The sequence below is a fragment of the Chitinophaga sp. YR627 genome, from assembly GCF_900114995.1.
GTDB lineage: Bacteria > Bacteroidota > Bacteroidia > Chitinophagales > Chitinophagaceae > Chitinophaga.
Map to the genome: position 1 here is coordinate 1095757 of NZ_FOUX01000003.1, position 115343 is coordinate 1211099.

At 45.1% G+C, this 115343-nt stretch carries 100 protein-coding genes, 2 tRNA genes and 1 pseudogene (2 of these 103 only partly in view); 52 read left to right on the top strand and 51 right to left on the bottom strand.

Going from position 1 to position 115343, the window contains the following annotated elements; genetic code table 11:
- On the bottom strand, nt 1–23 hold the start of the coding sequence (locus tag BMZ72_RS20050; RefSeq protein ID WP_089811471.1) for a DHA2 family efflux MFS transporter permease subunit. The gene continues 1564 nt to the left of window position 1, outside the view; the window shows 23 of its 1587 coding nt (coding positions 1–23); it begins with the start codon at nt 21–23; the stop codon falls past the left edge of the window.
- Nucleotides 24–1036: 1013 nt separating this feature from the next.
- Here BMZ72_RS20050 and BMZ72_RS20060 point away from each other — a divergent pair.
- The 3 genes from BMZ72_RS20060 (at nt 1037) to BMZ72_RS20070 (ending at nt 3424) form a co-directional block, all read left to right on the top strand.
- The gene (locus tag BMZ72_RS20060; RefSeq protein WP_177222855.1) at nt 1037–1771 is read left to right on the top strand and encodes a helix-turn-helix domain-containing protein; all 735 of its coding nucleotides are present in this window, start codon (nt 1037–1039) and stop codon (nt 1769–1771) included.
- 82 nt (nt 1772–1853) lie between these two features.
- A complete protein-coding gene (locus BMZ72_RS20065; protein WP_089811477.1) occupies nt 1854–2231 on the top strand; it encodes a VOC family protein in 378 nt (125 codons plus the stop codon).
- Between the two features lie 149 nt (nt 2232–2380).
- A complete protein-coding gene (locus tag BMZ72_RS20070; RefSeq protein WP_089811479.1) occupies nt 2381–3424 on the top strand; it encodes a DUF3667 domain-containing protein in 1044 nt (347 codons plus the stop codon).
- A gap of 120 nt (nt 3425–3544) precedes the next feature.
- On the opposite strand, the gene BMZ72_RS20075 is transcribed toward BMZ72_RS20070, so the two are convergent.
- The 6 genes from BMZ72_RS20075 to BMZ72_RS20100 all read right to left on the bottom strand — a co-directional run bounded on the left by BMZ72_RS20075 (nt 3545) and on the right by BMZ72_RS20100 (nt 10504).
- Nucleotides 3545–4549, bottom strand: coding sequence for a M57 family metalloprotease (locus tag BMZ72_RS20075; RefSeq protein WP_218155267.1), 1005 nt, complete (start codon nt 4547–4549; stop codon nt 3545–3547).
- A 325-nt stretch (nt 4550–4874) separates the two neighbouring features.
- Nucleotides 4875–5291, bottom strand: a complete 417-nt coding sequence (locus tag BMZ72_RS20080; protein WP_089811483.1) for a response regulator — start codon at nt 5289–5291, stop codon at nt 4875–4877.
- Nucleotides 5275–6372, bottom strand: coding sequence for a sensor histidine kinase (locus BMZ72_RS20085; RefSeq protein WP_089811485.1), 1098 nt, complete (start codon nt 6370–6372; stop codon nt 5275–5277). The genes BMZ72_RS20080 and BMZ72_RS20085 overlap by 17 nt, the downstream gene beginning before the upstream one ends.
- A gap of 64 nt (nt 6373–6436) precedes the next feature.
- Nucleotides 6437–8563 (bottom strand): sensor histidine kinase, encoded by a 2127-nt coding sequence (locus BMZ72_RS20090; protein WP_089811487.1) that lies wholly within the window; start codon nt 8561–8563, stop codon nt 6437–6439.
- 20 nt (nt 8564–8583) lie between these two features.
- Nucleotides 8584–9294: a hypothetical protein gene (locus tag BMZ72_RS20095; protein WP_089811489.1), complete on the bottom strand. Its 711-nt coding sequence runs from the start codon at nt 9292–9294 to the stop codon at nt 8584–8586.
- A 106-nt stretch (nt 9295–9400) separates the two neighbouring features.
- Nucleotides 9401–10504 carry a ThiF family adenylyltransferase gene (locus tag BMZ72_RS20100; protein ID WP_255373247.1) on the bottom strand — a complete coding sequence of 368 codons (1104 nt, stop codon included), beginning with the start codon at nt 10502–10504 and terminating at the stop codon, nt 9401–9403.
- Nucleotides 10505–10918: 414 nt separating this feature from the next.
- Between BMZ72_RS20100 and BMZ72_RS20105 the strand changes: the two genes are divergently transcribed.
- Nucleotides 10919–11659 carry a superoxide dismutase gene (locus tag BMZ72_RS20105; protein WP_089811493.1) on the top strand — a complete coding sequence of 247 codons (741 nt, stop codon included), beginning with the start codon at nt 10919–10921 and terminating at the stop codon, nt 11657–11659.
- Between the two features lie 74 nt (nt 11660–11733).
- Here the strand turns inward: BMZ72_RS20105 and BMZ72_RS20110 are convergent, their stop codons facing one another.
- From BMZ72_RS20110 to BMZ72_RS20120, 3 genes are all read right to left on the bottom strand, one after another.
- On the bottom strand, nt 11734–13359 hold the full coding sequence (locus BMZ72_RS20110) for an ArnT family glycosyltransferase (protein WP_089811495.1): 1626 nt from the start codon (nt 13357–13359) through the stop codon (nt 11734–11736).
- Between the two features lie 29 nt (nt 13360–13388).
- Complete coding sequence (locus BMZ72_RS20115; protein WP_089811496.1) at nt 13389–14048, bottom strand: phosphatase PAP2 family protein; 660 nt, start codon at nt 14046–14048, stop codon at nt 13389–13391.
- Nucleotides 14049–14208: 160 nt separating this feature from the next.
- Nucleotides 14209–15645, bottom strand: a complete 1437-nt coding sequence (locus BMZ72_RS20120; protein WP_089811497.1) for an LptF/LptG family permease — start codon at nt 15643–15645, stop codon at nt 14209–14211.
- A 177-nt stretch (nt 15646–15822) separates the two neighbouring features.
- Between BMZ72_RS20120 and BMZ72_RS20125 the strand changes: the two genes are divergently transcribed.
- The gene (locus BMZ72_RS20125; protein WP_089811498.1) at nt 15823–16437 is read left to right on the top strand and encodes a hypothetical protein; all 615 of its coding nucleotides are present in this window, start codon (nt 15823–15825) and stop codon (nt 16435–16437) included.
- A 15-nt stretch (nt 16438–16452) separates the two neighbouring features.
- Here the strand turns inward: BMZ72_RS20125 and BMZ72_RS20130 are convergent, their stop codons facing one another.
- On the bottom strand, nt 16453–16833 hold the full coding sequence (locus BMZ72_RS20130) for an START-like domain-containing protein (protein ID WP_012788999.1): 381 nt from the start codon (nt 16831–16833) through the stop codon (nt 16453–16455).
- A 369-nt stretch (nt 16834–17202) separates the two neighbouring features.
- Between BMZ72_RS20130 and BMZ72_RS20135 the strand changes: the two genes are divergently transcribed.
- The 9 genes and pseudogenes from BMZ72_RS20135 (at nt 17203) to BMZ72_RS20175 (ending at nt 25408) form a co-directional block, all read left to right on the top strand.
- A complete protein-coding gene (locus tag BMZ72_RS20135) occupies nt 17203–18072 on the top strand; it encodes a sigma-70 family RNA polymerase sigma factor (RefSeq protein ID WP_044218015.1) in 870 nt (289 codons plus the stop codon).
- Between the two features lie 221 nt (nt 18073–18293).
- Nucleotides 18294–19622: a signal recognition particle protein gene (gene ffh, locus BMZ72_RS20140; protein ID WP_089811499.1), complete on the top strand. Its 1329-nt coding sequence runs from the start codon at nt 18294–18296 to the stop codon at nt 19620–19622.
- A 130-nt stretch (nt 19623–19752) separates the two neighbouring features.
- Nucleotides 19753–20004, top strand: a pseudogene (gene rpsP, locus BMZ72_RS37000) (30S ribosomal protein S16); the annotation flags it as partial.
- Nucleotides 20005–20274: 270 nt separating this feature from the next.
- Complete coding sequence (gene rimM / locus BMZ72_RS20150; RefSeq protein ID WP_089811501.1) at nt 20275–20796, top strand: ribosome maturation factor RimM; 522 nt, start codon at nt 20275–20277, stop codon at nt 20794–20796.
- 56 nt (nt 20797–20852) lie between these two features.
- Nucleotides 20853–21524, top strand: a complete 672-nt coding sequence (gene trmD, locus BMZ72_RS20155) for a tRNA (guanosine(37)-N1)-methyltransferase TrmD (protein WP_089811502.1) — start codon at nt 20853–20855, stop codon at nt 21522–21524.
- Between the two features lie 110 nt (nt 21525–21634).
- Nucleotides 21635–21982, top strand: coding sequence for a 50S ribosomal protein L19 (gene rplS / locus BMZ72_RS20160; RefSeq protein WP_012789005.1), 348 nt, complete (start codon nt 21635–21637; stop codon nt 21980–21982).
- 238 nt (nt 21983–22220) lie between these two features.
- Nucleotides 22221–22406: a Sec-independent protein translocase subunit TatA/TatB gene (locus BMZ72_RS20165; RefSeq protein ID WP_044220993.1), complete on the top strand. Its 186-nt coding sequence runs from the start codon at nt 22221–22223 to the stop codon at nt 22404–22406.
- 196 nt (nt 22407–22602) lie between these two features.
- Nucleotides 22603–24042: an Asp-tRNA(Asn)/Glu-tRNA(Gln) amidotransferase subunit GatA gene (gene gatA, locus BMZ72_RS20170; protein WP_089811611.1), complete on the top strand. Its 1440-nt coding sequence runs from the start codon at nt 22603–22605 to the stop codon at nt 24040–24042.
- Between the two features lie 13 nt (nt 24043–24055).
- Entirely contained in the window at nt 24056–25408 is a 1353-nt protein-coding gene (locus BMZ72_RS20175) for a lytic transglycosylase domain-containing protein (RefSeq protein WP_177222856.1), read from the top strand.
- A gap of 526 nt (nt 25409–25934) precedes the next feature.
- Here BMZ72_RS20175 and BMZ72_RS20180 read toward each other — a convergent pair.
- Entirely contained in the window at nt 25935–27386 is a 1452-nt protein-coding gene (locus BMZ72_RS20180; protein ID WP_089811504.1) for a cation:proton antiporter, read from the bottom strand.
- 132 nt (nt 27387–27518) lie between these two features.
- Here BMZ72_RS20180 and BMZ72_RS20185 point away from each other — a divergent pair, with 132 nt between their 5' ends.
- A complete protein-coding gene (locus BMZ72_RS20185; protein WP_089811612.1) occupies nt 27519–30053 on the top strand; it encodes a phosphocholine-specific phospholipase C in 2535 nt (844 codons plus the stop codon).
- Nucleotides 30054–30092: 39 nt separating this feature from the next.
- The gene (locus tag BMZ72_RS20190) at nt 30093–30809 is read left to right on the top strand and encodes a 3-ketoacyl-ACP reductase (protein WP_089811505.1); all 717 of its coding nucleotides are present in this window, start codon (nt 30093–30095) and stop codon (nt 30807–30809) included.
- Between the two features lie 80 nt (nt 30810–30889).
- Here BMZ72_RS20190 and BMZ72_RS20195 read toward each other — a convergent pair whose 3' ends face one another.
- From BMZ72_RS20195 to BMZ72_RS20205, 3 genes are all read right to left on the bottom strand, one after another.
- A complete protein-coding gene (locus BMZ72_RS20195) occupies nt 30890–31315 on the bottom strand; it encodes a SufE family protein (RefSeq protein ID WP_012789012.1) in 426 nt (141 codons plus the stop codon).
- A gap of 93 nt (nt 31316–31408) precedes the next feature.
- Nucleotides 31409–33319, bottom strand: coding sequence for a WG repeat-containing protein (locus BMZ72_RS20200; RefSeq protein ID WP_177222857.1), 1911 nt, complete (start codon nt 33317–33319; stop codon nt 31409–31411).
- A 152-nt stretch (nt 33320–33471) separates the two neighbouring features.
- Nucleotides 33472–34374, bottom strand: coding sequence for a DUF4349 domain-containing protein (locus BMZ72_RS20205; RefSeq protein ID WP_089811507.1), 903 nt, complete (start codon nt 34372–34374; stop codon nt 33472–33474).
- A 64-nt stretch (nt 34375–34438) separates the two neighbouring features.
- Here BMZ72_RS20205 and BMZ72_RS20210 point away from each other — a divergent pair, with 64 nt between their 5' ends.
- Nucleotides 34439–35719, top strand: coding sequence for an acetyl-CoA C-acetyltransferase (locus tag BMZ72_RS20210; protein ID WP_089811508.1), 1281 nt, complete (start codon nt 34439–34441; stop codon nt 35717–35719).
- On the opposite strand, the gene BMZ72_RS20215 is transcribed toward BMZ72_RS20210, so the two are convergent.
- The 5 genes from BMZ72_RS20215 to BMZ72_RS20235 form a co-directional block, all read right to left on the bottom strand.
- On the bottom strand, nt 35720–37858 hold the full coding sequence (locus BMZ72_RS20215) for a type IA DNA topoisomerase (protein WP_089811509.1): 2139 nt from the start codon (nt 37856–37858) through the stop codon (nt 35720–35722). It lies immediately after the preceding gene.
- A gap of 46 nt (nt 37859–37904) precedes the next feature.
- A complete protein-coding gene (locus BMZ72_RS20220) occupies nt 37905–39575 on the bottom strand; it encodes an FAD-dependent oxidoreductase (protein WP_089811510.1) in 1671 nt (556 codons plus the stop codon).
- 187 nt (nt 39576–39762) lie between these two features.
- Nucleotides 39763–41169 (bottom strand): ATP-binding protein, encoded by a 1407-nt coding sequence (locus BMZ72_RS20225; protein ID WP_089811511.1) that lies wholly within the window; start codon nt 41167–41169, stop codon nt 39763–39765.
- Between the two features lie 237 nt (nt 41170–41406).
- Complete coding sequence (locus BMZ72_RS20230) at nt 41407–42456, bottom strand: alpha/beta hydrolase (protein WP_089811512.1); 1050 nt, start codon at nt 42454–42456, stop codon at nt 41407–41409.
- A gap of 160 nt (nt 42457–42616) precedes the next feature.
- Nucleotides 42617–43549 (bottom strand): helix-turn-helix domain-containing protein, encoded by a 933-nt coding sequence (locus BMZ72_RS20235; RefSeq protein ID WP_089811513.1) that lies wholly within the window; start codon nt 43547–43549, stop codon nt 42617–42619.
- A 366-nt stretch (nt 43550–43915) separates the two neighbouring features.
- Between BMZ72_RS20235 and BMZ72_RS37005 the strand changes: the two genes are divergently transcribed.
- The 4 genes from BMZ72_RS37005 to BMZ72_RS20255 all read left to right on the top strand — a co-directional run bounded on the left by BMZ72_RS37005 (nt 43916) and on the right by BMZ72_RS20255 (nt 49928).
- Nucleotides 43916–47164, top strand: a complete 3249-nt coding sequence (locus BMZ72_RS37005; protein WP_255373248.1) for a sigma-54-dependent Fis family transcriptional regulator — start codon at nt 43916–43918, stop codon at nt 47162–47164.
- A gap of 76 nt (nt 47165–47240) precedes the next feature.
- On the top strand, nt 47241–48626 hold the full coding sequence (locus tag BMZ72_RS20245) for a sigma-54-dependent transcriptional regulator (protein ID WP_089811514.1): 1386 nt from the start codon (nt 47241–47243) through the stop codon (nt 48624–48626).
- Between the two features lie 84 nt (nt 48627–48710).
- Nucleotides 48711–49487 carry an alpha/beta hydrolase gene (locus BMZ72_RS20250; RefSeq protein WP_089811515.1) on the top strand — a complete coding sequence of 259 codons (777 nt, stop codon included), beginning with the start codon at nt 48711–48713 and terminating at the stop codon, nt 49485–49487.
- A 24-nt stretch (nt 49488–49511) separates the two neighbouring features.
- On the top strand, nt 49512–49928 hold the full coding sequence (locus BMZ72_RS20255) for an OsmC family peroxiredoxin (protein ID WP_089811516.1): 417 nt from the start codon (nt 49512–49514) through the stop codon (nt 49926–49928).
- Between the two features lie 41 nt (nt 49929–49969).
- On the opposite strand, the gene BMZ72_RS20260 is transcribed toward BMZ72_RS20255, so the two are convergent.
- Both BMZ72_RS20260 and BMZ72_RS20265 read right to left on the bottom strand, forming a co-directional pair.
- Complete coding sequence (locus tag BMZ72_RS20260; protein ID WP_177222858.1) at nt 49970–50824, bottom strand: helix-turn-helix domain-containing protein; 855 nt, start codon at nt 50822–50824, stop codon at nt 49970–49972.
- A 275-nt stretch (nt 50825–51099) separates the two neighbouring features.
- Nucleotides 51100–52437, bottom strand: coding sequence for a Gfo/Idh/MocA family protein (locus tag BMZ72_RS20265; RefSeq protein WP_089811518.1), 1338 nt, complete (start codon nt 52435–52437; stop codon nt 51100–51102).
- A 368-nt stretch (nt 52438–52805) separates the two neighbouring features.
- Between BMZ72_RS20265 and BMZ72_RS20270 the strand changes: the two genes are divergently transcribed.
- A complete protein-coding gene (locus BMZ72_RS20270; RefSeq protein WP_177222859.1) occupies nt 52806–54146 on the top strand; it encodes a TlpA family protein disulfide reductase in 1341 nt (446 codons plus the stop codon).
- 18 nt (nt 54147–54164) lie between these two features.
- Here the strand turns inward: BMZ72_RS20270 and BMZ72_RS20275 are convergent, their stop codons facing one another.
- Nucleotides 54165–54719 carry a hypothetical protein gene (locus BMZ72_RS20275; protein ID WP_089811520.1) on the bottom strand — a complete coding sequence of 185 codons (555 nt, stop codon included), beginning with the start codon at nt 54717–54719 and terminating at the stop codon, nt 54165–54167.
- 363 nt (nt 54720–55082) lie between these two features.
- Between BMZ72_RS20275 and BMZ72_RS20280 the strand changes: the two genes are divergently transcribed.
- Nucleotides 55083–55538: a MaoC family dehydratase gene (locus tag BMZ72_RS20280; RefSeq protein WP_012789035.1), complete on the top strand. Its 456-nt coding sequence runs from the start codon at nt 55083–55085 to the stop codon at nt 55536–55538.
- Nucleotides 55539–55769: 231 nt separating this feature from the next.
- Here the strand turns inward: BMZ72_RS20280 and BMZ72_RS20285 are convergent, their stop codons facing one another.
- Both BMZ72_RS20285 and BMZ72_RS20290 read right to left on the bottom strand, forming a co-directional pair.
- The gene (locus BMZ72_RS20285; RefSeq protein WP_089811521.1) at nt 55770–56012 is read right to left on the bottom strand and encodes a hypothetical protein; all 243 of its coding nucleotides are present in this window, start codon (nt 56010–56012) and stop codon (nt 55770–55772) included.
- A gap of 134 nt (nt 56013–56146) precedes the next feature.
- Nucleotides 56147–56221 (bottom strand) — tRNA-Glu (locus BMZ72_RS20290).
- Nucleotides 56222–56322: 101 nt separating this feature from the next.
- On the opposite strand from BMZ72_RS20290, the gene BMZ72_RS20295 reads away from it, so the two are divergent.
- Together BMZ72_RS20295 and BMZ72_RS20300 are read left to right on the top strand one after the other, a co-directional pair.
- Complete coding sequence (locus tag BMZ72_RS20295) at nt 56323–56709, top strand: response regulator (protein ID WP_089811522.1); 387 nt, start codon at nt 56323–56325, stop codon at nt 56707–56709.
- A 295-nt stretch (nt 56710–57004) separates the two neighbouring features.
- Nucleotides 57005–58303: a hypothetical protein gene (locus BMZ72_RS20300; RefSeq protein ID WP_089811523.1), complete on the top strand. Its 1299-nt coding sequence runs from the start codon at nt 57005–57007 to the stop codon at nt 58301–58303.
- On the opposite strand, the gene BMZ72_RS20305 is transcribed toward BMZ72_RS20300, so the two are convergent.
- Together BMZ72_RS20305 and BMZ72_RS20310 are read right to left on the bottom strand one after the other, a co-directional pair.
- Complete coding sequence (locus BMZ72_RS20305) at nt 58297–59559, bottom strand: chloride channel protein (protein WP_089811524.1); 1263 nt, start codon at nt 59557–59559, stop codon at nt 58297–58299. The two genes, BMZ72_RS20300 and BMZ72_RS20305, sit on opposite strands and share 7 nt — an antisense overlap.
- A 95-nt stretch (nt 59560–59654) precedes the next feature.
- Nucleotides 59655–60497 carry a dienelactone hydrolase family protein gene (locus BMZ72_RS20310; RefSeq protein WP_089811525.1) on the bottom strand — a complete coding sequence of 281 codons (843 nt, stop codon included), beginning with the start codon at nt 60495–60497 and terminating at the stop codon, nt 59655–59657.
- Nucleotides 60498–60645: 148 nt separating this feature from the next.
- Between BMZ72_RS20310 and BMZ72_RS20315 the strand changes: the two genes are divergently transcribed.
- Entirely contained in the window at nt 60646–62196 is a 1551-nt protein-coding gene (locus BMZ72_RS20315; protein WP_089811526.1) for a sensor histidine kinase, read from the top strand.
- Between the two features lie 3 nt (nt 62197–62199).
- Here the strand turns inward: BMZ72_RS20315 and BMZ72_RS20320 are convergent, their stop codons facing one another.
- The 5 genes from BMZ72_RS20320 to BMZ72_RS20340 form a co-directional block, all read right to left on the bottom strand.
- A complete protein-coding gene (locus BMZ72_RS20320; RefSeq protein WP_089811527.1) occupies nt 62200–62604 on the bottom strand; it encodes a response regulator in 405 nt (134 codons plus the stop codon).
- Nucleotides 62605–62714: 110 nt separating this feature from the next.
- Nucleotides 62715–63509, bottom strand: coding sequence for a DUF5995 family protein (locus BMZ72_RS20325; protein ID WP_089811528.1), 795 nt, complete (start codon nt 63507–63509; stop codon nt 62715–62717).
- 122 nt (nt 63510–63631) lie between these two features.
- Nucleotides 63632–64411, bottom strand: coding sequence for a glycoside hydrolase family 16 protein (locus BMZ72_RS20330; protein WP_089811529.1), 780 nt, complete (start codon nt 64409–64411; stop codon nt 63632–63634).
- Between the two features lie 159 nt (nt 64412–64570).
- Nucleotides 64571–65068 (bottom strand): RrF2 family transcriptional regulator, encoded by a 498-nt coding sequence (locus tag BMZ72_RS20335; protein ID WP_089811530.1) that lies wholly within the window; start codon nt 65066–65068, stop codon nt 64571–64573.
- A gap of 32 nt (nt 65069–65100) precedes the next feature.
- Nucleotides 65101–66288, bottom strand: a complete 1188-nt coding sequence (locus BMZ72_RS20340) for an NAD(P)/FAD-dependent oxidoreductase (RefSeq protein ID WP_089811531.1) — start codon at nt 66286–66288, stop codon at nt 65101–65103.
- 208 nt (nt 66289–66496) lie between these two features.
- Between BMZ72_RS20340 and BMZ72_RS36365 the strand changes: the two genes are divergently transcribed.
- A complete protein-coding gene (locus BMZ72_RS36365; protein ID WP_143087732.1) occupies nt 66497–66691 on the top strand; it encodes a hypothetical protein in 195 nt (64 codons plus the stop codon).
- Between the two features lie 35 nt (nt 66692–66726).
- Complete coding sequence (locus BMZ72_RS20350) at nt 66727–67527, top strand: hypothetical protein (protein ID WP_089811533.1); 801 nt, start codon at nt 66727–66729, stop codon at nt 67525–67527.
- A 7-nt stretch (nt 67528–67534) separates the two neighbouring features.
- Here BMZ72_RS20350 and BMZ72_RS20355 read toward each other — a convergent pair whose 3' ends face one another.
- The gene (locus BMZ72_RS20355) at nt 67535–68116 is read right to left on the bottom strand and encodes a Crp/Fnr family transcriptional regulator (RefSeq protein WP_255373249.1); all 582 of its coding nucleotides are present in this window, start codon (nt 68114–68116) and stop codon (nt 67535–67537) included.
- A 99-nt stretch (nt 68117–68215) separates the two neighbouring features.
- Here BMZ72_RS20355 and BMZ72_RS20360 point away from each other — a divergent pair, with 99 nt between their 5' ends.
- Complete coding sequence (locus BMZ72_RS20360) at nt 68216–68989, top strand: type 1 glutamine amidotransferase domain-containing protein (protein WP_089811535.1); 774 nt, start codon at nt 68216–68218, stop codon at nt 68987–68989.
- A gap of 131 nt (nt 68990–69120) precedes the next feature.
- The gene (locus BMZ72_RS20365; RefSeq protein WP_089811536.1) at nt 69121–69804 is read left to right on the top strand and encodes a sterol desaturase family protein; all 684 of its coding nucleotides are present in this window, start codon (nt 69121–69123) and stop codon (nt 69802–69804) included.
- 17 nt (nt 69805–69821) lie between these two features.
- Here BMZ72_RS20365 and BMZ72_RS20370 read toward each other — a convergent pair whose 3' ends face one another.
- A complete protein-coding gene (locus BMZ72_RS20370) occupies nt 69822–70124 on the bottom strand; it encodes a hypothetical protein (protein ID WP_089811537.1) in 303 nt (100 codons plus the stop codon).
- Between the two features lie 225 nt (nt 70125–70349).
- Between BMZ72_RS20370 and BMZ72_RS20375 the strand changes: the two genes are divergently transcribed.
- Nucleotides 70350–71111 (top strand): porin family protein, encoded by a 762-nt coding sequence (locus tag BMZ72_RS20375; protein ID WP_089811538.1) that lies wholly within the window; start codon nt 70350–70352, stop codon nt 71109–71111.
- Between the two features lie 76 nt (nt 71112–71187).
- Here the strand turns inward: BMZ72_RS20375 and BMZ72_RS20380 are convergent, their stop codons facing one another.
- The gene (locus BMZ72_RS20380; RefSeq protein WP_089811539.1) at nt 71188–71529 is read right to left on the bottom strand and encodes a hypothetical protein; all 342 of its coding nucleotides are present in this window, start codon (nt 71527–71529) and stop codon (nt 71188–71190) included.
- Nucleotides 71530–71582: 53 nt separating this feature from the next.
- Nucleotides 71583–72047: a hypothetical protein gene (locus BMZ72_RS20385; protein WP_089811540.1), complete on the bottom strand. Its 465-nt coding sequence runs from the start codon at nt 72045–72047 to the stop codon at nt 71583–71585.
- A gap of 156 nt (nt 72048–72203) precedes the next feature.
- On the opposite strand from BMZ72_RS20385, the gene BMZ72_RS20390 reads away from it, so the two are divergent.
- The 3 genes from BMZ72_RS20390 (at nt 72204) to BMZ72_RS20400 (ending at nt 76329) form a co-directional block, all read left to right on the top strand.
- The gene (locus BMZ72_RS20390; protein ID WP_089811541.1) at nt 72204–74285 is read left to right on the top strand and encodes a hypothetical protein; all 2082 of its coding nucleotides are present in this window, start codon (nt 72204–72206) and stop codon (nt 74283–74285) included.
- 57 nt (nt 74286–74342) lie between these two features.
- The gene (locus BMZ72_RS20395) at nt 74343–74858 is read left to right on the top strand and encodes a hypothetical protein (protein ID WP_089811542.1); all 516 of its coding nucleotides are present in this window, start codon (nt 74343–74345) and stop codon (nt 74856–74858) included.
- A gap of 103 nt (nt 74859–74961) precedes the next feature.
- Complete coding sequence (locus BMZ72_RS20400; RefSeq protein ID WP_089811543.1) at nt 74962–76329, top strand: SMI1/KNR4 family protein; 1368 nt, start codon at nt 74962–74964, stop codon at nt 76327–76329.
- Nucleotides 76330–76411: 82 nt separating this feature from the next.
- On the opposite strand, the gene BMZ72_RS20405 is transcribed toward BMZ72_RS20400, so the two are convergent.
- Together BMZ72_RS20405 and BMZ72_RS20410 are read right to left on the bottom strand one after the other, a co-directional pair.
- Nucleotides 76412–77272 carry an aldo/keto reductase gene (locus BMZ72_RS20405; RefSeq protein WP_089811544.1) on the bottom strand — a complete coding sequence of 287 codons (861 nt, stop codon included), beginning with the start codon at nt 77270–77272 and terminating at the stop codon, nt 76412–76414.
- A 65-nt stretch (nt 77273–77337) separates the two neighbouring features.
- Entirely contained in the window at nt 77338–78207 is an 870-nt protein-coding gene (locus tag BMZ72_RS20410) for a helix-turn-helix domain-containing protein (RefSeq protein WP_089811545.1), read from the bottom strand.
- A 249-nt stretch (nt 78208–78456) separates the two neighbouring features.
- On the opposite strand from BMZ72_RS20410, the gene BMZ72_RS20415 reads away from it, so the two are divergent.
- Complete coding sequence (locus BMZ72_RS20415) at nt 78457–79044, top strand: Crp/Fnr family transcriptional regulator (RefSeq protein ID WP_177222860.1); 588 nt, start codon at nt 78457–78459, stop codon at nt 79042–79044.
- A gap of 83 nt (nt 79045–79127) precedes the next feature.
- On the opposite strand, the gene BMZ72_RS20420 is transcribed toward BMZ72_RS20415, so the two are convergent.
- Entirely contained in the window at nt 79128–79868 is a 741-nt protein-coding gene (locus BMZ72_RS20420) for a DUF3667 domain-containing protein (protein ID WP_089811547.1), read from the bottom strand.
- Between the two features lie 206 nt (nt 79869–80074).
- Here BMZ72_RS20420 and BMZ72_RS20425 point away from each other — a divergent pair, with 206 nt between their 5' ends.
- Nucleotides 80075–80842 (top strand): CHAD domain-containing protein, encoded by a 768-nt coding sequence (locus BMZ72_RS20425; RefSeq protein ID WP_089811548.1) that lies wholly within the window; start codon nt 80075–80077, stop codon nt 80840–80842.
- A 36-nt stretch (nt 80843–80878) separates the two neighbouring features.
- On the opposite strand, the gene BMZ72_RS20430 is transcribed toward BMZ72_RS20425, so the two are convergent.
- Nucleotides 80879–81382, bottom strand: coding sequence for a hypothetical protein (locus BMZ72_RS20430; protein ID WP_089811549.1), 504 nt, complete (start codon nt 81380–81382; stop codon nt 80879–80881).
- A 55-nt stretch (nt 81383–81437) separates the two neighbouring features.
- A complete protein-coding gene (locus tag BMZ72_RS20435) occupies nt 81438–81872 on the bottom strand; it encodes a hypothetical protein (RefSeq protein ID WP_089811550.1) in 435 nt (144 codons plus the stop codon).
- Between the two features lie 433 nt (nt 81873–82305).
- Between BMZ72_RS20435 and BMZ72_RS20440 the strand changes: the two genes are divergently transcribed.
- Nucleotides 82306–83841: a GMC family oxidoreductase gene (locus tag BMZ72_RS20440; RefSeq protein ID WP_089811551.1), complete on the top strand. Its 1536-nt coding sequence runs from the start codon at nt 82306–82308 to the stop codon at nt 83839–83841.
- Between the two features lie 6 nt (nt 83842–83847).
- Nucleotides 83848–84852: a Gfo/Idh/MocA family protein gene (locus BMZ72_RS20445; protein ID WP_089811552.1), complete on the top strand. Its 1005-nt coding sequence runs from the start codon at nt 83848–83850 to the stop codon at nt 84850–84852.
- A gap of 42 nt (nt 84853–84894) precedes the next feature.
- Here BMZ72_RS20445 and BMZ72_RS20450 read toward each other — a convergent pair whose 3' ends face one another.
- From BMZ72_RS20450 to BMZ72_RS20460, 3 genes are all read right to left on the bottom strand, one after another.
- On the bottom strand, nt 84895–86013 hold the full coding sequence (locus BMZ72_RS20450) for a lysylphosphatidylglycerol synthase transmembrane domain-containing protein (RefSeq protein WP_089811553.1): 1119 nt from the start codon (nt 86011–86013) through the stop codon (nt 84895–84897).
- A gap of 297 nt (nt 86014–86310) precedes the next feature.
- Nucleotides 86311–87855, bottom strand: coding sequence for a dienelactone hydrolase family protein (locus BMZ72_RS20455; RefSeq protein WP_089811554.1), 1545 nt, complete (start codon nt 87853–87855; stop codon nt 86311–86313).
- A 77-nt stretch (nt 87856–87932) separates the two neighbouring features.
- Nucleotides 87933–88007 (bottom strand) — tRNA-Glu (locus BMZ72_RS20460).
- A gap of 172 nt (nt 88008–88179) precedes the next feature.
- Here BMZ72_RS20460 and gap point away from each other — a divergent pair.
- The 4 genes from gap to BMZ72_RS20480 all read left to right on the top strand — a co-directional run bounded on the left by gap (nt 88180) and on the right by BMZ72_RS20480 (nt 95020).
- A complete protein-coding gene (gene gap / locus BMZ72_RS20465; RefSeq protein WP_089811555.1) occupies nt 88180–89196 on the top strand; it encodes a type I glyceraldehyde-3-phosphate dehydrogenase in 1017 nt (338 codons plus the stop codon).
- Between the two features lie 116 nt (nt 89197–89312).
- Nucleotides 89313–90509: a phosphoglycerate kinase gene (locus BMZ72_RS20470; protein WP_089811556.1), complete on the top strand. Its 1197-nt coding sequence runs from the start codon at nt 89313–89315 to the stop codon at nt 90507–90509.
- Between the two features lie 86 nt (nt 90510–90595).
- Complete coding sequence (dctA, locus tag BMZ72_RS20475) at nt 90596–91852, top strand: C4-dicarboxylate transporter DctA (protein ID WP_089811557.1); 1257 nt, start codon at nt 90596–90598, stop codon at nt 91850–91852.
- Nucleotides 91853–91864: 12 nt separating this feature from the next.
- Nucleotides 91865–95020 carry a sensor histidine kinase gene (locus tag BMZ72_RS20480; RefSeq protein WP_143087733.1) on the top strand — a complete coding sequence of 1052 codons (3156 nt, stop codon included), beginning with the start codon at nt 91865–91867 and terminating at the stop codon, nt 95018–95020.
- 61 nt (nt 95021–95081) lie between these two features.
- Here BMZ72_RS20480 and BMZ72_RS20485 read toward each other — a convergent pair whose 3' ends face one another.
- Genes BMZ72_RS20485 through BMZ72_RS20495 form a run of 3 tightly spaced genes read right to left on the bottom strand, consistent with a single transcriptional unit; the run spans nt 95082 to nt 96968 of the window.
- The gene (locus BMZ72_RS20485; protein ID WP_089811559.1) at nt 95082–95873 is read right to left on the bottom strand and encodes a TPM domain-containing protein; all 792 of its coding nucleotides are present in this window, start codon (nt 95871–95873) and stop codon (nt 95082–95084) included.
- A gap of 37 nt (nt 95874–95910) precedes the next feature.
- Complete coding sequence (locus BMZ72_RS20490) at nt 95911–96366, bottom strand: TPM domain-containing protein (protein WP_089811560.1); 456 nt, start codon at nt 96364–96366, stop codon at nt 95911–95913.
- Between the two features lie 11 nt (nt 96367–96377).
- Nucleotides 96378–96968 carry a LemA family protein gene (locus BMZ72_RS20495; RefSeq protein WP_089811561.1) on the bottom strand — a complete coding sequence of 197 codons (591 nt, stop codon included), beginning with the start codon at nt 96966–96968 and terminating at the stop codon, nt 96378–96380.
- Between the two features lie 426 nt (nt 96969–97394).
- Here BMZ72_RS20495 and BMZ72_RS20500 point away from each other — a divergent pair, with 426 nt between their 5' ends.
- Nucleotides 97395–97859 carry a response regulator gene (locus BMZ72_RS20500; RefSeq protein WP_012789077.1) on the top strand — a complete coding sequence of 155 codons (465 nt, stop codon included), beginning with the start codon at nt 97395–97397 and terminating at the stop codon, nt 97857–97859.
- Between the two features lie 12 nt (nt 97860–97871).
- Here BMZ72_RS20500 and BMZ72_RS20505 read toward each other — a convergent pair whose 3' ends face one another.
- Together BMZ72_RS20505 and BMZ72_RS20510 are read right to left on the bottom strand one after the other, a co-directional pair.
- On the bottom strand, nt 97872–99095 hold the full coding sequence (locus BMZ72_RS20505) for a FecR family protein (protein ID WP_089811562.1): 1224 nt from the start codon (nt 99093–99095) through the stop codon (nt 97872–97874).
- A 57-nt stretch (nt 99096–99152) separates the two neighbouring features.
- Nucleotides 99153–99515: a sigma-70 family RNA polymerase sigma factor gene (locus BMZ72_RS20510; protein WP_089811563.1), complete on the bottom strand. Its 363-nt coding sequence runs from the start codon at nt 99513–99515 to the stop codon at nt 99153–99155.
- A gap of 175 nt (nt 99516–99690) precedes the next feature.
- Here BMZ72_RS20510 and BMZ72_RS20515 point away from each other — a divergent pair, with 175 nt between their 5' ends.
- The 4 genes from BMZ72_RS20515 to BMZ72_RS20530 all read left to right on the top strand — a co-directional run bounded on the left by BMZ72_RS20515 (nt 99691) and on the right by BMZ72_RS20530 (nt 105419).
- Nucleotides 99691–101061, top strand: a complete 1371-nt coding sequence (locus BMZ72_RS20515) for a dipeptidase (protein WP_089811564.1) — start codon at nt 99691–99693, stop codon at nt 101059–101061.
- A 77-nt stretch (nt 101062–101138) separates the two neighbouring features.
- Nucleotides 101139–101534 (top strand): RNA-binding S4 domain-containing protein, encoded by a 396-nt coding sequence (locus tag BMZ72_RS20520; RefSeq protein WP_255373250.1) that lies wholly within the window; start codon nt 101139–101141, stop codon nt 101532–101534.
- A 98-nt stretch (nt 101535–101632) separates the two neighbouring features.
- Nucleotides 101633–102853, top strand: a complete 1221-nt coding sequence (lysA, locus tag BMZ72_RS20525; protein ID WP_089811566.1) for a diaminopimelate decarboxylase — start codon at nt 101633–101635, stop codon at nt 102851–102853.
- 229 nt (nt 102854–103082) lie between these two features.
- On the top strand, nt 103083–105419 hold the full coding sequence (locus BMZ72_RS20530; RefSeq protein WP_089811567.1) for a GAF domain-containing protein: 2337 nt from the start codon (nt 103083–103085) through the stop codon (nt 105417–105419).
- Nucleotides 105420–105556: 137 nt separating this feature from the next.
- Here the strand turns inward: BMZ72_RS20530 and BMZ72_RS20535 are convergent, their stop codons facing one another.
- Together BMZ72_RS20535 and BMZ72_RS20540 are read right to left on the bottom strand one after the other, a co-directional pair.
- Entirely contained in the window at nt 105557–109228 is a 3672-nt protein-coding gene (locus tag BMZ72_RS20535) for a BamA/TamA family outer membrane protein (protein ID WP_089811568.1), read from the bottom strand.
- On the bottom strand, nt 109225–110073 hold the full coding sequence (locus BMZ72_RS20540) for an SdiA-regulated domain-containing protein (protein WP_089811569.1): 849 nt from the start codon (nt 110071–110073) through the stop codon (nt 109225–109227). Before BMZ72_RS20540 ends, BMZ72_RS20535 begins: the two co-directional genes overlap by 4 nt.
- 139 nt (nt 110074–110212) lie before the next feature.
- Here BMZ72_RS20540 and BMZ72_RS20545 point away from each other — a divergent pair, with 139 nt between their 5' ends.
- The 5 genes in view from BMZ72_RS20545 to BMZ72_RS20565 are tightly spaced (at most 39 nt apart) and all read left to right on the top strand, a layout consistent with a single transcriptional unit that may run on beyond the window.
- Nucleotides 110213–111502, top strand: a complete 1290-nt coding sequence (locus BMZ72_RS20545; RefSeq protein ID WP_089811570.1) for a Pycsar system effector family protein — start codon at nt 110213–110215, stop codon at nt 111500–111502.
- Between the two features lie 23 nt (nt 111503–111525).
- Complete coding sequence (gene ppk1, locus BMZ72_RS20550) at nt 111526–113589, top strand: polyphosphate kinase 1 (RefSeq protein WP_089811614.1); 2064 nt, start codon at nt 111526–111528, stop codon at nt 113587–113589.
- 17 nt (nt 113590–113606) lie between these two features.
- Nucleotides 113607–114119, top strand: coding sequence for a thioredoxin family protein (locus BMZ72_RS20555; RefSeq protein WP_089811571.1), 513 nt, complete (start codon nt 113607–113609; stop codon nt 114117–114119).
- Nucleotides 114120–114126: 7 nt separating this feature from the next.
- The gene (locus tag BMZ72_RS20560) at nt 114127–114630 is read left to right on the top strand and encodes a DUF4442 domain-containing protein (RefSeq protein WP_089811572.1); all 504 of its coding nucleotides are present in this window, start codon (nt 114127–114129) and stop codon (nt 114628–114630) included.
- 39 nt (nt 114631–114669) lie between these two features.
- Nucleotides 114670–115343: the start of an MBL fold metallo-hydrolase gene (locus tag BMZ72_RS20565; RefSeq protein WP_089811573.1), read on the top strand. Its footprint extends 730 nt past the window's final position; 674 of the gene's 1404 nt are visible here — the first part of the coding sequence; it begins with the start codon at nt 114670–114672; its stop codon lies beyond the right edge, outside the window.

A 115343-nucleotide genomic window follows, 5' to 3' on the forward strand; every position in this document is an offset into this window, starting at 1 on the left:
AGTGAATTTTCAGTAGTTTCCATTGTAAGATATATAGTACTAAGGAGAGAACATTCCTTCACCGCCAGATGATATCAGTATCCGGCGGTAAGTAGCTTTGCATCAAAGGTCCGGGGAAATGCAGGGTTATTTTTTCACTTAAGTTAAATCCGGGGGTATTTTCATTGAAAAGAAATAGTAACCTTTGTTAGATAGATGCCGTTTAGATATTTATTATCCTACGTTAATCCTACGTTCAGGAACGTAAGATTAACGTAGGATAACAAATATCTAAACGGAAATTTTAGCCGGATGTAAGCCCCAAAATCAGTATTTCCCGCATACCTTTTCCCTGGTTTTTTTGTAAATTTGTAGTGTAATCAGTGGTTAATCCTGTTCCCTGGGTAAGTGTTCTTACCAGTTTCTTTTAAGCTTGTTTAACATCATTTGGTAGTGCAATATCTCAATGTGCATGGAGGGCGATTTGTGCTTTCTTGTGGCGGTGATATGTCGCTATGGGTTTGAGAAGGGCTATCGGGCTGACGCCCTCCGCCGGGATTGCTATTGGGCGTTGTCAGGCGTGGTTGGCTTTGGGGGATTATTAAACCTTTGTCAAGCGTATGAGGCCTGGCGAAGGGCTAAGGCCCGACAGCTCCTTCTCAAACCCGCCGCATCAATTGTGCGCTGTGGTGGATGAGGAGTGTTTGAAACTTACTGTGAGGCCTTGTTTAGCTGTATAGTTTGTGTGTATCAGGTATATTATTTAGACACTTATTATCTGATATATTATTGTTTGTCTCTTTGGTGTTTGGCTTGTGGACAGGGTATTGAGAGGAGATAAGCATATGTTCTTTGAAATATGGACTATCTAATTGACTATCATTAAATAATATGCAGCTTGGGGGACGGGGTGCTGATGCAGATTTGTGTCAGATCCGTATCAAGTCCACCTTTACTCCGGTATAAGTGGCAGACCAGTGTATTATAGATGGGGAAAAGCTATATTTGAGTATGGTTGTTGATGCATTCAATGAGTGTGCATCCTAAAACTGATCAAATGAGCTATCGTCAATTTAAACCTCATCCTGCGCTGGCTGATTACATCGATGCCTATTGGATCGTTGAAGGTCACCAGGCACAGTATATCCAATCAGGTATACTGCCGGATGGTTGTGTTGATCTGATACTTAATCTGAAGGATGATTACCGGTCAAAGAGTGGAGAATTGGCAATGGGGGCAGGGAAGGCGTATCTTGTAGGGACGATGACGACTTACAGGACGTCGTTTGTTAATCCGGATAATAAACTGGTTGGGATTCGTTTCAAACCTGCCGGTTTCTCTACATTTTATCGCTTTGCGGCGCTGAGCGAAATAACGGATGAGACTATCGAGTTTGAGGCAGCACTGTCCCCTGATCTGCATAAAACAGCACAACATTTTTTAGCTTATCTCAACCGCTTCTTTCTGGAGCGTTTGCAGCCGCCTAAACATAGTCTTGGCGAAATTATAAAAGACATTGAGCGCTCGAAAGGACAGGTTGCGATACCAGCGCTTGCTTCAAGAAATCATATTACAACACGGCAACTGGAAAGGAATTTCCAGCGTTACATTGGCGTCAGTCCGAAGGAGTTTACGAATATCGTACGCTTTCGTTTTGCGCTTTCGCAGATAAAGCACAACAAACAGGAAGAAAGCCTCCTGTCTATTGCATTGAACTGTGGTTACTATGATCATGCACATCTGACAAATGATATCAAAAAGTACACTGGTGTGGCTCCTACTGTGATCTGATTTTGTCGTTTTTTTACAAACAGGTTTGCTGTCGGCGGACTACCTTTACCTGCATAATTTATCATCTGTAAAAAATAAAAAGATGGCACAGAAAATACTGGGACTGAGAACGACCATATACAAAGTGGCGGACGTAAATCAGGCAAAAGAATGGTACACAAAAGCATTTGAAGTAGCTCCTTATTTTGATCAGCCCTTTCATGTAGGATTTGAAGTAGGCGGTTATGAGCTGGGCTTACAGCCTGAAGAGGCGCCGGTAAAAGAGAAGTCAGAAAATGTACTGACCTACTGGGGCGTAAATGATATCCACGCAGAATATAACAGATTCATTGCATTAGGGGCAACCGAACATGAAGCACCGACAGAAGTGGGAGATGGTATTGTGGTAGCTACTGTAAAAGATCCATGGGGAAATATTGTCGGACTGATCTATAATCCGCATTTCAAGATAAGCTCCTGATCGTATCACGATAAGAACAGTTCTTTTCTGTCTGTTACGTCATGGCGTCGGCGTTATGATTGTTGTGCTAAATGTAATATCTTTCCCAAAAGATCAAAGCGATCGCTGCTATTGTAGCCAAAATCTAAACGCCATTTTAAAACTTACCTATGTCACAACACCTGAGACATGAAAAGAACTGTCTTAACTGTGGAGCAACCGTAGAAGACAGGTATTGTAGTCACTGCGGACAGGAGAATATCGTTGTTAAAGAGTCTTTCGGACACCTTTTCAGACATTTCTTTGAAGACGTTACACATTACGATTCCAAGTTTTTCATCACCATAAAAGACCTGGCGTTTAAGCCGGGATTCCTTACGAAGGAATATCTTTCCGGCCGGAGGGCCAGTTATCTGCATCCCATCCGGATGTATGTATTCATTTCCTTTCTGTATTTCCTGGCCGCATTTACCTTTAAACATTCCAGTCATAAACTGGAATCAATAACGAAAGAAAGGACCGCAATGGCGGCAAAAAAAGAAGTGGCGGATAGTCTGCTTCAGATATCGCAGGAAACGGGCAATAAGACGCCTGTAGATAGCATTAAATCAGCAGCATTGGCAAGTGCTGTCAGCAGGTTGCAACTGGATACGATTCATGCGAAGGAGACTGAATTCAATGTGATCGGGAACATCGATTATAAACTCCTGAAAGAATATCATGAAACGCAGATGGCATTGCCAATAGAGAAAAGAGATAAGGGAATAAAACCATGGTTATATGGCCGCTGGTTTGCCAGTATTGAAGAGTACGGGGAAGCAGCGGTAGAGCTGCTGATTGAAAAGACGCAGCACGCGATCCCGAAACTGATGTTCCTGTTGCTGCCATTGTTTGCCTTGATCCTAAAACTGTTCTACGACAAAAAGAAATACTATTATGGAGATCACGCGATCTTTTCGCTGCATTTCCATTCCGCTGCGTTTCTCCTGTTTTTCGTCATCGCGGTATTGAATAAAGTAGTACCGGCATTTGCGAGTTTTCTCTCTTCGCTGGAACTGTTCGTGCTGATCGCATATATGACAATAGCATTGAGAAATGCTTATCAGCAATCCCTTTTTGTATCGCTGGTAAAAGCGATCGGATTGAGTGTTATCTATGGCCTCTTTATCGCAGCTGGTTTTGCGATCATCGCATTAAGTGCCCTGATAATGTAATAAGTAAGATCATAAACGCCGGTAATCGGGTCATACAAAAGGGTGTATCAAAATTACTTTGATACACCCTTTTTATCATTGTGTAGTAGTGCAACCTGTTTAATGAAATCGCGCTGTCAATCAGGGATTGGAAGGACAACCCTGCGCCGTTCTAACCGTTTTATAGGGGACTTCAGAACCATCACTCCATACATAGCTGTAAGAGCAAACATAACCCCTTGGTGCTTCTGTCACATTCGTCAATTCTATTTGTGCCGTTTCACAAACACCATTTATATATCTCTGATCTACACGGTCACAGGAACCATAAAGTGATTGCAGTGCAATGACGTCATTGGTATTGAATGAGCGGTTGAGTCCGAAAGATGTACAGGCCAGCATGAAGCTATTAGGGTCTTCTGATGTTGGGGTACCAGGAATGTGTACGGCGCCGATACCTGCTTCACCTTCATTTGGATTCGTACTGTAATTACAGCTGTAATTACGGTTGAAATAATCGGTGTGGCGGAATCCGATACAGTGACCTACTTCGTGTTGAATAACGGAAGCGAGGTACAGCATGTCAGGACTGCTGCCGTATGCCTGTGGATGTGTATTCAGTGTAACGGAGTTGTATGGATTACCACCAGATGGGAATCCGGAGCTACCCAAAAGAATGCTTCCATCAGGATTTGGCGCCTGATAGAAAGTCGTGATGCTGATGTTTGCACCACTGCTGACACGCTGGAAAGAGATTTTCAGTCCAAGTGCATTATAACGGGCAATCGCTTCATCAAGCGCAGTAGTGAACACAGTGGGTAATCCGGCCGCTACTGAAATGGAGATCACTCTTGGTGTGCCTGTTACCAGTGCATACGTGTGATATTGCTCGCTTTCAGCAATGCGGAGGATGGGGGAATTGGGTTTTGTATCCAGGTAATCATATCTCAGGAAGATATCGCCTTCCACGATATAACCGCTGTCTACATCCTGTACATTGTAAGTGCTAAAACCAGCACGGGCGATCTTGTCAAGATCATCAGAGGGAATTGAAGATGTGGGTGTGATCTTGTTTTCCTGTTTACAGTTTGTCAGGAAGCAGCCTAATAACAGGAGGCATGCAAGGGCCATTCGAATGGGTTTCATCGATTTAGATTTTAAATGAGGAAATGTGAGTTAACAGTCGGTATGTTGGGAATACCAGGCTGAGAGTTTTGAAAATAAGGTGCTCAATATAACGAGGCGAATAAACAGATGATGGGCTTAAACGCTGGCATAAGGAGACTGACGATGCACTACTACTTTTATACGGTTGACAAATTAATGGCTATTGTTGCTTCTATTCAAATATAACGAAAATTCCGGCAGGATTTTGAAGGAAATATATGACTGGAATCAGAATACCCTGTACGTGTGTACAGGGTATTTATATAGCAGCTTTTTTTAGTCTGTAGAGTTGTTGTGGTTGGGCTTACTGATCTCTGAATATATCCATGATCGCATTTTTCAACTCACTTGCCAGCAATGGTTTCTTCAGCAGTTTGAACACCATCGGATTGGCATATGTACGGCTGAGGTCACCATAATCAAGCGAAGAGGAAACCATGATCACATGACACTGTGACTTGATCTTGGCAGGATAACTATAAAATGCTTCCAGGAATTCAAAGCCATCCATCTCCGGCATCTGTATGTCAAGCAGCAATACAGTAGGAGGGATGCGTGGCAGAGAAATATTGGAAGACAGGAATTCGAGCGCCTTGTTTGCGTTGTTAAAAGCAAGCACAGTCCTGCTGATCTGTTGCAGGGTTATTAAACGTTCATGCAGCAGCAGATCCACTTCATTGTCGTCGATCAGTATAACACGTAAATCAGGAATCGAAATCATTTCTGTTGGGAATGCTTATTTCAAATAGGGTACCTTCTCCATACTTTGACTCAACGTTAATAGTACCGCCAATTTTATTCAGCGCTTCTTTCACGATATACAATCCAATACCACTGCCTGGCTTGTTGTTGTTTTTGGAGCGGAAGAACATTTTGAAAATGTTGTTCAGATGTTCGCTCAGTATACCGATGCCATTGTCTTCAATGGACAGGGTTGCTTTATGCGGTTCTACTTTTACGGACAGATTCACCTGCGGATGACTTTCGTCCGGTTTCTGGTATTTCACCGCATTAGAGATCAGGTTATTCAGAATAACACTGATACGGAAAGTATCGCCTTTGAAATCTACCGGCTGATCCACATTTACTTCGAACTGTATCGCGTTATTCTGGTGACGGAAGGACGCAATACACTCGTGGATCAGGTTTTCGAAGTTGATCTTCTCATACTCTACATCCAGTCGGGAATTACGGTAGTATTCAATGATCTTCTGGATAAATCCGTCCAGTTTCAGGATACATACCTCGATCATATTGAGATAGCCATTCGGATCGGTTACCGAATTATCCAGTCTGCTCAGATTGATAATACCCAGTACGGACATCAGTGGCGAGCGAAGGTCATGGGAGGTGGAATAGATAAAGCGGTTTAATTCGTCGTTGATCTTTTCCAGCTCAAGGATCTTTTCTTTCAGCTGACGGCGTGTATTGTAAATTTCAAAAGCGTTGTTGATCGTACGGTGTAGTTCTATCTCATCCCATGGTTTTTTGATATAGGAGAAGATATGACCTTTGTTGATGGCGTCTATGATGTCTTCCACATCTGTATAACCTGTCAGGAGAATACGCATAGGATCCGGCAGGGTATCCTTTATTTCATTAAAGAATTCAACCCCTGTCGATACCGGCATCTTCTGGTCCGCTATGATAATATGGACGTCAATGCTTTTAAGTAGTTGTTTGCCTTCCTGGGCGGAATTGGCAGTGTAAATTTCATAACTTCTGCGGAATCCGGCTTTAAAAGCATTGAGGTTATGAATTTCATCATCAATGTACAAAATCCTGATACGGTTGTCTTTCATCCATTTTGGTTTTGCCGCAGGTTCAATTTGTCATTGATTACATGGATTTGCCTGCGTGGGTATACTAAGACGCCTGAGCGGTTACGCTCATGGGTAAATATATAATAAATTCTGCACCTTTATCAGGAGCGGTGATCACCTCGATACGTCCGTTGTGTTTTTCGATAATACTGAATACAATGGAAAGACCTAATCCTGTACCTTCTCCCACATCTTTCGTGGTAAAGAAAGGATCAAAGATCTTTTCTTTTACCTGCTCTGTCATTCCGGGGCCGGTGTCTTTTATACTGATGAGGGCAAGGCCGTTATCTTCCCAGGTAGTGATCGTTACCACTTCTTCACGGTCCTGGTTATTTGTCTTAATAGCGTTAAATGCATTGGTCAGAATGTTCATAAACACCTGGTTGATCTTGCCGGCATAACACTCTATTTTGGGTAAAGAACCATAGTCCTTTATTACTTTGACATTTGTTGGGATACTGTTTTTCAGCAATACCAGTGTGCTGTCGATTCCTTCGTGCAGATCCACTGATTTAACATCACTTTCATCCAGTCTACTGAAGGTACGTAATCCGCGGACAATTTCCGAGGTCCTGGAGGCGCCGTCTTCAATCCCTTTGATCAGTGAGGAGATCTCTTCGTGAATATAATCAATATCGATCTGTTGTTTAAAGGCGGCAATATCTTTCAGTGCTCCCTGGATATCCGTGGTGTTTGGCAAGGCATCGTACTTATCCAGCAATGATCTGATATCCTGGATATCCAGTTTAAGCGGCTTTATATTAGAAGTGACAAAATTGATCGGATTATTTATTTCATGGGCAATACCTGCTGTCAACTGACCGAGGGATGCCATTTTTTCTCTTTCCACCAGCTGGGTCTGGGCTTCTTTCAGGTTCTTCAGTGCTACGTTCAGCTCCTCATTGGAGGTCTGCAGTTCTTCCGTACGCTGGGTTACCTTTTCTTCCAGGATGATATTCTGTTCTTTCACCAGGCGCTCATTTTCCTGAGAGGCATGGAGTGCTTCTGCTTTGAAAAGGTTGATCTTATAAGCCAGTGCAAAGGAGAGCAGGAGGGCTTCCATACCGGAACCGATCTGCAATGCGTAATAGGTGAACTCATTGTAAGGTAGTACATTGGCGTTTCTCAGCACAAATACCAGCACGCTAAGCAGGAATATAGACCATGCCAGCAGGAAGAAACGCGCGGAACTATAGCCCTTCATGCTCATTCGTAGCGATATATAGAACACGCTTACAGCAGCAGCTCCCACCACTATCTGTACCCATATCTGGGCAATGATGTACTCGTTCATGAGTGCCGGAATGAAACAGCCTACGTATAATAACAGCAGGATGTTGATCAGGCGGTGACCCTTTTTATAATGCTGTTTCGTCAGCAGGAACTGCTGAATGAAGACGAGCGCGGTCAGTCCGTTGAGTATGGGCACCAGTACGGTGGCGTGCTGGGCCATCCAAGGACTGTTGGAATAAAGGAAGCGGAACGAGTATCCCTGTAAGGTAGCCTGTGTAAGGGCTACAAACACGTTATAAGACACGTAGGTCAGGTAACTGTTGTCTTTCGTAGAGAGATACAGGAAAAGGTTATAAAACGACATCGCCAGCATAACACCGATGTATAAACCGAATATCAGATCGCGGTAATCGTTCTTTTCGGATACCTGGTCCCGTGTGCCGATGAACATGGGCAGTTGTACCTGTTCGCCGGCAATCACCCGCAGATAATACTGCCGGGAGGTGTTTGCGGCGATATATAAAGGGAAAATATAGTTCTGGTGGTCAACCGGACGGTTATGGTAACTGGTAAATTCGCCCAGTCGCGTACTGTCGTAACTCCCGTCAGGACGTAGTGCAAAAAGCGTGATATCGTCTATGGTAGGGTATTCCACCTCCAGCATGATCTCACGGAGATCAGACTCGTTAGTAACGGTAAAGCGTACCCAATGTGTGTGGGAAGTGATCTGCAGATTAGGTACATTTTCTCCCGGAACATTGAATGTCTGTTTGCTGACAGCATTGATATCCAGTGAATTGGTCTTGTCAGTGTATATTTCAAGGTATTTGCCGATCCGGGTCAGGGGCATATTGTTGCGGTATACAATAGGGGATGCCGCCTGCATTTGCTGGTAACCTAAGATAGCAAGTAGCCATAGAGCGATAAATCGGAACATGCGTTAAATTTATAGAAAATTCATCGTTCGCTCTTCACATCTGAAAATTGTAAGTTGGGAATTTCGAGGTTATAACTTACTTCATAAGAACCTTTGGGACCAACTTCGGTCTTCGTCTGTACCAGGTTTTCCCTCAGGTCATAAATCAGTTCTCTCTCTTTGGGGTCGGCATATTCCAGCTTTTTAACGTCATTGATGAGCATTGCTGTGGCAATGAAGTCGTCCTTGGGATAGAAGAAGGTGCCTTTATCACCCAGGGATTCATCAATCACAAAGCCTACCCGTTTGCCAATGCGGGTGGTGATCGGAGCGCATAATACATGGAAATTGTCTATCGGCAGCTGGGCTGCAAGTACAACGCCCGCACGGGCCAGTACCTGACTTCCGATGCCCATACCGGCTACTTCCTTTGAGTTCCACATGGCGCATATCTCAGCACTGCCTGGCCGGATGGCGTCGTATATTTTCGCATCATATTTACCGATGGCAGTTTCGATAGGTAAGGGCAGCACGCCGTCAGCAAGCTGTACGCGTGCACCACCGTACGTTTTGGTACGGGTCTCGTCTTCTACAATAATTACAATGCTGTTGTCATGGTGCATCCAATCGGCGCTGCCTGAGGTGATCTTGGCAATGCCGAAATAGATTTCCAACAGCCGTAAATGGCCATTGTAAAAGCGAAGGCAGGCTTCCGGATCATCTGGCGCCTTAAAAGCCCTTACTGTAATCATGATATTGCATGTGGGTACTCTTTAATAAGGATCAGTTCGGGGGATGAGCGGACGTCTCATTTGGCTTCGATTGCAAAATGAGATGCGGCCGCTCATTCCTGCATTATTAGACAAGAATTTGTTCAAAATCTACATAATACCTGCCTGAGCTTTTGAAATGGTCAAGCAGTATCCTTCTGCAGGTATCGGTTACTACGGCACCGCCCAGCACCACGGAAGATGCCAGCTGAGGCCAGGTAGTAATCGTTTTTCCAATCTGGCCTAAAGAGTGTTTCATCCTTTCGGACATATCATCCAGGGCGACCATAGGGCGGAATATGGGTAGTTTCTCTGCATCCGTCAATCCGCGCAGGCTTTTCAGATCTAAGTCGGGTATGAATCCATGAAGTAAAGGTCGGTCGGGTTCCAGGTCAAAACGTTCCACATCAACCAGGCCTCTGTCATTGGTATCCATTACTACGGGGATACCGAGGGCTTTGGCCTTCATCCTACTCAATATTTTTATATCTATACCGTCACATTCTTCTACCAGGATATCGAGATTCCCATCTTTAGTGAAAAAGTCGTCCAGGTTTTCTTCAGTGGCGCCATCTTTATAGATGACAACCTTAATGAATGGGTCCAGTTCGGCGATCTCGCGTGCTGCGATCACTACCTTATATGTTTGTATGCTGTGAATACCGGTACGGATCCTGTTCATATTCGTCAGCTCAACTTTATCAAAATCGGCCAGTCGCAATTCTCCACATACCCGTTCCATCGTAAGCGTCAGTGCTATGGATTGTCCAACGGAAAGGCCAATAATGCCTATCTTCTTACTGCTGAGCAGGGCTATCTCGTCTTCAGTGATCTTTTCCCTGTTACGGCTGGTGCGGAGTTCAATAAAATCCTTTTCATCTACGATATGTACCACACGGTGTGACCAGGGGTAATAAACCCATACGCCAAAAGCGTGGAGCGGTGTAGTACCAACATATTCCCTGATCTTTTGTTCAGATTCTTCCTCCGTGAGTCGTTTGGTAGGATTGCGGATCTTCATCAACTCCCTTAACTGAGAGTATATTTCGTCATATACCCGGATATGCGGATTCTTTGCCAGTAAAGCCAGTAAATCGACATATTGTTCTTCGTGCTGCAATCGATAAAATACTGGTGTGTAATTATCTGGCTCGGTCCGTTGCTGATTGATATAATGCTCTAGTTCTGTCATTTTGCCTGGCATAAAATTTTATGAACAATGATGGCAATTTCTAAATGGTATATGTTAAATATGGTCAATTAGTGTTGTTTGTAAAGTGGCATGGTAAGGGCCCTGGTGACAAAGGCAAGCTCGTTAGTTCTCTATATATGTTACATATTCACTATGTAGTCTGGGATAAATTGTTGTTTAGTTAATCAAAAAGAAAAAGTTAAAGTTTCACATGAAAGCGTATGGTAAAATAACAATTAATTTCAAAAGATTGCGAAATGTTGCGGTTATTTTAGTGAGAATCCGCGTTTTATTACCAACTGTTTGATGACCGGCGATACTTATGCAATAAATTTATCTAATATTGGTGCAGAATTTGCTGCCCTTGCAGATATATTTCCAGTTCTTTATTATCATAATTTAATGCCTTAACATATGAACAAGAGAGAATTTATTAAGCTGGCAGGCCTGGCAGGCGTAGCAGCTCTCGGCAACCCATCTGGTATAATGGCAGCTGCTCCTGCAGCCCGTAAAGGAGCGTCCGTATTCAACGGCAATGTAAAAGCTCCTTTTGAGGTACCGCCTTTACCGTATGGCTATGATGCCCTTGAGCCGCACATCGATAAAGCTACAATGGAGATTCATCACGATAAGCACCATGGCGCCTATGTTAAGAACCTGAATGATGCTGTGAAAGGATCGGCTTTCGAAAGCCTTACACTTGAGCAGATCCTGGCAAAAGTGAAACCTGAAGATAAAGCAGTGCGCAACAATGCAGGCGGTCACTTTAACCACTCCCTCTTCTGGACATTGTTGTCTCCGCAGAAGACAACGCCTTCAGATAAACTGAAAGCCGCTATCAACGAAACATTCACCTCATGGGAGAAATTCCAGGAAATCTTCAATACAGCCGCTAAAGGCGTATTTGGTTCAGGATGGGCATGGCTGATCGTTACGCCTGGTAAGAAGTTGTCCGTTATATCCACACCTAATCAGGACAACCCGCTGATGGATAACATCGTGAAAGAACGTGGTACGCCTATCCTTGCACTCGATGTATGGGAACACGCTTATTACCTGAAATATCATAACGTTCGTGCTGACTATGTTACCGCTTTCTGGAATGTAGTGAACTGGGCGGAAGTAGATAAATTATACACAGCAGCTACTAAGTAGTAGTGACTGATGACAATAATAAAAAAGGAAAGGAGAGGCCAAACACCTCTCCTTTCCTTTTTTATTATCAGTGCTTATTTTCTTTTGAAAAACACAAACCCATTTTTTTCTCCCACGATCTCCAGATTCGGGTCTGTCCTGAACGGTGTACTATCCGTTGTTCTGCATACAAACCAGGTGGGTTTATCAACCTGTCCGCTCAGCAGCCAGTCCGTGTTATAATAGTTCTGATTAACCGGCGGCAGTTTCTTTGTATAAAACAGGTGCGCATAACTATGATACATCAGTACCTGTACATAATCATCCTTCCCCTCAAATGTCTTGAAAAAGTCGATCGCAGCGCCTTGTGAGTAACGCTCTATTTTAGGTGTAAAATGGACAATCGTGATCTGTATTGCCAGCATGGTGCTGAAGAATATACACAGCAGACCTGCCTGCATCTTTTTCTGAAACAGGAGTACTGCACCAATAATGATCATCAGCATATAGCCGGCGCCGTAAGCCGATTCCCAGATTGACCAGGGTACCTGCGCCTGCAGATTGGCCTGTGCGAAACGATCGTGTATATGTGGAATGATCACATCTTTGTAGACACCTACCAGTGGCAGTAAGGTAATGGCGAGACCGATCAGCAAACCGATCAGCATCATCAGTACAATATTCCAGGCATGCAGTTGCAGCTTGTTTTCCGAAATACGGTACAGCTGCCATGCAGCCAGGAAACTAAGCGGGAAATAACACAGAGAGGAATAGTGTACGATCTTCGTCTCCACAATAGAAAACAGGATCAGTACTACCCAGAATAATACCCACATCCAGATCTTGAAGTCTTTGATCTCTGTTGAATGAGAGCCGGTATAGATAGATTTTCCCTTACGTCCCCTGATATAGGTGAACAGTAACAGACTGGCAGGGAAACAGCCGATCAGCAGCACAATCCAGTGGTAGAAGAAAGAACCACCATGGCCCGCGTCTTTTGTTGTAAAGAGTCTTATCTGATAAGTAATGAACTCCTGCACAAACCAGAAGCCGTGTGCGATGATCTCATAACCGAACCAGAGTGCGGTCGTAAGCACGGATGCCAGTATAATGAGTCCCAGTTGTGCCAGACCAATCCCTGTTTTACCTTTTTTATACAGCCAGTAAAAGGCAAAAGTAAGGATGCTTATGAGGATGGCTACCGGACCTTTTGTGAGTACGGCCAGTCCCAGGAATATACCACTCAGGATAGCAAACCTGGAAGGTTTGCCGCTGAAGGCAGTGCGATAAGCGCAATAGATCGCAAGAAATATAAAGAAATTGAAAGTCGGGTCAATAATACCTGATTTGAAATAGAAGTGAGGCAGCCAGGAACCAGCGTACGCCAGTGCCCACCAGAGTCCCAGTTTCTCGTCAGCAAGTTTCTTACCAATGCCAAACAGGGTCACCAGCGTGGCAATACCGATCATGGCATTAGGAAAGCGGGCTGCAAATTCATTTACCCCAAAGAGCTGCATACTGATGGCCTGCAGCCATATGAACAGCGGAGGCTTTTCCCAGAAGGGCTTAAAATCGATCTGTACTCTAGAGTAGTCATGGCTTACAATCATCTCCCTTGCAGCTTCTGCAAAATTGATCTCGTCCCAGTCAAACAGGTGCACAGCACCCAGGAAGGGTACGAAAAGAGCAGCAGCAACAATGGCAATCAACAGGTACTTCATAATTCAGGCAATCAATAAAAATAATCTAATCAGGTAAGACTGACAACCGGTTCGCTGACCGCTTCCGGCGAAGCCTTTATTCTACTCTGGAACAGTGTGTACACTACCAGACTGCTTGTTGTTCCAATGATACTACCTGTATATACATCTACGAAGAAATGCTGTGCCAGGTAGATCCTTGAATGGGCAGCCAGCAATGCCAGTGTTATGAACGCGAATCCGGCCATTTTATTCCTGCATATCAGTGTTAAAAATGTAAACAGCGCGAAAGCAGTCGTCGTATGTCCGGATGGGAAACTGCAGGAACCGTGTACAGTCACCCATTTCACAGTGTGTACGAGTGTGCCTGCATCTGCAAAATACAACGTAGGTCTTGGTTCATTGTAATAATGTTTGGCGATCTGCACGATGATGGTGGTCAGCAGTAATACAGTACCAGCAGCAAAGAACAGCTTGTATTTCCTGTATACAAGAATAATCGCCAGCATAACAGCAAAGGCAATACCATCTCCGATGTAGGTCATACCTGATACAATAACATCTGCCCATGGAGCATGTGCACGGTTGATAGCGAGGAATAGATCATCATGCGTGAAATAAGCCTGCAGCAGTGCGCCCGCAACGATCCATAGGAGGAAAGGCAAAAAGAAAGGGGCATTTTTGCCCAGCAGCGTAGGTAGTGTTTTCATAGTAATAGGTGGTGACCCGCCGTTAAGCTTAGCAGGTGCACAAGGATCTTTACACTGTTTCGTTCTTTATAGCAGACACAGGTTTATCCTGCCGGGCACTTGCTGAGTGCCCGTTAACGGTGTAAACATCTTGAAGCTGGGAGCTAGTGGCTTATGGCTGTCAAGTTGTAGGTTTTGGATTATTTTTTCTAAAGAGCTTTTTGATATTATTGAAGCTCCTGAAATAAAACTCTTTGTTGAACAGATTTGAATCGTTCAACGCTTTATAGATCAGGAACATTGCAATAGGTATAAGGACAATGTTGGAGAGCCACATTCCACTCCAGGTGGCCATTACATCTTTTCTGGCCATCTTCTCTCCAACCATGAAAAATATATTGAAGATCACAAAGAACACAACGGCAAAGATCAGTGGTGTACCAAGACCTCCCTTTCTGATAATGGAGCCGAGCGGAGCACCGATCAGGAACATTACGATACAGGAGAAGGCCAGGGTAAATTTACGCTGCCATTCTACCTTGTGCAACAGCAGGGTGCCGTGTTTATCACCAAACTCGCGGGCAGGTCCTTCCAGGTTATTCTGTCCGTCGCGGATGTTCTGTTCTGTTCTTTCCAGTGTATATCTGAGTGACTTTTCAGGAATAATGTCTTTAAAGTTCGTGACCGCCAGTGCAGGCGCTTTTGCCAGCCAACCTGTATCCTGCCACTTGTAGAATGCATAGCGCGTAGTGACATATGCATTTACTGTACGGGAGAATAGTGCCTCCTGTTTATACAGGGAGTCGATCGCTTTGTCCAGTTGTCTGACATTCAGCATCTGCTGATTGGAGGCAAAAAGACCCATATCAAGGCGGCTGAAAGCGAAAGAGCTAAGGTCAAATGCTTTTTTGTATTCACGGAATCCCAGGCGGATCAGTTCACCAGGTGTGGTAGAACTACGGTTGTTACGTTCTTCATAGCGCCAGCCTTTCTCCAGTACGAAATACAGAAAGCGTTTGTCAGCAGAAAGCAGCATAGTGCCTTTCTCTGCCAGAATTACTTTATCACCGCCACCTGGTGTATGATCGATGATCATTACCTGGTGGATGGTTTTATTATCTTTTTCCTTTTCTGCTACCTTGATGGTATAGTCAGGAATATCGGTATAGAAAACACCGGCTTTGATGTTGAAAGCGGGTTTTGAATTTGTAATATCATACAGCAGCGACTTTGCACGCAGGTTTGCTACGGGCATGGCATAGTTGTTAAACAGGAATGCCAGTATCGCGATCACTGTACACACTGCCAGTAAGGGACGCATGAAGCGTGTCAGCGAAATCCCGGAGGACTTCAGTGCGACCAGTTCAAAGCTTTCTCCCAGGTTACCGAAGGTCATGATAGAAGAAAGTAATACAGCCAGTGGCAGGGCAAGAGATACCAGGTTGGCGCTGGTATAAGTGATCAGCTCGATAATAACCGGTGTGTCCAGTCCTTTACCTACGAGGTCATCGATATATTTCCACAGAAACTGCATCACCAACACGAATAGTGTTACAAAGAAAGTAGCCACGAATGGCCCCATGAATGTTTTGATGAGCAGTTTATCCAGTTTTTTCACTTACGGCGTAGTTTGTTTCGAGACTTTTAAATATTGTTTTAGTGGCTTGCTGTACGGCAAGTACGGGAACAAATTTAAAGCATACAAATTTAATATGATTTATGGAGTTTGGGGGAGGGGAGTATTAAAATTACCGTTAAATTTCTGGTAATGAATGTGAGCGGGTAAATTTACGGGATGGAGACCGTTTCACTTACGCCGGCAGAGCAGGCATTGGTTGTCAATGCTGACTGGATCTATCTGAAAAACAGTGTTTTAGAAAAAGTAATGACCCTGATGGGACAGTTGCACCTGGCATTACAGGAGGCGCCTGTTACCAATACGTTTCCTTTCCCGGAAGGCGTCTTACGGGCGGGGGCGAAAATATCGAGAGGGGAGCGCTACAGGGAATTACCCTATATCATCCTGGATTATCCCCGTCTGTTCAGTAAAGACAACATATTTGCGTTCCGCACCATGTTCTGGTGGGGACATTATTTCATTGCTACCCTGCACCTGGCGGGGGAGGAGAAGGAAAAATATGGTCATGTTATTGCTTCAGCCTGGCGGCAGCTGGCTGAGCAACAGTTTCAGGTGTATCTTCAGGAAGATCCCTGGCAGCATGATTTTGAAAATGGGAATTACAAATTAATATCAGCTTTGTCGGAACTGGAATTTAAGCAGCTACTTGACCGACGTTCTTTTATTAAACTTGCTAAACCTTACAGTTTTGAAGAATGGGGAAAGCTCGTTCCGGAGATAGTAAGAGATTATGCTCTTCTGCTTCGGGGGCTGACCAGTACTACTGGTTGATCAGTGTTGGCTGGTTTAGTTGCCTATTCTGTGGAAGAGGTCTTTCACCTGGTAATCCCACAGCTGGCTCTGATCAGCTATTTCTTTCTTTTCTGCAAAATCTCTGACAATCAGGATTGTTTCATTGGTCACTTCGGAAATCTGTATGCGGAATTCAAAGAATTCTTCTTTGGGCGCATGTTTCCAATGTAAACGGATAAATTCATCTTCTTCCTGCTCCAGTACTTCTGCTTCTTCCGTGGAACCGTTCCATGAAAAGGAGAAGACACTGTCCCGGTAATCTACTTTATCTGCGAACCACTCCTGCAAACCTGCGGGGGTGGAAAGGAATTCGTATAAGATACTGGGTGAGCACCGTACCGGATATTCCAACTCATATTGCACTTTCTTAGACATCGCTCAAGTAATTAGTAAATCAATAGCATCTGGCTGCAATTATAGAAAAATATTTATTCTGTCAAAATTATTTTGCATTTTTTTTTAATAATTGCCCAAATTCTTTTACACTTTATAAATAACAATTCTATTATAAAAAATATAAATACATTAGCAATCCACACTAATTGTTTTCACAGCTTTTTGCCGGGAAGCCCTATGATAAAGGTCCCGATATTAAGTTATGAATGGTGAAACGTTTTTGCTTGAAAATGGTTTAACAAGTAATTATTTTTTTTGGGAGCTATCTAAAAAAACTTATTTTTGTCTGGCATTCATCAAATAGGGTAACATTTTATTAACCTGTAACTGTTCCGATTCTTTATGTCAATGCGCCAACTCAAAATCACGAAATCCATCACCAATAGGGAGTCCCAATCCCTGGAGAAATACTTGCAGGAAATTGGGAAAGTGGATTTAATTACACCGGAGGAAGAGGTGAACCTTGCTATACGCATAAAGCAGGGGGACCAGAGAGCTCTTGAGAAACTGACGAAAGCAAACCTCCGTTTTGTGGTGTCTGTTGCCAAACAGTATCAGAATCAGGGATTATCGCTCAGTGATCTGATCAATGAGGGAAATCTGGGCCTGATCAAAGCAGCACAGCGTTTTGATGAGACCCGCGGTTTTAAGTTCATTTCCTACGCCGTATGGTGGATCCGTCAGTCGATCCTTCAGGCACTGGCAGAACAGAGCCGTATTGTAAGACTGCCGCTTAACAAAGTGGGGCTTAGTAACAAGATCAGCAAGGCTTACTCTCAGCTGGAACAGGAATTTGAAAGAGAGCCGTCTCCTGACGAACTCGCTACCATCCTTGAGATCAATACGGAAGAAGTAGAAGCTACTTTAGGCGTTGCCGCCCGTCACGTATCTATGGATGCACCGTTTATCGATGGTGAAGACAACTCCCTGCTGGATGTACTGGCCAATCCGAATGCTGTAAACGCAGACGAAGAACTGGATCACCACGATTCCCTGCGTCGCGAAATAGAACGTTCTTTATCTACACTCACTGACAGACAGAAAGATGTGATCATCCTTTACTTTGGTATCGCGGTTGAGCATCCGATGTCCCTCGAAGATATCGGTGAGAAATTTGGTCTGACCCGCGAACGTGTTCGCCAGATCAAGGATAAAGCAATCACTAAACTGCGTACCACTTCTCGCAGCAAACTGCTGAGAAATTACCTGGGAAGTTGATTATCATTGTCCGGACAGGTAATACAATCACTTAGAAATTAATTGTTTTACATAATTGAAAAGGTGAATATCTGCCGGATATTCACCTTTTTTTGTTATTTATAGCTGCTTACTGGTTTGCATGCTACTTTATATTATTTTTGCAACCCTTGCAGCTGTAAAGTCCCCTAACCGGGATGAGCAGCGAATAGCTCACAGCTAAAAATTAAACAAGATCACAGATGTTCGAATCATTATCAGAGCGGCTCGACTCGGCGTTTAAACAACTGAAAGGTGAAGGCCGTATCAGTGAAATCAATGTGGCCTCTACGGTGAAAGAAATTCGCCGTGCGCTGGTGGATGCTGACGTAAACTATAAAATTGCGAAAGACTTTACCGACCGCGTAAGAGAAAAGGCCCTGGGTGAAAAGGTAATTACTGCCATTTCTCCCGGACAGCTGATGGTGAAGATCGTTAAAGACGAGCTGACTGAACTGATGGGTGGCAGCGAAGCGGAACTGGATATCAAATCCAATCCGTCTATCATCCTGATCGCAGGTTTGCAGGGTTCCGGTAAAACCACCTTCTCTGGTAAACTGGCTAACTTCCTGAAAACCAAAAAAGGGAAGAAACCACTTCTGGTAGCAGCAGATATTTACCGTCCGGCGGCGATTGACCAGCTGAAAGTGCTGGGTGAGCAGATCGGCGTAGAGGTGTATAGCGAGCCGGAGAACAAAGACGCAGTGAAGATCGCACAGAACGCGATCGCACACGCGAAACAGAATAATAACAACATTATTATCATAGATACCGCTGGTCGTCTCGCTGTAGATGAGGTGATGATGACCGAGGTAGCGAATGTAAAAGCAGCTGTAAAGCCAAATGAGATCCTCTTTGTAGTGGATTCCATGACCGGTCAGGATGCTGTGAATACTGCCAAAGCGTTTAACGAACGCCTCGACTTCAGCGGTGTGGTACTGACCAAACTGGACGGTGATACACGTGGTGGTGCGGCGCTGACGATCAAATACACGGTAGAAAAGCCGATCAAGTTCGTGAGCATGGGCGAAAAGCTCGACACGCTGGACGTATTCTACCCTGAACGTATGGCGCAGCGTATCCTGGGGATGGGTGATATCACCACCCTCGTGGAACGTGCACAGGCACAGTTCGATGAAGAACAGGCGAAAAAACTGGAGAAGAAGATCCGTCAGAACCAGTTCGATTTCGAAGATTTCCGCGAACAGCTGCAGCAGATCAAGAAAATGGGTAACCTGAAAGACCTCATGGCGATGATCCCGGGGGTAGGTAAGGCCATTAAGGATATAGACATCAGCGACGACGCATTTAAAGGCATTGAAGCCATGATCGGTTCCATGACGCCATATGAGCGTAACAACCCGGATAGCATTGATGGTAGCCGCCGTAAGCGTATTGCTAAGGGCTCCGGTAAAGATATCCAGGATGTGAACCAGTTCATGAAGCAATTTGACCAGATGCGTCAGATGATGAAGATGATGAACAAATTCGGAGGAGCAGGTGGTAAAGGCTTAAGAGCTTTAGGCAGATAGTTTGAAAAAAAAATCCACAACCTGTGGATTTTTAACATAAAATATTTTGAACTATTCGTTTTAAAGAATACCTTTGCTGCCCCAATTAAATACTTTTTCATAACTCGCAAAAAAATAACTCGAATTATTTATGCCAGTAAAAATCAGACTGCAACGTCATGGCGCTAAGAAGAGACCTTTTTATTTTATAGTAGTAGCCGATGCTCGCGCGCCAAGAGATGGTAAATTCATCCAGAAGATCGGTACTTACAATCCACTGACTGTGCCTGCTTCTATCAACATCGATACAGACAAAGCACTGCGTTGGTTACAGAAAGGTGCTCAGCCTACAGATACAGTAAGAAGAATTCTGTCTTTCAAAGGTGTTCTCTACCTGAAACACTTACTGAGAGGTGTGAAACTGGGTCTGTTCGATGAGCCTACAGCTTTCACCAAATTCGAACAATGGCAGGCTGAACACGAGCAGAAAGTTGCTGCACGTCGTGACAGTCACAAGAAAGCAAGAGTTTCGACTCCAATCGTGAGAAGAGTAGAAGATACTCCGGCTCAGCCAGAAGGAGGCGAAGCATAATCTAGCTTTTGAATAAATATTGAAAGGGAAATATTTGTACGCAAATATTTCCCTTTTTCTTAGCCGGAAGGGCATCGTATTATGAATAATTACTTCAGCATAGGAAAACTGGTATCCGTATTTGGTTTACAGGGGGAATTCATTCTCAAACATAGTCTGGGAAAAAGAACAGCCCTGCAGGGAGTGGATGCGATCTTCCTGGAAGAGCGTAAAAACAGTTTTATCCCCTATTTCATAGAGAAAGCCAGCGTGAAAGACCATGAACACATGTTCGTCAAGCTGGAAGGGATAGATACCAAGGAAGACGCCCGCAGACTGGTACAAACGCCTGTATACCTGCTGGAGGATGATTTCAAAAAGCAGACGTCCGCATCAGCTCCGCTTTCAATGCTGGGCTTTATGGTGAAAGACAAGCAGCAGGGAGAACTAGGTGTTATCGAAGAAGTAATTGAAATGCCCATGCAGGTGCTGGTTAAAGTAATGTACAGGGAGAAAGAAGCACTGTTGCCACTGAATGAGCAATCGCTCATAAAAGTGGATAAAAAACAGCAGATCGTGCACGTCGACCTTCCCGATGGCTTACTGGACCTTTACCTGGAATAGCAGGACATTTATTATTCACTGTGACCTGTACTGACAGGTTGGATGGAGCATAAAACATGAGAATAGATATCATTACCGTACAACCGGGATTACTGGAAGGGCCTTTTTCACACTCTATACTGAAAAGAGCCCAGACAAAAGGACTCCTGGAAGTGCATACCCACAATCTGCGGGATTATTCCAATCTGAAGCACAAACAGGTAGATGACTACCAGTTTGGCGGCGGCGCAGGCATGGTAATGATGCTGGAACCTGTTGTAAATGCCATCGAGACCTTACAGGCAAAGGTGCAGTATGATGAGATCATCTATCTGACACCTGACGGGGAAACCCTGAATCAGAAGATGGCAAACCAGCTGTCTCTGAAAGGGAACCTCCTGATGCTCTGCGGTCACTATAAGGGTATCGATGAACGTATCCGCACTCACTTCGTGACAAAGGAGATCTCCATCGGAGATTATGTCCTGTCAGGAGGAGAACTGGCAGCCGCTGTGCTGGTAGATGCGATCGGCAGACTGATACCCGGCGTACTGAATGATGAAACGTCCGCATTGCTGGACTCCTTTCAGGATAATCTGCTCGCACCGCCTGTATATACCCGCCCGGAAGAATTCAGGGGCTGGAAGGTACCGGATGTGCTGATGAGCGGTGATCACAAGAAGATCGATAACTGGAGACATGATCAGGCGCTGGAGCGCACAAAGACACGTCGTCCGGATCTGTTATAAATTTTGGTTGATTGTCAACCATTTGGGAAATTATTATTTAATAAACGGGGTTCTTATTTGGAAGTTGTGTATTTCTAAACTACCTTTGCACTCCGATAAATATTTGAAAGATGAACGCTATTTCTTTTGTTCACGAGCAACTGTCAGGTAAGAAATCATACCCGAAGTTTAAAGCCGGTGATAACGTCACTGTAAACTATAAAATTGTTGAAGGTAGCAAGGAAAGAATCCAGTCCTTCAAAGGTGATGTATTGAAAATCCAGGGTACTGGTGCTACTGTTACTTTTACAGTAAGAAAGATTTCTGATGGAGTAGGTGTAGAAAGGATTTTCCCTTTGCTGTCTCCACACATCGACGGAATCGTGCTGAATAAGGTTGGTAAAGTTAGAAGGGCTAGACTGTTCTACCTGCGCGAACGTGCTGGTAAAGCTGCCCGTATCAAAGAGAAAAGGGTTTAGTATAAATACAGGGAAATTAGTGATAACGGGGACCGTTTGGCTCCCCGTTTTTTTCATGTCTATAGGGACCAGACGCGGCAATAAGCAATGCTCTTAAAATAGTATTAAAACTTTGCCAGCCAATCTACCCGAGGATAATTCCCGAATATATTTACCTATCTTTGTTTGCTTAACGTTTAAAACTGAGAAAATGACTGCCGCTTTTAAATCACCGTTTTTATTATTTCAGGAATTAGGTATGACAGAATTACTCTTGATCGCTCTGGTTGTATTACTGCTGTTTGGTGGTAAGAAAATCCCTGAACTGATGCGTGGCCTTGGTAAAGGTATCCGTGAGTTCAACGATGCGAAGAACAACGTGCGTAAAGAGATCGAAGACGGTATGAAAGATCAGCCGGCTACGACTGACCACAAGAATGCCTAATTAGTCCTGCTAAAGGAATCAGGTTTTTCTTTTTATTTGATTCAGACGTGAATAGGGGAGTAGTATGCCTGTGAAGGGAGATGCAGTAAAACACTGTATGAATTGCTATATACCATATGCCAACTGAAAACCTTTTCAGTAGCAGTTTTTCAAGTTTGACTTTACATTATTTTTTAAGCAATTAACTGGTTTGGCTTTGTCTGAATACAGCAGTATATCGGCTTTTCATGAAGCATTATACGCCGGCAGAACAACCTGTACGGAGATGGTACGGTATTACCTTGACCGTATCGGACAGACAAAACACCTGAATGCTTACCTGGAAGTTTTTGAAGAGGAAGCCCTTGCGAAAGCGCATGCACTGGATACCCGTATAAAGAACGGAGAGTCTGTGGGAGCGCTTGCGGGCATTGTGATAGGCATTAAGGATGTTATCTGTTATAAAGGACATAAAGTAAGCGCTGCTTCTCGCATACTGGAGGGATTTACTTCACTGTATTCTGCTACGGCAGTCGAAAGACTCCTGGCAGAAGACGCCATTATTATTGGTAATCTCAATTGTGACGAGTTTGCAATGGGATCCACAAATGAGAACTCCGCTTATGGTCCGGTGTTGAACGCACTGGACAATTCCCGTGTACCGGGAGGGTCCTCCGGAGGGTCAGCAGTAGCTGTGCAGGCAGATCTTTGTATGGTCAGCCTTGGTAGTGATACCGGCGGTTCTGTGAGACAACCTGCTGATTTCTGTGGTATTGTAGGATTAAAACCAACTTATGGCAGGATTTCCCGCTATGGGTTAATTGCATATGCCTCTTCGTTCGATCAGATCGGGATTTTTGGCAGGAATATTGCAGATGTGGCAAGGGTGCTGCAGTTTATTGCAGGGCCCGACGGGTATGATAGTACGGCTTCAAATGAAGAAGTACCTGATTACCAGATCGTACACAATAAATCCTGGAAAATAGCGTATTTAAAGGATGCGTTGTTTCACCCCGGCCTGGATGAGGAAATGAAGGAAGGCTATACCCGCTTTTTTGAAGAGTTAGAAGCTGCAGGTGATACTGTTACAGCAGCTGATTTCGCTTACCTTGATTATGTAGTGCCCGCATATTATGTGTTGACCACTGCAGAAGCTTCCTCTAACCTTTCACGGTTTGATGGAGTTAAATACGGACACAGAACTTCATTAAATAATCTTGAACTTGCTGACTTTTACAAGAAAAGTCGGTCAGAAGGTTTTGGAAAAGAAGTAAAACGGCGTATCTTACTTGGGACTTTTGTACTTAGTGCAGGTTATTACGATGCCTACTTTGCTAAAGCTCAACAAGTTAGACGAATGGTGGTGGATAAATTGGATGAAATTTTATCTGAATATGATGCCATCGTAATGCCAACTGTACCATCTACAGCATTTAAGATTGGAGAAAAAACAAATGATCCGATAGCCATGTACCTGGCCGATATTTATACGGTACTGGCAAATCTGGCAGGGGTTCCGGCAATTTCCGTACCTTTGCAGCGGCATTCAAATGGGATGCCATACGGTGTACAGATCATCACAAAGCAATTTAGCGAAGCAAACCTGTTAAGCATTGCGGAACACGCTATGCAGTTAAGACAGGTTACTCCTGTTTAAAATAAATATGTGTATGAGGAAAATCTTTTTACTACTGCTGTTGCCATCGCTGGGTGCAGTGCAAATGAGAGCGATTGGTGGCAATAGTGTACCTAAAGAGATGGTTACTCCATATGGGGGACCGGATACTACGGTACTGAACCACAAAGTACGTCTGCCTAAGGACACTATAGTCGTGCCTTCCGCAACGTCACAGGCTGTGCGTAAAAATGCGCAAAGCCTTCCGTCCAGCATCAGCAGCCCGAAGGTCTATGAACAGATCAACAACAACATTGTAGCTGGATACATCAATAACTTTGCCAGCAGGTATAGCCAACACCTGCAGGTAATGGTGTCCAGAGGGCAACCTTACTTCGTAATGGTGGAGAAAATCTTCAGAGAACACGGGATTCCCGAGGAAATGAAGTATCTCGCCGTAATCGAATCTTCCTTTAATACCAACGCACGTTCCCGTGTAGGTGCAGTGGGTGCCTGGCAGTTTATGTCCGGTACTGCGCGTATCTTCGGTCTCAGTGTGGGTAAAAAAGTGGACGAAAGAAAAGACTTCTATAAGTCTACGGTAGCTGCTGCCAAATTCCTGAACGAACTGTACAATCAGTTCGGTGACTGGTTACTCGTGGTAGCTGCTTATAACTGCGGTCCTGGTGGCGTACAACGTGCCATGAACGCAAGCGGTCGCAGCGACTTCTGGGGTATGCAATACTTCCTGCCAGCTGAATCCCGCAATCACGTTTACAAATTCATCGCTACCGGTTACATCCTCGACAGGTTTAATAACTTCTTCGGTGTAGGTAACGATATGAGTACAGTTGTTGCTGCTCCGGCTCCTACTGCCGCAGCATATACTACAACTGAACTTTCAGAAGAAGAAATGTTCAACACAGTTGAATTCAATATCTCCGGCAAATACCGCCTGGATGCTATTGCTAAGAAACTGAATATGGAACTTTCCGATCTGGAACACCTCAATCCTGATTTCGCTAAAATGATGTCAGGACCTGAAAATAGCTACGACCTGAGAATTCCGAAAGAGAAAATGAAGGAATTCCAGACAGAGAAAGAGGAAATACTGAAGGAATCATTACAGATGATGCTGGATGACAAAGCAACCACCTTCGATAAATCCCGCTTCCCTGCTCCGGTAAAAGTAGCTGCTCCAGCTGAGGCGAAAGCAAAGAAACCAGTGACCACTAGTACAACAGCGAAAACCTCCAAAACTTCAAAATCTTCTGCTAAAGCGAAAGCAACAGCAAAAGGAAAGGCAAAAACGCCAACCGCGAAAAAGAAGACAGTTGCCAGGAAAACAACTGCTAAAAAACCGGTAACAGCGAAGAAGCCAACTTTGAAGAAAACAACGCTGCATTAATCATACTGAACTAATACAAGAGGCCTGATCATCGATCAGGCCTTTCTGTTTTTATAATCGGTTGTGTTTGGAAAGGAAGAATTAGGAATAGCTTTTCGAATCAACCTGTATTGGACTAAATGCACCTGCACATGACAGGCATCCAGATCCTACAGTACAACTTATTGGCAATGTTCTCCTGCTACATTGTTGCCATCTCCGGATGAGCTATCAATCATCTCTATTTTGATATGTTCTGTTCATTTTAAGAGAGTGCTAGAATAAGACAAGCCTATCAGTGTCTACCAGCCGTTGAATACAAGGTATAAGCGGGCAAGAGATGTGCTGCACACCATTACTATCAATAGTGAATTGAAGATAGGCGATGGCTTCATCGTATTGCAGCTCCTGGAAGTATTGCCGTCGGACTCAATCAGCACAATTGCATATTGCCATAAAAGCAAAACGCTGCGAAGATGATCCCCGCAGCGTTTTGCTTTTATAGAGCAGCGTTTTAAACCGCCTAATTCTTAATTCCTAATTGAAATTAGCCTATCTGGCTCGCCTGTAATCTGCTCTCTTCCACTTTCTTCACCACATCAAGCAACGGACCCGTCATAAATGTGGTCGCCAGGGCCATCAGTACCAGCATCGCAAACACCTCCGGAGAAAGGATCCCCAGGTCATAACCGATGTTTAACACCACCAGTTCCATCAATCCCCTGGTGTTCATCAGCGCACCAATACCAAGAGAGTCCATCCAGGATTGTCCCATTAATTTGGCAGTAAGCGCACTTCCTCCCAGTTTGCCGCCCACAGCTACCAGCATGATCAGACCAAACACTGCCCAGAGATTGCCCTGACCCAGTAAGCCGATCTGTGTACGCAGTCCGGTGAACACAAAGAAGATAGGCAGTAATAACAATACACTCACATCTTCCAGTTTATCAGTCAGCAGTTTCTGTACTGATACTTCTGATGGCATGATCACACCTGCCAGGAAGGCGCCAAATAATGCATGTATGCCTATTACCTCCGCAGCCCATGCGGAAAATAGTAAGGTCATAAACGCGAGGGCAACAATTGATTTCTCTTTATGTTGCTCCTGAAAACGTGTTATTTTTTTAGCTAACCAGGGTTTCAATATATATAGCATGAACCCGACGAAGATCAGTGATAACACCAGGGTTAAAACAGCAGTCCATAATGTAACTGCCTTCACGATCGCTATAACAACTGCCAGGATACACCATGCCGTAACATCATCTGCAGCAGCGCAGGTAATAGCCAGCAGTCCCAGTGGCGTACTGCTCAGTTTTCTCTCCTGTACAATACGCGCTAAAACTGGGAACGCAGTAATGCTCATCGCAATACCCATAAATAACGCAAAAGACAGGAAGCTTACATTTGCAGGTGCAAAGCGGGCATACATATGATAGGCTAATCCTACACCCAGGAAGAAAGGAAATACAATGCTCGCATGACTGATCATCACGGCATCGTGTGCTTTGTTCTTCATCTTGTCTGTGTCCAGTTCCATACCCACCACAAACATGAAGAAGGCAAGACCTATCTGACTCAAAAACTGCAGATTTTTAAAACCTTCTGCTGGAAAAATAAACGCACTTCCTGATGGCCATAAGGTACCAAGCAGGGACGGCCCGAGGCAAATACCAGCTACAATTTCTCCCACTACTGAAGGTTGTCCGATCTTATTTGCCAGCCAGCCAAATATCCTTGCAGTGATCAATATCAGGATAATCTGTAACAGTAATAAAGCTAAAGGATGATGCACATTTTGCACCATGGAATTCCAGACGCTCTCCGCTGTAGAAGTCGTACTAGTGGTGTGTGCAGATGCAGGAGCCGCAGCAGCAGCCACAGTACTGGCAGGGGTACTGCCGTCGGTCGTTAAATGGCTGCCCTTATTGATGATAAACCAGATAAGACATCCGAAAAAGCCGATAATCAGCGGGTAAAACAACATTCTCTTATTCATATAGTATCGGTTTAATTGGACGAAAGATAATAATAATACCTGTGAGCCTCACATTAATGTGGTATTAAATTACATTGAAGATTGATCATATATGGCTTCAGCTTGCAGCAGGTTATGTATCTTGTCAGCATTATGGATACCAGGAGAGACTTTATCAAAAAAGCCGCATTACTATCAGGCGGCGCAGGTCTGGCAGGTGTATTGCCAGCTTCCATTCAGAGAGCCATGGCCATCAATCCGGCTGCAGGTACTACCTTCCTTGATGCGGAACATGTTGTACTGCTCATGCAGGAAAACCGCTCGTTCGATCATAGTCTGGGTACCCTGCGTGGTGTACGTGGATTCAATGATCCACGCGCTATCACACAGCCTGATAAAAATCTGGTATGGCTCCAGTCCAATGCGAAAGGAGAAACCTATGCTCCCTTCCGCCTCGATATCAAAGATTCAAAGGTCACCTGGATGAGTTCTCTGCCGCACTCATGGGAGAACCAGGTTGATGCCCGCAATAATGGTAAATATGACAAATGGCTGGATGTAAAACAGTCCGGCAATAAAGAATACGCCAACCTGCCACTCACCATGGGTTATTTCACCCGTGAAGACATTCCTTTTTATTACGCCCTGGCTGACGCGTTCACTGTCTGCGACCAGAACTTCTGTTCTTCGCTGACAGGTACCACGCCAAACAGACTTTATTTCTGGACAGGTACCATCCGCGAAAAACAAAGTCCTGATGCGGCGCCTAACGTACGTAACTCAGAAGTGGATTATGGTGTTCCTGCCAGCTGGACCACCTTCCCTGAACGGCTGGAAGAAAACGGTATCAGCTGGAAAGTATACCAGAATGAACTGAGCGTAGGTGTTGGTTTCACAGGTGAAGAAGACTCCTGGCTGGCTAACTTCACCGACAACCCGCTTGAATTCTTTGCGCAATACAGACCGGAATTTTCGGTTGCACACTATAAACATGTACAACGCAGCATAGAGAAACAGAAAGCGGCTATTACAGCCCTGGAAGATAAATTAAAGACACTCTCTGGTACACAGGCAGATGTTGCTCAGAAAGAGCTGCAGGAGAAACGGGAACTGTTACGCAAATTGCAGGAACATGAGGAGAAATGGCGTCCTGAGAAATTTGAACTGCTGTCCGAACGGGAAAAGAACATCCACAGAAAAGCATTCACCACCAACGAAAAAGACCCCGATTACCATCAGCTGAGCACCTTACAGTATCACGATGGTAACACCGAACGTACGATGCAGGTGCCTAAAGGCGATGTATTATACCAGTTCCGGGAAGATGTAAAGAATGGTCAGTTGCCCGCTGTTTCCTGGATCGTCTCTCCTGAAAACTTCTCCGATCACCCTGGTGCACCATGGTATGGCGCATGGTATGTGGCAGAAGTAATGGATATCCTTACACAGAATCCGGAAGTCTGGAAGAAGACCATCTTTATCCTGGCTTACGATGAAAACGATGGTGATTTCGACCACGTACCTCCATTTGTACCTCCTCATGGTCCGGGTACTGGTCTGGTATCTGAAGGTATCGACACCAGCGTAGAGTATGTCACACGCGAACAGGAACTCCGTAAAAATGGTATGCAGGAAGAAGACGTGAGAGAAAGCCCTATTGGTCTGGGCTATCGTGTACCGCTGATTATCGCCTCTCCATGGAGCCGCGGTGGTATGGTCTGCTCCGAAGTATTTGACCATACTTCTACCTTGCAGTTCCTCGAGCGCTTCCTGCATCACAAGACAGGCAAAAATATCGTTGAAAGTAATATCTCCGAATGGCGTCGTACGATCTGTGGTGACCTCAGTTCTGTATTCACGCCTTATAACGGGGAGAAAATACCGCTCCCTTCTTTTGGGGATAAAGACACCTTTATCGAGAGTATTCACAAAGCGCAATTCAAAGATGTGCCTTCAGGGTTCAAAAAACTGACGGCTGCGGAGATTGCTGCAATTAATAAAAACCCGGCCACAGCGCCTTATATGGCGAAACAGGAGGAAGGTATAAGACCTGCCTGTGCATTGCCTTATGAAATGTATGTGGATGGTCAGCTGAGTAAAGGCGGTTTTGAAATATCCTTCAAAGCAGGTAATGAACTGGCAGGGAAAGCCGCCGCTGGTGTACCATTCAATGTGTATGCGCCAGGTAAATACCTTTCCGGTGATAATAGCACCTTTGAAACAGTCAGAACATGGGCCTATGCAGTGAAAGCAGGCGACAGACTGGCGGATCACTGGCCATTGCAATCATTTGAAAACGGTATTTATCATCTGTGTGTCTACGGACCAAACGGCTTCTTCCGTGAATTTGCCGGTAATGACAAAGCGCCGCAACTGGAAGTATGGTGTGACTATGAACGTAAAGGAAAGGCCTTTACCGGCAATGTTTCCCTGCAATTGAATAATCACCATACGCAGGCACTGACGGTTGAAGTTATCGACCATGCGTATGGCAAACCAGCACAGAAAAAGACGCTGGCTGCCAGAAGCAAAACAGCTATTGTACTGGATCTGCAAAAGAGTCATTCCTGGTACGATTTCAGCGTACGTATCACCGGACAATCATCCTTTGAAAGAAGGTATGCCGGTCGTGTGGAGAATGGTAAAGCCGGCTTCAGCGATCCAGCAATGGGCCGTGTGAAAGGATAGGGCTATATTTAACGCTGAAAATGTAAATACATCAGAGATATGGAATCAATAAAAGGAAAAAACGCACTCGTAACAGGTGCAGGAAAAGGAATCGGGAAGGCAGTTGCTAAACAGCTGGCCGCAGAAGGAGTGAACCTGGCATTGCTGGCGCGTACAGAGAAAGATCTGCAGGCAGTAGCGGAAGAACTGAAGGGCACAGGTGTAAAGGTAGTATATGCTACCGCAGATGTGGCCGAGAGGAAAGAGGTAGAAGCAGCAATTGAAAAGATGACAGCTGAACTGGGTAGCATCGATATTCTGATCAATAACGCCGGTATCGGAAAATTTGGAAAGTTCCTGGAACTGGAACCAGAAGAATGGGAGCAGGTAGTTAAGGTAAACCTTTTTGGTGCTTATTATGTTGTACGTTCAGTACTGCCTGGTATGTTATCCCGTCAGACAGGTGATATCGTTAATATCTCCTCTACAGCGGGTCAGAAAGGGGCCCCGGTAACCAGCGCTTACAGTGCATCTAAATTCGGACTGATCGGTATGTCAGAGTCGCTGATGCAGGAAGTGCGTAAGTCGAATATCAGGGTGACCACTTTGACGCCAAGCACTATTGCAACAGATATGGCAATAGATCTTAAGCTGACTGATGGTAATCCGGAAAAAGTGATGCAGGCAGAAGATTTTGCCGAGCTCATCGTGATGCAGCTGAAGCTAAACAGACGTACCTTTGTAAAAGAAGCGGGCTTATGGTCTACCAACCCGTGATTTAATCTTATCATATTGTTTAAGGAAAAAGGCCGCTCAATACATTTGAGCGGCCTTTCTCTTATAACTGATTTCTTTGCTTACAGTGCCTGCAATAACTGTATCTGGTACGCTACTGCCTGTGACTTCATTTTCCGTAATATCAACGGCCATTGCAGCGTAAGGAACGGCTGAAACAGACCAGAGATCTCGTTCATAAAATAGATATCCGCATCAGCGATATCTTTGGGATGATTGCCGGACAGAACCCTTGAAAACATAGCCAGCAGACCATTTGTTGCTTTATCGCTACTGGCTGCTGTGAACCACACTTTTTCCTTGATATAGACAGCACGTACCCAGATATCAGAGATCCAGCCCTGTACCTGGTAGTGTTCATGTTTGTACTTGTCTTCCATCAAAGGCAATGATTTTGCAATATTATCTATGTATTGCTGGCGGCTTTCTTCATCTTCGAGGTGCATTACATCCTCAATCAGTTTATCCTGTACTTCATTTATTGACATAGACGCTCTTTTAAAGGTGACAATATGAATTTACGCAGATATGCTGGTTGATAGTGAATCAAAAACGGAAAATCTTTCCAAATGCACTGAAACTTATTTTACCGGCGTGAAAAATTCTTCCGGGATCTCATTTCTAAGAAAAGCCGATAAGGGTTCTACCAGCTGCCCGGGATTGATACTACCCTCAAATTCATTGCTATAAATGACAGTTTCATTTCTATAGTCCCGCGGACGATTGGGGTAAAATTCCAATGCCACGCGCATCCTTGTTTTGATACTGCCTTCATACACCGGGCAGGCTATCTGCCAGTATTGCTGAGGCCCAAGTATGACATCATATGCGCTATTGCCACAGCTTATACCATCCATTGAAAGTTCAATGTTATTCCACTTGTTATCAGGTGTCAGTACCTCTATATGCATCCGCATTGTATTGTCCATTGACGAGAAAGGCACCTTCCGGTGGGTGGTATTGGCTATATAAACCTTGAATCCGTTCTTTCTTCCGTTAATAATGCTTTTGGATGTAGTGTCTGCTATTATGCTGATCTTATTGGCAGGGAACCGCTTGTCTGACGGGTGGATAGTCAGCGGATAATTGTCATGTTTTTTCATTGTGCGGCCGGGCACTGGCAATGCATCGACCCGATAGTAGTTGTGGCCTTTGTAAGCAGTATTAACACTGTAAATGGAAGTGGTGTCCTGCGTCTGCCAGACTATTTTCCCTGAAAAATCCATATATACCTCTCTTTGTCCGATAGAGCATGCTATTAAACTGTCTTCTTCGTAAACACGCTCAATACGGTTGATAATGGCAGGTATGATATAGTGTCCGTCTTTCCGGGATATGCCATAAATGCTGTATCTATCAGGACCCGTTTCGCTGAAAATGAAGATGTCGCCAATCAGACCAGGGCTTTCTATTTTTTTAAATTTGGGTTGTACAATGAATACGCCATTCGAATCTATGATCCCGACACCGCTATCGACAGATACAACGGCCGTTCCATTCGTTGATCTCCCTTCATATTGCTCTACCCCATTAAATAAACGATCAGAAACGGGCTGCCCGTTTTTATCAATCATCTGGTATTTCCAGCCACCCACGCGTTCATGAGCGATGACAGCTCTGTTACACCAGAAATCACGTGCTACTATGATATCGTCCGGCAGGTAAATAATGGCGCCTGTCGTATCCATATAGGCATGATCATTATGTTGGGGGCCTGACATACTATTCGGGTTCAGACCTACCTTCATCAGGCCATCATGAAAATCGCCGTAAAAGATCCGCGTGTTCAACACTGCTTTATCTTTCAGGAAAACCTGCCGGAATGTAGAATCAAATAAGCCTATCTGCTCTCTGCCATCCTTCACCATTTCCACAATAAAATGGCCACTATTTGGGAAGTCATATATGCGGGTGTATGTGTATGGTAACCTTATCTTTTGTCCTGATGTATCTATCAAAGATTCCAAGGTATCATTCATATGTTTAGCCAGTGCATACCCATTCCTGAAATTACGGATATAGGTGTATTTCATTTCCGTGAGCCGCTTACCCTGCCTGTCGATAATGCCATATAGTCCCTTCAGTGTTCTGGCAACAGCCCGGTTGCTATAAAAAGGTGCGACGTCTGTATAGATGAGATCAAACGCTTTATTACCACTCTTATCGATATAAAATGGTTTGCCTTTTTCGTATACTTTAGCGACCCCGTTTTTGAAGTTTTCTGCCCGGTCAAAACGTGCAGGTATTACAAAGTGGCCGGTAGTATCAATATATCCAAAAGTACCTCCTTCTCTTACAGCTGCCAGTCCTTCCAGAAAGTTACGTGCGTCATAGAAACGGGGAGGAATGATCATCTTTCCCTGCCTGTCGATATATCCATATTTTGCCCCTTCCTGTACCAGGAACAGCCGCCTGCTTTGTGCAGATAACTGATGCCCTGATATGATCAGTATTAGCAGGAAAGTATAAATAATGCGCTTCCTGTGATTCATTGATGTTTTGTTGGTCAGTTGAGTCATAAAGTAACAGATGGCATACTGCCCAAAAAGTTGTTACGCCGCGGAGTAACGCGGCGTAACAACTTTGTTCATATTTCTATTTTATAGATCGAATGTTCATTTACCCGTAACAGGTATGGCTATATTTATTCTTCCAGTTTCTTTGCAACCTTATTGATCAGTTTCAGTTTGTCAACGATCACTAACAGGACGAACGCGCCACATATTACGCCCACAGCTGCAAACACCAGGTAGGTAAAGTAATGTATTGTCCACTCCAGTGCTACCCTCACCCTATGTATAAAACTGATAGGTTTCTTTTCGGTCGCACCTTCATATAATGATACACGTACGGTACAGAATTCATTCTCTGTATCAAAATTGCCCAGTTCAACACCGAGGTCCTGCAACTTGCCTTCTGTCTCCAGAATTTTATCATGCAAGGCCACCAGGTCGGTAATAGGGCCGGGTTTTGACTTTAATTCGTTCAGTGATTCCAGTGTTTTCAGTAGAGAGGCTTTCTGTGCATTCAGCTGACGGTATTCATTGGTTTTATCCACCTTGGTGATCTCAGTAGACCTGATCACGCCTATTTTCTGGATCGCCAGATAGAAGGAATCAAAGACTTCCGGATTAACCCCGATCATCAGGTGGAGCTCACGACCACCTTTCAGACCTAAAGCCTGCTCGTACTGTACGATCGCTTTGAAGGACTCCGTTTGCTGGGAGAGTTGTTTGGCATCGTCTTCAAAATGAGAAGACTTTGTACGGATGGAAGCCGTCTTTTCATACTTCTGACTGGGAGCAGCAGCAGGGGCTGACATATCCGGTTGAGACATGGATTGGCTACTCTTGTATTGCACCTTTTCGGATGCATAGTTCTTTCTCAGATTGCTGATATTCTCAAAGAAGTCAACACTATAGTCATTGGTCTGCCGGGTGTCAGTAGCTACGTATCCATAAATGAATCTGAAAACAAACAGTACAGCAAAGATCAGGGTCGCCCAACGCACCAGTCCCCAGATGCGGGCCTTAAAACTTTTAATCATATAGGGTAAAAATTGAGTATGTAATTTAGGTAATTGTTGGGTACGATAATCGTATATTTAGTATATGCTTTCCGATCTGAAATCCCGCAGAGTAGCCGTTGTTGGTTACAACCGTATCCCTTTCGCAAGGCAGAATACTTTTTATGCCGATAAAGGGAATCAGGCCATGATGACAGCCGCTTTAAACGGTCTGATAGATCGTTATCACCTGAGCGGTATGCTTTTAGGTGAAGTTGCTGGTGGCGCCGTCATCAAACATAGCCGGGAAATCAATCTGATGCGGGAATGCGTCTTAGGTTCCTCTCTCGATCACGCTACCGCTGCCTGTGATATCCAGCAGGCCTGTAACACGGGTGTTGCTGCTTCTCTTTATATCGCACACAAGATCGCGCTTGGTCAGATAGAAGCCGGTATTGCCGGTGGTGTAGACTCTGCCAGCGATGTACCCCTTGTTTTCAGTGAGGGATTACGTAGCAGCCTTCTGGCAGTGCGCCGGGCACAGACGCTCGGGCAGCGTATCCAGGCATTCTCCCGGATCAGGTGGAAAGACCTGAAACCGGTAGCGCCGATGAATATGGAACCCCGCACAGGACTGTCCATGGGAGGCCATACTGAGATCACTGCTAAATATTACCAGATCTCCCGTGAGGACCAGGACCGGTATTCACTGGAAAGTCATCAGAAAATGGCCGCCGCCTATGACAGTGGCTTCTTTAATGACATGCTGACGCCATTCGCAGGACTGGACCGGGATAACATCCTCAGAAGAGATACCAGCCTGGAAAAACTCGCCAGACTCAAACCCGCTTTCGATAAAACCAGTGGTTCGCTTACCGCCGGTAATTCCTCCCCATTAACGGATGGCGCTTCCTGTATATTGCTGGCCAGTGAAGATTGGGCAAGACAACAGGGATTACCCGTACTAGCCTATATCACCTTCGCAGCAACTGCCGCGATAGACTATCTCCAAAGTCCGCATAACCTGCTCCTGGCACCCGTACATGCATCTGTAAAGATGCTCGAACAGGCAGGACTCACTTTACAGGATTTCGATTACTACGAAATCCATGAAGCTTTTGCCGCACAGGTACTGGCATTATTGAAAATATGGGAACAACCCGGCCTGATGAAACAGTTCGGTTATGACAAAGCATTGGGCAGTATTGATCATAGCAAATTGAATGTACATGGGAGTAGTCTCGCTGCCGGACATCCATTCGCAGCTACCGGTGCCCGTGTCATCGCTACCATGGCAAAGCTGCTGCATGAAAAAGGATCAGGCAGGGGATTGGTGTCTGTCTGCGCTGCCGGCGGACAAGGCGTTACCCTGATCATGGAAAAATGATCAGGCCTTCTCTACTTCCAGCTCAAATCCTTTATTCAGGATCAGTTTACCTTCCGTATCACCCGCAGCACCTGGTAGTTTCCAGCCCTTGATCTTACCGGTCTTTCCTTTAGCCAGCAGATCGGCAATCTGTTTGTCGGTGAGTTTCTTGCCAAAGACTTCAAATGGCACTTTAAAGCCGCATACATTAAAGTTCGCGCAGCCGTAAGCGGTATTTCCTTTCCTGAGAGGGTGTGCCTTGCATTTAGGGCATTGTTGCTCCGCTATAACAACGGCTTTCTTTGGCTCTTTAGATTTAGCCTCTTTTTTGGGTTTCTCTTCTTTTTCCTTTTCTTTTTCTTCCGGTTGATCAGGCCTTACGGTGATCACTTTATAGTTGGAGGTCTTTACTTCGATCGTCAGGTCAATTACCATCTGGATCAACTCCTGTTTAAAGGTCTCCATGGCATATTCTCCCTTCTCTATCTGACGCAGTTTACCTTCCCAGATACCGGTCAGCTCAGGGCTTTTCAGCAGTTCTGTCTGAATGGTATCAATGAGGTCGATCCCGGTCTGTGTCGCGAAAATATTCTTCTTACGTTTCTCAATATATTTCCGGCGGAAGAGGGTTTCAATGATATTCGCACGGGTAGACGGACGTCCGATACCGTTATCTTTCAATAACTCACGCATCTCCTCATCATCTACCTGTTTACCAGCCGTTTCCATGGCACGTAGTAAGGTCGCTTCTGTGAATGCTTTCGGTGGAGTGGTCTTACCCTGATGAATTCTGGGTGTATGCGGACCGCTTTCACCGACCTCAAATACCGGCAGGATCTTCTCCTCTTCCTCGCCTTCTTTTTTAGGCGTCACATCATTGGCATATACTTCCTTCCAGCCCGGCTCCAGTATCTGTTTACCGGTGACTTTAAATTCCACCTGACCTACTTTACCAAGGATGGTTGTATTGGAGATCTTACACTCCGGATAGAAGGCCGCAATAAAACGTCTGGCTACCAGGTCATAAATGCGCTTCTCTTCCATACCAAGATTGGATGGATAGATCCCGGTAGGGATGATAGCATGGTGATCTGTCACCTTTTTATCATCGAAAACAGTCTTGAGCTTTGGAATCGGATTGGCCAGTATAGGAGCCGTAAGTGCCGCATAAGGCGTCAGGTCCTGCATGATACCTGCGATTTTCGGATGCAGGTCTTCAGAGAGGTAAGTGGTATCCACCCTTGGGTAGGTCACCAGCTTTTTTTCATACAGGTTCTGAATGTATTTCAGGGTATCGTCGGCGGAATAGGCGTATTTCTTATTGGCTTCCACCTGTAAGGCGGTGAGGTCAAACAGCTTGGGATTGCCCTCTTTTCCTTCTTTTTTCTCAAAGGAAGTCACTTCGAAAGGATGCTCTTTCAGATAAGCCAGCCCTTTTTCTGCCCGGTCGAGCACCTTGATACGGTCGATGGTAGCGGTAAACTCCACTTCCCGGTATACCGTTTTCAACTCCCAGTATTCTTCAGAAACGAAGGCGTTGATCTCTTTCTGCCGGGCTACGATCATCGCCAGGGTAGGAGTCTGTACCCTCCCGATGGAGAGTACAGTCTTTCCCATAGCAAATTTCTTGGTGAACAGCCGGGTGGCATTCATGCCCAGTAACCAGTCGCCTATCGCTCTGGCACTACCCGCTGCATACAGATTGTTATATTGGTCTGCGTCTTTAAGTTTCTGGAATCCTTCGCGGATGGCCTGTTCTGTCAGTGAAGAGATCCACAGCCTTTTTACAGGCGCGGTGCACTGTGCTTTGAGCAGTACCCATCGCTGGATAAGCTCCCCTTCCTGGCCGGCATCCCCACAGTTGATCACTTCTTCACTGTGTTGTACCAGCTGCTCGATGACCTTGAACTGCTTTTGGACGCCCGAGTTGTCTATGAGTTTGATGCCAAAACTGCTGGGGATCATGGGGAGATCTTCCAGTCGCCAGAACTTCCATTGTTCCGTATAGTCATGTGGCTCTTTCAGCGTACAGAAATGCCCGAAGGTCCAGGTCACCTGGTACCCGTTGCCTTCGTAATATCCATCCTTACGTTCTTTAGCGCCAATGACTTCGGCAATGTCTCTGGCTACACTTGGTTTTTCAGCAATACAAACCTTCATAGTCAATTAAAACAGGGAAGCAAATGTCGTATAAATACCTAAGAAGCTACTTAACTTCTGACAGGTATTTATGCACAAAGCTGATCGCCATCGATCCTTCCCCGACTGCTGCGGCCACCCTGTTCATTGCCTGTGCACGAACATCTCCTGCTGCAAAAATGCCGGGACAACTGGTTTCCAGCAGGTAAGGATCACGGTCCTGTTTCCATATCCGCCTGAATGCCTCACAGTTATGCAGATCGCCACCTGTTTTGATAAAGCCTTTTTCATCTTTGATGATATCCAGGGCGATCCAGTCCGTGAATGGTTTGGCCCCGATAAAGATATACAGGGCGTCGGCATGCACTTCCTGCTGCTCTTTGGTATCTATATTACAAAGGATCAGCTGGCCCAGGCGGTCGCTGCCTTTTGCTTCCGCAATCTCTGTTTTTGGATGCAGGGTAATATTGGGTACGCCGGAGATCTGTTCTATCAGGTAAGCTGACATGGTACTACTCAGGTCTTCCCGGCGAATAATGATATGTACGTTTTTGGCAAACTTGGAAAGGTACATAGCGGCTTGTCCGGCGGAGTTGCCGCCGCCCACAATGTAAACTTCCATACCGGTACAGGCAGAAGCTTCTGTCATGGCTGCGCCGTAATAAACGCCTGCGCCGGTGAAATCAGGTACGCCCTTGGTTTCCAGCTGACGGTAATCAACGCCGGTGGTGATGATCACCGCACGGGTATTGATCTCCGTACCATCTTCCAGGATCACCTTCTTATAACCATCTTTCTGTTTGATATCTTTTACAGACTGTGGGGTAATAAACTCCGTTCCCAGTCGTGTAGCCTGTGCAATAGCGCGTCGGGTCAGTTCTGAACCGCTCAGGCCACTTGGGAAGCCCAGGTAGTTCTCAATACGGGAACTGGTACCCGCCTGTCCGCCGGGAGCACGTCTTTCGATCAGCAGCGTTTTCAGGCCTTCGGATGCGCCATATACACCTGCTGCGAGTCCCGCAGGACCAGCACCGATGATTACCACATCGTATACATCCAGTTTTACCTGTGGGTTCAGACCTACTTTATGCGCAATATCAATGATGGATGGGTTGGAAAGGAAAGTACCGTCTTCAAAGAAAACCAGCGGTACATCTTTCTGACTCAGGTTGTTCAGGTTCATTAATTTACCTGCTTCCTCCGAACTCTGTACATCCAGCCATTGGTAGGGGATAAGGTTACCTGCCAGGAAATCTTTCACAGAATGTGACTTTGGCGAGAACTGATACCCCACCACTTTAATGCCCCTGAAGTCTGGTTTGTATACGCTCTGCCAGTTCTCCAGCAGGTCATCCAGTACCGGATACAGGCGCTCTTCCGGCGGACTCCATGGTTTCACCAGGTAATAATCCAGCTGTACAGAATTGATCGCCTTGATCGCCGCATCTGTATCAGAATAAGCGGTCAGTAACACCCGACGCGCATCCGGATAATATTCCATGGCTCTTTCAAGGAAATCCACGCCTTCCATTTCAGGCATACGCTGATCTGAAATGAACATCGCCACGGTTTCCCCTTTATTTCTGAGCTCCAGTAAAGACTCCAGTGCTTCACTGATAACGGTTGTGCTGATGATCCTGTATTGCTCACGGTACTGACTTTTCAGGTCTCTCACAAGTGCACGTAATACCTGTGGATCATCGTCAATACAGAGAATATATGGTAAGTTCTGATTCATATTAATACTATTAATCGTCCTCTAATTCTGGCATGCAATGCTGCAAAAATCCTGCAAACTCCTCACTCCCCACAAATCTCCTTCACAATCTCTCTCACGTCCCCTTCACAATATCCTCCACATCTCTTCCACAATCTCCGCTGCATTTCAATTCTTAATTCTTAATTCTTAATTCCTAATTGAGTTTCTATCCCAATATCGGCAGCGACACGATAAACTTCGTTTCTCCCGGCCTCGACTCCGCTTTCAGATAACCCTTATGCTGCCGTACGATCTGTGATACGATATCCAGTCCGAGACCGGTGCCCTTACCTGGTTCTTTTGTTGTAAAGAAAGGGTCAAAAACACGCTCCAGGACATGCTCAGGAATACCCGGACCATCATCCGTAATGATGACTTTCAGACAATCCTTGTCCCGTTCTGTTTTAATAAACAGCTTTCCTTTTTTGTTCACTTCCATCGCATCAAGTGCGTTGTCGATGATATTTGTCCACACCTGATTTAGTTCTCCGATCAAAGCACGCAGCGGTGGCAGATTGGTATCATAATCTTCCACAAGCTCAATATTTCCCTTACGGATCTTGTATTGGAGGATAGAGATAGTGGTACGGATACCATCGTGAATATTGGTCAGTTGTTTATCATAACCCTGGTCCATGTGGGTGAATGACTTTACAGATCCCACCAGATCAGCAATACGCTTGGACGCTTCTTCAATGTCTGAAACGATCTTCTCTGTGATCAGGTTATTGTTGATCCAGTTGAATATCGGGGAGACGTCTTTTTCAACCAGTCGCTGCCTGAACTGATCGAGATGCTCTAATGTAAAACCAAATTCTACAAAGTTTTCCGCCAGTTCTGCACTGTTTTCCACATCGAGATCATCCAGCCAGTCGGTCAGTTCGTCTTCCAGCTGGGAGCGTTGTACGAGTGTCAGTTGTGACTTGTGGATATTATGTTGTGAAAGGATTTCAAACATTTTCTCTTTCACCAGATTGATAGATGCTTCGTCCATGCGTATTTCCATGATCTTTTTAAAGAACTCCGGCTGTAACTGCAGGTGTTTTTTCATGGAATGAGCGCCGCGTACAACAGCTGCCGCCGGGTTATTCAGCTCATGTGCCAGTCCGGCAGAAAGCTTACCCAATGCCATCATTTTTTCGCTCTGGCGGATGAAGGAGGTATAATCACGTACCCGGTTGGTCATGATATGTACCAGTGCCTGTGTTATTTCAAAATGATTCCTGATCATGGGTTCTATCTTGTCCATGGGCAGGGTGTATAAAACGATGTCGTCTATTGCTTCACCGGCTACGGAGGAGGTCATGCCACGGGAGAAGGGCAGATAGCCCAGTATACGTCCGGGTTCTGCGATCATGAGTTCCCGCAATTCGTTATTCTGCATCTGGCATATCTTAATTCTGCCGGATAACAGCACATGTGTACCGATCATTGCATCGCCTACATTAAAAGCATATGAGCCTGCCGCTAACTCTCTGCGTTCGGAATTATCAATGAACCATTGCAGCTGATTATCGGGAACGCCTGTGAGCGATTCAATGGAGCGCATCCACTCAACGGTAATATTAGTCATGGAAGGATGATTATTGGGCAGAAAGGTACTTATAATTCGGCTAGGTTTTCACTGTTATCATTGTACAGATACTGGTAAAAGTAGGATAATTCGAAGGAGGCTGACAATCAGAGCAACAAACAAAAGATAGTATAAGAATAGTCCTTGTATAGTTACTCTCCGTTAATGCTACGTTATAAGTGCAGCACTAACGGAGAGTAACTATACAGGGACTATAGCAGAAAGCTGGTAGCCTTACTATTTTAAGGCATTTTTCAGCTCGTTTGCGGCATATCTTAACGCTGATTGTACCGCTGGTACGTCAGCCAATGGGTTGAGCAGTCCGTAGTCATGTATCATGCCCTGAATTCTTACAAGTGTAACTGGTACGCCTGCTTCATCCATCTTGCGGGCATATGCTTCTCCTTCGTCACGCAGTACGTCATTTTCAGCTGTTTGTACCAGGGTTGGAGGCAAGCCTTTCAGCTCATCCAGCGTGGCCTGTAAAGGGGCTGCATAGATCTCTTTACGCTGGGATTTAGGGATGTAGTTATCCCAGAACCAGATCATCATATTCTTTGTCAGGAAACGGGACGTAGCATACTGGTTATAGGATCCGGTTTCAAAGTTGGCATCGGCTACCGGCCAGAACAACAGCTGAAATTTCAGCTCAGGACCTTTCTTGTTTTTCGCCATTAATGCGGTCGCAGCGGTCAGATTACCCCCGGCGCTGTTACCTGCTACTGCCAGTCTTTTACCATCAAGATTGACTTCGGCGCCATGGGCAGCCACCCATTTGGTAGCAGCATAGGCTTCGTTGAGCGCTACCGGGTATTTTGCTTCCGGAGAACGGGTATATTCTACGAATACGGCTGCAACGCCTGAATACACGACCAGATCTCTCACAAAACGCTGGTGTGTAGGGAAGTCGCCTAATACCCAGCCACCGCCATGGAAAAACATAAATGCGGGTAATGTGCCTGTTACGCCGGATGGACGTACGATAAAGAGTTTTACCTGCAGTCCGTCTTCCGTAATGGTCTTTTCGGTTACATCAACGCCGGAAAGGTCCACTTTTACGGAAGATTGTGCGCCTTCCAGCACCTTACGTGCATCAGTAGCTGCCATTTGTTCCATGGGTTTACCACCGCCGCTGTTCAGTACATTCAGGAATGCTTTTGTACGGGTTTCGATCGCAGGATCTTTTGCCGGGTCCAGTACTTTGGTCTGTGCATCCGCATTATTCACCACGCTTGCAGCTGCTACAGCTCCCGCTGCCAGTATGTTTTTCATTGATTGCTTTGTCATTTATTGTCGTTTATGATGTTTAGATAATATCGGGTGTATACAAAGCTATCATATGACTGTGCGGGCATCAATGGCGGAATAGTGTGCTCAGTTGTACATTTAAGGTTAACTGTTGTTGTCTGTAATGATCAGGAAATAATAGTTGGTTGTGTATCTTTTCTTAAATAACATTATCTGCCACAAGTTCGCTGGACAGGCCTTTTTTAAAGCTGGTAAAGTTCATACCGGAATTATTCTTGAAATATTTACTAAAGTGCGAATGATCGTCAAAGCCCAGCAGATAAGCGATTTCTTTCATGCTGACATTTGAATGTAAGGCTTGTCTTTTCGCTTCCATGATGATGTGTTGCTGTATATGCGAACTGGCGGGCATGCCGGTTATTTTCTTGACGATACGGTTCAGGTGATTGGCTGTTACACAAAGTTCGCTGGCATAATCAGCGACAAACTTCATGGTTCTGAATTGCACCTTTACCAGGGAGATGAACCGCTGTACGAGCTCTATCTCTTTTGATTGTACCAGTTCATTGACCCTGATTTGTTGCCGGCGGGAGAAATAGATCACCAGTATATTCAGCAGGCCGGCGAGTACTTCCGATCGTAGCAGATAATGGTTGATGTATTCTTTGGACATCTTTGTCATCAGGTCTTCGATCTCCAGTTGCATATCCTCATCTGCGGATATAACCGACAATCCAACACCGTAGATCTGTGTGTCCAGCCAGGTCGTACCCATGGTGTAGGTGGCCCAGCGATAGAGGAAGTCCTGCGAAAAGGAGATGTAGTACCCTTTGGGATTTTGCTGAAAACAGCAATGCCTGACCTGCCCCGGCGTCAGACAATAGATCATGTTGTTGCCAAAAGGATGCTGAAGGGCGTCAATAGAAATACAGCCGTTTCCTTCCTGCATCCAGACGATCTCGAAGTATTGCAGCCTTTCCTGTAATCCATCCAGCAAAGGATGGTCATTGCTGATCGTTTCCAGTCTGTTGATCTCAAAGTGTGTGGTCTTCTCGGGTCTGCTCTGTTTTCGGGAACTTTGGGTCTCTGGCAATACCTCTGTACTTGTGTCGTATAGGATCTTACTGCTCATAATGTAGTGGTTTCAGTTCGCGATATAATATGCTAATCTGATGCCACGGAGTAAGTGTTTGATTTTTATGTGTTTAGAAGGGGTTTCTCTTTTCTTTGCTGTTCATATATCGTTAATTATTCACCGGATTATTGGTATTTCAGGAGTTACGAACACATAAAGAATGCCCTATAAAGGATCTTCCGGAGTTATTCGTATTTCGATAATTCTTTGGTTAATTGTTTATATATGAACAATCATACTCGATCAGTTGTCTTATTAAGTGTTTATCAGCCAATTGCTTACAGGCATGGCATGCAGCTTGACCATATATCCTGTAAGTTTGCCGTATATGTTTACCACCCCGGCGAAAACCACAACTTTAACATGCATCGATCAAAATCAGCCAAACAGGAAGCGGAAAAGGTAGCATCCACCGTCTCCACGGAGAACGACATTGAACTGACCCGGCTACTATTATCCCTCGCAATGGATATTGCCAGGGTAAGGGCAAAAAGCGACCTGATGAACCTGGTGAAAGAACGTTTCAGCAGCTTTTTCTCTTTCAGTCACTGTACTATTTCTGTGCCTTCCGGCAGGCCACAGCATTACAAAGCCTTTATGCTGGATACCAGTTCGCTGATAAAAGAACACACACAATACCAGGAACTGGTGACTGCCGACTGGCCAATAGGTGTTGCCTGGATGGTAACCGCTATTGATAAAGGAGCACCTTTTATCTGTCACCTGGCGAAAATGAAAGCTGCCGGTGAACTGACCGACAATATGCAGATCGTGTATGATGCCGGTGTGGCAGAAACATTGAACTGCGGACTGATATTCGAAAATGAGGTGATCGGCGTATTGTCGTTTTTCTCGAAGACCGCTGATAATTTTCAGCCGGAGATATTCCCGGTCGTAAAAGCGATTTCCAGCCATATCTCGCTGGCGGTAGCCAATATCATGGCAAGAGAGGAGATAGAGCAAAAGATCAGGGAAAGAGAGGCTTTATTAACGATCAGTGATGCTATTGGCCGCTTAAAAGACCGTGCAGGATTACTGGGACTTATTAACACTCAGCTAAAAAAGCTTTTCCGTTTTACCTATAGTCTGGTTATAAAACTCAGTGAAGATGAACAGTCCTGCGCCGCGTTTCTATTGGACCCGGATTCCACCAGTCGCTCGCATCCTGATTATGAAATGATCACCTCCCGCTGGTATCCGGTAAATGATGGTATGATCAGCCGTATACTGGCTGCGAATATACCGGTGGTCATCGATATAGAAAAAGAAGCCACCGGAGCGAATGCCACCGATTATATGATCATGCAGTTCAACGCCGGACTAAGAGAATGTGTGGGTGTCACGCTACGTGACAATGATCAACGGCCAATGGGTATGATCCTGTTTTATGCAGAGGGGAAAGGCTGGTTTAACACCAATGTACAGAACCTGATCCATGCGGTGTCTTTCCACCTGGCCACAGCGATGGTGAATATCAATCACCATGAATATATTCAGGCCAGGGAAGCAGAGAACGAAATGCTGCTGTCTATCAGCCACTCTATTGCCAGCATTTCTGATAAGAGTAAACTGGTGCCTACTATTAAAAAGATCCTGCAAACGCGTCTGAATTTCTCTGATATCGCTATCGTGCAATACAACGTGGCAAAGGGACTGTATAAAGTGATCCTGGAAGATTGTGAGAAAGCCAACCAGCACCAGGATTTTGAAGGAATTGCTTTCCGAGAATATCCCCTACAGGATGGTTTACATAACCGGGTCATGGCATCAGACAGTGCCGTATTGTTGTCTGTAGCAGAATTACAGCAGGTTGGGGGCATACACTTCGACTTTCTCGCAGAAGCAGGTATCAATGAAATTGCCGGTGTGCGTCTGATGCATAACAATGAAGTCTTCGGAGGCATGACATTGCTCGCGGAAAATGTCAATTCTTTTTCTGCGGATGATATGCGGCTGATAGAAAGGTTCTCCTATCACCTTTCAGGACTGGTGGCCAATATGCTGGCCAATGAAGCCATCCAGCAACGGGACAGGGAAAAGGAGATCCTGTTGTCATTCAGTGCTGACATAGGAAGGACCAGAGGCGCTGAGGCCCTGATCGCTGTTATGCGGCAACGCCTGAAAAGTATCTTTCATTTCAATGATATCACTGTCGGCATCTTCAATGCCGAAAAGACGGCTTTCAGGGTGATGGTGGCCGATGTGGAAGAACGCCGTACTTCTCATCCGGAATTCAAAGAGATCGCCTTTGCAGAGTATCCGATCGCTGACGGTATTCATGATATGCTGCTGCATTCTGAGAAACCAGAGCTCTTTTATATCGAAAATCTGTTGATGAAAAACCCTGGCAGACATCCCGGGATACAGTTCATCTTCGAAAGAGGAATCAAAGAAATTGCCGGTGTAAAGCTGGTGAATCAGAATGAAGACATTGGTTTTATTACCATGTTATCCGAAGAAAGAAATTCCTTCCGCCACAGAGATCTGCATCTCCTGAAAGGCATCTCCGACCAGGTAGCCGTAGCAGTAGCGAATATACTGGCAGATGAAAAGATCGGTCAGCAGCTGAAAGAGATCAACGGATATAAGGAAAAACTGGAAGAAGAAAAGTTATACCTGCAACAGGAGATCAGCAGTGTATATACCCATACAGATATTATCGGAGCAGGACCTGAAATGCAGCGTGTATTCCATATGCTGTCACAGGTCTCCTTTGCACAAAGCACCGTGTTGATACTGGGAGAAACAGGTACCGGTAAGGAGCTGATTGCGCGGGCGATTCATAACGGTTCACCCCGTAAGAATAAACTGATGGTAAAGGTCAACTGTGCGGCATTACCGGCTAATCTGATAGAAAGTGAGTTGTTCGGCCATGAACGGGGTAGTTTCACCGGAGCAATAGAAAGGAGGATCGGAAAATTCGAACTGGCCAACCACGGTACGCTCTTCCTGGATGAAATAGGAGAGATGCCGCTGGACCTGCAGGTAAAACTCCTGCGTGCCATTCAGGAAAGAGAGATAGAACGTATCGGTGGAAAAAGCACGATCAAAACGGATGTGAGGATCATTGCTGCTACCAACCGTAATCTACAGAAAGAAGTCGCGGAAGGACGTTTTCGTAGTGACCTGTATTATCGCCTGAACGTATTCCCGATCGTATTGCCGCCTTTACGGGACCGCAAGGAAGACATATCGCTGCTGGCTGCACATTTTATAGAACGCTTTGCCAGAAGTGCCGGTCGTCGGAATATCAGACTGTCCAGTACAGCCATGAAACAACTGACAGCCTACAACTGGCCGGGTAATGTACGGGAACTGGAACACGTGCTGGAGAGAAGCATCTTACTGACACAGGGGAATATTATCCGGGAAATCCATCTGTCCTCTCAGCCGAAGTCTGAAACGAAAATCCGCCAGGAAGAAGATTTCAGCCGCACCCTGGATGAAATGGAACGGGAGTACATACTGGGTGTGCTGAACAAGTGTAAGGGAAAAGTATTCGGCCCTGGCGGCGCAGCAGAGATCCTGGGATTGCACGTCTCTACCCTGAATCACCGCATCAAAAAGCTGGGCATCCAGAAAGAACATACCTATTTTCTGAAGAAACCATAAAAGACAAGGCCCCGCAACAGACGAACAGGCATTGGCTCATAAGACTGTATTAGCATCACTACGAAGGAAACAACGCATGACAGAAAAAATACTGATCGTCGAAGACATTTTTATTGAAGCAAACAACCTCCAGATGATCATGGAGCGCGCAGGCTACACAGTAAGCGGCATTGCTGCTTCTGCGGAGATTGCTTTGCAGATGATTGGGCAGGAAAGACCTGATTTTGTACTGATAGATATCTATCTGAAAGGCAAACTGACGGGTATAGACCTGGCGAAGCTGCTACGGCAACAGCATATTGCTTTTATCTATCTCTCTGCCTATTCTACCAAACAGATCCTGGATGAAGCCAAAGCGACTTTCCCCTATGGTTTTCTGGTAAAACCTTTCCGGGAAAGGGAAGTGCTGATCACGCTGGAAATAGCGCGTTACCTGCATGCCAATAGTCTGGAGGTGGTGATGCGGAACCTTGATACAAAAGAAAGAGAGATACAACCAATACTCCGCCGTTATGGCATCATAGGAGAAAGTCAGCGTTTGCAACAAACGATGCAGCATCTGTCAGTAGTAGCACCTTCTGACACATCAGTGCTTATTACCGGAGAAAGCGGTACCGGCAAAGAGAAGATGGCCGACCTGATACATCACCTGTCGGGTAGGGCATCCAAACCCCTGATAAAGGTTAATTGTGCTGCTATGCCGGCAGAGTTGATAGAATCTCTCCTGTTTGGGCATGAAAAAGGAGCGTTCTCCGGTGCAGTAGAAAGGCGCATCGGTAAATTTGAGCAGGCCAATGGCGGTACGATCTTTCTGGATGAAATAGGAGAAATGCCGGTGGATATGCAGGTTAAGCTGCTGCGTGTGCTCCAGGAAAGGGAAATCGAGCGTATCGGCGCGATGCGCTCACAAAAAGTAGACGTCAGGATTATTTCAGCCACCAGCAGGAATCTGGAAAAGGAAGTAGCTGATGGCCGCTTCCGGATGGATTTCTACTATCGGTTGAATGTATTTCCCCTGCATCTGCCGCCCCTGAGAGAAAGGCGGGAAGATATCCCTGCGCTGGTAGATTATTTCCTGGAGATGCACTGCCGCAATCTGGGACGTCCGCTGGTTTCAGTCATGCAAAGGGTGATGGATACCCTGATTATGTACTCCTGGCCGGGGAATATCCGGGAGCTGGAACACCTGATCGAACGGGCAGTATTGTTGTGTGACGGGACGGTGATCACCCAGGTTGCCCTGCCGGAAAAGATTGAATATGTGCCTGTTGTACAGGATGAAAGGGTCAAAACCATGCAGGAAAACGAAAGAGAACATATTATCGACGTACTGAGACGCTGCAAGGGGAAGATCTTTGGTAAGGGGGGAGCGGCAGAGCTGCTGTCAATGAATGTTTCCACCCTGAATTACCGGATCAGAAAACTGGGTATCAATAAGGATGAATTGCGTATGCCCGGTTAAAATATACAGATGAATCACCTGATTTTACATTGATACAGCTCCGGCGCTAAGCTAGCTTTGGAAGACCTTAAATTATCAACCGCTATGGAAAAGATCAAATCCAAAACCATTGTATTCATCACCGGAGCATATGTAAGTAACCGCTGTTGGGACGACTGGAACCGCTATTTTCAGAGCCAGGGCTATACTGCAGTTGCTCCCGCCTGGCCGCAGAAAGAAGGTGATCCTGCCGCTCTTCGTGACCGTCAGCCCAATATGGCACTGGCAGCAGTCGATCTGTCACAGGTGCTGAACAGCTACATCAGCGTTATTAAAAAGTTGCCTGAAAAGCCTATTCTGATCGGACACTCATTTGGCGGAATGATAACACAGGTCCTGCTGAATAAAGGCTATGGCGCTGCAGGGGTGGCCATACACGCAGTACCACCTAAAGGCGTTTTCCCCTACGAGATCAATTTCCTCAAATCCAATACTGCTGCTTTAGGCTTCTTTTCTACGATCAATACCACTTACCTGATGCCGTTCAAAACATGGCAGTTCGCCTTTACCAATGGAATGTCACTGGCAGAGCAGCAAACCAGCTACGATCAGCTGACCATCCCGGAATCGAGAAGGGCTATCAGAGGCGCTTTGAGTAATGAGGCAAAGGTGGACTTTAAAAAGCCACAGGGCCCTTTACTGATACTGGCAGGCTCGGAAGATCAGTGTATCCCGCCGGGCTTATGCGAGCGGGTGTACGCACGCTACAACAATACATCTGTAGTCGATTTCAAACTGAAAAAGCGTAACCACTATGTATTGGGGCTGCCCACCTGGAAAGAAGATGCGGACGAGATCCTGCAATGGATAACACAGCATTGATAGATATTTAAAGTGACCCGATCCATGAAACGATATGCGAAAGCCATATGGCATGGTTCCGGGAAAGATGGCAGAGGACATATGACTACACAAAGTGAAGCACTTGATAAGCATGTCTATTCTTTCAGCAGCCGGTTTACCAGCGAGGGAGGCACCAATCCTGAAGAATTGCTGGCTGCTGCGCATGCAGGCTGTTTTACCATGAAGCTGAGCTTTGTACTGGATGAAGCGGGCTACTTTCCTGAAGCGTTGGAAACCACCGCCTACGTAAACTTTGAAAATGGCGTTATTACGGCATCCCGGTTAGTCGTGGTAGGAAAGGTGTGGGGAATGAACCCGGACGATTTTGAGGTCTGTGTCCGGGAAGCTAAAAGGAACTGTCCGGTGAGTATGGCACTGAATATTATGATTACAACAGAAGCTAGTCTGCAAAACTGGTGAGGCGGTAGCCGTTCGGCGTCTGGCGGACGGCTACCGCTGTTTTACGCCGTTTCAAAAATGTTATTCCCCTCTTTCTTGAATGTAGAAAAACACATACCGCTTGAATTCTTGAAGTATTTACTGAAGTGCGCCGTATTGTCAAACCCCAGTGAATAGGCGATTTCCTTCATGCTTTCATTGGAATAAATAGCCTTTCGTTTGGCCTCCAGAATGATCCTGTTACGGATGTAATGACTGGCAGGGTATCCGAGGATACTCTTGACTGCTTCATTGAGGTAATTAGGTGAGATCCGGAGGCGCGAGGCATACTGAGTCACCAGTTTCAGGTCCCGGAACTTACTATCTACCAGCATACTGAATTCCCTTACCAGTTTTGATTTTCCTGATAAATTAGTAGTCCTGAAAGAACCTAGCTGGCGGGATACATACAACAGAATAATGTCAAGATAACGTTGAATGATGGGCATACTGGATGCCTGCTGATGGTCGTACTCCTTAGAGATCTGCGCCATGACGGTGCGGAAGTTATGGGCAAAGGGCTCTTCTGCCTCCATTACCGGACAAACAGCCAGCAGATGCACCAGATTGCCTACCCAAGTCATTTCCCAACCATTCATGTTGTTTCTGGGGTCCACATCCGCCAGGAAGATTTGTAGTCCCTGACAGGGGATGGAAGGATGTAATTTCCATTGCTGTCCGGGTTGTACGCAGATGAGCACATTGTTGCTGATGGCGTATCGTTTCTGGTCAATCTGGCAGTTTCCTGCACCTTTTTCCACCCAGATGATCTCAAAACCGTTTGTTTTGCCGGCAGCCTGGACAGGATGGCTGGCAGCCGTTGTGGTTTGTTCAAATTTTGTGATAGTCAAGGATGTCAAAGAAGCGTCGTTGGTCATAAAATAGTATTTAATGATTCCAGAACACATGTCTGCAGGGGCACAGTTCTCCCACCCCGAACTCACTGTGGCCATGATGTTGTGGTCGTTAATATTAGGATAATGCTAAGCTGGCAACGGGGGACGTATTCTTATCTTAACAGCATATCGGAACAAATGTTCGGTTCTGGCTTCCAGTAAATAGGACTATCTTCTTTTAGTAAGGTACAGACATAACGGTACAATGCGATAGTCGCCATCATACCCCTATGCCATTAAAAAATAATTGTGATCACCTAGATTTTTGGCACCCAGCCTTTTTCATACTCTCTTTTCCAGAGTCTGGCGGCTTCCGGATTATTGAGAATGTGTCCGTTGGACGGGTCTGTATGCAGGATAGTGCCGGTCCGTTGTGCGATATTACCCAGAAGCGGCAGTAAGGTACTACGATAGGCAACATTGATCTCCGCGTTGAGGGTGGCGTTTCCACGGATGCTTTCCAGGAAGTTATTGATATGGATAGCGTCATAGTATTCACCCGCCGGACTCACCACATTGGTGGCTTTTTGGTCGCTGGGAGTGGCCTGTTTGACTTCTTTGACCGTTTTTCCCTGGTTATCGATGATCTTATAGCTGTCATTACCGGGAACATACAGGGTACCGTTTTCTCCGAATATGGCGAAACCACGGTCACTGCCTTCTACTTTGTAATTGCTGCAGCTTCTGCCTTCCCAGGAAATGGCTTTACCTCCCTCGAATTCGAAATTCAGGGTCTGTGTATCCGGCGTTTCCCAGTCATCTTTCGGATAGGCATAGCGGCCACCGGCAGAAGTGACTTTTGTCGGGAATTCCAGCTCCATGAACCAGCGGAGGCAGTCCAGTTCGTGAGTGGCATTATTACAGGTTTCAGAAGTACCCCAATGCCAGCGCCAGTGCCAGTCATAGTGTACGATATTATCCAGGTAATCCCGGCGGGGAGCAGGTCCTTGCCAGAGGTCCCAGTTGAGGGTATCCGGCACAGGCACTTTTTTACCGGTACCAATAGGCTTACGGTTATTCAGATACCAGCTTTTGCCATAGTAGATCTTTCCCAATACCTGTTGTTCCTTTATTTCCCGGAAGGCCTGTTGCATGTTGGGCCAGGAGCGACGCTGACTGCCCATCTGTACCAGGCGGTTGAATTTCTTAGCGGCAGCTACGAGCATTTCCCCTTCAGCCGGATTGTGGGCGCAGGGTTTTTCCACATAGACGTGTTTACCGGCAGCAGTCGCCATAATAGCGGCAGGAGCATGCCAGTGGTCAGGTGTAGCTACGAACAGGGCATCCAGGTCCTTCTTTTCCAGCAGTTGCCGGATATCTTTGATAACGGTTGGTTTCTTCTCCTGTGCTCCGGAAATGGCCTTGAGCCCCCTGGCAATAGCGCCATCTTCCACATCACATACATAGCCGATTTCTGCTCCGGGAAGCTTCGCAGCGCATTGTGCCAGCCAGTTTCCCCTGGAGTTAACACCCATGACACCTAATACCAGTTTGTTGCTGGGCGCATTTTTACCGAATACGGGGAAGTTGAGTATCGTCAGACCAGCTCCCAGGCCGGCCAGGCCGCCTGTTTTAATAAAGTCTCTTCTTTCCATAACGTTGAACCTGTTTTCTGTTTAAAATGGATTTTATGATAGGTGATCTAATGTATAAAAATTTAAATGAGAGCGGGACATTTTTTGATGAAAGGGGAGATGGGAAAATCATTTAAAATCCATTAACAACAGTGACGCGGAATAATCTTTAAATTCAGCTATCAATCAGGATCATCCCGTAATCAATCTGGTTGGGCACAATCATTCCACTAAGAGGACAAACCTATACTACTAATCAACCATAAATGACAATTATGCCCAGGTATTTTCTCAGCGTATTTTTTCTGTTCTGCACGTGCGTTGTCTTTGCGCAAAACAAGCCTGTATTCAAAGCGGATACCTTTCGGCTTAGCGGTAATATGCAAGGGATGAATACGGCCGGTCTTACGCTGAAGATCGTCTATAATATGCCTTATGGGCGTCAGGAACAAACAGTAGTGACGCTGGATAGTACCGGGCATTTCAAGGCAGCTATCCTCTTATTCAATCCGCAGGAATTGATGTTGTTCATAGAAGAAGATGCCATGATCATGCTGTATGGGCTGCCGGGCAAGCGCCTTTCTTTCACACTGTCCGCAAAAGATATCAAAAGGATAAAAAGTATGGAGGACATGACCGCTTTTCATGTTAACCAGCAGGTGATCGCTTTTTCCGGTGATGTAGCACGTATTAACAGGGACTATCATGACTATATGTATCGGCTGAATAAAGTGGTCAGTCCAATGTCGAATTATGTGGAAAGGGCGCAACCGGTCGAAGAATATCTTAAGTGGAGAGTACGAAAAATGAATGAACAACTCGATAGCCTGCAACAATTAAGGAAGCAGCTGCACCCCTTGTTCTATACACGTACATTCCATTTTATCCGCTATAATGCCGGTGCTGACGTTCTTGCCTACTGGCTGGAGAAGGATAAACAGGAGCGTGATATGCCGGTATCTTATCAGCAGTTTATTGCTACGCTGCCTGTCAATAATGATGAAGCGGTACAGACGGCTGAATACTATGAGTTTATCAACAATTACCTGGTATATCTTCAGGTGAAAGGAGGGGAGGGGCAAGGTGTTCACAAGCTGTCTTACATCGCGCAGCAGGTGCCTAAAGGAACCGGACAGAATCTGCTGCTGGATAATGAGTCACAGGATAGTATACACCGCGGATTGCCGTTGCATCCGGCTACCTTGCGCTATCTCAGTCAGTTACCAGGCAATGGTCCGCTGGCGAAACAGCTGTCCGTCCTCAATAGTGATCTGACCCGTTCCATGAGTAATGCCATGCCGGATAAGGCGACACTCCTTGCTGCCAGTGCCGATACAAGCTCAGATATCCTGCAACAGCTGGGAGTGCAATATAAAGGGAAGGTAGTGTATGTGGACTTCTGGGGTACCTGGTGTTTGCCTTGTCTGGAGGAGATGAAAGTGGTGCCGGAAGTGAAAAAGGTGTTCGAAGGACAACCAGTCGTATTCCTTTATCTCGCTGTACATTCGGATCAGGATGCCTGGGAAAAAATGATCAGGAAGGAACAGATACAGGGCGAACATTACCGTTTAACAGATAAGGAGTTTGATCGCCTGAATAAAAGGATCAGTGTCACAAGTTTTCCGAGATATCTGCTGATAGATAAGAATGGAACTATTACGCATGTCAATGCACCGAGGCCAAGTGATGTAAAGGCATTGGCCTCGGCGATTAATGGCTTACTGAATTAGAAACGGGTGATAACAGACCTATCCTGCCATGAATGTGGTAAGGAAGGTCAGTTGTCCGTTGATGACCCTGAATTCATACCTGTAGCTATATTCGCCGCCATCTTCTCCCTCTACCGTCGAATGCCCGCTTACGATCAGGGATAAATTACCTGTGGCGGATTCATATTCTGCCGCCATCTGATAGAAATGCTGACTATCATCTGCTATCTCAGGTGTTTGCGTTTGTCCTTTTTCAAACAGCTCGCTAGTCTTCAGTTTCAGGAAAGATGTAATGAATCTTTTGTGAAAGATCTGGTCAAAATAAAGGATAAACAACTTCTCCGTCAGTGGTGCATCTTTTTCGGCTAATGCAGACAGTTTCCGATCAGTCTCAGCATCATTACCACCCATGCATACATACCAGAATCCGCTTCCTGGTGCAGTAGGAAATTTAAAGAATTGTTTGGCTTTATCTTTATCCCGCTGGTATACAGCGCTTCTGAATTCTTTTAGCTGGTCTATCCATGTTGTGGTTTGGGCGTTAGCGGTAATAGCAAACAACAATAATAACAGGAAAGGGATTACTTTTTTCATTCTTGGTAGGGATTGTGGGGCAAATGTAAGCGGATAATAGCCTACTATTTCTGCATTCTTTGCATTGGCATATTGAATTGCATCTCAGCTGCAAAAAAAAATGAATGATATTTTATCGTCTAAGGCAGAGCTCTCCATACAAGTGCGCAAAATTGTATGAATTCCAGTTAGTTGTGGCTGTTCGGAAGGGTATTGTGCATAGTAGGGAATGCTTTCGCTAAAGGTTGTAACTGTGAATGTTAATTAAATGGAAATGGAAAATATTTGGGATACATGTAAAAATAGGTTATAAATTCGCTTGTCCTGTTGACAATGTAGGTGTCACCAGGTGGCTGTAATTATTAAATTATAAACGAAAAAATTGTGGTAATCGTCAATAGTTTCGCAGAGTATCAAGCATTCGAGGGCAAAGAAATCGGGGTTTCTCAGTGGCATACAATCGATCAGGCTCAGATCAATAAATTTGCAGATGCAACCCTGGATCATCAATGGATCCATTGTGATGAGGAAAAGGCTAAAAATGAAGGACCTTTCAAATCAACCATTGCGCATGGTTATCTGACTTTGTCATTAATTCCTTATCTGTGGAAGCAAATTGCAGATATCCGCAATGTTAAAATGGAAATTAATTACGGCATAGAACAATTTAAGTTTGGCCAGGCAGTGCTTGTGAACGACGAGGTGCAGCTGAGTGCTAAACTGAAATCTATCGTTGATTTAAGAGGAGTTACAAAAGTGGTGATTGCAGCGACCCTCAATATTAAGGGGAAGACAAAACCGGCTTATACAGGTGATGTAGTGTTTTTATATCATTTCTAAGATATGTGAACCATTTATAAGTAAAGGCGCCCCAGTATTACTGAAGCGCCTTTTGCTTATGATGTGTACTGTTTCGTTTATGCCGCTTTAGACTATAACTGACGTGTCGTGTTGGCTATAGCGGAGTTGTCATTGCTTATTTAGTGGATTAGTGTATAGTGACCAGTAATAGTAAAGCCGTCTCAATTGTATTGAGACGGCTTTACTTATTTAAAGAAGTGATGAGCGTAGTTAGTTAGCCTTTGCCTGGATAGGGATTGTTTCACTTAACAGGTTATTGGCACTATCAATTTTTTTCTTGAAAGAAGAGCTTTTAGATGGTGCCTTTTTAAGAAAGGTTGCAGGGGCTTTCTTTTTGACTGGAATCAAAAGAGGACTTATTTCTACTCCTTTTTTTATAATTCCTTTGCCAATACTATCGAATTCATACTGCGTAGCAGTTATGCTGTTTCTTTTATACGGCTTGGTGTTCACATTGATGTTTTTGGGACTGAGAAGAGTAGTACTGATATCAACAATGGAAGGATGGAATCATCCTGATATGCACATTCACAAAGACATAAAAAAAGCAAAGAGGTTGCTCGTTTCTGAGCAACCTCTTTTTCCCTTGGTACCGCGTACGGGAGTCGAACCCGTCATTCCTCCGTGAAAGGGAGGCGTCTTAGCCGATTGACCAACGCGGCGTGTCGCGTTTGGGATTGCAAAGGTAGGCAAAAACTTCAATCCACAAAATCTTTTTTAAAATATTTTCAAAAAGGTCAGAAAATATCACCTTTGTACAACTATGGGAAAATTAAACATACTTATAGCAGAAAACGATGCAGATGGTAAAGTACTGATCCAGGAATCCTTTGCAGATACCGGTCTATTCAACGTCTTAGCCATCGCAGAAGACGGCCGGATCCTTAAAACGATCATGGAAGAATCAGATATCCTGTTCCCGGATGTAATTCTCTCCGCTGCAGGACATGGGTATGATATCCTGTACTATCTGAAAACCAGTGATGCATTCAGGGAAATCCCTGTCGTAACCTTTTCCGCCTCTGAAACAGGTAATGACGAGAAAAAGTGCGCTCAGATGGGAGCACTGAAACACTTCATTAAGCCTGATAACGCCCCCGGCTATCAGAAAATGGCAAAAGAACTGTACGACCTCCTGCTCGGAGAATAAAATTCGTCTGAAACATGATATTGAAAGGCATGACCACCGGTCGTGCCTTTTTTATTGCCTTTATAAGGTCTGGTAAGTTGTTATAAATCATATGCTTCCCGTAGATAAGCCGTAGATAACCCATAGATAATCCGTACCTATAAGAATGGTTCATCTACAGCTTATATACGGGTTATCTATGGCTTATCTATGAATTACCTTCAGGATTAATTGCTGGTATCATGACCGCTCTCAGGGCAACAATTGAGAAAGTTGTGTAATTTGGCCCCTCCGCAACTACAACAAACAACTAATTATGAATAGGAAACAGCTGTTTCTGCTCCTGCTTGCACTATTTGTCTTTCGCGTGATTTATGGATTATGCTCGGAATTCTGGTTTGCCGATGAACTACAGATCTATCTGATCGGACTGAAGTCATATACCACCGGTACCTGGCCAACCTACGGTCCGGATGTGGTGTATACCAATACCCAGATCCCCGGTGCACTTCAGGGATTGCTGGTAAGTATCGGCTTCTATATCGCTAAACTGCCGGAAATGCCGGCCATTGTACTGAACGTTTTCTCTTTTGCCAGCCTTTCCCTGCTGGCTTACTATATCACCCGTCGTATCAAGGGGGTACCTGCCTGGATTATCTGGGTACTCTGTATGACCACTCCCTGGACCCTGTACTATAGTACCAGGGTGGTAAACCCATCATATGCGATTGCGCTGGCCATTCCTTTCTTTATTTGCCTTTTGGAGGTATTACCTATCACAAAAGATAAATTCATCGCTCCATGGGTCTCTTTTGGCGTAATGGGGCTGGTCACTACATTAATCATGCAGCTACATATGTCCTGGATCCTCCTGTTGCCATATGCAGGAATAGGTTTCCTGTTTTATCTGCGCACAGAAGGGTTTAAGAAAACAGCGTTATGCCTTATTCCCTATATCGGCGGACTGCTCATCGGAACGCTCACCCTGATACCGACCTGGTTACATCCGGATCCGCAGGCGGGTAATGTGGGCGCTAACATTGTATTTAACTGGAAAAATATAGGCAATGCCGTGACCATCCTGACAAGGTACTGGTCGTTTGCCGCATTCGAAATCCCTTATGTAGTGGGTAATTCAGAGGAGAAATGGCAACTGCTGAAAGAGCAAATGTGGATCGCGCCGTTTTTCCTGTTCCTCCTGCTGGTTGGATTTGCACAGGTCGGCATATTTATCCTGTCTTACTTTGTTAAAACCGATAATGAAGAATGGAAGAAAATGAGATGGCTGAATCTCTTCACCTATCTGCTGGTATTTGCCAGCTTCTTCTTTTCTATCAAAGGCCCGTCTTCGCATACCTTTTGTATGCTGCTGCCGTTGCCAATGATCTATTCATTCTATTGCTATGAATGGCTGATCGCAAAGAAAGGATTTGTACTGAAGTTGCTGAAGATCATTGTCATCAGTGGGGTGTTATTCCACGTCGGACTGGGCGTCTTCAACTATCAGCACAGATCGCTGTACAAAGACAGGGCAAAAGTGGTGAAAGCGTTAGATGAAATGAATTATAAAGTGCTGGGTACCAGACGATCCGATGATCTCGGATACGGTTACTGAGCCGGCTGGTCTTTATAACTGTACACAGTATAAGGATAGATCTTTTTGGCAGTATACCTGGCCACTGTACTGGCGATCAGTACCGGCACAGCAAGAATGAAGCCGCCGGATAAACGGCAGGCGAGTGAAGTAGAAGTCAGTGGTGCATGTATACTGCCACTTAATACAGCAGCAATACCCATGATGATGAAATTGGCTACGATCAGCTGACTATTGAAATAGTGATTGCAGACGGTCGCCAGCAATAACCCCAATAAGGCGCCTATCACAATGCTTGGTGCAAATACACCTCCATCTCCACCTGCACCCAGGGTTACAGAGGAAATAATTGGCTTCAGTAATACGATTGCCAGCAGGGTAATACCAAAAGGAATGGTAAATGCCTCATGCTGAGAACGACCGATCATTTCAGTAACAGCGCTATAGCTATCTCCGAATAAAGCCGGCAGGATGAATATGCCTAATCCGATAATAGCCGCACCGGCAATAATACGGGTAGAGTCTTTTTTCATTGTACCGAAACGGTGTTTAATGCCAATCACCGTCCGGGTAAAGAATACAGAAACGATACCGGCAATCACACTCAATCCGATAATATAAGGGATCGCTCTCACCTGCCAGTGAGTAATGCTGAGTTTTAAGAAAGGCTCTTCATGCAGGAGCTGCAGTAAACCCCATGCTGTAAGTACAGCTGAGATACTGCTGAGCAGAATAGTTTTGGTCACCTTGCGGGCTATGACTTCAACAGCAAACAGTAAACCCACCAGCGGACTACCAAACAGTGCCGTCAGACCACCCGCTACACCCGCACAGATCAGTTCTGTTTTATACCTGTTGGCAATAGAAGCTTTTTGTCTGGTCATAGCCCCGATGGTCGCAGTAGACACAACCGTAGAAACCTCTACACCGGTTGAACCACCGAAGATAACTGTCAGAAAACCATTGATAAAGTGAGAAGGTATTTTATAGCTGGGTAATTCGTTGCGGCGGGTGTCCAGGGTCAGGTAGATCTCCTTGATACCCTTGTTCGGCTTCTTCCGGAACGCATATTTCCTGAGCACATGTATCAATACCAGACCGATCAGTGGAAATATGAGAAAAAGATAGGATGAAGCTGAAATCGTCTTAAAGAAATGCTCTTCGTAATGTTCAGTAATATGCTTCAGTACGCTTGCCAGGAGAGCTGATAACAAACCCGCCATAACAGAAGCAGCGAAAAGTTTTACATAGTTGAACTGAATAATCTTCTTACGCATAGCATTCCCTGTTTTTGACGCTGCAAAGTTAGGGCATGAAAAACAAATGGAGCGTCTCTTTTGAAGACGCTCCATTAAAATGTGCTTAAATACGCTTATTTGAAGATCACTCCGAAGAAGGCACGCATGTCATTCCAGGAAGCGGTGTCAGCAGCAGCATTGTATTCAATAGGCATGTTGAATTTCTTGCCGTTAGCGGTAGACGCCGGGTTGGTAAATGCATGGGTAGCACCCGCATATTCCTTAAATGTATAAGGAATGCTCAGGGAATCCAGTTGTTTTTTGAAAGTAGCCACATCCTGTGCTGGTACAAAAGGATCTGCTCCTCCGTGACATACCAGGATCTGCGCTTTTGTCAGTCCTTTCTGTGGAGGGACAGTTTGCAGACCACCATGGAAGCTTACTACGCCATTCACCGGAAGACCCAGTTTAGCTGCGTTCAGTACCATAGAACCACCAAAGCAGTAACCGATCGCAGCAATGCGGGTAGTATCCGCCTGTGGGAAGGTTTTTGCTTTAGCCAGTGCTGCCTGCAGTCTGCCAAAGCCCAGCTGAGGATTCATATAGAATGGTGTAGCAAATGCTTTTGCCTGGTCAGGGTTCTCAGCATGTTTGCCATTACCATAAAAGTCGATAGCAATAGCCAGGTAACCCAGTTCAGCCAGTTGTTTAGCACGGCCTTTTTCATAATCGTTCAGTCCCCACCATTCTGGCGCGATCAGCACGATCGGCTTTTTCACAGTCGTATCGCTACTGAATGCCACTACGCTGTTGAGCGTTACAGTATCTACCTGAATCGTAACAGCTTCTTCAGTAATAGTCGGTTTGGTGACAGTGCTGTCAGCAGTGTGTTCAGAACCAGCCTGCGGATTGTTACAGGCAGCCATGCAGCATGCAATTACTGCAGGTGCGATCATTGTTGTAATGTTGAATCTCATGTGATAGTATTTGAGTATTTGTGTTTTATATGGAAAAAACGGCGCAAAGTTAATGACTAATACTGATAGGGCCGCTTACTGCTTATTTAAATAGGTACTGCTCTCTCAACACAACTAAAATTAACATAGGATTGTATAATTTCAAGACATGGAACAAGGATTTAACACTGCAATGGCAAACAGACTGCTGAGTGAAGCGGGCATCTCGTCCGCAGCACTATTACAGTTATTGCCGGTAGCGGCTTATATGTGTGATGCGGATGGCGGCATTATATGTTATAATGCACGCGCTGTAAAATTGTGGGGAAGAGCACCGTCTCCAGGTGAAACCATATTCCATGACAGTACCGTAATCGCTGCCGTATTAGAGGAAGGATTACCCCTGAATGACTGGCAATCAACGATTAGTCATGCTGATGATACTTCGGTGATCGTCAGGGGGAATATCGCTCCGCTGAAAGACCGGGATGGCGTCGTGATCGGATTGATACATTGTTTTGAAGAAGTGGCCGTCACCATTGTCCCTGGTACGGAAGTACGTGCCGGTCACCTTGCCGAACTGAATGAACAGTTGCAGCAAAGCGAGGAGAGATATTATAGGATGATAGAAGAGGTGGAAGATTACGCCATCCTTTCTATGGATAAGGCGGGAATCATTCAGAACTGGAACAAAGGTGCTGAAAAGATCAAAGGATACCACGAATCTGAGATCGTCGGGCGGCATTTTAGTGTGTTCTATCTACCGGAAGACCGTAAACGACAGTTACCTGAGCAATTGATCGCGGAAGCAATGGGAACCGGAAAAGCGGCTCACGAAGGGTGGCGGATGCGTAAGGACGGGACACGTTTCTGGGGTAGCATCGTGATAACAGCATTACATGATGCGGACAATCAGGTGATCGGTTTTTCAAAAGTCACCCGTGACCTCACAGAAAGAAAACTGGCGGAAGATAGGATCAGACAATATGCCAGTGACCTGGAATTTCAGAACAGGGAACTGGAACAATTTGCCTATGCCGCCGCACACGATATGAAAGAGCCGCTCCGGAAAGTGCAGTTTTATAATAACTATATCAATGACAATGCTGCAGATGTATTGCCGGAAAAAGCAAGGGAATACCTGAACCGTTCTATCAATGCAGCTTCCCGGATGCAGGGGCTGATAGACGACCTGCTGACGTATTCACAGGCTTCCTCCTTTTCGAAAGAATCCGAAGAAGTAGATCTGAATACCATTGTAGACGAAGTATTACAGGCTCACCAGCCTACTATAGACAAGTTAAAGGCAGTCATTCAGGTGGACCTGTTGCCGTTTATGCGTGTCATTCCGTTTCAGTTCAGCCAGTTATTTGATAACCTGATCAGCAATGCGCTCAAATACCATCACCCTGAACGTCATCCCCATATCAATATTACCATTACGAAAACCCAGTTACCTGCGGAAGAGAGTCTTGCCAATAGTACGGCCCTGAATGGGTATAAGATATCTGTAGCGGATAATGGGATTGGTTTTGAACCTGGTCATGCAGAGAAGATCTTTGATGTATTCCAGCGCTTACATACCCTGCCGGATATTGCTGGTACAGGTATCGGACTGGCCATCTGTAAAAAGATCGTGCTGAATCATCGCGGACAGATCAAAGCACATGGTATACCCGGAACCGGCGCGACCTTTGAAATTTATATTCCCTGTGAATAAAAACTAGTCTTTGCTGATATCCAGCATCTTGCGGGCCATGTTGTACAGGTCTTCCGTTTTGGTTGGTTTTACAAAATAGAGATCTGCACCATTGTCCAAACAATGCCGTACATGGTCGGCCTGGTTGGAGGTGCTCCACACCACCTTGGGGATCGGTTGTAATTGCGGGATACTGGCAATCTTCTCCAGGATTTCTACTGCATTGAAGATCGGCATTTTATAATCCAGGATAAGCAATGATGGCAAACAATTATCCGGACAATTGACCAGGTAGTCAATTGCCTGCTGTCCATTCATGACAGAGTAGATATTTGCAGCCGGGTCCTGTTTTAAAATTGCGTCTTTCAGGATTTCCTGGTCCTCCGGATCATCATCTGCTAAAAAAATAATTTTAGCCTTGCCAGCCATAATTCAAGATATGATTTGAACTTTCGTTTTACAGCGCTTAAGTTATGTAATCTTTCTAATAAAATTCTACTCCGGGCAGACCAACCCTGGTAGTATTACTAACTATGCACTTAAATGGCCGGTTGGGTAGAGACCCGTATGTAGGCTCTTTTCGCTGCATAAAGTGCCTGTATGATCCGACGGGGATTTTTCCATTCAAACAGGCGGATGATCCAGATGGTAAATCTGATCAGTTTACCGGCAGGTTGTAATAATCCAACTGCCAGTTTCCGGATACTGGCATCCCTTGCTGCAATACAGGCGGTATAATCAGCACCTTTTTTCTCTGAAAGCTCTTCTGCAAAACGCCAGGCGCCGTCACGGGCATTGGTAAGACTGAATTGTATCAGGATGGATTCGTTATTGCCGGCATTCAGACCAAGCAGTGAGAGGAAAGGGGAGATGCGGTTGATCTCTGTCAGTACTTCTCCTGTCAGAGAGCCCAGGATATCGTTAATGGTATTGAAATCTCTCCGGATAAGCCGGATGTCCTGCTCTCCGGTTGTTTCTACAGCAGCAATACCGAGATCCAGGTTGATATGGGCATTCATACCCAGCAGCAGATGTTGTAAAACCAATACAGCAGATTTCTCGGCGCCTTCAAATGCGACCAGCCAGGAACCGGTAGGCGTCTGACCATTCTTATACTGGCGAACAGCTTCAATGTAACGGTTGGCAAATGTGACATCCAGTTTCTCCATCCTGGGGCCATCTTCAAATTCATTATTGAGGATGCCTTCCTGTACCCTGACGGTTACTTTGTGATAGAGGGCGGCAAAGACACCAAGCCTGCTATTGGTATCTGCGGAGGTGGTAATAATGTCTTCCAGTTGCCGGATGACTTCATTAATAGTGTGGGCGGCCATAATGTGGTGTTTTGGGGTAAACTTTGCTGGCCGTAAATCTAACTTAATTTAATAAGAAAAGGGTTAACCAGAAGGTGGAAACCTTCCAGGCGTAACCCTCTCCATTACAAAACTTAAAACACTTACGCTGCCGTAAATGTGAATGAGTGTATAATGATTTCTACTTCCTGGTTATTGGACGGTGCACTACCCTGGAACAACCAGAGGTTCATGTGTACCGGCAGGGATAATGTGCTCACATTGTATCCTGCAGGTGTTGTCCATGGGAAGAAGGAATTTGCTTCAACAAGGTTGTGTCCATGGTAACCTTTGTAGGCTACGGACGTCGCAGTCCTGGTGAACTTATACGAAGTGTAGGTGCCATTCAGGGCCAGCTCATAAGTCTGGGATACGTTACCTGAACCAGTAGCAGGATACACTGTATAGTTATAATTAGGCCATGCGTTATTTCCCCAGCGGGCAAATTCGATGTCTACTTCATGATGACCATCATCACCGGATTTGTAATTGAACAGACCCAGTACGATGTTTCTATCCAGTTTGTCTACAGCGCCTTCTACTTTCCATACGTAGGAGCCATAGCCGAAAGACTGGGTAGTTGTTACTTCAGCGCAAAGCCATCTGCCGGTGGCAGGGTCTTTTCTAATTTTCAGGTGCAGGTGACCATCGCTGTCCACCCATACGTTGCTGGAGGCGCTGCTCCAATAGTTGGGACCTGGGCCTGAAGTACCAGCTTCATTTCTTACTTCCCAGGTATATCCGCTGAAACTGATATAGGTAGCTTCTGCGGAAGGTTTTCGGTCACCGGTTTTGCCCGGATCTGTACCAGTCGTGGATGCCGCGTCTTTGGCGCAGCTGCTGAAGATAGCCAGGATAGCGATCAGCATTGTGAACTTGTGCATTACTAATGGTTTATTTTAAGGAAAAATGAGGGTTTTGATAATATGACAATCAGAGAAACGGTATACTTTGATGTGACCGGAAGAAATTTTTTTAAATAGATGGTTGGGGCAATAAAAAAAGGCCCTCCGGGGCGGAGGACCTTTCTATGATCAATAAGCTTATTTTTTGAGTTTCTGGAGATTAAACCACTTTTCTGTTTCAGCTCTTGTTTCGTCCGGGATAAGTCCCAGGAGTGTATTGTGTAGCCAGCGGAGATTTCTTGTTTTCAGGAAAGCTTCCAGTTTCTGACTGGCTTCCAGGAAAACGGCATGTACGGTACATACTCCGGTATCACTCCCATTTGTCCCGCCGATCACACAGCCGGAACGTACATCATGGCATTCGAAGAGAGAAACCCTGCCTTCTACCGCCACGGCTATATCCCAGAATGAGATTTCCTCTGCCGGTCTGGCCAGGACATATCCTCCTTTCACCCCCAAAGCTGAGCGTACAAGTCCTCCTTTCTGTAAACGGGTAAAGATCTTTGCGAGATAACTTTCTGAGATATTCTGAAATGTAGCCATATCCGCAATCGTCATGGCATTATCCTTAGAGACATCCACCAGATAATACATTGAGTGAATCGCGTATTCAACACCTTTTCCCAGTAATGGCATACAATTTTAAGCTGGTTATCCCCCAAAGATAGCTAAAAAGCAGGATCTGCAGGGATTGCAGCCGCAACGTTTGCCTCAGGATCAGGAGAGGGGACGATCCATACAGTGTTAATTTCTGTTTTAATTTGCTTACCTGCGGCTTCGCTGGCTTCCATCTTTCGCTCAAATCCCCTGGTGAATAAGGCCTTCTCTGGTCCAAGGTCCACGCAGGTCACATAGGAGGATTGTACATATGGGAGTTTCTCCCCGCCAAAGAGGTCGGCTACTGCATTGTGACCTGACCATTTGCCCTGGAACAGGGAATACTGACAGGACATTAGTGCATGATTGACACCATCTGGCTTAGAGAGAGCTGCATCGCCCGTTACCATGATATTGCTGTAACCCGGTAATTTGAAATATTCATCGACAGCGAGTCTGTTCATATTGTCTTTGTCGCCGTTGAAGAAAGCATGCAGCGGACTGGCTTCCAGACCGGCTGTCCATACTATAGTACTAGCAGGGATCTGTTCTCCGTTAGCCAGATAAACCACGTTTTCTTCAATCCTTACAGGAAGCGTACCCAGGCGTAATTCAATATTTTGATTCAGCAGTACTTCATTAATATAGGTCCGGGCTTCCGGAGAATAGGCGCCGCCTATATTGCCTCCGCGATCGATCAATACCACCCTCATCTGCCGGTCAGCATATTTATTAACAATATCCTGTACACCCGTCACGATCTCCAGTCCGGTCAATCCGCCTCCAACTACTACTACTGTATCGTCGCCCTTTTCTTTAAAACCACTGGTTGCCAGTTGGGCAATATGTGTATGTAACTGTGTAGCGCCCTGAAAATCATCAATATGATGGATTGTTTCTGCACCCGGGAAATCAGGACGTTTTAATCTGCTGCCAGCTGCAACGATCAGATAATCATAAGTTAAGGTAGTCTGCTGGTCGTTTTGTTCCAGGGTCAGGCTATGTTGTGCCGGTTGGATGTCCGTCACCAGGCCGGTCAGCAATGATACGCCCAGCGGCTCCAGTAATGGCAGGATGTTCGTCCGTACGGTGTCAAGATGCGCTTCATACAACCTGGGACGGTTGGTCAGGTAGTTGTCCTTATTGATGACAGTGATCTTCAGTTCTGCGGTTTTTCCCATTTCCCGGCTCTGTCTTACAGCGCTCATAGCACTCCAGAACCCTGAGAAACCACCACCTATAATAATGAGATGCTTCATAAAAGATTTAATTTAGATAATTCGGATACATGTTGTCGCAAATATAGTTTTGTTTGGAATAAAACAGGAAATTATTTTTGTAAATAGGTGTCAAAAAGGGGGGGTATCAGGTCATAATAAATGGGAAAAAATATTGTATTTGATTGTCAGACAGTGCTTTATATGGTTGCTTGCTCCTTTGCCGGAAAAACCCTTATATTTGGGTATCATGAAAGCAAAAATTAGCAAAAAGGGTACTGCCTTCTTAAAGAGTACACAGGCTTCTAATGCATTAATTGCAGCTGTTGTGAATAATTTTAAACAATTATCCAATGGTGTTGCTATTCCTTTTCATGTTGCCATCAATGATGGAAGATCTCAGCGTGACCTCGAAGTAAGGGTGCGCAAAGTGACTTCTATGTAACCCGATATCCATATTTAGCCATATCTGCCTCAAAAATGAATTTAGCATTAGGTGCTTTTATCCTTACTCTATTATTTCTTCCTGCGATATCCTTCAGACTGGCTGTAAACCGCCTCGAAAATCTGAAAGGGCTTTTATCTGCTTTATCGATCACTGACTCTATCTGGGTATTTACAGTTGTACCGATATTCATTCATATCATTATCCTGTTGTGCTTCTGCCTGTTCAATGTAACGGTGAAGTTTGACCTGATACTGAACATTATTTACTCCAACTCCAGATTTACCCTGAACAATGCCATATTGGGCCCGGATATCATCAAATTTCTGGGATATAACCTGCTGGCGATCTTTCTCGGTGGCGTACTGGGATTTATGATCAATAAACTGGAAATGCGCTGGAAGCTTGTGTCCCGTTTATTTGGCCTGGGTAATGAATGGTATGAAGCGTTTGAAGGAGATATCCTGAATATATCCGGAGAACAAAGTAATGTATCCAACATTGACCTGGTATACCTGGATGTACTGGCCAATACAAAGGAAGCCAGTATCCTGTATTCAGGTATCCTCGTGAAATATTACTATAAACCTAAGTCTACCGAACTGGATTATATCGTGCTGCAACGTGCCGTGAAAAGAGATCTGCGAAAGGAGTTCAGATCAGATAAACCGCATGTGGAAGCGGGAAAGGCCAGCTTTTACGATCAGCATACGGGCGACTCCATGCCTGTGAAGGGAGATTACCTGATCATCCCGATGAAAGAAGTGCTGAACATCAATATTACCTACCTGTATTTTGATATTCCTGAAGACGCGATTGATCAGCTGGCGGAATAGTCAGTTGTCATACCTGTAACCTGCTCAGGGTTTCCCTGCTGACGCCCAGATAGGCAGCTATCATTGCTTTGGGTACACGCTGGAATAAAGTGGGGTACTGATTTAATAACTGTTGATACCTGGACTGCGCGTCATTCTTCAGTAAGGCCATGACCCTGTTTTGCATACTGATAAAGCCGGAAGTGACTTTCAGCCGGCAGAAACGTTCATATTGATGTATCTCATCACACAGCCTTTTCCGGTCATCATAAGACATATATAACAGTTCAACATCTTCCAGACATTGGATAATAAAGGAAGAGGGCGCACCGGTATGCATGGCCTGATAATCTGATACCCACCAGTTTTCCATCGAGAATTGCAGGATATGCTCCTTGCCGTTATCGTCCACCAGATAGGTTTTTAATAAGCCTTTCAGTACAAAATATTCATGATTGACAGGGTCGCCCTGATGAAGAATGATAGCGTGTTTTTTAAACCGTTTCTCTTTAAAGCAGGAAACTATGCGCTCATATTCGGCATCAGTCAGATCAGCTAATTCCGCAAAATGTTTTCTCAGCGCCGGGTACATAAGTTCAGTTGAACGCAAAGGTGAATGATTTGATGTGACCTACATCACATCAAATCTGTGATACAGGTCCTTGTCGCAAGGTAGCACCTAAATGTAGCTTTGTGAAAAAATAAATATATGAAGGCGAAGATAAAATATGTCTCAGCATTAATGGCCCTGATCTCCTTACTGGCATTGCATACAACAAGTGTATTCGCGCAGCAGAAAAAGAAAGTGCTCATCGTAGTGACTTCCTTTTCCGTATTGAAAGATGGTACTAAAATGGGCCTCTGGCTGGAAGAGTTTACTACTCCCTATTACCTGTTAAAAGAACACAATATCGAACTGACGATTGCTTCTCCTGATGGCGGCAAAGCACCCATCGATCCGAGAAGTACATTACCTGATTTTCTGACTCCCTCTGCAAAACAATTCCTGGTCGATGCGCAGGCACAGGCGGTCCTGAACAATACGGTAAAACTGAGTGCGGTTAAGGCGAAAGACTATGATGCGGTATTCTATCCCGGTGGACATGCCCCTATGTGGGACCTGCCTGAAAACGCGAAATCCATAGCCCTTATCCAGGCATTTATCGAACAACAAAAGCCTGTTGCCTTTGTTTGTCATGGTCCGGCTGCGTTAAAAAATATCAAGACAAAAAGCGGTGCTTACTTCATCAATGGTAAAACGGTTACCGGTTATTCCAACAATGAAGAACAGACCGGTCAGACGACTAACGTGATACCTTTCTCCCTGGAGGATATGCTGAAAGAACGTGGCGCTAAATATGAGAAAAGTGAAACGCCATGGGGGCCATTTGCGGTACAGGATGGTCTGCTGATCACAGGACAGAATCCTGCTTCTGCTGAACCGACTGCACAGAAATTACTGGCTGCATTAGCTGCGAAGTAAATTGTTGATCCGGGATGCATCGTGCATTCCGGATTAATTCTTTTGGTATTTATGACATGTGCCGGTTAATAAAAATACAGGTACGGCGAAGGTGTATAGTGATAAAGAGAATTGTTTAGATTTACACCGCTTTGAATATCGAAACACTACTCAACTATCTATTGCAGCTACCCGTAGGGTATGTCTGGCTCATTTTCCTGGTGGAAAACGCGCTGATCACCTGTAGCGTCTTACTAATAGGCAGTTTCTTCTATAAAGGCCCTTATACGTCAAAAGAATGGGCCATCTGCATTATTACCAATATCATCAATACTATTGTCACTTATGCCGGGTTCTGGCTCTGGAAACATGGAATTGTCAGGATTGCAATGGGTGTCACCTGGAGTATCCTGCTGGATTTTCTGTTGTTATTTATGGCAATGGACCTGCTGATGTACGTTTTTCATATTGCTATACACAAAACCTTCCTGTATAAAGCGGTACACCACCTGCATCACGAGGCAGTCGATCCGAAGCCAATAGACCTGTTTGTATTACATCCTGTTGAAACATTCGGTTTTGGCAGTTTGTGGCTATTGTTGCTTGTAGTATATCCATTCAATATCTATGCTATTGTGATCTATCTGACGATCAATGTCATCTTCGGACTGGCAGGGCATCTGGGGATAGAACCTGTGCCTGAAAAGATCCTGCGCTTACCGCTGATTAAATACCTGGGTACTTCTACTTTTCATCACAATCATCACCAGGATATACAACACAATTTTGGCTTCTACACGAGTATATGGGACCGCTTGTTTAAGACCTATAAATAAGAGACTGGTACCACAACTTATGAAATGATATTGAAGGAGACCAGCACAATTGTCACACTTACGCAGATCAACGCAACCAGGAATACATAATCCGCCATCTTTTCCATCCGTTCGCTGTTACGGCTACCTTCTGCGCGCATAGAAAGGAAAGAAAGAAAACAGCTGGCCATCAGGAGCAATGCTGCAATGCCGGTACTGTCATCGATCAGTGTACTATGATTGAAGTGCATGACTTTGATGGAGGTCAGCACAATTAAACAAAAGCCCAGCAGGTTGGTGGACGTATTGAGGATGTGTGGTGATTTGCTGCCGTTTGTCATAATACTGGATTACTGAAGTGAAAAGTACATAAAACCCCATTCCTACAGCCAGATCATGAAAATTATAAGGAATTTTTAAGACCTTCTGCTGGTTGTGGATAGTATTGTACTGTCTGGTTTACCCTTTCTTTTGCGTATCTTCGGATACTTATAATTTGTAATTCCCAAGGAAACCCCGGAAGTTCTTTCTCAATGTTCACTTATTAACACCAAAAAACTTAAAGAATGAAAAAGGCTATCTACTGGCTTGCGTTTAGCACCACCTTTCTAATCATGCATCATTCTTTCGCACAAAGCCGCATTGATATCGGTATCAAGGCGGGCCTCAGTATACCCAATCTTACCTCTGGTGATGGAGATAATCCTATCAGCAGTGGGTATGGTTCCCGTTTAGGCCCTGATGCAGCTATACACGTTGAATTCCATATTTCTAAACAGTTCTCTATTCAGCCGCAGCTGGAATACTCTTCACAGGGAGGTAAAAAAGACGGTGATCAGGCATTTACTGTACCACCGGAAATGGAAGCCTTATTCCCGCCGGGACAGGTTCCACAATATCTGTATGCTAATTATAAAAGCGAGGCGAAGTTTAATTACCTGATGGTGCCAATACTCGCTAAGTATCGTTTCCCGATAAATGCCCGCTGGAATGTCTACGTCGCGGCAGGGCCTTTTGCCAGCTTCTTATTATCTGCAAAGAATAAAACTACTGGTTCCAGTCCGGTGTACCTGGATAAGGGACATCAGCAGCCGCTACCCGGAGGGGCTCAGTCATTTGATAATACGGAGAATATAAAGGATGACCTGCGGGGTTTTAATGCGGGCATCAGCGGTCATGTAGGCGTAGCCTGTTCTGTAGGAAAAGGGAGTGTGTTTATTGAAGGGGGCGGTAACTATGGATTCATCGACATTCAGAAAGATAAAATGAACGGCGCTAATAAAACCGGTGCTGCTGTGGTCGTAATAGGATATGCGTTTAGTTTGTAAATACCCTTTATCGCTTTACATACAAAGAGGCCGCCCTGTTTCGGACGGCCTCTTTGTATGTAAGAAGGAATGCATATCAGCGGGGATTCTTCCTTCTGTATGCAAATATCTTAGTAAGTGATACCAGTACACTGATCAGCATCAGTCCGATCATAAACAGAAACGTCGATTTATCCATCCCCAGGAGGAATACGATCATAATTGCCACAGGAAGCAATAACATGCCATATCCTCTCCAGCCAAACAAGCGTTGAAAGAGAGATACCATAACGCCCCAGATCAGGCTATAAAATGCGCAGCTGGTTAGTAATGACAGGATGGCCTGACCGTCTTTTACCGGAGTCATGAACTGATAGAACAGCATGACCCACGCGGCCACCAGTATGATATATAAAAGAATATAAGGAACGCTCTTCATTGAATTTGTAATAAACTATCTGTAAAAATAATAAAAAGGAGGAATCTGCATAGTTAATGACTTGCGGATAGGAGTTTGTTCTTTTCTTTGGTAAATGTATCAAAGAATGCCAGGATCGTCTCTTTTTCATAACCGTCCTTTGTACTGAAAATTTGCTTTACCTTATTGTTTTCAATGATTTCGATCCTGGAAAACCATATTTGGTGGCTGGTATATTTGCTTTTCATCTCTATATCATAAAAGTCCCGAAGTACCATTATGGTATCTGTCATTGTGAATCGCCGGGTTTGTCTGATGAAGTACTTAATGTAGGTGACTTCCAGTTGAGGGCCATCAATACGCAATGATCTGGTATAGGTACGTCTGAAGCGGACTATTAGGATGATCAGAAATAGCAGGATGAGTAATATCCATGCATCTCCACGGATAAAAACGCTCAATATAGGCAGCAACAGGGAGTAGCCACCTAATTCAAAGAAGAAGAGCCATGCATACGTTTTCTGACTGATTATTTCCATAGATAAAGAGTATAGCTGGTAAGGGATATCTGCTAATATACTGTAAAAATGGCTGTAGTCTGATTGCTTATGGCATGTCTATGGAAACGGATACAGGGAGTAAATGATTTATTTGTGTAAATTGGTGTTCGAGGTTTAACCACAACATATTCCCTCATGCAACAAGAAAAAAAGGGCGCCAACGTTACTAAAGAGCCTTCCCGTGCCGTAGCCGATAACAATTCATCAGGACTGTCAATGCCGGCAGTTAATCCGTTTCAAAAGAAAACGGCCGTTTCATTACCTGAAAGAGAAGAAAATATTACAGACGGAATTGTACAGCAGGTATCGCTTGCCGGTTCGCAGCCTGTTGTGCAGCGTACCGTGGCAGATGCGCTCAGGTACTATAGACTGGTGACGGGAGCAAAGGCCAGAAGTGAGAAGGATGTGGATTTTGATCTGATGAGCCCTGGTGAGTATCGTTGGTACATGCGAAAGCGCAATGAGCCTTCTAAAGGAGGTAAGGTAATACATAACAGAAAGAAGAAAGATGAAAAGAAAAAGCGGGTGAAACCTCAACAGGAACCTGAGAGAAACGTGAAGAGAAAAAGATCTCCCTCTATGGAAGAAAAGCCGCCAGCTAAGAAAAAACAGGTGCCTGAAGATACCAGCGAAATTGGTGTAGTGACCTGGAATATCGCTCATTTTGGAGCAGGCCAGAACTCTCTCGCATTCAACAAAAAGAAAGTCGCTGAAGTTGTTGATATGTTTAAGCAAAACGCCTGGCTGGATATCATGGTGCTACAGGAGGTGAATAATATAGATTTGTTTGAAAAATTGATGACGGGTCAGGGTTTGCGTCTGGTAGAGGGGACCGAATCAATGGCTGTGTTGCGAAAGACGGGTGGGATCGGACAGCGGGAGGACTATCCCATGGTCGTAAGAGAGAAGAGCGATTGGAAACTAACTGGCTCTGCTTCTTTTTATCCGGAAGGTGGTGATGGTATATGGGTAGATCATAATACAGAAGAGGAACCCCAGATTAATATAAAGGAAATAAAGCCATCATTTACACCCAAAATCACTACTTCCGAAGGGGAAGCATACAGGGACTTGACAGATGAACAGCGTAAAGAAGGGCTTTCGGATGAATGGAGGCGCTTTTATGAAAAATATGAAAATATTCCCGGAGGAAAAGAAAAGATCTATGTTGATCAGGGCTTATATGAAAAGCATAATCAGGGCGGAGGTACAAAGGCTGAAAAAGAGTATAAGAAGCTTATTAATAATCATAGTAAGTTTGACGTTTGGCGTGACCGGGGATGGAACGGTGATTTGATCGATCTCATAGCAAAAGCAAATAAAAATGTGGCCAAATATCTTGAGTATGTCAATTGGCTCATGAGAGAACACAAGATGGAAGAGTTTGAAGAACTAATGCCCGGAGGAGACAAGATCACGGACGCATACTACAGACTGTTACAGAAATGGATAAATAGTTTTTTGGTATGGTTGGACAATGTGAATGGAGACAACAGATTTTCAAAAGATATAGAACAGCTGGAATCTCATCTTCATAATGTGACGACAATGGTGGAGATTGAAAAACAGGAAAACAATACGTATCGCCCGATACGCCGGTATACAGTTAGTAGTGCGATTAAAGAAGTAAACATCGCGATGAACGTAGTGCACACTTCGCCAAGTGATGAAGGGAAGTCAGGAGAAGCGAAGAAAAGGAAAACAGTTTTCAGCCAGATATCACCCGCGTTGAAAGACATGGCCAGACGTGGAAACTCAAATGAAATGATGATCGGTGATCTGTATATCAACCCGAGTGATCTTGTTGAAGATAAGAAAACGGCAGCAACTGCTTTTGAGGAAATAGGTGTAAAGATCGGTGGGGATACGACGGCGGCTACCAACAGATGGTCGGGTAAAGGAAAAGAAAAATACAACCAGGCAGATATTATCCTTGTCAATAATAATGCTGAAGTGCAGGAGGGAGGAATCGTCAAACGAGGGACGGGGGGACTGGAATCTTTGGATGAAGATCATAAAGAAACAAATCAGTGGACAACGAATGTAGATGAGAATAAAAAGTCATTTAGTGACCATGCACCTGTGGGAATCAGACTGCATGCTAAAAAGAACCAAAGTGTAGCATTCACAGAACCACCAGTTACAGATCTCATAAAAGAAGTGAAGGAGAAGCCATTCTGGAAAGAACTGGATCAACCGAAATATACGTTTCTCTGATGCCCGGTGTAACTTTTATACTTATAGCACCGTTGTACCAGAAAACCTATATTGTTTATGAAACTCAATGTTTACCCAGTTATCCTCATGTTAATCGCCTCGCTGTTGATATCGTGTAAGAAAGACATGGAGTTTGGAGACGATTATTCTAAAAGCGAAAAAGCCTGGAACAGCTTTAAAGCTTATTCGGACAATTCTTACCGCTATATGGTCGCTACCGGTAGCTGGACAGGTACGGCTTCTGAAACCATCATTACTGTGCAGAAAGGACGTGTCACAGGACGTTCGTATGTGCAGAAGGAAAGAGTATCGGGCACAGCAGAGCTGGTGACCCGTACACAATGGGAAGAAGGAACAGACAGTCTGGGCACGCATACAGCCGGCGCCGGATTGTTCACGCTGGATGATATCTATGGCAGCGCAAAGAACGATTGGTTAAAAAAGCGGGATAATGCAAAGACGTATTTTGAGGCAAATAACCAAGGGATGATTTCCAGTTGCGGATATGTAGAAGATGGATGCGCGGATGACTGTTTCAGGGGGATCAGTATCGGATTTATTGAGAAGTTATAACAGCATATCTCTGAATATAAGAAAAGCAGCCTGAGGGCTGCTTTTTTGTTTTATAGAGGGCTTTATTATATCATTGCGATAGCACAATAATTTCACAATAGATATGGCATTATTTGATGAGCAGATACAAAGGATAAAAGATAAACTTTCCCTGGCCCGGAATGTTGATAAAGGCCTGACTGTAATGGGCGCCCAAAATCATAAATACCAGTTACACGATCCTGTGACTGCAGATGAGATCTCTCAACTGGAAGAACAATATGGTATTCATTTTCCTGACTGTTATAAAGCGTTTCTCCTACAGATTGGAAATGGTGGTGTTGGGTTTGAAGATTCGGCAGCCGGACCTTATTACGGTATTTATCCATTGGGGAGAAATATAAACGAGCTCATTGGTGATAAAGCAGCAGCGTATCTGAGGCGTGATTGTGCTATTTATCCGGGAATGTCAGCGGAATACTGGCAATCGTTAAATGCGCGTATTGATGGTAATGATGATCTCCCTGACGAGGAATACTATAAAGAGCTGGGTAAAATATGGGGCGGCGTGATACCTATCGGGTCTCAGGGTTGCACCTATATGCATGCACTTATCATAAATGGTGCAAATAGCGGACGTGTTGTGAATATATGTACAGATGGACCAAAGCCACAATTCACTTTTGAGGTCAATTTCCTGGATTGGTACGAACGCTGGCTGGATGAAATTATCTCCGGACAACTACTACAGGATGATGTCCACTGGTTTGGCTATGCAATAGGAGGTCCTGATGCAGCGATAATCCGCCTGTTCCTGGACACTGATAGTATCCAGCAAAAGCAGGAGTGTTTAAAGGGTATTTTATGCAAACACAAACTGGATACCGAGACAATAAAACTTGTTGAAGAACAATTGTTAAATGGCAGCAATGAGTTTAAAACGGAACTGTTGCAGATACTTACCAAATTTGATTACGAAAGCGCAAAACCCTATCTGATTGAACTGGCTCAAACGGATATCGGAGGTGTTTGCAGTCTGATTCGCTGGTATGCAAAAAATGCAAGTGCAGAATGGATTCCGCTCATCCGTAAATATATCGGCCATGTTGATGATGAAGAGAAATTCAGATTTTGTGCTTATCTCCTGGCTGATGCAGGCGCCGATTTTGGCGACCTGATTGTTCCATTTACCGAGAGAGAGAATGAAGAAATGCAGGTAACCGCCTTCTATACACTAGGTAAACTAAAAAACAAAAGCGACTTTTTAGACGCCTTTATAAAGGGGTTGAGTGCTTCCTCCAACAGGGTTATTCATAGCACGTTACAGGCGCTTTCGGATGTACACGATACAAGGCTATTGCCACATTATAAAAGAATTGCTGAGCAGTTTCCGGAGGAAAAGGATTATATCTTGTCAAATCTGAATTACAGGTTAAAAGAGTACGGATTGAACAATAAGACAATTCTGCTGAAAGAAGACTTTGAGCATTAAGACTATTAATACCAACTTTCAACAAATAAAGCTGTCACTACTGACAGCTTTATTTGTTGAAAGGAACCTGTTTATGATGTTATTACTGCACCAGACCGTTCAGTTCTTTCATATCATCAGCTGTCAGTTCGATAGCCGCAGATTTGATATTCTCTTCCAGGTGAGCCACACTGGAAGTACCAGGGATCAACAGAATATTATCTGCACGATGTAATAACCAGGCCAGTGCCAGCTGATGCATGGTTACCTGTTTACGGGTGGCTATTGCCTGGAGTTTTTCTTCCAGCTGTACTATACCGCCGCCTATCGGGAACCACGGAATAAAGGCGATATTCTCCGATATACAGTATTCCAGTACAGACTCCCATTGACGATCCAGCACACTATAGCGGTTCTGCACAGACACCACTTTGAAATGTTTTTGAGCGAGCTTAATATCCTCAACAGAAACTTCTGATAGTCCCAGGTGCTTTATTTTGCCTTGTTGCTGAGCTTTTGCCAGGAAGTCAAAGCTGATCTCTGCCGGTACTTTAGGATCGATGCGGTGCAGTTGATAAAGCGCTATCTGTTCCAGTTTAAGTCTGCGCAGACTGCCGTCAAGTGCATCCTGTAAGTGTTGTGGACTGGCGTCGTTGTTAATATCTCCCCATGGGCCAAAGCGTACGAGGCCTCCTTTTGTACCAATGATGACGTTTTCCTTATAAGGATGTAAGGCGTCGGCTATTAATTGTTCAGAAGTAAATGGACCGTATTGGTCGGCAGTATCAATGAAGTTGACACCTAATTCAACAGCTCGTTGTAAAACGTCTATTGAGTTCTGCGGATTTTCAGGCATGCCCCAGATCTTTGGTCCGGTAATGCGCATGGCTCCGTAGCCCATCCGATTGATTGTTATATCGCCACCTAATAAAAAGGTCGGTTTAAAACCTGATGATGTCTCCATACCATTAATTTTATGGAGACAAAGCTAGGGCGACCAGCATTCCCGGCCGAAGACTTTTCAAAGTACTATTTATACTTTTCAAAGTTTTTCCGATAATCAGAAGGAGTAACACCGGCGTACTTCTTAAAAAACCGGTTGAAATAGCTCTGGTATTCGAAGCCAAGGCCTGCTGCAATGTCCGCCAGGGTATATTCTGTGTAGCTCAGCAATGATTTTGCCTCAGCAAACAGCCGCTCGCTGATGTGCATAGTGGTAGATTTCCCCGTGGCTTTCTGTACGGCCATATTTAAGTGGTTAACATGTACTGCGATACGGTCAGCATAATCAGACGCCTTTTTAAGGGCGATTGGCTGTAAAGGCATATCTACGGGGAACTGATGATTTAGCAGACGGATAAATTCTGCAGCGACGCGTGGAGTGCCGTTTTCCGCTGTATCTGGGGTGTGCCGCATCTTAATGGCCTCATGGAAGATCAGGCTGAGATGGCTACGGAACAGCTCATCTTTATCAGCATAATCCATGTCGGCATCAGCACGCATCCGGATAAATAAGCTATTTAAGAACTGTTGGGTAACTGCGTCAGGGAAGTAAACGGGAGACTCCTGTGTAGTAAACAGGCGATCCATCAGACCGGAGAGTTGTGCGCTGGCGCGGATGAATTCATCGTTAAACACACAGAAATACCCCTCGGCAGGAATGATCCTTTCCGGGACCGTCCATTTATAGGGTACAATCGGGTTGACCAGTACGAGCGCTGGTTTGTCGACATAAATATCTGGTATTGAGCCATAACGAAGACTGCAGGGAGATCCCTCCGTCATAAGACTGATCTTATAAAAATCTCTGCGGTTATAGGAATCCAGGGTACACATACCCTCATTGATACCGGCTACCCTGAATTGCCCCTTCGCCCTTTTCATCGTTATTGCTGCCATTCTTCAAATTTATACAATTCAAAGAATCTGCGTCCCGATTTTTGCATGTTGTTATATTGGCTACCTGAGGGTGGTAACTTAGTCATACCTCTCCCCGTTGAGTAAATTAAACTGCTAAGGATTCGTTAAATTCATATCAACTTTTAACTTAAGTTAAAATGCAGGGGCATCCAGTTACTGAAATTTGGATACTTTGCCTGATACCTGTGAATGTATCAGGAGCCATTTATATCCTTTAATATGACGATCATGACTGATAACAACGAGATCCTGGCACAGCATCTAAAGAATTTCGCGGCCTTAACAGAAAAAGACATCGCAGAGAGCGAGACATTCTGGAAAACGCGAAAGATCAATAAGGGCGACTTTTTTAACATGCAGAGTATGGTCTGCAATGATCTCGGATTAGTCGTAAAAGGCATTTTCCGAATTTACTACCATGATCCTAAAACAGAAACAGATAAGAATATCTTCTTTTTCTCTGAGAATCAGTTTGTCGTTTCCTTCAGAAGTTTTATCTCTCAAAATCCTTGCTGGTACTATATAGAGGCGATGGAAGATGCGGAGATTATCTTTATCTCCTACAGAGATCTTCACAGCCTTTATGCAAAGAATACCAACTGGCTGCATTTCGGAAAACTGCTGGCAGAATTGTTCTTTGCCTATGCACAAACCCGGGCGGAAGAATTCATGTTCTTCTCCCATGAAGAGCGATACCTGCGCTTGCTGGAGGAGCATCCGAATATCATCGAACGGATACCTGCATACCATATTTCGTCTTTTCTGGGCATCACGAATCCTTCATTAAGCCGGATCAGAAAGCGCGTAAAACGATAGGCAGGTATAGTCAAAGTTCAACAGTATTGGTCAATCCATTTTTCACTTAAGTTAAAATGGAAGATTTGAATCATGCACAGTAATTAGTGTTTGATAAGCTCGATCAAAATGGCTAAAAACGTCAGTGAAAGTAAAAATGTAAGCATCCCTAATAAATAGGCTGTTAATGCTTTTACATAGCTGGCGACTTTATTTGGGTCAAAGAATTGCCCGATCGCCCATGTAACATATAATACCGATAAGGGCCCTGAAATCTTCATCATGCTTGATTGGGTCAGTCCTTCGACCAATGCGAAGACTGCAAAGATCAGCATACCGATTCCCATTACAAAACATAACAAGATCAGTATCTCAAAGAAGTTATAATCATACTTTTTAAAAAAGAGCCTGGTCCAGAAAGAAATGCCTAGCCCCATTATGATATTTGAATAACCATAGTGATGTTGCACCCATTCGAAAATTGATTTCATGGCACCTTGTTCCGTTCCTTGTTCCGTTGGGTGATATGATATATACTGGTTTTCGATATGAAACGCGTTATTGATCAGTGTATAGATGAGTGAGGTGATAATGATGAATATGATTGGTTTTACCAATCTGCTCCTGTTTTCAACAATAAAGCCTTTTACATTTTTCCCAGGTCTTACTAACAATTCTTTGATGGTATAAAATATTCCCTTTTCAAAATGCAGGACATGCCAGATTTCATGTAAGATATAGTCTTTATCAACTCTTTTAAGTTGCATCGGCTGACCACAATTGCCACAGAATTTATTGTCGACTGTGATATTGCAGTTTTTGCAGGTCACTGTATTGGTGTGCATAGTGGTATAGTTTATTAGGTAGAAGCGTTTATTATATTTTGGTTGTTGAAAAAGATATTTCTGCAAAACTCAGTAGATTAACATTTGCAGCGGCTACACTTTAGTGTAGAATTGCTGATATATCAATTGTTGCCGTAAGCGCCTGATCCTGCTGGCGCCCCTGACCCTCGGGAAATTAGTGTTAACTTTAACTATAAACCCCCGATATGTTAAAACGGACGCGACAAAGGAAATATCTCATTAAAAGATGCCTTAAAGTGAGACGTCGCCTGCGAACTTTTGCCAGCTCCGGAGAACAACAGGAATTACACAAGCTACGTGTAGAACTGAAAAAATTAAAAGCCTTTATAAAATTGGTGACGCTGTATCGTGGAAACAAGCAGCTTGCTGTACAGCTACGTTCCATCAGGCTGGTATTTCATCATGCAGGAGTCATCAGAGAGGCGGATCTTAATCTGCAAATGATGCAACAGTTTCATATCAACCGGCCAGCTGTTAAAGATAAAGCAGGACGTATCCTTCAGCAGGAGCCAGGGAAATTCCGTTCTCATGTGACGCATTATGATCATCTCATAAAGGATCTGGTGAGATCTCTGCTGAGATTGATACGTCCTTTACGGGATAGGAAACTGAAACGATGGATAGACAAACAGGTGGAAAAGATCGCTGTTATTGTAACAGGGACACCGACGGATCAGTTGCATACAGCCCGAAAGCGGATCAAGCATCTTGGCTATATTTATGAGATCTGTCCTAAGCACCTGAGGAATAAACTAGCGTTAAATGCGGATTATCTTGATCAGTTGCAGGATGTGATCGGGGAGTGGCATGATATGGATGTAGCGATCAGATTGCTGGATGCGCATAATGGGAGAAATCAGGCAGGGCTTGATAAATTGCGTAAGCAGCGGGAGCAGGAAGAGAAAGAGATTTTGAAGAAGGGAAAGCATTTTGAGGAGAAGGTGTTGAATTGATTGGCCTGTTGTACTAATACAACAGGCCAGGCAATATTATTTCCAGCTAATTGCAAGGTCTTTAAATTCCAGGTCTATCGTCTTTAATGTCTCGCCCGTATAATAGGCGACTGATACCAATTTGAATATTTTTACAGCCGGTAATACTTTACTGAATTTGACTACAGTTTTTATAGGCGTGTCCGTATAAATTTTATTTATTATTGACGCACTACCTATCTTAATATCGAGAAATTCATATTCATTCCCTTCCATATCAATGGCGACAGCTTTACTAAAGTGAAAGTCCCGATTCACATCGTGATTTACCAATGTTAGTATGACTGAAGCCGTCTGTTCTTTTGCGGCGCCTTCCACTTTAAGAAGATTAAAGTCGATTTTGGAAGAAGTGATTGTCTTTGTTGGTGTACTGATCTTTAATGCATTTTTCAAATATTCATTTTCCTTTTTCAGGTCATCGCAGCTTGCTTGTGCATTGGTAGATTGATAGGTGAATAAAAAGCTCAATAATAATAAAATCGGGGAAATGAATCTGGTCATGAATGATATATTTTAGGGTTACGAAATAGCGATACTTGAGTAGTGGAAATTATACCTACTGTGATACTTTATGGTAGATAAATTTCGCTCCCTTCTTTGAGGTGATTTCAATCGTTTTGTTCTTTTCGTCAATGGTCATTATTTTGACCTCACCGGAAAAAGGATCTGTTATTCTGAGCGTCATGTCACTGGTCTGAAGTGTTGCAGTTCTTATGTCTTTGGAGCCATGATTATTCCAAACGCCTGCTTTTTTATTTACCGGCCGTTCAGGATCATCTTCCTTGGCAGCGGACCATGTTGCTATCGTTTGTACATCAAATTTGTCATCGGCAGTTGGCCTGATTTCCATAGTGTCTTTAAAATAGTCAAATTCGTTTTCGCCTTCATAAGCATAAAGTCCGGCAATGTCTTTATGTGAAGGGGAGCAATTTGTCATACTTAACACCGATAATAAACTGATAATAATGAATGGGCCTTTTGATGGTTTCATAAGCAATTATTTAGTTGATAAAGCTGAATATGGTCGTGAATATTAGTATGGGTTAATCAAACCAGTATTAAGATAAGAAAAAATAGGGGATTGGATAATGTATGTCTTAAAAAAGCTGCACAATAGACAATCATCAGGGCAATCTCCATTTCCCTGAATTACCTGGAGTACATTTTTCCCGCCTGCTGCTCAGAACACTTATATAACATTTATTCTTCCGATTCCTCCGTTGATGCCGCTTTAAAGCGATGCCCGCTTTAGCTGGTTATTTGCCCGTTTCCCGCTGATTGTTCCATCAAACCCTGATGATTGCGGCTTCATTTGCAGCATAAATCTGACAAATGAATTTTTACCAGAAGCACTTTACTTCCTCCGCCGAAAATCTTCCGCGCTCCCGTAATACTTGCGCTGCAATCTTACCAAACGCTCACGTATGAATAGCTACGATGTTATTGTAATCGGAAGTGGTTTTGGAGGCTCGATGGCTGCTAAGCCGCTTGTTGATGCCGGAATGAAAGTGCTCATGTTAGAGCGCGGTGACTGGGTAAAGCGCAGTGTCGAAGAAAACTGGGGGCCAAAAGGCTCCATTGATCTTTCTCCTTTTTACGATAAATCTTCCCAGTTGCATGTACCCGTTGGTGGTAATAAGCCAACTATGGGCTTGTATTCGTGCGTAGGCGGGCCATCGGCTTTTTATGGTGGTGTATCTTTTCGTTTTCGTGAGGCTGACTTTGAAAAGAATGAGCAGATCGAGGGAAAGGACGCGCAGGGCTGGCCCATTAAATATGACGACCTGGAAAGCTATTATACGCAGGCCGAGGGTATATTGAATATATCGGGCGAAACGGATACTGATCCAACTGAACCACGCCGTAGTGCACCACTGCCGCAACATGCACCTGCTTTGGCCAATATATCCCGAAAGGTAAAATCAAGCGCGCAAAAATTAGGACTGCACCCTTTTCAGTTGCCGTTAGCTATTAATTACGAAGATAGCAGTCGCCAGACCTGCCTTAGCTGCAAAACCTGCGATACTTTTGCCTGTGCAGTAAGTGCGAAGAATGACCTGGCTACCATCCTTATCCCTCAGCTTATGGCAAAGGGTATGGAGCTAAGGCACAATATGGTGGTTACCAGATTAAACGTACTGGGCCGCCGTATTGTAAGCATAGAATGCGTATCGAAAACGACAAAACAGCAGCACATATTTAAGGCCGGTAAAATTATACTGGCTGCTGGTGCATTAGGTTCACCGCATATCCTGTTATCATCTGGTCTGCAGCACTACAATCCTGGTGGTGATGTAGTGGGTCGTTACCTGATGCGGCATTTAAATGCCATCATATTTGGCATTTTCCCTGGCGTTGCCGATAAGGAAGGACGTTTTCATAAACAGCTGGCTATATTGGATTATTATTTTGGTCATCCTAAAGCCCCTGAGTTTAATAAAATAGGCAGTTTACAGCAAATGCCGACCCCTCCGGGCAGTGTAGTTGAAAATGAGTTAAAGAATGTATTAGGGAAAATACTTAGTCCGGCGGTAAAGCTGTTAAGTGGCTTGCTGGCCATAGTTGAAGACCAGCCGCAATACAATAACGCGTTAACTATTGATCCCGCTTTTCCCGATGAATTTGGATTACCCCGTGTTGTTATCAACCACAGCTATAGCGAGAGAGACAACGCCGCAATGAAAATTTTAACCGAAGAGGGTAAAAAGATCATGAAAGGGGCGGGGGCATTAACCCATTATATACATAAGATCCGCACGTTTTCACATGCGGTGGGTACGGTACGTATGGGTTTGAACGAAAAGACATCTGCCCTTGACGAAAATTGCCGTTTCAGGGGAATTGATAATTTATATGTTACCGATGGTAGCGTAATGCCAACATCAGCGGCACTGAACCCAAGCCTTACAATTGCCGCAAATGCACTACGGGTGGGCGAACTTATCACCAGATTAAATTGACAGTTTATGTCGACCTATAAAAAAGTAGAAGGCCAGATACGAATCGTTTTTCTGGGCTGCGGGGCAATAGCTGCTAAACATGCCAGAAGGCTCCACGGTTTGCTCCACGGTTTTGCAGGTATAGAGCTGTATTTTGCCAGCCGTACCGAAAGCAAGGCCAGGGAATATGCTGATAAATACAAGGGCAAGGGTTTTTTTTCTTCATATACGGCGGCCATCCAATCGCCAGTTGTATCCGTAGTCTTCATTTGTACTCCACCGGATAGCCACCTGGCATTATCCATAGAAGCAATGACTGCAGGTAAACATGTGATATGTGAAAAACCATCGTTTTTCCGTTCAACAGATTTTGATATCATTGATAAGCTTCGCCAGGAAAAAGGAGTTCAGCTGTTTGTCGCCGAAAACTATTTTTATAAACCGGCGCTAAGAAAGCTGCGTGAAGTTTTGGCTATGAATCTGATAGGTGATATTAAGTTCCTTTTCTTTAATGCCACAAAAAGCCAGAAAATAACAGATTGGCGTGCCGATGTTGATACAGCAGGAGGGGCTTTATTCGAGGGAGGTATTCACTGGATCAACTATATATCAAACCTGGGTTTAACCGTAGCATCTGTAACGGGGTTTCTGCCGTCAAATACCGGTAAGCCCGAACGCAGTATGCAGGTGGTGGCTAAATATGCAGAAGGACCTATTGGCACATTGCTTTATTCATGGGAAGTAAATGCCTTGTTCAAAGGCTTACGCAATTCCCGTATTTTCGGTAGTAAAGGGTCTGTAAAATTTGAATCTAACGGTTTATACATATTTGTCCGCGGTGAAAAATGGAAGCTGATATTCCCTGGTATTGCAGATATCGGTGGGGCAAACGCCATGCTTATCGATTTTATAAATGCCCTGCGAACCGGTGAAGATGCTGCTTTTAGTCTGCAAATGGCGAGACGCGATGTTGCGCTAATTGAGCAGGCTTATCAAACGAGCGGCATATTACTACCAGACAATTGCAAATAAGCATGCTGTTAACAACCCAGGAGAGGCGAATAATACTTATTATTATCCATGATTGCTATCGTGAATTTTTAGGGTATGGGTTTTAAGTAGATTCAATACTACAAATGCGCCTATCAGTGCAGGGAAAAAGAGCAGAAAGGATCGCTGTAATAATGTAAAGACCGGCAATATAGAAGTAGGGACAATCTGCGAAAACAAGACTGCAATACCAGCTTCGGCAAATCCACTCCCGCCAGGGCTTGGTGCGAAATAGATCATAAACTGGATAAGGATCTGAATGCTGATAACCTGTAAAATATCGGCATGAATACCCAGACCCAGTAATATGACATACTGCATGCAATATTTATTTAGATAAAGCAGGGTGGTCATCAACAGACTCAAAGGAAACAGCAGGGGATGATGCTGTAATAATTTTTTACAAATTTGTTGGTAATTAAGAATGTTAGTATAAGATGTGTTGGCCCATTTTGTTACGCGATCTTTCTTTGCAGGCCAGATCCGGCTATACATCGCGGTGATTTTAAGCAAAGCGGATCCAATCCATAGCGGCTTCCAGAAAGCAAGCATGAAAACAACCCCAAAAGTGAAAAATACCGAGAAGCCATATTTGAGTAAAATCGTTATAAGGCCGCTTTCCAGCTGATTATTCATTGCCCATGTAGCTAATAAGCCTGCCAGCGGCATAAAGAGCAGTGTGGCTCCCATGTTAATCAGACTGACAATAAATCCATCCAGTACTTTCACGCCATAGCGGTTGTATACATATAACTGACCAGGGCCTGCACCACTATGAAATGGCGTTATTGCACCCATAAACATATTAGCAACATTGGACTTAAAGCTTACCCAGTGTGATACGCCCGGTGTAAGTTTTTGTATAAAAATATGGTTACGCCAGCTGCCCAGCATCAGGTCAATAAAGACCATCCCGAAGCACAATAGGATATATTTGAATTTAATGCTGCTGAGCGCTATGATGGTATCACCGGTATGTGAATAAAAAAATACAACAGCTCCTGATGCTATGGTTAACAGGCCGAGCCACATAGCTCCTTTAAGGATCACGCTTTTATTAAAAAGCTGTTTATTTGAGTTTTCAGTTGCTGTTGGTGCCTGAGTTCTTGTTGCTGCTATCTCAACTTTTTCTTCTAACAACATATATGTCTTAGTTTATTCAGCCATTGGGATGGCCCGGGAAATAATTGCTCTTTGTGATGCAAATAAAGCAGCAGTCATCAGGGTTTGAAGAGGAAATGAGCGGGAAACGGGCAAATAACCGGCTAAAGCGGGCATAATAAGATCAACGGTCAGCCGCTCTATCGCACAACCGACCTACGCATACCTCAGAGGAAAAACGGCAACCATACTTTCGTATCGTTGCCGTCATCTCTGGTACAGGGAAGGTAACAGATGTTAAGCTATTTTATAGTTGATTTTTTAATGGCGTTCTGTCTATTAATGTAACTGTTTCAATCTTTGTGCGGCATTTGTATTCGCACTATCCAATGACAAAGATGTCTTAAATGCTTTTTTTGCAAGATCGTTTTGTGACGTAAACATATAAGCTTCACCCAGACTATCAAATAAGTTAGCTGATCCGGGGTATAGCTTTGTAGCAAGTTCAAGTACCCTCACGCCATTTTGGATATTCTTACTGTTAAATAATAATTGCAATCCGAGATTATTCAATTGCCATTCCTTTGGTTTAAATGAAGGATGGTGGATGAGCACTGAATCGTAGAGTGCTGAGAGCCCGGCATACTGCACGCCGGCAGCCATTTTATTAAAATCCTCGAAGTTAAGTGCTTCCTTTTTGGGTGCTTTGTGTCTATAGGAGATCAATCCTTCAGGTATGCCGTTAGCGGTAGGGCTATTGTTGATAAATGTCAGGGCTTTTTTGTCGCCTTTTAGATAAGCATCCAGGAACTGCAGTGCATAGATGGATACCCAACGATAAGAGGTCATGATCTCCCGATCACTTTTGTCCTGTCTTGGATCACGGGATTGAAACAGTACCCCTAATGTACTAAAGTAGCTGTGAGTCATGTCATGACACTTAAGGCTGTAGGCTTCACTATAGACCAGGTCATCATAAAAAACAAAAGCATCATTCAGGGAGGCATCCAGTTTATCTTCGGCCAATACTGAGGCAGGTATATCTTTCTGAGCAAGGTGCAGGAAAGGTACATTTACCCGTTCTATATCAGCATAGGCTGACTTTTTAAGGACAGGATACTGGTAGCGTATCGTACCATCGAGGCTAACGATCGCTTTGATAGCAGTGTTTTGCATTTGACTCAGCACATTAGACAATCCTCCAAAACTGAATCCCATTGTAGCTATTTTTTCTCGGTCGACGAAGGGATATCTCCCACATCTTCCGATCAGGAATTCAATATCCCTTGCCTGGGTCTCCATATCTTTTTCTGTACCTGCTTCCATCTGACGTGTTTCTGTGCCGCGACTAGGACTGGATATCACTACATATCCCTGACTGGCCAGGTACTCACAAAGCACAAAGTTCTCAATAGAGGATGCCTGAAAGCTGGGAGCATAAATAACAACCGGGAATGTTTGCGGAGCAGGGGGGAGGTTGCGGTATGCTTTGCAATTTTCTGTTAAGTGTGATCGATTGTCTGGTGTATTGGAATAGGAGAACCAGTCTAATATTCTATCGTCCGGTAAGTTTTCCCATTCTTCCTCTTCTTTGAAAATCTGCATGTAGTTGAGTACGTTCATTGGGGACTGGTTTGTGGCAGTTCGTTTAGCGGGGTACCATATACTAACTGTTATTGGTCTTGGCATGGATGTATTGTTCCAGTCTCCCATACGCTTATAGGTACGGGTACTGTCATCAGCTACTTCATGTTTAAAACCTACCGGCCAGAGGCCATAGTTAAGATTGATCATTTTCAGGGAGACCTGTGCATGGGATACCAAACCAAGAAGAAGAGCTGCTGCAGACAGAAAGATAACACGTGTGTGAATTGTTAGTTTCATACTAACAAAATACGTTTTTACCGGGGTTCTATGTGAGTGAAAACAAAAAAGGCTGCTCGATTGAGCAACCTTTTCTTTGGTACCGCGTACGGGAGTCGAACCCGTCATTCCTCCGTGAAAGGGAGGCGTCTTAGCCGATTGACCAACGCGGCTAATTTTTTAGCCCCTAACACATGATCACCATGTTTAGAGGACTGCAAAGGTAAGCGGTATTTTCATATTTCCAAAAAAAAGTTGCTTAACTTAAATTTATATTGCTTTATCCCGCTATAGCTTGTAAATTCGCTACTCAATTTTTTTCAATCTCAACAAACTCAGTGTAAAATGGGAACTACTCTTAAAATCGGTATTAATGGTTTCGGTCGTATTGGCCGCTTAGTATACCGTCAGATCTACAAGATGCCAGGCATAGACGTGGTAGCTATTAATGACCTTACAAGTCCCGCTGTATTAGCTCATCTGTTGAAGTACGATTCTGCACAGGGTCGTTTCGATTCAGAAGTTAAGCATTCTGATAACGCCATCACCGTTGACGGTAATGAGGTAAAAATATACGCACAGAGAGATCCTTCACAAATTCCCTGGAAAGAGCACGGTATTGATGTGGTAATTGAATCTACAGGTTTCTTTGCAGATAAAGATAAAGCAGCCGCTCACCTGACCGCAGGTGCTAAAAGAGTAGTAATCTCTGCTCCTGCTACAGGCGACCTGAAAACAGTAGTTTTCAACGTAAACCATGATATCCTGGACGGTAGCGAAACTATCATCTCCTGCGCTTCATGTACTACTAACTGTCTGGCGCCAATGGCGAAAGTACTGGATGATACCTTCGGTATCGAACTGGGTACTATGACCACCATCCACGCTTACACCAACGACCAGAACACCCTGGACGCTCCGCATCCAAAAGGTGACCTGCGCCGTGCTCGTGCCGCTGCAGCTAACATCGTTCCAAACAGCACCGGTGCTGCTAAAGCAATCGGTCTGGTACTGCCTTCCCTGAAAGGTAAACTGGATGGTAACGCACAGCGTGTTCCAACTATCACTGGTTCCCTGACTGAACTGGTTTCCGTTCTGAAGAAGAAAGTAACCGCTGAAGAAATAAACGCTGCAATGAAAGCTGCTGCTAACGAATCTTTCGGTTATACTGAAGATGAAATCGTAAGCACTGACATCGTTGGTATCAACTACGGTTCACTGTATGATGCTACCCAGACGAAAGTTATCACTGTTGGCGATAAACAACTGGTGAAAACTGTATCCTGGTACGATAACGAAATGAGCTATGTTTCTCAGCTCGTTCGTACAGTGAAATACTTCGCTGGTCTGATCAACAAATAAGCTATAAACGCTATATCTGTAAATGGTGAATGGTAAATGGACTCACAGAGACCATTCACTGTTCACCATTTACCTTTTATTCTCGGTATACTTCTCCACTTTTAAATAATTGCATAATGAGTCAATTCTCCGACTTTAACTTTAGTGGCCATAAAGCTGTGGTGCGCGTAGATTTCAACGTGCCCCTCAATGATAAATTTGAAATTACGGATGATACCCGTATGACCGCCGCTGTGCCAACCATCAAAAAAATACTGAAAGATGGCGGTAGCGTAATCCTGATGTCTCATCTGGGCCGCCCGAAAGATGGTCCTACCGACAAATACTCTCTGAAACACCTGGTATACCACCTGGTAAAATTACTGGATGGAACTACCGTGAAATTCGCGGAAGATTGTATCGGTCCCGTAGCAGAAACAGCAGCTGCTAACCTGCAGCCAGGAGAAGTGCTCCTGCTCGAAAACCTGCGCTTCCATAAAGAAGAAGAAAAAGGTGATAAAGCATTTGCTGAAAAATTAGCTAAACTGGGTGACGTATACGTGAACGATGCCTTCGGTACCGCTCACCGTGCACACGCTTCTACAGCGGTGATCGCTGAATTCTATGCTGCTGACAAACGTATGTTCGGTCTGCTGATGGAAGCTGAAGTAAGCAATGGTGAAAAAGTACTGAGCGGTTCAGGAACGCCATTTACCGCTATCCTGGGTGGCGCTAAAGTGAGCGACAAGATCCTGATCATCGAAAACCTGATGGAAAAAGCAAATAACATCATCATCGGTGGTGGTATGGCTTACACTTTCCTGAAAGCACTCGGTAAAGAGATCGGTAGCTCCCTCTGCGAAAATGATAAACTGGACCTGGCACTCGAACTGCTGGCTAAAGCCAAAGCAAAAGGCGTTCAGCTGATCCTGCCTGTTGACTCAGTAGCTGCTGACAAGTTTGCCGCTGATGCCAATACCCAGATCGTTAGCAATGACAATATCCCAGCTGGTTGGATGGGTCTGGATATCGGAGAGAAATCCGTTGCCCTGTTCAGCGAAACGATCCAGCAGTCTAAAACCATCCTCTGGAATGGTCCAATGGGCGTTTTTGAAATGAAAGCTTTCCAGAACGGTACCAAAGCTGTTGCTGATGCTATCGTACTGGCTACTGCACAGGGGGCATTCTCCCTCGTAGGTGGTGGTGACTCCGTAGCTGCAGTAAACCAGTTCGGTCTGGCTGAAAAAGTAAGCTACGTATCTACCGGTGGTGGTGCACTGCTGGAATTCTTCGAAGGTAAAACCCTTCCAGGTATCGCTGCTATCAAAGGCTAAGCGATCCCCGCACACTATATTAAAAGACGCTTGGCGTTGCATACTTCCCGTATGCAGCGTTAAGCGTTTTTTTGTATCTTGACTGTATGAGTAAACTGTTTCGCCATCTCTATTTCCAGGTTATTGTAGCTATCTTCCTTGGTATTATCACTGGTGCCCTATTCCCTTCTGCCGCTGCTACCGGTAAAATGATGAGCGAGGTTTTTATTAATCTGATCAAAATGCTCATCGCCCCGATCATCTTCCTGACCATCGTACTCGGTATCGCCCGTATGGGAGATATGAAGAAGGTGGGCCGCGTAGGTGGGAAAGCGCTGTTGTATTTTGAATTAGTGACCACACTCGCTATCGTCATCGGATTGATAGTGGCCAATCTCCTGCAGCCAGGTACAGGGATGACACCCAGGAACGTAAATGCTGACCAGGTGGCGAAATACCAGGAACAGGCCACCCATTTCAGCTGGTCAGAGTTTCTCATGCATATCGTACCCTCCAACGTGGTCGATTCCTTTGCCAAAGGTGATATCATTCAGGTACTGGTATTCGCGATCCTCTTCGGTTACGGACTGACTAAAATGAAAAGTTTTGGAGACTCCCTGCTGCTGACCTTCGAAAAACTGTCAGAAGTCTTCTTCAACATACTCAGGTTTATCATGAAGCTGGCCCCCATCGGCGCCTTTGGAGGAATGGTCTTCACCGTTGGTAGTTTCGGACTGAGCGCTTTGTATCCCATGCTGAAACTGATGGGATGCGTCTACCTGACCATGTTCCTGTTCATCTTTGTCATACTGGGACTGATCGCCTTTAAATATAAATTCAGTCTCTGGAAATACCTGGTGTTCATCCGGAATGAACTCCTGATCGTACTGGGTACTTCTTCCTCAGAATCAGCATTGCCGGGTTTAATGGAAAAACTGGAACGCCTCGGATGCGCCAGACAGGTAGTAGGACTCGTCGTACCTGCCGGCTATTCCTTCAACCTGGACGGTACCAGTATCTATCTTTCTATGGCAATGATATTTCTGGCTCAGGTTTCTAAAGTACCTTTAGATCTCTGGCAGCAGCTGACGATCATTGGCATTTTGATGATTACCTCAAAAGGAGCCGCCGGTATTACCGGCAGCGGATTCATCGTACTGACATCCACCCTGACAGCTATAAAAGTGATACCCCTCGAAGGGCTCGGTATCCTGATAGGAGTGGATCGCTTTATGTCTGAAGCACGTGCCATCACAAACCTTATCGGAAATGGCGTTGCGACGATTGTTATGGCAAAAAGCGAAGATGCATTTGACATGGAAAAATATATGGCAGCTACCGGTAAGAAGCAAACAACCATTTAACGCCTTCACCACTTGACGAAGCTGTACTTATCGAAATATCTGTGTGTTGCAGCCATATTGCTCTGGCTGATGATATGGCCTTGTGCACAGGGCCGCGCACAGGGATCTTCCTATACATTCTCTCACCTTGACAGAACCGACGGACTGGCCAGCAACCACGTGTCAGCTATCATGCAGGATAGTAAAGGCTTTATCTGGATCGCCAGTACCGCCCTGCAACGGTATGACGGGATCAACCTGGTCACCATCGCCAGCTTTGATAAAGTACCGGGTTCTATCTATTACGATGATATCTGCCTTTGTGAAGACAATCAGGGTCGTATCTGGATGGGCGCCCCTGATAATATCCGCTATTACGATCCGGCAACCGCCACCGTCTCCGTATTAAAGATCGATATCCCGCCTTCTATACATGGCAGCCTTAGTTGCAGCCGTATCATACAGGATCACGCTGGTGTAATATGGGCTACCACACAGGAAGGATTATTGCAATACGATGATGTGCATAACCGCTTTGTAAAACCAGCCAATATTCCCGAAACGATCAGACGGGACCTGTACAGCACCATTGTCGAAGATAAAAAAGGTAACCTCTGGATCAGCGGTCGCAGAGGTGTCTATAAATTCGATCCCTCCCGCAAACACCTTTATCATTCAGAAAATAATCCTGAACATGATCCGCTGCTCGCTATCAGAACCAGCGTGAAACGTTTTTATATCGATCGCCAGCAACGCATATGGGTAGCTGCCAGGGGAGGAGATTCCCTGTATCAGTACTATCCGGATACCCGGGAACTGCACGCCTTCTCCTTTTCCATGCCCTTCTCAAACGGTAATATGGTTACGGATATCATTGCAGATCGTGATCTGAATATCTGGGTAGCCACAGAAAATGGCGGTATTTTCCGCTTTAATGAACGTGCGGGTAAGTTTGATATCAATATCCGGGCAAATAATGAAGATGACCAGGACCTGCACTATGATTTTGAGGTGAACTGTTTCCTGAGCGACCGTAATGGCCGTTTATGGGTCGGTACCGATCTGGGAGTGAATATCCTGAGTATACCGGACAATTCCTTCCGGATCATGGATCACCGTACTGTCTTCAAAGGCTCAGAAGACCGTCTGCCCAAAACAGAAGTGACCGGTCTTTTCCAGGATAGCCATGGGAATATCTATGCCGGTTACTGGGGGAGAGGCTTTTGCTGGCTGAATCCTTCACTGGAATTATTAGGGCAATACCAGCATGATGCGAAGAGTCCTGCCTATCAACTGCCGGAAGAACGCAGTCTTGTATGGAGTTTTGCAGAAATGAAGAATGGATCAGTACTGATCGGACAGGAAAACGGGAACCTTTCCATATTTGATCCAAATAAAGGGAAGTTCCTGAAGCATTACCAGCCCGCCGTATTCGGTGACCAGACCCTGATGACCATGCTGCCGGAAGGGGATACCTCCGTATGGATCGGTTTATACAAACGGGGACTCGTACGCTGGGATACCCGTACAGATGCTTTTATCGCCTATCCTGCTTTGCTGGAATACGTCAACCGGCCTATCACGATTATGGACATCGCGCGACGCTCTGACTCCCTGTTGTGGATTTCCACCAGCGACGCAGGACTGATCCGCTTTAATACCCATAACGGTAAGGTGAGCGCCTCTAAACTATTTCTTCACGATAAACTGACTGTCAGTAATATTACCTGTATAGAATTCCTGGATGATAGTACGCTGATCGCCGGAACAGATCACGGCCTCTGGGTGTACAATACATTCAGTAATGTAGCCCGTCCGCTGATGATCAACGGGGCCCTGTTTGACGAATGGGTATTAAACCTGCAGGTAAATGGCTCGGTAGGTACCTGGTTTAGTACCCAGTACGGATTTTATTATTTCAATAAACAACAGGGATCCATTGAGACATTTGTACAGAGCGGCGATATCATAGACAATAACAGGAAAGTACGCAGGACAGTCAGCATGCTACGTGACGGCCGGTTAATGGTCGGTGCTTCTGACCATTTTGTCATCTTTGATCCGGCTGCCTTACAGGTAGCGCCACCACCACCTGATGTGACGATCCTTGGTTTCCGGGCCATGGACAGTGTGATCCATATAGGCGTGGAGAGAGGTAAGTATGCACCGGTCACATTGACACACCGGCAGAACTTCATCAGTATAGAATTTAAAAGTCTGCTGTATCACCACGAACCGGTAGGGTATCTGTACCAGCTGGAAGGAGTAGATGAGGAATGGGTAAAAGCAGGTGGTCTGCTGGTAGCAAGATATACCAATCTGCCGCCAGGCAGTTATCTGTTCAAAGTGCGTAGCGTGGACCCCGCAGGTACATTCTCATCTGGTGTTACGACGATCACTGTGAATATCTTACCAGCCTTCTGGCAAACGGCCCTGTTCAGAATATGCTGTGTATTACTGATTATAGTACTGATCTACGTCTACTTCAAATTACGCGTAAATGCGGTGAAGAAGGAAGCCCGCAGACGAACGGCTATTCAGCAGCAGATCGCCCAGCTGGAGATGAAGGCACTTCGTGCACAGATGAACCCTCACTTTATTTTTAATGCACTGAATTCTATCCAGACATTTATGATGAAGCGGGAAACAGAACAGGCATTGTCTTATCTGGGACGTTTCGCACGGTTGATCAGGAATGTACTGGATAATTCACAGTTGAACAGTATCCCTATTTCCAATGAACTCCGCATGATGGAAAACTACCTGGAACTGGAAAAACTGCGTTTTGGTGATCAGTTCAGTTATAATATTACGGTGGATGATGAACTGGATCCCGACTTTACGGATATCCCTACTATGATCCTGCAGCCTTTTGTAGAGAATGCGATCTGGCATGGATTGTTACATAAAAAGGAAGATGGTCACCTGTCCATTGCTTTCCATCAGCAGAACGGAAGTCTGTTATGTGTGATAGAAGATAACGGTGTAGGGAGGGAGAGAGCAGTCGCACAACGTCAGCAGGGAAATGAACATCATTCCCGTGGATTACAGATCACCAGGGACAGGCTGGCCTTATACAACAGACGTTTCAACCTGGATGCGACCTTTGATATAGAAGATTTATATGATGATGCGGGACAACCACGCGGTACACGTGTCAATGTCTGGTTCCCGCTGAGTGAAGTATAAAAAAACTCCGTCAGGTATACCTGACGGAGTTGATATGAATGATTGTCTGTAGTAGAACACGTTACCAGTTTCCGCTGGCGCCGCCGCCACCGCCGTCACCACCACCGAAGTCAAAGCCACCGCCGTCACTGTCTCCGCCACCCCAGCCTCCGGAGCTACCACCGCCGCCAAAGCCACCAAAACCTCCTAATCCACCTATAGGACCGATCCATCCACCTGAGCCTCTTCTGCTGATAGTAGTGCCGCCACCACCACCGCCGCCACGATTTCTCATAACAAGCAGAATGATGATGATAACAAAAACTCCCATGAATAAGGCATTTCTGTTATTACTACGGCCCGGCTTTTTAGGGTCCGCTCTGAACTCACCTGCTGCCGCCTTGATCAGTTTATCGGTCGCCTCATCAAGGCCACGATAGAATTGCCCCTTTTTGAAATTAGGCTCAATTGCTTCGTCTATAATGCGATTGGCAATAGCATCCGGAATAACGCCCTCCATACCATAACCGGTCTCTATACGGACTTTTCTGTCATCGATGGCGGCAAGTATAACGATACCATTGTTTTTTCCTTTCGTACCGATACCCCATTCACGAAGTATCTTAATGGCTACTTCGCTGCTTTCGTAGTCACCGATGGTTTTCATGGTGACGATCACGATCTGTGAAGAGGTACTGTCATTATAGGCGCGGAGTTTCTGCTCCAGCATGTCGGATTCATTGCCTAACAATACGCCTGCAAAATCATTGACTGCCCGGGGAGGGTTAGGTCTTGGCGGAATATTCTGCGCCTGAACGTTCCATCCGGTGATCAATAATAGCAACAGCCATAACCAGCATAATTTCCTCATCATATTAAATTTTACAGTGTGACAGGTGAAAGCCTTTTGCTTATCTGCCGATCACTATATCGTCTGGTAATTCATTTTCATCATCCCCCTCAAAAGGAAAATGTTGGCAAAGCGATTCGCCTATTTCCCTGATACATGCTTCTATACCCGCAACATATTGGTTCCTGGTGAAGTAGCTGACCAGTAGTTCCGCCTCTTTTACCCAGAAGGAGGAGCCTACTTTTTCGTGTATGCCTCTGTCGCCCAGAATAGCAAACTGCCGGTCTTTCAAAGCAATGTACAGGATAACGCCATTTCTGCGTTTGGTTTTTTCCATGCCGAGCTGCCGGAATACTTCCTTTGCCCGTTCCATGGGACTGACATATTTACAACGGCTTTCCACATATAATCTGATCTCCCCACTCGTGAGTCTTTCCGAATCACGTATAGCCTGCACCAGTTGTTGCTTTTCAGCTTCCGTTAGAAGTTCTTTCTTACTGAATGGGAATATGCTCATGCCGGTTGTTTTTAGAATTGCACTTTTGGAGCATTCTCAGCACCTGGCTGTGCTTCGAAGTATGGTCTCTGCTGGAAACCGCCAAAACCTGCAATGATGTTGTTAGGGAATGTACGGATCGCACTGTTGTATACTCTTGCCTGATCGTTGAAGTCTTTACGGGCAACAGCGATACGGTTTTCAGTACCTTCTATCTGCGCCTGCAGATCTTTGAAGTTCTGATTAGCCTGCAGGGTAGGGTAGCTTTCAGACACTGCCAGTAATCTGCCCAGCGCAGCGCTCAGCTGACCCTGTGCAGCCTGGAACTGCTGAACTTTTTCAGGAGTGAGGTCTTCAGCTCTTACCTGGATAGACGTAGCTTTCGCACGTGCTTCTATCACCTGTGTAAGTGTTTCTTTCTCGAAATTTGCAGCACCTTTTACTGTAGCAACAAGGTTCGGGATCAGGTCTGTTCTGCGTTGATACTGGCTTTGTACAGTACCCCAGGAAGTTTTTACAGACTCGTCGAGATTCACGATCTTATTGTACTTGGATACACCACAGCCGCCTAATATTACAACAACAGCTATGATAATTACGATTACGAGTGTGCTTTTTTTCATCTTATAAAAATTTAAGTTTAAACCAGGTTGTTTTTAGTTTTAAAATGCAACAGTACCATATCACTTTGGTTTGTCGTAACTTAGGAATGCGGTTTGGGGGCATCCAATCGAACCTCCATGAACAGTCTGGATAGTAATAGCAAACATAGGAGCTTTTTTTTAATCTGCAAGGGTATTGAGAAATACGATAAAACGGTATTATTTCACTTTCACAGAAAAGATAATAGCATTGTCAAAAAAATCAGGCCCCGTATGTCCGTTTCTCTATAATTTTACTGGTATTTCACGATAGCAAGGGTACGGAACAGCTTGTATTTTAAGATCTTATCCATAAATAGGTTAGTATAAACGCTTGTTTTTCAGTGTCTATCTTTCATTCGTTTGTAACGCTTTTATTTTTAATTATTTGAATCTAAGGTTGCGTCAATGAGTGCACAACACATCCATATCCTGTATATTGATGACGAGGTACATAATTTAAATGCTTTTAAGGCATCTTTCCGTAGACTATATACAGTATTTACGGCTACTTCGGCTGAAGAAGCGGAGGAGATACTTGCCAGAGAAGACATACAGATCATCATTTCAGATCAGCGGATGCCTAAAATTACAGGTATTGAGTTTTTTGAATCAATCCTCGGCAAATATCCGGAGCCGATCCGGATGTTGCTGACAGGCTACGCTGACATCAATGCCGTTATCGACGCCATTAACAAGGGACAGGTGTATAAATATTTCTCCAAACCCTGGAATGACGATGAATTACGGCAGAACATTGATAAGGCATATGAAGTATATGCCCTTCGAAAAGAGAATAAGGAGTTGACAGCAAAATTGCTGGATGTGAATGAGAAGCTTGAATTTCTGCTCCGGCAGAAGCTGATTTCTTAATTTTCAGCCCGGCTATCCTTTGGGTTTACTAATGTGAACAGTGCCGTCATAGATCTTATACTCCAGCCCTTTTTCCCAGCAAAGTTCATTCAGGAAGTCAGAGACAGGTTTTTCCTTGTCAAGATCCCCGGAGAAGTGGATGTCGGAAATGCCGGCAGCAGCAAAGGCAACCTTCAGTCCAAACCAGCGCTTCAGCACAGGAATAACTTCTTCCAGCGGCTTGTTGTGAAAGCGGAAAATACCATCCCGCCAGCCAAGGGTAACGTTCTCGTCAAAACGTTTTACTTTAAAACGCTCACCTGGTCTGTAAATAGCCTCGTACCCCGGCTTTAATGTTACGTCCAGACTATCGCCTACATCAGTTACCACAGTGCCTGTAACCAGTGAAGTTGTGATGGTATTGCCATCATACGAATTCACGTTGAATGCCGTACCCAATGCGATGACGGAGGTGGTACCCGTGTGCACAATAAAAGGCTGCTTTGGATTGTGTGCAACGGTGAAATAAGCCTCTCCTTCAAGGTATACTTCCCTGGTCTTACCAGGAAAGATGAAAGGGAATCGCAGTGTAGAACTGGCATTCAGGTGTACTTCCGTACCATCGGATAACTCAATGCGGTAATCCATTTTAGGTGGTACGGTCAATGTATTCCATTCAATGGTACTGCTTTGGTAAATGGTGTCGTGCGTAACCCGTTTTAATGGAATGGCTGCAATACTGTCACCATGTACTACGCCTGCCACAGGAACGGGTTCGGTAGCCGCATTTGTATTAATATTGACAGTCGTATCTGCCGGCAGGGTATAATTAATAGCTGCTGTTTTGCGTACCGGAGATTGTTTTGGTGTACGATGTGCCACTACCGCGCGGTTAACTGCGGACGGCGCCTGTATTTTATAATAATGTTCAAACGCATACCAGCTGCCTGCGCATGCAGTGAGGGTTAGCAATACTGCCGCTGCTGCGCTGTTACGTTTGATAAAACGGAATATTCTGACGTGTACCGGCTGAGGTGAAAGGATAGCGGCAATCTGACACCAGTCATGCTCCACACGCAGATCATCAAGGAATGCACTGTCAGTATAGAGTATCGCCTGTTCCTGTTCATGCCAGCATTTACGAACCTGCTCATCGGTTTGCATGACCTTTTGCAGCAACTGATCTTCCACTTCACTTAATTCGCCAAGTTGCTTACGCAGAAGTAATGTGTATATATACTCTTGGTCGTATTTCATTGTAGTAATGAGAAGATGATTGAGGGTGATAAAGTTGTGTGTTTAATGTCGTCGGGTTTACGAATCTAAAAGAACAGCCAGTTGATTGGTTAACGCCTGGGGTACAAGTGCGGGTCCTGTTTTACACGGCGGGCAGGCAGCTGTCGTTGCTGCGGGCTGCTGCAGTTGCAGGCATCGCTCATATAAAAGCTGATAGAAAAATCCTCCGGGAGAATGCGTGATCTTCCTGTAGGAGCGCTCCTGCCATACTTCTATAAATAACTGCTGCACGACCTCTTTTCCGCGTTCTACATTTCCCAACATCTGGCAGGCTTTGAGACAGAGTGGCTTGTAGTATCTCATAAAGAAGTATTGATAAGCCTCAAGTCTGTTATCCTTCTTAAGCGCGGATAACATCGTGATGTCCTCGCTGGTTTGCATACGAATGGTAATTGGTTGTAGTGTGTACCGGTTTCGGCTGGTAATTTCGCCTAAAAGAACAAGAATTTAGTTAATAGGCTGTTAACGGCTCAAAAACGGGCAGCTGAAACAGACAAATCAATATTTCCGACTTTCCCTTAAATTGCACCTTTCTAAAAGTTTAATTTACTGGAACATGCAAGTTTGGAAAGATTATCAGGTACAGAATAAAGATCGTTTCCTGGAAGAACTGCTGGAACTGCTGCGCATTCCCTCTGTTAGTGCTGATTCCCGCTTTAACCCGGATGTAAAGAACTGCGCTGAAGCTGTAAAACTGCGTTTGCAGGAAGCAGGTGCTGAAAAAGTGGAAGTGTGCCCTACTGCTGGCCATCCGATCGTATACGGTGAAAAGATCATCGATCCGAAACTGCCTACGGTACTGGTATATGGTCACTATGACGTACAACCGGCCGATCCGCTGGAACTGTGGGACAGTGGTCCGTTTGAGCCTGTGATCAAAGACGAAAAGATCTATGCACGTGGCAGCGCCGACGATAAAGGTCAGTTCTACATGCATGTCAAAGCGTTCGAAACCATGTCCAAAACCAACACCCTGCCCTGCAACATCAAATTCATGATCGAAGGGGAAGAGGAAGTAGGTTCTGCCAACCTGGGTATTTTCATCAAAGAGAATAAAGAAAGACTGAAAGCAGACGTCGTGCTCATCTCCGATACTGCTATGATCAGCCTCGAAAACCCATCCCTGGATACCGGCTTACGCGGCCTGTCATATATGGAAGTAGCCGTGACCGGTCCTAACCGTGACCTGCACAGCGGCGTGTACGGTGGTGCTGTAGCTAATCCGGCTACCATCCTGTGCAAAATGATCGCTTCCATGCACGACGAAAACAACCACATCACCATCCCCGGCTTCTATGATAAAGTACAGGATCTCAGCCAGGCAGAACGTGACGCACTGAATGCAGCTCCCTTCGATGAAGCGGAATACAAAGCTGACCTGGGTGTAGACGAACTCTGGGGTGAAAAAGGTTATTCTACCATCGAGCGTACCGGTATCCGTCCTACCCTGGAGGTAAACGGTATCTGGGGTGGATACACCGGTGAAGGTTCCAAAACCGTACTGCCATCCAAGGCATTCGCCAAGATCTCCATGCGCCTCGTGCCTAACCAGGACTGGGTCGAGATCTCCCAGCTGTTCCAGGCTCACTTCGAAAAGATCGCGCCTAAGAGCGTAAAAGTAAAGGTAACCACCCACCACGGTGGCAGCCCTTACGTAACGCCGACAGATCATATCGCTTTCAAAGCTGCCAGCGATGCCATCCAGGCTACCTTTGGTAAAGCGCCAATCCCAATGCGTGGCGGCGGAAGTATTCCGATCGTAGCGCTGTTCGAAAAAGAACTGGGTCTCAAAACTATCCTCATGGGCTTTGGTCTGGATAGTGACAACTTACACTCGCCAAATGAAAAATACGGTCTGGCTAACTTCTATAAGGGTATCGAAACCATCCCTTATTTCCACAAATACTTTGCGGAACTGAGCAAATAGCCTTATCGTACTATTTTAATAAATTTGAAGGCCGGCGTGTGACATACATGCCGGCCTTATATATTATAGTCAATAAGATGAAAGAAGTAGAAAAAGTAAGGCTCGATAAATATCTCTGGTCCATCAGGATCTTCAAATCCCGTTCCCTGGCTTCTGCCGGTTGCGAATCAGGTAGAGTGAAAATGAACGGGGTAACCGTAAAAGCGTCCAGAAACGTGGCGCTGAACGATGTTTATGAGGTCAGGACCGAAGGCCGTAAATGGGTGATCCAGGTGACCGCCCTGCTGGCCAACCGTGTACAATACACAGAAGCGATCAAGTTCTATAACGACATCACCCCCGAGGAAGATAAAGCACAGGAACGGCAGGCCTCTGTATTCCAGACGGGTAAACGTCCCAGCAAGATCGGTCGTCCGACCAAAAAGGAACGCCGTGAACTGGACGATTTCATGGGAGGAGAGGAAGATCTCTAAAAATATCCGTTTTTCAGTAGTAAATTCGCATGCTTTTCTGGCGGCCTTTGCAAAAAATCAGCCGCCTGCATGTAAATTTTGTAAATCATTATCCATAGATGTCTAAGCAAAGCGATCTTCTCTCTGCCGAATACCTTGTAAAACTGGCTGAGGAATTTGGAACTCCGGTATATATTTATCATGCTGAAAAAATAAAGATCCAGTACGAAAAGCTGCAAACGGCTTTCCAGAAGACGGATGCTCGCTTTTTCTATGCCTGTAAAGCGCTTACCAATATCAATATCCTGAAGTATATCAATTCCCTGGGTTGCGGGCTCGACACCGTGTCCATCCAGGAAGTACATCTGGGTCTGAAAGCCGGTTTCGCTCCTAACAATATCATTTTCACCCCTAACTGCGTAGACCTCGATGAGATCATCGCTGCAAAAGAACTGGGTGTTAATATCAATATCGACAATATTTCCATCCTGGAACAGTTCGGTAACCGCTTCGGCGATTCCTACCCGATCTGTATCCGCCTGAACCCGCATATCATGGCAGGTGGAAACTATAAAATATCTACCGGTCACGTTGACAGCAAGTTCGGTATCTCCATCCACCAGCTGCGTCACATCGAACGTATCGTAAAGAGTACCAAACTGAAAGTGACCGGTCTGCACATGCACACAGGTTCCGAGATCAAAGACGTAGACGTGTTCCTGCGTGGTGTAGAGATCATGTTCGAACAGGCCGTACACTTCCCTGATCTGGAATTTATCGACCTGGGCAGCGGTTTCAAAGTAGCCTACCAGGCTGGCGATCCGGAAACAGATATTAACCTGCTGGGTAGAAAACTGTCCGACGCCTTCAATAAATTCGCCGCTACCTACAAACGTCCTTTGCAGGTATGGTTTGAACCAGGTAAATTCCTGGTAAGTCAGTGCGGATACTTCGTGGTAAAGGCAAACGTGATCAAACAGACCACCGCCACCGTATTCGTAGGGGTGAACTCAGGCTTTAACCACCTGATCAGACCAATGTTCTACGACGCGTTCCACCTCATCAAAAACATCTCTAATCCGAAAGGAACCGAGCGGATCTATACCATCGTAGGGAATATCTGCGAAACAGATACCTTCGGATGGGATCGTAAACTGAATGAAGTGAAAGAAGGAGATTTCCTGGTATTTTACAATGCCGGCGCCTATGGCTTCGAAATGTCCTCCAACTTTAACTCCCGCCTGAAACCTGCCGAAGTGCTGGTAAAAGACGGTAAGGCACAGCTGATCCGTAAGCGGGATACCCTGGAAGATCTGCTGCGTAACCAGATCGAGTTATAGTAGCTAAATACTTAATACTTAAAATATTAATGCAGATTTGTATAAGCAAATCTGCATTTTTTTTGAAGGGTTGTAAGCAGTTTTAACATAAATTTGCAAAATCATTTTACCAATGCCTCCTGCTTTTACCTGCCACTGTATATACTGATAGTAGACACACAATATTTTATTATCCCATTCGTCTGTTATAGTATAAGTATACGATGAGTATTTTTTACATATTTTGATTATGAAAGTTTTATCAGCTAACTCCGAGGTGTTCAGGGAAGAGGAAGTATTGATAGACAGCCATATCTCATTCGGTCCTTACGTTAAGTTTCTGAAAGAGAAGGCTGCCAGGAAATCGGACGCGCGCGCTGCCTATTATCAGCAGATAGTCAGTCAGTTTGAAGGTAACCCCGCGTTGCTCGGCCCCATAGCAGGCGCAGATGATCTCGCCTCCTATCAGGAATACGTGGATCTTGTTATTTCGACTATTTTCCCTGTCACTGTTGACATGGATAAAGATATCTATGGTATCGGTGTACCAAACAAGTTTGCCATCTTCTACTATTCCGAACTGTTCAGAAAACTGTTTGCCGCCAATGGTGACAAACTGGTCGCTGTGCCGGAAGGTATGTCCGTAGAGAAAGTGAAGAAAGACAAACTGGAATGGTTATACAAACTGATACTTGAAAAGGTATATGACTTCCCGGTAGATTACCGCAACGAAATTATCCATCACGTCACATTGCCGGATAGTAATGGTCTGAAGAAATATATCAAACTCCAGATCGATGCCCGCTTCGTAGACGTGATTGTGAAAGGAGAAGTGCCAAAACTCTCCTACGACAACGTTTGCCGTACCAAGTTCTCACTGGAAGCCCTTCAGGAAATGTTGCCCCTGCGCAACTTCGCCCTGGAAGGTTTCGTGATCTGGACCATACAGGACGTTACCAAAGATGAAGTGCAGAACAGTATGAAAAATCTCATACTCGATATGCACGATGGTAACGAACAGCAGACTTACCGCCGGATGGAAGAAGAGGTTGAATCACTCATGCAGGAGAAAGATACCAGCGTGCATATCGTGCCGATCCCTAAGATCAATGGCCGCTATGTACTGGAATGTGATCTCTGCGAAAGTGGTGTGATGCTTGGCGTTATCAACAACGGAAAACAACAGCAACAGTTATTTCAGCAATTGCTGGATCATCTCACCCGTCAGAAGGAACCATTATTCATTCCTGATGTAACAGAAGCCACTTTACTGGCTTACCCCTTCCTGCGCTATCTGCCGCTGAAAGGGATCAGAAGTTATGTAATGGCGCCCGTATGGCACGAAGGTCAGTTGCTCGGTATTGTCGAATTAGCGTCCTCCGAACCAAACAGGATCACCGCAGAAACAATGGGCAGAGCAATGCCTGCTTACCCACTGCTGATCATGCTGCTGACAAGAGGTGTCGACATACTGAATAACCGCATCATACAGGTTATAAAAGAACAGTTCACTGCCCTGCAACCCGCCGTAGAATGGAAGTTCACCGACGCTGCATGGCATTATCTCCATACGCCGAAAGAAGAACGTAAAGACATCGGTAATATCGCCTTTGAAGATGTGTATCCTTTATATGGCGCAGTGGATATCCGTAACTCTTCTACAGAACGTAGCAATGCGATTCATGAAGACCTGCGTGAACAGCTGCTGCTGATCAAAGAAACACTGGAACATATCGGTAATGCCATCTATCTGCCATTGCTGGAAGAACTGAAGTTCAAAAACGATGAACTGATCACTGGTATCACCAGTGGGATGCTCTCAGAAGATGAACTGAAGACGAACAACTATCTGGATGAAGAGATCGGCCCGTTGTTCCGTCACCTGCATGAAAGTCATCCTGAACTGCAGCCGGTACTGGAACGTTACTTCTCCCTCGTAGATACAACAGAAGGACATATCCTGCACCACCGTCAGGAATATGAGGACAGTCTTGCCGGTATCAACGCCGAGATCAATAAATACCTGGATAAAGAGAAAGAAAATATTCAGCACTCATTCCCGTGTTACTTTGAAAAGTACCGTACAGATGGTGTTGAATACAATATCTATATTGGCCAGTCTATCGCACATAACCGTAAGTTTGACTTACTCTATCTGCGTAACCTCCGCCTCTGGCAGATCTCTTCCATGGCCGAGATCGCGAAAATGACGAACAAACTGAAAGATACGCTGAAAGTGCCTTTACAGACAACACAGCTGATACTGGCGCACAGCAATCCGATCGATATCAGTTTCCGTCAGGACGAACGCCGCTTCGATGTGGAAGGCGCTTATAATATCCGTTACGAGATCATGAAAAAACGGATAGATAAAGTGCATATCCGTCAGACAGGTAAACGCCTGACCCAACCGGGTACTATTTCTATTGTATACGCTTATGCAAAGGAAATGGAAGAATACCTGAAGTATATCACCTTCCTCCAGAATAAAGGGGTATTATCACCTGAAGTAGAAATGCTGGATCTGGAAGATTTACAAGGGGTTAGCGGACTGCGGGCATTACGCGTGAAAGTGAATATGGACTAATTGAGCATGTAGTTTCTATAAAGCTTAGATGCCGTTTTGATATTTGTTATCCTACGTTAATCCTACGTTCAAAGACGTAAGATTAACGTAGGATAACAAATATCAAAACGGCATCTGACTTTATATCAATCCGGATATCAGAACCTGAATCCGAATGTTATATAAGGTAATATACCTTCTTCGGAACGACCTACCACCGCAGACAATACCACCAGATTAGCAGGGGTAAAGTAGATACCTCCACCATAACCATCATGCCATGCACTGGATTTCTGGCTCTGGTACCATACGCGACCTACGTCATTGAACGCGATCAGACCAACACTGGCAGGGAACAGATAAGAACGGAAATCAAATAATTTGATGCGTAACTCTATGTTATTGTATACGGAAGTATTACCGGTGAAACGGGCGTTACGATAACCTCTCAGATTCTGCACACCACCCAGGGTTGTCGCCTGGAAGTATTCATAATCTCCCCATATCTTATTCACACCGAAACGGGTTACCAATACCACGCTGGTTGGTACATGGAAATTAGTATAAAGACTTAAGTCACTCTGTACCTGTACGTAGTTCCGTTTTTGTGCATTCAATCCCTGATTGCCATATACGGAGGTTGTCCAGCTGATACCCCTGGTTGGGATCAATGCGTTGTCACGGGTATCTATTCTTAAACCTAAGCGTAAACCGGCATATGTTTTAGATTGGAATACAGAGAGGGAATCCAGTCCGTTTTTCGGGAAGTCAGAAGTGATACGGCCAACTGTTTCATCCTTGTCCAGCGTATAGTAGGTGAAGGATGGGCCATAAAACAGCGATACGTTCTGCGACAGTTTGGTATTCAGTAAAGGCTCCACATTATACAGGCTGAAACGGGTGCGGTAATAACGGATACCCAGTGACTTATCAAAGTCAGATTCGTTGCCGAAACCGAAGAAGTTCACGGTATTGTTAGGCGCTTTTACATTTGCAGCGATGGTCAGATCAGAGTTGCCGATCGCATCGGTGAATTCACCAAAGTAGCGGAACTGCCATGCATTGGTACCCAGGGAGTGTCCTGCCAGTAAGGTATGTCTGGTAGCAAACGGACGTTTGCGGAAGCCCTGTGTGGTATATTGGAAACCTGCTCCCAGCGACAATCCATCATCCTGGTTAAAGGCAGCGGAAGCCAGTGGCATCAGCTTATCATACTGATAACGGAAGAAGGTGCGCTCGTAACGGATGTTGTCAGGATTGGATGACAGGATACGTCTGTCATTACCATGCATATCAAAACTATCCTTTCTGTTGGCCAGGTCATAGATACGGATGCGTTTCCCTGCATGACTGCCGGTGCTGTCCACATAAGTATCGATATTCCTGCCTCCGATGATACGTATCTTTATAGGAGAGCCGTTATCACCTTTTACAACATATTTGTCCTCACCACCCAGACCAAAGATCCTGATCTCACGGGTGTCTTTCGGATCAAACAGACGGTGATAGATGGTCTGTTCCAGTTCTCCCTTTTTATTGATCTTGGTAACTGCGACGTCTATTTTTCCTTCCGGCTGGCGCTCGATGGTGAACAGCTCATCTTTTTTGGTACCTACTATTTCCACATGTCTGGAAATGAAGCTGTAGAACTGGAGCGCTTCTTTTTCCAGTATGTCGCGACGTGCTTTCAGGGTGGTGTACACACGTTCACCTATCTGTGATTTGATATTATCGGGGAACTGGTTTACCGCAGTCCTGATAACAGTATCCGTCATACGCAGTACGAAAGCATGGGAAATGTCTTTCCATTCCTGTTCACTCAATTCGTTCATGAAAGAACGATCAAAAGGTTGCGCCGTAGGGTTCTGTCCTTCGATATATCTGATCTTCGGACGGAATCCCTGGATATTAGGCAAAGCCCATTTCCTGGAAGCGACACGCGGCAAAAAGCCTTCATTCACAAAGAATGCCTGGTCGCGGTCACGGGGAATCGGGAAGTATACCTGTGTTTTTGCTTTTTTACTTTTTTCTGCTCCCCATCTCCACTGGTCGTCATGACGGTCCCAGTCAGCCATCAGCCAGTCCAGCAGACGTGCATTCAGCACAGCTGCCTGGTTAACGGTGTTATCGTTATCGCCCTGTATCTGTTCAAGCAGCTTCGGTGTATTCAGGGTTTTACCCTTTACATCCGGCTCTCTTTCTTCGAAGAGATACACGTCATCTCCATATGTATTGGCATAGAAACCCAGTACGGTATCTTTTGGCAGATATACAAATCTCGGATTAGTGTGATGAACCCCTGCCGCATCCGCTAATGTACCAACAGCCATAGGAGCGTAAGGGTTGGCCGCAGAGATCTGGTCCTGTACGACGTCTTTGGCGATCGTTTCCCTTAATGCTTCGGGTACCGCTTTCGCGGGATATTTCTTCAGCGAGCGGAGTACCCATTCAGTACCTTTTTTATCTTCCAGTCGCAGGGACATGGTCTGCATACCACCACCACGTTTCAGGATCTTCATACCGCCCTGTTCCTTATTCAGGTCCAGTACCGGGAAGTCCATCGGCGTAGCCCATACATTACGGTAGTTACGGCCCATCAGCCAGTAATGGAAACCGGTTTTGTTGATATACTGCGAATCTGCCGCCATGGAGATAGTTGGTGGTAACTGACTGGCAGAAGGACTTGCGTTGGCAAGGGTGCTGGAACGAACGTCCTGTAAGCTGAACAGTTGTTGTGCATAGGAAGGACCATCCGTCTTATCGACAGTATAATATTTCACTTGTACACGGCCGCTTTTGGAGATTTCCAGTACCGTATAACCGTTCTCATTGCTGGCATATAAAGACTTGCTGCCTTTCTTTACACGATTTTCTTTCGCACCTGAGCCACTCACGACATAGAAGTTCTGATCATCGTTGATGAGCTGCAGGGTATGATCATGGCCGGATACGAAGATAGCCGGGCCATGTGGTTTGATCGCTGCTTCAATACCCCTTATCATTGACTGATAGGTCGGATTGGGAATATCTTCCGGCGTACCAAATACACCACGTGTGATGGGGTAGATAGAGCCAATCAGCGGTAAGGGGATGTACAGGTTCTTTTTCAGATCGGTGAAAGGGAAGATATGTTGTTTGATGGTATAGTAACCACCATGTACGCTATAGCTTCTGAAAGGATGGTGTGCAGCGAATATGATCAGTTTATTCCTGTTACGGCTCACGATATCGCTGACTTCAGCCAGTACCTCTTCCCGGGTCTTTGTGTCACAGGAAGACTCGGAACCTGGTTTCTGATAAGGGAACAGCCACCACTCGGTATCCATAATGATGAGGGTGGTATTATTATCAAGATGTACCTCTTCCGGACCCGGACAACCGTCCTTCGGCAGGAAGTTGACATTCGGGAGTTGTAAGGAATCTATATACAGTTGCTGGTTGATCACTGTCTGCCATCCGTCTGGTTTTGACCGTTTCCAGTCATGGTTACCAGGGATAAAGATGGCCTGAGTGGCCGTATTTTTCACCAGGCCTACCTGGTAGTCAAGTATTTGTCTGGCCTCATCATATCTTGCGGCGCCTGCATCGGGTAAGCCGAGCGGGTATACGTTATCGCCCAGGAACAATACGGTATTTCTGGCATCCTGGAGGTTGATGCGCTGTTTTACTGCATCGATAACAGGGTTATGACCGTCTTTATGCAGCTCCCCGGCATCGCCGATCAGGATCACTCTGCGTGCGAGACTGTCATCTGTCATCTGCGCCTGAGATAGCAATGGCAGGAATAGAAGGGGTAAAAGGTGTCTTGCTTTTGGTAAAATGCTAATCATCGTGATGAGTTGTACTTAAATTTCAGAATATTGGCCTGCGCCTCGTCTACCGCTTCGTTAGATATGTACATGTCGCCATTGGCAGTGAAGGAGATCCCTTCAGGCTGCGCGAATCTGCGGTGTCGTAGATTATAAGCCTCCTGTACTTTGCCGTCAAGGTCAGTGATGACCAGCATACGGTTGACCGCAGATACGATGTACAGGCGATTTTCAATGGGATGAACGGCGGCTCCTGAAGGCTTGAAATGCCCTACCTCTCCACCGGTGAGTCTTGCAATCTCAGCTACATTGATACGGAATGCAGGTGTGGTGTCATACTCCATGGTGTTCAGCTGGAACCGGTAAGCGGAAGTGAAACCCTCTCTCTTGTCTTCTTCACAGGCTTTGCAGATAGCTACCAGGCTGTTGTTTCTTGCATCAAAATAGAGGCTTTCAAATTCCCTTTTGCCGGGGATGGATAGTTTGTAGTGTGTAGCGTCGGCGGTGTCAGTAAACATGCCATGCACCTGGTACAGATGCCCGTTACTCTTTAATACAAACCAGTCGTTACCTGTAGTCGCGAGATCTTCGTAGTCGCCGCTTTTGTCAAACTTGGAAGTTGGGTAAGGCTTTTCGGTGTCCAGGTCGATAGAGTAGATCTTGCCCTCCTCGTCATTGATCGCCATGATATGGTGTTCATCCGGAGCGAGTACAATCCCTGAAATTTCCTGCATGGATTGCCTTACACGGTAACGGGTAGGTTCTGCAAGATTATAACCCTTTGGAGAGCTATATTGTTTATCTTCCTGATTGAAAGCGTTACAGGAAAGGAACAGAAAAAAGAACGCAATATATCTTACTTGCATAGATGAGTGGTTAATATTCAATGCAAAAACACAACGGACTGGATATCCGCTGTATTTTGTATTGCTTATTTGCAGAATAAAATTAACTTAAAAATGCAGTAACTTGCTGATCTCAGTTTTGCTTTTTTAACTAAGGCTTATGCACACAGGATTAATCATAGAAGCAGCAGAAACATATGTTGCAAAGCAATACCAGGAACATCCTCACCCTAACCTGGTCTATCATAATTTAGAACATACAAAGCTGGTAGTTGCAGCAGCACAGCAGATTGCAGCGCATTACCGGCTGGCAGATAATGACCTGCTGATCGTATGTGTGGCCTGCTGGTTTCATGACCTTGGCTACCTGATGGGAGAAACGAAAATGCACGAGGAGAAGGGGGCCGAGATGGCGAGAGCGTTCTTAAATGTACAACAGATTCCAGAAGATGTACAACAACAGGTGACCGGCTGTATTATGGCTACCAAAATGCCACAACATCCGCAGAACCTGCTGGAAGAGATCGTATGTGATGCAGACCTTTTCCACCTCGGTACAAAGGAGTTCAGAGACAGGTCCCGTCTGCTCAGACAGGAAATGGAACTGTCCAGCGGCACGGAGATACCGGGCGCTGTATGGAATGCCGGTTCGCTGCGTCTCCAGGAATCACATCACTATTTTACGGCCTATTGTAAGGCGTTATTACAACAACAAAAAGACGAGAACATCGCCAAATTGAAAAGTAAACTCGAAAAACAGGAAGAAAAGGCACACAAGAAAGATAAGGCGGCAAAACATGCAGCCGAAGACGCGCCGGTAGAAGCAGCAGTTGCTGTAGTCGTGCCAGATGCCACCGTCACAACCGCGGAGGAAAAGAAAAAAGACAAGAAAAAGGACAAAGAGAAAGAACCGAAGCCGGGAAGAGGAGTAGAAACCATGTTTCGTACTACCTCTACCAATCATATCCGCCTCAGTTCCATGGCCGACAGCAAAGCACACATCATGATCTCGGTGAACTCTATCATCATCTCTGTGATCCTGGGCGTGTTGTTCAGAAGATTGGAAGATTACCCTAATCTGATTATCCCTGCCTTCATCTTCCTGATGACCGGCGTACTGACCATCATCTTCTCCGTGCTGGCCACCCGTCCTAATATCAACGTAGGTAAATTCACCAAAGCTGATATTGACAGTAAAAAGACCAACCTGCTGTTCTTCGGCAACTTCCATAAGATGTCTCTGGATGAGTACACCTGGGGGATGACCGAGATGATGAAAGATAACGAATACGTATATGGCAGCATGATCCAGGATATCTATCACCTGGGGGTAGTGCTTGGCAAAAAATACAAACAGCTGCGTATTGCCTATAACATCTTTATGTTCGGGCTGATCATCTCCGTGGGAGCGTTCCTGATAGCAGCATTATTTTTTCCGGTGAAGAACTAAGCATGAGTAACAAGACGATTTCTATGAATGTACCGTTATATGACCGTGACCTGAGCTGGTTGTCGTTCAACTACCGCGTACTGTGTATGGCAAGAGATGAGAAAGTGCCTTTGTACGAACGGATCAAGTTCCTCTCTATCTTCTCCTCTAACCTCGATGAATTCTTTAGGGTACGTATGCCGGCTGTACTGGCTGTGAATAAAGTACTGGATAATAATCCGGCTGCCGCCGGAGAGGAGATCATTTCTCCGGATACCCTGCCCGCTATACAGGCAGAGATCAACAGGCAGCTGGGTGTGTTCGGCCAGACGCTGACCGGACAGCTGTTACCCGCCCTTGGGAGTTACAACATACATCTTTATTACAACGAACCTATCCATACACAACATCATGAGCACCTGCGGGAATATTTCCTGACACGGGTACTCAGCTTCCTGCAACCGCTCTGGTTGCGTAAAAAGAAGCCGGAAGAAGTATTTCTGGAAAATAACCAGTTATACCTCGTGGTGTCTGTGACAGAAGATAGCGCTCCTGATATGCAGCAGTATGCACTGGTAAATATCCCAAGTGCATTTATGCCCCGTTTTATTGAGCTGCCGGCCCTGGACAATGTCTATTACATTGCCATGCTGGATGATGTGATCAGGGATAATATCGGCTTCCTCTTCCCGGGTTATACTGTGAACGGCTGCTATAGTATCAAGATCACCAGGGATGCAGAGACGGATATGAATGAGCTGGCCAACGATATTCTTGAACAGGTAGAGACCATGATCGTAAAACGTGAACTGGGTATCCCTACCCGTTTCCTGTTTGACGCGGCCATGCCGCTCGCCCTGCGGAAACTGCTGGCTGTTTACTTCCATATACTGCCGGAAGAGATGGTAGAGGGCGGCAGGTACCATAACCTGAAGGACCTGGCCGATCTGCCGATGCCCGTAAAGTCTCCGGCATTTGCATATCCTAAACAGTCCTCCCTGCCGGAATCCTCACTGGAAAGTACACCCCGGTTGCTGGAGGAAGTCATGAAGCGGGATATTCTCCTGCATGCGCCTTACCAGCGTTATGACTATATTCTGCGCTTCTTCAATGAAGCAGCTGTCGATCCATCCGTACAGGAAATTTATATCACCCTTTATCGTATCGCTTCCAGTTCCCAGATAGCCAATGCACTGATCAGTGCTGCGCATAACGGGAAACAGGTAACGGTCTTTGTGGAGCTGAAAGCCCGTTTTGACGAGGCAAACAATATCCGCTGGGCAAAGAAAATGAAGGCGGCGGGCGTAAAGATCATTTATAGCATCCCCGGACTGAAAGTACACGCGAAGATCGCGCTGGTGAAACGCCGTCGCGGATACCAGTGGGATTATGCCGGTCTGATGGCTACAGGTAACTTCAATGAAAGTACGGCCCGTTTCTATACAGACCATGTACTCATGACCGCTCACCCGGGTATGACCCAGGAACTGGAGCTGCTGTTCCTGTACCTGCAGGCAAGAGAGCAACCGGCGAAGTACAGCTATCTGACCTTTAATCACCTGCTGGTAGCGCAGTTTAACATGATGGCCCGTTTCAAACAGCTCATCAACCGGGAAATTGAAAATGCCCGTGCCGGTAAGCCTGCTAAGATCACCATTAAACTGAACAACCTCCAGGAAAAGGAAATGATCGGAAGCCTGTATGCTGCCAGTCAGGAAGGCGTAGAGATCGATCTGATCGTACGCAGCATCTGCTGCCTGGTACCCGATCAGCCGGAAAGCAGTAATATAAGGGTACGCCGTATCGTGGACCGCTACCTGGAACATGCCAGGGTCTTTATTTTCCATAATGACGGCAACGAAGAGGTCTATATGGGTTCGGCCGACTGGATGAACCGTAACCTCCACAGGCGTATCGAAGTGGTCTTCCCGATCTATGATCCGGCATTACAGCAGCAATTGAAGGAAATTATCCGTTTGCAGCTGGCTGATAATACCAATGCGGTCAGATTGGATGAGAACATACGTAATATTGAAATAGAACCGGCAGAAGGCGCCCCGCTTGTCAACGCGCAGGCATCCATCTACCAGTATGTACAATCACTGTAAAACAACCTATCCGGCTTATGAAAAAATATCTGTGGCTCCCTGTTGTATTAATGCTGCTGAGTGCAGGCGTGATACATGCACAGGAAAAGCAACACCTGGACCTTGAACATATCTATAATCCTGCTGCCGATGCGGCCGCCGATCTGGCAAAGGCACAACAACAGGCAGCAGCGCAGAATAAGCATATCCTGATAGAAGTCGGCGGTAACTGGTGTATCTGGTGTAAACGCTTCTATAAGATGCTGCACGAGGATTCCACCCTGTTATCCCAGGCAGAGAATAACTATGTGATCTATTACCTGAACTATAGCAAGGAAAACAAAAACCTGCCCCTGCTGCAGAAGCTGGGATATCCACAGCGTTTTGGTTTCCCGGTACTTTTAGTACTCGATGCTAAAGGCAATCGCCTGCATACGCAGAATACCGGCTTACTGGAGGATGCAGATGGTTATGATAAGAAGAAAGTCGCGGATATGCTGAAGCAATGGTCGCCACAGGCACTGAATCCTGCTTTTTATACCAATCAATAAGTCCTTTATGGAGCACACCCCTTTTCCACCAGCTGCCCGGGCGTTTATGCGTTTTGCCGGACAGCCGTTCAGGTTCTCGCTGTATCTGTTCTGGAAACTACCCATTGCCTGGTTATCAGGCGTCCGTCTGAAACAGCTGACGGAAACGGGGTGTGTGACCGTTATACCCTTCAGGTGGTTATCCCAGAACCCCTTTCGCTCTACCTACTTTGCCTGTCTGGGCATGGCAGCTGAAATGAGCACCGGTTTGCCAGCCATGATGTATGTCAGAGGTGCAGCTCCCAAACGCGTATCTATGCTGGTGACTGGTATGCAGGCCAGCTTTATGAAAAAAGCGACCGGCAATACCTGGTTTACCTTTGAGGAAGGAAACATCCTCAGAGATGCGATCGCACGTACAGCCGCCAGTGGTGAACCGGAAACAGTCACCGTTAACAGCATCGGCAGAAGCCACGATGGCACAGTAATTGCCTCGTTTGCTATTACCTGGTCCTTCAGGGGCAAGGCTTGAGTACATATACCATTACAGTTCATTCTTCAATATCACCACATGAAAATTGCATTCCACGGCGCCGCACGTACGGTTACCGGATCAAAGCACCTCATATCTCTTACGAATGGCAAAAAGATCTTACTGGACTGCGGTATGTTCCAGGGTATGGGCAGAGAGACGGACGCGATGAATGAAGAATTCGGATTTGACGCTGCTGCCGTAACCCATATGATCCTCTCACATGCGCATATAGACCACTCCGGGTTGATTCCTCTGCTGGTAAAAAGAGGTTTTAAAGGGACTATTTACTGTACGCCTGCTACAAAAGACCTGACGGAGATCCTGCTCCTGGACTCTGCAAAGATCCAGGAAGATGATACAAAGTTTACCAATAAGAAATTACGTAAGGAAGGCAAACCGGAGATCGCACCCTTGTATACTATCGATGATGCGAAGAAAAGTATCAATGCGCTGAAAAAAGTGAACTATAATACCTGGTTTCAGGTGGATGATGATGTGGAGGTATTCTTTACAGATGCAGGGCATATCATTGGGAGCGCAGCCGTACACCTGCGCATAACAGAGAGCGGTAAGACCTCACAGATCACATTCAGTGGCGATATCGGTCGTTATAATGATGCCATACTCCGCTCTCCGGATGTATTCCCACAGGCAGACTATATTCTGATGGAATCGACCTACGGCAGTACCCTGCATGCAGAAGCGGCTCC

Excerpts from the sequence above, each read along its gene's own strand:
- BMZ72_RS20125 (WP_089811498.1), top strand. The coding sequence starts at position 15,823 with ATGGAGACCGTTTCACTTACGCCGGCAGAGCAGGCATTGGTTGTCAAT.
- BMZ72_RS20175 (WP_177222856.1), top strand. The coding sequence starts at position 24,056 with ATGAGGAAAATCTTTTTACTACTGCTGTTGCCATCGCTGGGTGCAGTG.
- BMZ72_RS20130 (WP_012788999.1), bottom strand. The coding sequence starts at position 16,833 with ATGTCTAAGAAAGTGCAATATGAGTTGGAATATCCGGTACGGTGCTCA.
- BMZ72_RS20435 (WP_089811550.1), bottom strand. The coding sequence starts at position 81,872 with ATGAAACCATCAAAAGGCCCATTCATTATTATCAGTTTATTATCGGTG.
- BMZ72_RS20400 (WP_089811543.1), top strand. The coding sequence starts at position 74,962 with ATGGCATTATTTGATGAGCAGATACAAAGGATAAAAGATAAACTTTCC.
- BMZ72_RS20375 (WP_089811538.1), top strand. The coding sequence starts at position 70,350 with ATGAAAAAGGCTATCTACTGGCTTGCGTTTAGCACCACCTTTCTAATC.
- BMZ72_RS20380 (WP_089811539.1), bottom strand. The coding sequence starts at position 71,529 with ATGAAGAGCGTTCCTTATATTCTTTTATATATCATACTGGTGGCCGCG.
- BMZ72_RS20320 (WP_089811527.1), bottom strand. The coding sequence starts at position 62,604 with ATGGCTGGCAAGGCTAAAATTATTTTTTTAGCAGATGATGATCCGGAG.
- BMZ72_RS20060 (WP_177222855.1), top strand. The coding sequence starts at position 1,037 with ATGAGCTATCGTCAATTTAAACCTCATCCTGCGCTGGCTGATTACATC.
- BMZ72_RS20425 (WP_089811548.1), top strand. The coding sequence starts at position 80,075 with ATGTTAAAACGGACGCGACAAAGGAAATATCTCATTAAAAGATGCCTT.
- BMZ72_RS20440 (WP_089811551.1), top strand. The coding sequence starts at position 82,306 with ATGAATAGCTACGATGTTATTGTAATCGGAAGTGGTTTTGGAGGCTCG.
- BMZ72_RS20250 (WP_089811515.1), top strand. The coding sequence starts at position 48,711 with ATGGAAAAGATCAAATCCAAAACCATTGTATTCATCACCGGAGCATAT.
- BMZ72_RS20330 (WP_089811529.1), bottom strand. The coding sequence starts at position 64,411 with ATGCACAAGTTCACAATGCTGATCGCTATCCTGGCTATCTTCAGCAGC.
- BMZ72_RS20265 (WP_089811518.1), bottom strand. The coding sequence starts at position 52,437 with ATGGAAAGAAGAGACTTTATTAAAACAGGCGGCCTGGCCGGCCTGGGA.
- BMZ72_RS20095 (WP_089811489.1), bottom strand. The coding sequence starts at position 9,294 with ATGATTACAGTAAGGGCTTTTAAGGCGCCAGATGATCCGGAAGCCTGC.
- BMZ72_RS20305 (WP_089811524.1), bottom strand. The coding sequence starts at position 59,559 with ATGCGTAAGAAGATTATTCAGTTCAACTATGTAAAACTTTTCGCTGCT.
- BMZ72_RS20065 (WP_089811477.1), top strand. The coding sequence starts at position 1,854 with ATGGCACAGAAAATACTGGGACTGAGAACGACCATATACAAAGTGGCG.
- BMZ72_RS20215 (WP_089811509.1), bottom strand. The coding sequence starts at position 37,858 with ATGAAGGTTTGTATTGCTGAAAAACCAAGTGTAGCCAGAGACATTGCC.
- gap (WP_089811555.1), top strand. The coding sequence starts at position 88,180 with ATGGGAACTACTCTTAAAATCGGTATTAATGGTTTCGGTCGTATTGGC.
- BMZ72_RS20490 (WP_089811560.1), bottom strand. The coding sequence starts at position 96,366 with ATGAGCATATTCCCATTCAGTAAGAAAGAACTTCTAACGGAAGCTGAA.
- BMZ72_RS20360 (WP_089811535.1), top strand. The coding sequence starts at position 68,216 with ATGAAGGCGAAGATAAAATATGTCTCAGCATTAATGGCCCTGATCTCC.
- BMZ72_RS20545 (WP_089811570.1), top strand. The coding sequence starts at position 110,213 with ATGCACACAGGATTAATCATAGAAGCAGCAGAAACATATGTTGCAAAG.
- BMZ72_RS20455 (WP_089811554.1), bottom strand. The coding sequence starts at position 87,855 with ATGAAACTAACAATTCACACACGTGTTATCTTTCTGTCTGCAGCAGCT.
- BMZ72_RS20555 (WP_089811571.1), top strand. The coding sequence starts at position 113,607 with ATGAAAAAATATCTGTGGCTCCCTGTTGTATTAATGCTGCTGAGTGCA.
- BMZ72_RS20405 (WP_089811544.1), bottom strand. The coding sequence starts at position 77,272 with ATGGAGACATCATCAGGTTTTAAACCGACCTTTTTATTAGGTGGCGAT.
- BMZ72_RS20535 (WP_089811568.1), bottom strand. The coding sequence starts at position 109,228 with ATGATTAGCATTTTACCAAAAGCAAGACACCTTTTACCCCTTCTATTC.
- BMZ72_RS20520 (WP_255373250.1), top strand. The coding sequence starts at position 101,139 with ATGAAAGAAGTAGAAAAAGTAAGGCTCGATAAATATCTCTGGTCCATC.
- BMZ72_RS20485 (WP_089811559.1), bottom strand. The coding sequence starts at position 95,873 with ATGATGAGGAAATTATGCTGGTTATGGCTGTTGCTATTATTGATCACC.
- BMZ72_RS36365 (WP_143087732.1), top strand. The coding sequence starts at position 66,497 with ATGAAAGCAAAAATTAGCAAAAAGGGTACTGCCTTCTTAAAGAGTACA.
- BMZ72_RS20075 (WP_218155267.1), bottom strand. The coding sequence starts at position 4,549 with ATGAAACCCATTCGAATGGCCCTTGCATGCCTCCTGTTATTAGGCTGC.
- BMZ72_RS20220 (WP_089811510.1), bottom strand. The coding sequence starts at position 39,575 with ATGAATCAGAACTTACCATATATTCTCTGTATTGACGATGATCCACAG.
- BMZ72_RS20315 (WP_089811526.1), top strand. The coding sequence starts at position 60,646 with ATGGAACAAGGATTTAACACTGCAATGGCAAACAGACTGCTGAGTGAA.
- BMZ72_RS20515 (WP_089811564.1), top strand. The coding sequence starts at position 99,691 with ATGCAAGTTTGGAAAGATTATCAGGTACAGAATAAAGATCGTTTCCTG.
- BMZ72_RS20325 (WP_089811528.1), bottom strand. The coding sequence starts at position 63,509 with ATGGCCGCCCACACTATTAATGAAGTCATCCGGCAACTGGAAGACATT.
- BMZ72_RS20245 (WP_089811514.1), top strand. The coding sequence starts at position 47,241 with ATGACAGAAAAAATACTGATCGTCGAAGACATTTTTATTGAAGCAAAC.
- BMZ72_RS20260 (WP_177222858.1), bottom strand. The coding sequence starts at position 50,824 with ATGACCAACGACGCTTCTTTGACATCCTTGACTATCACAAAATTTGAA.
- BMZ72_RS20185 (WP_089811612.1), top strand. The coding sequence starts at position 27,519 with ATGGATACCAGGAGAGACTTTATCAAAAAAGCCGCATTACTATCAGGC.
- BMZ72_RS20225 (WP_089811511.1), bottom strand. The coding sequence starts at position 41,169 with ATGACTAATATTACCGTTGAGTGGATGCGCTCCATTGAATCGCTCACA.
- BMZ72_RS20390 (WP_089811541.1), top strand. The coding sequence starts at position 72,204 with ATGCAACAAGAAAAAAAGGGCGCCAACGTTACTAAAGAGCCTTCCCGT.
- BMZ72_RS20255 (WP_089811516.1), top strand. The coding sequence starts at position 49,512 with ATGAAACGATATGCGAAAGCCATATGGCATGGTTCCGGGAAAGATGGC.
- rplS (WP_012789005.1), top strand. The coding sequence starts at position 21,635 with ATGAACGCTATTTCTTTTGTTCACGAGCAACTGTCAGGTAAGAAATCA.
- BMZ72_RS20235 (WP_089811513.1), bottom strand. The coding sequence starts at position 43,549 with ATGAGCAGTAAGATCCTATACGACACAAGTACAGAGGTATTGCCAGAG.
- BMZ72_RS20190 (WP_089811505.1), top strand. The coding sequence starts at position 30,093 with ATGGAATCAATAAAAGGAAAAAACGCACTCGTAACAGGTGCAGGAAAA.
- BMZ72_RS20340 (WP_089811531.1), bottom strand. The coding sequence starts at position 66,288 with ATGAAGCATCTCATTATTATAGGTGGTGGTTTCTCAGGGTTCTGGAGT.
- BMZ72_RS20410 (WP_089811545.1), bottom strand. The coding sequence starts at position 78,207 with ATGGCAGCAATAACGATGAAAAGGGCGAAGGGGCAATTCAGGGTAGCC.
- BMZ72_RS20205 (WP_089811507.1), bottom strand. The coding sequence starts at position 34,374 with ATGATTAAAAGTTTTAAGGCCCGCATCTGGGGACTGGTGCGTTGGGCG.
- trmD (WP_089811502.1), top strand. The coding sequence starts at position 20,853 with ATGAGAATAGATATCATTACCGTACAACCGGGATTACTGGAAGGGCCT.
- BMZ72_RS20085 (WP_089811485.1), bottom strand. The coding sequence starts at position 6,372 with ATGAAAGACAACCGTATCAGGATTTTGTACATTGATGATGAAATTCAT.
- rimM (WP_089811501.1), top strand. The coding sequence starts at position 20,275 with ATGAATAATTACTTCAGCATAGGAAAACTGGTATCCGTATTTGGTTTA.
- BMZ72_RS20420 (WP_089811547.1), bottom strand. The coding sequence starts at position 79,868 with ATGCACACCAATACAGTGACCTGCAAAAACTGCAATATCACAGTCGAC.
- BMZ72_RS20100 (WP_255373247.1), bottom strand. The coding sequence starts at position 10,504 with ATGACAGAACTAGAGCATTATATCAATCAGCAACGGACCGAGCCAGAT.
- BMZ72_RS20195 (WP_012789012.1), bottom strand. The coding sequence starts at position 31,315 with ATGTCAATAAATGAAGTACAGGATAAACTGATTGAGGATGTAATGCAC.
- lysA (WP_089811566.1), top strand. The coding sequence starts at position 101,633 with ATGTCTAAGCAAAGCGATCTTCTCTCTGCCGAATACCTTGTAAAACTG.
- BMZ72_RS20505 (WP_089811562.1), bottom strand. The coding sequence starts at position 99,095 with ATGAAATACGACCAAGAGTATATATACACATTACTTCTGCGTAAGCAA.
- BMZ72_RS20500 (WP_012789077.1), top strand. The coding sequence starts at position 97,395 with ATGAGTGCACAACACATCCATATCCTGTATATTGATGACGAGGTACAT.
- BMZ72_RS20370 (WP_089811537.1), bottom strand. The coding sequence starts at position 70,124 with ATGACAAACGGCAGCAAATCACCACACATCCTCAATACGTCCACCAAC.
- BMZ72_RS20105 (WP_089811493.1), top strand. The coding sequence starts at position 10,919 with ATGAACAAGAGAGAATTTATTAAGCTGGCAGGCCTGGCAGGCGTAGCA.
- ppk1 (WP_089811614.1), top strand. The coding sequence starts at position 111,526 with ATGAATGTACCGTTATATGACCGTGACCTGAGCTGGTTGTCGTTCAAC.
- BMZ72_RS20395 (WP_089811542.1), top strand. The coding sequence starts at position 74,343 with ATGAAACTCAATGTTTACCCAGTTATCCTCATGTTAATCGCCTCGCTG.
- BMZ72_RS20495 (WP_089811561.1), bottom strand. The coding sequence starts at position 96,968 with ATGAAAAAAAGCACACTCGTAATCGTAATTATCATAGCTGTTGTTGTA.
- BMZ72_RS20090 (WP_089811487.1), bottom strand. The coding sequence starts at position 8,563 with ATGTTCCGATTTATCGCTCTATGGCTACTTGCTATCTTAGGTTACCAG.
- BMZ72_RS20275 (WP_089811520.1), bottom strand. The coding sequence starts at position 54,719 with ATGAAAAAAGTAATCCCTTTCCTGTTATTATTGTTGTTTGCTATTACC.
- BMZ72_RS20385 (WP_089811540.1), bottom strand. The coding sequence starts at position 72,047 with ATGGAAATAATCAGTCAGAAAACGTATGCATGGCTCTTCTTCTTTGAA.
- BMZ72_RS20080 (WP_089811483.1), bottom strand. The coding sequence starts at position 5,291 with ATGATTTCGATTCCTGATTTACGTGTTATACTGATCGACGACAATGAA.
- BMZ72_RS20335 (WP_089811530.1), bottom strand. The coding sequence starts at position 65,068 with ATGCCATTACTGGGAAAAGGTGTTGAATACGCGATTCACTCAATGTAT.
- BMZ72_RS37005 (WP_255373248.1), top strand. The coding sequence starts at position 43,916 with ATGCATCGATCAAAATCAGCCAAACAGGAAGCGGAAAAGGTAGCATCC.
- BMZ72_RS20270 (WP_177222859.1), top strand. The coding sequence starts at position 52,806 with ATGAATACGGCCGGTCTTACGCTGAAGATCGTCTATAATATGCCTTAT.
- BMZ72_RS20295 (WP_089811522.1), top strand. The coding sequence starts at position 56,323 with ATGGGAAAATTAAACATACTTATAGCAGAAAACGATGCAGATGGTAAA.
- BMZ72_RS20350 (WP_089811533.1), top strand. The coding sequence starts at position 66,727 with ATGAATTTAGCATTAGGTGCTTTTATCCTTACTCTATTATTTCTTCCT.
- BMZ72_RS20200 (WP_177222857.1), bottom strand. The coding sequence starts at position 33,319 with ATGAATCACAGGAAGCGCATTATTTATACTTTCCTGCTAATACTGATC.
- BMZ72_RS20530 (WP_089811567.1), top strand. The coding sequence starts at position 103,083 with ATGAAAGTTTTATCAGCTAACTCCGAGGTGTTCAGGGAAGAGGAAGTA.
- BMZ72_RS20510 (WP_089811563.1), bottom strand. The coding sequence starts at position 99,515 with ATGCAAACCAGCGAGGACATCACGATGTTATCCGCGCTTAAGAAGGAT.
- dctA (WP_089811557.1), top strand. The coding sequence starts at position 90,596 with ATGAGTAAACTGTTTCGCCATCTCTATTTCCAGGTTATTGTAGCTATC.
- BMZ72_RS20450 (WP_089811553.1), bottom strand. The coding sequence starts at position 86,013 with ATGTTGTTAGAAGAAAAAGTTGAGATAGCAGCAACAAGAACTCAGGCA.
- ffh (WP_089811499.1), top strand. The coding sequence starts at position 18,294 with ATGTTCGAATCATTATCAGAGCGGCTCGACTCGGCGTTTAAACAACTG.
- BMZ72_RS20445 (WP_089811552.1), top strand. The coding sequence starts at position 83,848 with ATGTCGACCTATAAAAAAGTAGAAGGCCAGATACGAATCGTTTTTCTG.
- BMZ72_RS20110 (WP_089811495.1), bottom strand. The coding sequence starts at position 13,359 with ATGAAGTACCTGTTGATTGCCATTGTTGCTGCTGCTCTTTTCGTACCC.
- BMZ72_RS20070 (WP_089811479.1), top strand. The coding sequence starts at position 2,381 with ATGTCACAACACCTGAGACATGAAAAGAACTGTCTTAACTGTGGAGCA.
- BMZ72_RS20165 (WP_044220993.1), top strand. The coding sequence starts at position 22,221 with ATGACAGAATTACTCTTGATCGCTCTGGTTGTATTACTGCTGTTTGGT.
- BMZ72_RS20210 (WP_089811508.1), top strand. The coding sequence starts at position 34,439 with ATGCTTTCCGATCTGAAATCCCGCAGAGTAGCCGTTGTTGGTTACAAC.
- BMZ72_RS20430 (WP_089811549.1), bottom strand. The coding sequence starts at position 81,382 with ATGACCAGATTCATTTCCCCGATTTTATTATTATTGAGCTTTTTATTC.
- BMZ72_RS20135 (WP_044218015.1), top strand. The coding sequence starts at position 17,203 with ATGCGCCAACTCAAAATCACGAAATCCATCACCAATAGGGAGTCCCAA.
- BMZ72_RS20415 (WP_177222860.1), top strand. The coding sequence starts at position 78,457 with ATGACTGATAACAACGAGATCCTGGCACAGCATCTAAAGAATTTCGCG.
- BMZ72_RS20310 (WP_089811525.1), bottom strand. The coding sequence starts at position 60,497 with ATGAGATTCAACATTACAACAATGATCGCACCTGCAGTAATTGCATGC.
- BMZ72_RS20540 (WP_089811569.1), bottom strand. The coding sequence starts at position 110,073 with ATGCAAGTAAGATATATTGCGTTCTTTTTTCTGTTCCTTTCCTGTAAC.
- BMZ72_RS20115 (WP_089811496.1), bottom strand. The coding sequence starts at position 14,048 with ATGAAAACACTACCTACGCTGCTGGGCAAAAATGCCCCTTTCTTTTTG.
- BMZ72_RS20560 (WP_089811572.1), top strand. The coding sequence starts at position 114,127 with ATGGAGCACACCCCTTTTCCACCAGCTGCCCGGGCGTTTATGCGTTTT.
- BMZ72_RS20300 (WP_089811523.1), top strand. The coding sequence starts at position 57,005 with ATGAATAGGAAACAGCTGTTTCTGCTCCTGCTTGCACTATTTGTCTTT.
- BMZ72_RS20470 (WP_089811556.1), top strand. The coding sequence starts at position 89,313 with ATGAGTCAATTCTCCGACTTTAACTTTAGTGGCCATAAAGCTGTGGTG.
- BMZ72_RS20230 (WP_089811512.1), bottom strand. The coding sequence starts at position 42,456 with ATGACAAAGCAATCAATGAAAAACATACTGGCAGCGGGAGCTGTAGCA.
- BMZ72_RS20180 (WP_089811504.1), bottom strand. The coding sequence starts at position 27,386 with ATGAATAAGAGAATGTTGTTTTACCCGCTGATTATCGGCTTTTTCGGA.